The sequence below is a fragment of the Bacteroidota bacterium genome, assembly GCA_016718825.1.
Classification (GTDB): Bacteria; Bacteroidota; Bacteroidia; order J057; family JADKCL01; genus JADKCL01.
The window spans coordinates 57,672-173,014 of the sequence record JADKCL010000010.1 but is presented as its reverse complement, the minus strand read 5'-3'; the positions used below and the strand labels follow the sequence as shown (position 1 = coordinate 173,014).

Annotated in this window: 103 protein-coding genes, 9 tRNA genes and 1 pseudogene (1 of these 113 only partly in view); 54 read left to right on the top strand and 59 right to left on the bottom strand. The window is 49.6% G+C overall.

What is annotated here, in order from left to right:
* Positions 1-621: 621 nt before the first annotated feature.
* The 7 genes from IPN95_13795 to IPN95_13765 all read left to right on the top strand — a co-directional run bounded on the left by IPN95_13795 (position 622) and on the right by IPN95_13765 (position 2,213).
* Positions 622-712 (top strand) — tRNA-Ser (locus IPN95_13795).
* A gap of 108 nt (positions 713-820) precedes the next feature.
* Positions 821-907, top strand: a tRNA-Ser gene (locus IPN95_13790).
* A gap of 291 nt (positions 908-1,198) precedes the next feature.
* Positions 1,199-1,271, top strand: a tRNA-His gene (locus tag IPN95_13785).
* A gap of 121 nt (positions 1,272-1,392) precedes the next feature.
* Positions 1,393-1,465 (top strand) — tRNA-Cys (locus IPN95_13780).
* 296 nt (positions 1,466-1,761) lie between these two features.
* A tRNA-Tyr gene (locus IPN95_13775) sits at positions 1,762-1,833 on the top strand.
* 118 nt (positions 1,834-1,951) lie between these two features.
* Positions 1,952-2,025, top strand: a tRNA-His gene (locus tag IPN95_13770).
* A gap of 114 nt (positions 2,026-2,139) precedes the next feature.
* Positions 2,140-2,213 (top strand) — tRNA-His (locus tag IPN95_13765).
* 36 nt (positions 2,214-2,249) lie between these two features.
* Here IPN95_13765 and IPN95_13760 read toward each other — a convergent pair.
* The 6 genes from IPN95_13760 to IPN95_13735 form a co-directional block, all read right to left on the bottom strand.
* Positions 2,250-2,453, bottom strand: coding sequence for a hypothetical protein (locus IPN95_13760; protein ID MBK9450446.1), 204 nt, complete (start codon positions 2,451-2,453; stop codon positions 2,250-2,252).
* Positions 2,453-2,956: a hypothetical protein gene (locus tag IPN95_13755; GenBank protein MBK9450445.1), complete on the bottom strand. Its 504-nt coding sequence runs from the start codon at positions 2,954-2,956 to the stop codon at positions 2,453-2,455. Before IPN95_13755 ends, IPN95_13760 begins: the two co-directional genes overlap by 1 nt.
* Before the next feature lie 144 nt (positions 2,957-3,100).
* On the bottom strand, positions 3,101-3,604 hold the full coding sequence (locus IPN95_13750) for a hypothetical protein (GenBank protein MBK9450444.1): 504 nt from the start codon (positions 3,602-3,604) through the stop codon (positions 3,101-3,103).
* A gap of 167 nt (positions 3,605-3,771) precedes the next feature.
* Entirely contained in the window at positions 3,772-4,254 is a 483-nt protein-coding gene (locus IPN95_13745; GenBank protein MBK9450443.1) for a hypothetical protein, read from the bottom strand.
* Between the two features lie 35 nt (positions 4,255-4,289).
* Positions 4,290-5,684, bottom strand: coding sequence for a hypothetical protein (locus IPN95_13740; GenBank protein ID MBK9450442.1), 1,395 nt, complete (start codon positions 5,682-5,684; stop codon positions 4,290-4,292).
* Positions 5,685-5,748: 64 nt separating this feature from the next.
* Positions 5,749-6,660 (bottom strand): hypothetical protein, encoded by a 912-nt coding sequence (locus IPN95_13735; protein ID MBK9450441.1) that lies wholly within the window; start codon positions 6,658-6,660, stop codon positions 5,749-5,751.
* Between the two features lie 51 nt (positions 6,661-6,711).
* On the opposite strand from IPN95_13735, the gene IPN95_13730 reads away from it, so the two are divergent.
* Positions 6,712-6,939 (top strand): hypothetical protein, encoded by a 228-nt coding sequence (locus IPN95_13730; protein MBK9450440.1) that lies wholly within the window; start codon positions 6,712-6,714, stop codon positions 6,937-6,939.
* A 586-nt stretch (positions 6,940-7,525) separates the two neighbouring features.
* Here the strand turns inward: IPN95_13730 and IPN95_13725 are convergent.
* The 4 genes from IPN95_13725 to lpxD form a co-directional block, all read right to left on the bottom strand.
* Positions 7,526-8,128 (bottom strand): ABC transporter ATP-binding protein, encoded by a 603-nt coding sequence (locus tag IPN95_13725; protein MBK9450439.1) that lies wholly within the window; start codon positions 8,126-8,128, stop codon positions 7,526-7,528.
* Positions 8,115-8,912 (bottom strand): acyl-ACP--UDP-N-acetylglucosamine O-acyltransferase, encoded by a 798-nt coding sequence (gene lpxA, locus IPN95_13720; GenBank protein MBK9450438.1) that lies wholly within the window; start codon positions 8,910-8,912, stop codon positions 8,115-8,117. Before lpxA ends, IPN95_13725 begins: the two co-directional genes overlap by 14 nt.
* 114 nt (positions 8,913-9,026) lie before the next feature.
* A complete protein-coding gene (locus IPN95_13715) occupies positions 9,027-10,421 on the bottom strand; it encodes a bifunctional UDP-3-O-[3-hydroxymyristoyl] N-acetylglucosamine deacetylase/3-hydroxyacyl-ACP dehydratase (GenBank protein MBK9450437.1) in 1,395 nt (464 codons plus the stop codon).
* 3 nt (positions 10,422-10,424) lie between these two features.
* Positions 10,425-11,459 (bottom strand): UDP-3-O-(3-hydroxymyristoyl)glucosamine N-acyltransferase, encoded by a 1,035-nt coding sequence (gene lpxD, locus IPN95_13710; protein ID MBK9450436.1) that lies wholly within the window; start codon positions 11,457-11,459, stop codon positions 10,425-10,427.
* Positions 11,460-11,715: 256 nt separating this feature from the next.
* Between lpxD and IPN95_13705 the strand changes: the two genes are divergently transcribed.
* Positions 11,716-12,270 carry an NAD(P)H-dependent oxidoreductase subunit E gene (locus IPN95_13705; protein MBK9450435.1) on the top strand — a complete coding sequence of 185 codons (555 nt, stop codon included), beginning with the start codon at positions 11,716-11,718 and terminating at the stop codon, positions 12,268-12,270.
* Positions 12,271-12,280: 10 nt separating this feature from the next.
* Positions 12,281-13,381 (top strand): glutamine-hydrolyzing carbamoyl-phosphate synthase small subunit, encoded by a 1,101-nt coding sequence (gene carA / locus IPN95_13700; protein MBK9450434.1) that lies wholly within the window; start codon positions 12,281-12,283, stop codon positions 13,379-13,381.
* 176 nt (positions 13,382-13,557) lie between these two features.
* Here carA and IPN95_13695 read toward each other — a convergent pair whose 3' ends face one another.
* Positions 13,558-14,013, bottom strand: a complete 456-nt coding sequence (locus tag IPN95_13695; protein MBK9450433.1) for a GNAT family N-acetyltransferase — start codon at positions 14,011-14,013, stop codon at positions 13,558-13,560.
* Between the two features lie 130 nt (positions 14,014-14,143).
* Between IPN95_13695 and eno the strand changes: the two genes are divergently transcribed.
* From eno to IPN95_13675, 4 genes are all read left to right on the top strand, one after another.
* Positions 14,144-15,433: a phosphopyruvate hydratase gene (gene eno, locus IPN95_13690; protein MBK9450432.1), complete on the top strand. Its 1,290-nt coding sequence runs from the start codon at positions 14,144-14,146 to the stop codon at positions 15,431-15,433.
* A gap of 2 nt (positions 15,434-15,435) precedes the next feature.
* On the top strand, positions 15,436-15,732 hold the full coding sequence (locus IPN95_13685) for a septum formation initiator family protein (GenBank protein MBK9450431.1): 297 nt from the start codon (positions 15,436-15,438) through the stop codon (positions 15,730-15,732).
* Positions 15,733-15,918: 186 nt separating this feature from the next.
* On the top strand, positions 15,919-17,682 hold the full coding sequence (locus IPN95_13680; protein MBK9450430.1) for an LptF/LptG family permease: 1,764 nt from the start codon (positions 15,919-15,921) through the stop codon (positions 17,680-17,682).
* 3 nt (positions 17,683-17,685) lie between these two features.
* Positions 17,686-18,501 carry an amidohydrolase gene (locus IPN95_13675; GenBank protein MBK9450429.1) on the top strand — a complete coding sequence of 272 codons (816 nt, stop codon included), beginning with the start codon at positions 17,686-17,688 and terminating at the stop codon, positions 18,499-18,501.
* A gap of 20 nt (positions 18,502-18,521) precedes the next feature.
* Here IPN95_13675 and IPN95_13670 read toward each other — a convergent pair whose 3' ends face one another.
* Complete coding sequence (locus IPN95_13670) at positions 18,522-19,007, bottom strand: hypothetical protein (protein MBK9450428.1); 486 nt, start codon at positions 19,005-19,007, stop codon at positions 18,522-18,524.
* A 161-nt stretch (positions 19,008-19,168) separates the two neighbouring features.
* On the opposite strand from IPN95_13670, the gene IPN95_13665 reads away from it, so the two are divergent.
* The 6 genes from IPN95_13665 (at position 19,169) to bshB1 (ending at position 25,865) form a co-directional block, all read left to right on the top strand.
* Positions 19,169-20,764 (top strand): LptF/LptG family permease, encoded by a 1,596-nt coding sequence (locus IPN95_13665; protein ID MBK9450427.1) that lies wholly within the window; start codon positions 19,169-19,171, stop codon positions 20,762-20,764.
* Between the two features lie 86 nt (positions 20,765-20,850).
* Complete coding sequence (locus tag IPN95_13660; GenBank protein MBK9450426.1) at positions 20,851-21,507, top strand: hypothetical protein; 657 nt, start codon at positions 20,851-20,853, stop codon at positions 21,505-21,507.
* Positions 21,501-22,202 (top strand): hypothetical protein, encoded by a 702-nt coding sequence (locus tag IPN95_13655; protein MBK9450425.1) that lies wholly within the window; start codon positions 21,501-21,503, stop codon positions 22,200-22,202. Before IPN95_13660 ends, IPN95_13655 begins: the two co-directional genes overlap by 7 nt.
* A gap of 100 nt (positions 22,203-22,302) precedes the next feature.
* On the top strand, positions 22,303-23,139 hold the full coding sequence (locus IPN95_13650; GenBank protein MBK9450424.1) for a PASTA domain-containing protein: 837 nt from the start codon (positions 22,303-22,305) through the stop codon (positions 23,137-23,139).
* A gap of 87 nt (positions 23,140-23,226) precedes the next feature.
* On the top strand, positions 23,227-25,134 hold the full coding sequence (locus tag IPN95_13645) for a hypothetical protein (protein ID MBK9450423.1): 1,908 nt from the start codon (positions 23,227-23,229) through the stop codon (positions 25,132-25,134).
* A 2-nt stretch (positions 25,135-25,136) separates the two neighbouring features.
* A complete protein-coding gene (gene bshB1, locus IPN95_13640) occupies positions 25,137-25,865 on the top strand; it encodes a bacillithiol biosynthesis deacetylase BshB1 (GenBank protein ID MBK9450422.1) in 729 nt (242 codons plus the stop codon).
* Positions 25,866-25,907: 42 nt separating this feature from the next.
* On the opposite strand, the gene IPN95_13635 is transcribed toward bshB1, so the two are convergent.
* The 3 genes from IPN95_13635 to nth form a co-directional block, all read right to left on the bottom strand.
* Complete coding sequence (locus IPN95_13635) at positions 25,908-26,765, bottom strand: WG repeat-containing protein (protein MBK9450421.1); 858 nt, start codon at positions 26,763-26,765, stop codon at positions 25,908-25,910.
* 184 nt (positions 26,766-26,949) lie between these two features.
* Positions 26,950-27,987, bottom strand: coding sequence for a recombinase RecA (gene recA / locus IPN95_13630; protein MBK9450420.1), 1,038 nt, complete (start codon positions 27,985-27,987; stop codon positions 26,950-26,952).
* A gap of 353 nt (positions 27,988-28,340) precedes the next feature.
* On the bottom strand, positions 28,341-29,000 hold the full coding sequence (nth, locus tag IPN95_13625; protein MBK9450419.1) for an endonuclease III: 660 nt from the start codon (positions 28,998-29,000) through the stop codon (positions 28,341-28,343).
* Between the two features lie 72 nt (positions 29,001-29,072).
* Here nth and IPN95_13620 point away from each other — a divergent pair, with 72 nt between their 5' ends.
* The gene (locus IPN95_13620; GenBank protein MBK9450418.1) at positions 29,073-31,754 is read left to right on the top strand and encodes a heparinase II/III family protein; all 2,682 of its coding nucleotides are present in this window, start codon (positions 29,073-29,075) and stop codon (positions 31,752-31,754) included.
* A 7-nt stretch (positions 31,755-31,761) separates the two neighbouring features.
* Here the strand turns inward: IPN95_13620 and IPN95_13615 are convergent, their stop codons facing one another.
* The 4 genes from IPN95_13615 to IPN95_13600 form a co-directional block, all read right to left on the bottom strand.
* Positions 31,762-33,549 carry a tetratricopeptide repeat-containing sensor histidine kinase gene (locus IPN95_13615; GenBank protein MBK9450417.1) on the bottom strand — a complete coding sequence of 596 codons (1,788 nt, stop codon included), beginning with the start codon at positions 33,547-33,549 and terminating at the stop codon, positions 31,762-31,764.
* Positions 33,550-33,853: 304 nt separating this feature from the next.
* Entirely contained in the window at positions 33,854-34,525 is a 672-nt protein-coding gene (locus IPN95_13610; protein ID MBK9450416.1) for a hypothetical protein, read from the bottom strand.
* 11 nt (positions 34,526-34,536) lie between these two features.
* On the bottom strand, positions 34,537-35,115 hold the full coding sequence (locus IPN95_13605) for a hypothetical protein (protein MBK9450415.1): 579 nt from the start codon (positions 35,113-35,115) through the stop codon (positions 34,537-34,539).
* On the bottom strand, positions 35,096-35,707 hold the full coding sequence (locus IPN95_13600) for a sigma-70 family RNA polymerase sigma factor (GenBank protein MBK9450414.1): 612 nt from the start codon (positions 35,705-35,707) through the stop codon (positions 35,096-35,098). Before IPN95_13600 ends, IPN95_13605 begins: the two co-directional genes overlap by 20 nt.
* Positions 35,708-35,845: 138 nt before the next feature.
* Here IPN95_13600 and uvrA (IPN95_13595) point away from each other — a divergent pair, with 138 nt between their 5' ends.
* Positions 35,846-38,638 carry an excinuclease ABC subunit UvrA gene (gene uvrA / locus IPN95_13595; GenBank protein ID MBK9450413.1) on the top strand — a complete coding sequence of 931 codons (2,793 nt, stop codon included), beginning with the start codon at positions 35,846-35,848 and terminating at the stop codon, positions 38,636-38,638.
* A gap of 32 nt (positions 38,639-38,670) precedes the next feature.
* Here the strand turns inward: uvrA (IPN95_13595) and IPN95_13590 are convergent, their stop codons facing one another.
* Together IPN95_13590 and IPN95_13585 are read right to left on the bottom strand one after the other, a co-directional pair.
* Positions 38,671-38,883, bottom strand: a complete 213-nt coding sequence (locus tag IPN95_13590; GenBank protein MBK9450412.1) for a hypothetical protein — start codon at positions 38,881-38,883, stop codon at positions 38,671-38,673.
* Between the two features lie 132 nt (positions 38,884-39,015).
* Positions 39,016-40,536 carry a T9SS type A sorting domain-containing protein gene (locus IPN95_13585; protein ID MBK9450411.1) on the bottom strand — a complete coding sequence of 507 codons (1,521 nt, stop codon included), beginning with the start codon at positions 40,534-40,536 and terminating at the stop codon, positions 39,016-39,018.
* Between the two features lie 174 nt (positions 40,537-40,710).
* Here IPN95_13585 and IPN95_13580 point away from each other — a divergent pair, with 174 nt between their 5' ends.
* Complete coding sequence (locus tag IPN95_13580) at positions 40,711-41,022, top strand: HNH endonuclease (protein ID MBK9450410.1); 312 nt, start codon at positions 40,711-40,713, stop codon at positions 41,020-41,022.
* 16 nt (positions 41,023-41,038) lie between these two features.
* Here IPN95_13580 and IPN95_13575 read toward each other — a convergent pair whose 3' ends face one another.
* Both IPN95_13575 and IPN95_13570 read right to left on the bottom strand, forming a co-directional pair.
* Positions 41,039-42,799, bottom strand: coding sequence for a hypothetical protein (locus IPN95_13575; protein MBK9450409.1), 1,761 nt, complete (start codon positions 42,797-42,799; stop codon positions 41,039-41,041).
* Positions 42,705-43,550, bottom strand: coding sequence for an MBL fold metallo-hydrolase (locus tag IPN95_13570; protein ID MBK9450408.1), 846 nt, complete (start codon positions 43,548-43,550; stop codon positions 42,705-42,707). Before IPN95_13570 ends, IPN95_13575 begins: the two co-directional genes overlap by 95 nt.
* 101 nt (positions 43,551-43,651) lie before the next feature.
* Between IPN95_13570 and IPN95_13565 the strand changes: the two genes are divergently transcribed.
* The 4 genes from IPN95_13565 to IPN95_13550 all read left to right on the top strand — a co-directional run bounded on the left by IPN95_13565 (position 43,652) and on the right by IPN95_13550 (position 47,141).
* Complete coding sequence (locus IPN95_13565; protein MBK9450407.1) at positions 43,652-45,229, top strand: hypothetical protein; 1,578 nt, start codon at positions 43,652-43,654, stop codon at positions 45,227-45,229.
* An 80-nt stretch (positions 45,230-45,309) separates the two neighbouring features.
* Positions 45,310-46,671 (top strand): peptidoglycan synthetase, encoded by a 1,362-nt coding sequence (locus IPN95_13560; GenBank protein ID MBK9450406.1) that lies wholly within the window; start codon positions 45,310-45,312, stop codon positions 46,669-46,671.
* A gap of 110 nt (positions 46,672-46,781) precedes the next feature.
* A complete protein-coding gene (rpmG, locus tag IPN95_13555) occupies positions 46,782-46,970 on the top strand; it encodes a 50S ribosomal protein L33 (protein MBK9450405.1) in 189 nt (62 codons plus the stop codon).
* 9 nt (positions 46,971-46,979) lie between these two features.
* Positions 46,980-47,141, top strand: a complete 162-nt coding sequence (locus IPN95_13550) for a DUF4295 domain-containing protein (GenBank protein ID MBK9450404.1) — start codon at positions 46,980-46,982, stop codon at positions 47,139-47,141.
* A gap of 200 nt (positions 47,142-47,341) precedes the next feature.
* Here the strand turns inward: IPN95_13550 and IPN95_13545 are convergent, their stop codons facing one another.
* From IPN95_13545 to IPN95_13525, 5 genes are all read right to left on the bottom strand, one after another.
* Positions 47,342-48,055 (bottom strand): hypothetical protein, encoded by a 714-nt coding sequence (locus IPN95_13545; GenBank protein MBK9450403.1) that lies wholly within the window; start codon positions 48,053-48,055, stop codon positions 47,342-47,344.
* 77 nt (positions 48,056-48,132) lie between these two features.
* Positions 48,133-48,825 carry a DUF4412 domain-containing protein gene (locus IPN95_13540; protein MBK9450402.1) on the bottom strand — a complete coding sequence of 231 codons (693 nt, stop codon included), beginning with the start codon at positions 48,823-48,825 and terminating at the stop codon, positions 48,133-48,135.
* A gap of 70 nt (positions 48,826-48,895) precedes the next feature.
* Positions 48,896-49,792: a hypothetical protein gene (locus tag IPN95_13535; GenBank protein MBK9450401.1), complete on the bottom strand. Its 897-nt coding sequence runs from the start codon at positions 49,790-49,792 to the stop codon at positions 48,896-48,898.
* Between the two features lie 18 nt (positions 49,793-49,810).
* The gene (locus tag IPN95_13530; GenBank protein ID MBK9450400.1) at positions 49,811-51,544 is read right to left on the bottom strand and encodes a PHP domain-containing protein; all 1,734 of its coding nucleotides are present in this window, start codon (positions 51,542-51,544) and stop codon (positions 49,811-49,813) included.
* 496 nt (positions 51,545-52,040) lie between these two features.
* Positions 52,041-53,024 carry a M23 family metallopeptidase gene (locus IPN95_13525; protein ID MBK9450399.1) on the bottom strand — a complete coding sequence of 328 codons (984 nt, stop codon included), beginning with the start codon at positions 53,022-53,024 and terminating at the stop codon, positions 52,041-52,043.
* 268 nt (positions 53,025-53,292) lie between these two features.
* On the opposite strand from IPN95_13525, the gene folK reads away from it, so the two are divergent.
* Positions 53,293-53,820, top strand: a complete 528-nt coding sequence (gene folK, locus IPN95_13520; protein ID MBK9450398.1) for a 2-amino-4-hydroxy-6-hydroxymethyldihydropteridine diphosphokinase — start codon at positions 53,293-53,295, stop codon at positions 53,818-53,820.
* On the opposite strand, the gene IPN95_13515 is transcribed toward folK, so the two are convergent.
* Both IPN95_13515 and IPN95_13510 read right to left on the bottom strand, forming a co-directional pair.
* A complete protein-coding gene (locus IPN95_13515) occupies positions 53,821-54,297 on the bottom strand; it encodes a hypothetical protein (protein ID MBK9450397.1) in 477 nt (158 codons plus the stop codon).
* The gene (locus IPN95_13510) at positions 54,261-56,459 is read right to left on the bottom strand and encodes an LPS-assembly protein LptD (protein MBK9450396.1); all 2,199 of its coding nucleotides are present in this window, start codon (positions 56,457-56,459) and stop codon (positions 54,261-54,263) included. Before IPN95_13510 ends, IPN95_13515 begins: the two co-directional genes overlap by 37 nt.
* 112 nt (positions 56,460-56,571) lie before the next feature.
* On the opposite strand from IPN95_13510, the gene IPN95_13505 reads away from it, so the two are divergent.
* The 4 genes from IPN95_13505 to IPN95_13490 all read left to right on the top strand — a co-directional run bounded on the left by IPN95_13505 (position 56,572) and on the right by IPN95_13490 (position 61,288).
* On the top strand, positions 56,572-57,393 hold the full coding sequence (locus IPN95_13505) for an N-acetylmuramoyl-L-alanine amidase (protein ID MBK9450395.1): 822 nt from the start codon (positions 56,572-56,574) through the stop codon (positions 57,391-57,393).
* 201 nt (positions 57,394-57,594) lie between these two features.
* Positions 57,595-58,602 carry an MCE family protein gene (locus IPN95_13500; GenBank protein MBK9450394.1) on the top strand — a complete coding sequence of 336 codons (1,008 nt, stop codon included), beginning with the start codon at positions 57,595-57,597 and terminating at the stop codon, positions 58,600-58,602.
* Between the two features lie 104 nt (positions 58,603-58,706).
* A complete protein-coding gene (locus tag IPN95_13495; GenBank protein MBK9450393.1) occupies positions 58,707-59,957 on the top strand; it encodes an imidazolonepropionase in 1,251 nt (416 codons plus the stop codon).
* A gap of 149 nt (positions 59,958-60,106) precedes the next feature.
* Positions 60,107-61,288: an acyl-CoA dehydrogenase family protein gene (locus tag IPN95_13490; GenBank protein MBK9450392.1), complete on the top strand. Its 1,182-nt coding sequence runs from the start codon at positions 60,107-60,109 to the stop codon at positions 61,286-61,288.
* On the opposite strand, the gene IPN95_13485 is transcribed toward IPN95_13490, so the two are convergent.
* From IPN95_13485 to IPN95_13440, 10 genes are all read right to left on the bottom strand, one after another.
* Complete coding sequence (locus IPN95_13485; protein MBK9450391.1) at positions 61,285-62,427, bottom strand: hypothetical protein; 1,143 nt, start codon at positions 62,425-62,427, stop codon at positions 61,285-61,287. The two genes, IPN95_13490 and IPN95_13485, sit on opposite strands and share 4 nt — an antisense overlap.
* A 142-nt stretch (positions 62,428-62,569) precedes the next feature.
* Complete coding sequence (locus IPN95_13480; GenBank protein ID MBK9450390.1) at positions 62,570-63,181, bottom strand: hypothetical protein; 612 nt, start codon at positions 63,179-63,181, stop codon at positions 62,570-62,572.
* A gap of 2 nt (positions 63,182-63,183) precedes the next feature.
* Positions 63,184-64,500: an AAA family ATPase gene (locus tag IPN95_13475; protein ID MBK9450389.1), complete on the bottom strand. Its 1,317-nt coding sequence runs from the start codon at positions 64,498-64,500 to the stop codon at positions 63,184-63,186.
* A 178-nt stretch (positions 64,501-64,678) separates the two neighbouring features.
* A complete protein-coding gene (locus tag IPN95_13470) occupies positions 64,679-65,101 on the bottom strand; it encodes a hypothetical protein (protein MBK9450388.1) in 423 nt (140 codons plus the stop codon).
* Between the two features lie 186 nt (positions 65,102-65,287).
* Complete coding sequence (locus IPN95_13465) at positions 65,288-66,847, bottom strand: hypothetical protein (GenBank protein ID MBK9450387.1); 1,560 nt, start codon at positions 66,845-66,847, stop codon at positions 65,288-65,290.
* A gap of 177 nt (positions 66,848-67,024) precedes the next feature.
* Positions 67,025-67,864, bottom strand: a complete 840-nt coding sequence (locus IPN95_13460) for an alpha/beta hydrolase (GenBank protein ID MBK9450386.1) — start codon at positions 67,862-67,864, stop codon at positions 67,025-67,027.
* A gap of 38 nt (positions 67,865-67,902) precedes the next feature.
* Complete coding sequence (locus tag IPN95_13455; protein ID MBK9450385.1) at positions 67,903-68,526, bottom strand: hypothetical protein; 624 nt, start codon at positions 68,524-68,526, stop codon at positions 67,903-67,905.
* Between the two features lie 137 nt (positions 68,527-68,663).
* Positions 68,664-69,212, bottom strand: coding sequence for a hypothetical protein (locus IPN95_13450; protein ID MBK9450384.1), 549 nt, complete (start codon positions 69,210-69,212; stop codon positions 68,664-68,666).
* Positions 69,213-69,508: 296 nt separating this feature from the next.
* Positions 69,509-69,973, bottom strand: a complete 465-nt coding sequence (locus tag IPN95_13445) for a YbjN domain-containing protein (protein ID MBK9450383.1) — start codon at positions 69,971-69,973, stop codon at positions 69,509-69,511.
* 38 nt (positions 69,974-70,011) lie between these two features.
* The gene (locus IPN95_13440; GenBank protein MBK9450382.1) at positions 70,012-71,298 is read right to left on the bottom strand and encodes an outer membrane protein transport protein; all 1,287 of its coding nucleotides are present in this window, start codon (positions 71,296-71,298) and stop codon (positions 70,012-70,014) included.
* 113 nt (positions 71,299-71,411) lie between these two features.
* Here IPN95_13440 and IPN95_13435 point away from each other — a divergent pair, with 113 nt between their 5' ends.
* Positions 71,412-72,014 (top strand): DUF4291 family protein, encoded by a 603-nt coding sequence (locus tag IPN95_13435; GenBank protein ID MBK9450381.1) that lies wholly within the window; start codon positions 71,412-71,414, stop codon positions 72,012-72,014.
* A gap of 29 nt (positions 72,015-72,043) precedes the next feature.
* A complete protein-coding gene (locus IPN95_13430) occupies positions 72,044-74,074 on the top strand; it encodes a hypothetical protein (GenBank protein MBK9450380.1) in 2,031 nt (676 codons plus the stop codon).
* Between the two features lie 85 nt (positions 74,075-74,159).
* Here the strand turns inward: IPN95_13430 and IPN95_13425 are convergent.
* Positions 74,160-74,246 (bottom strand) — tRNA-Ser (locus IPN95_13425).
* 174 nt (positions 74,247-74,420) lie between these two features.
* Here IPN95_13425 and IPN95_13420 point away from each other — a divergent pair.
* Complete coding sequence (locus tag IPN95_13420; protein MBK9450379.1) at positions 74,421-75,305, top strand: tryptophan 2,3-dioxygenase; 885 nt, start codon at positions 74,421-74,423, stop codon at positions 75,303-75,305.
* A 75-nt stretch (positions 75,306-75,380) separates the two neighbouring features.
* Here IPN95_13420 and IPN95_13415 read toward each other — a convergent pair whose 3' ends face one another.
* A complete protein-coding gene (locus tag IPN95_13415) occupies positions 75,381-76,994 on the bottom strand; it encodes a M28 family peptidase (GenBank protein ID MBK9450378.1) in 1,614 nt (537 codons plus the stop codon).
* Between the two features lie 98 nt (positions 76,995-77,092).
* Between IPN95_13415 and IPN95_13410 the strand changes: the two genes are divergently transcribed.
* The 3 genes from IPN95_13410 (at position 77,093) to IPN95_13400 (ending at position 78,905) form a co-directional block, all read left to right on the top strand.
* Positions 77,093-77,177 (top strand) — tRNA-Ser (locus IPN95_13410).
* A 114-nt stretch (positions 77,178-77,291) separates the two neighbouring features.
* Positions 77,292-78,449 (top strand): DUF1016 family protein, encoded by a 1,158-nt coding sequence (locus IPN95_13405; protein MBK9450377.1) that lies wholly within the window; start codon positions 77,292-77,294, stop codon positions 78,447-78,449.
* A complete protein-coding gene (locus IPN95_13400; protein MBK9450376.1) occupies positions 78,450-78,905 on the top strand; it encodes a hypothetical protein in 456 nt (151 codons plus the stop codon).
* A 360-nt stretch (positions 78,906-79,265) separates the two neighbouring features.
* Here the strand turns inward: IPN95_13400 and IPN95_13395 are convergent, their stop codons facing one another.
* From IPN95_13395 to IPN95_13375, 5 genes are all read right to left on the bottom strand, one after another.
* The gene (locus IPN95_13395; protein MBK9450375.1) at positions 79,266-80,174 is read right to left on the bottom strand and encodes a YihY/virulence factor BrkB family protein; all 909 of its coding nucleotides are present in this window, start codon (positions 80,172-80,174) and stop codon (positions 79,266-79,268) included.
* 242 nt (positions 80,175-80,416) lie between these two features.
* A complete protein-coding gene (gene mltG / locus IPN95_13390) occupies positions 80,417-81,448 on the bottom strand; it encodes an endolytic transglycosylase MltG (GenBank protein MBK9450374.1) in 1,032 nt (343 codons plus the stop codon).
* 15 nt (positions 81,449-81,463) lie between these two features.
* Entirely contained in the window at positions 81,464-81,781 is a 318-nt protein-coding gene (locus IPN95_13385) for a rhodanese-like domain-containing protein (GenBank protein ID MBK9450373.1), read from the bottom strand.
* A 124-nt stretch (positions 81,782-81,905) separates the two neighbouring features.
* Positions 81,906-83,003 carry a redox-regulated ATPase YchF gene (ychF, locus tag IPN95_13380; GenBank protein MBK9450372.1) on the bottom strand — a complete coding sequence of 366 codons (1,098 nt, stop codon included), beginning with the start codon at positions 83,001-83,003 and terminating at the stop codon, positions 81,906-81,908.
* A 151-nt stretch (positions 83,004-83,154) separates the two neighbouring features.
* Positions 83,155-83,550 carry a DUF3276 family protein gene (locus tag IPN95_13375; GenBank protein MBK9450371.1) on the bottom strand — a complete coding sequence of 132 codons (396 nt, stop codon included), beginning with the start codon at positions 83,548-83,550 and terminating at the stop codon, positions 83,155-83,157.
* A gap of 219 nt (positions 83,551-83,769) precedes the next feature.
* Here IPN95_13375 and IPN95_13370 point away from each other — a divergent pair, with 219 nt between their 5' ends.
* Positions 83,770-84,315, top strand: a complete 546-nt coding sequence (locus IPN95_13370) for a NifU family protein (protein ID MBK9450370.1) — start codon at positions 83,770-83,772, stop codon at positions 84,313-84,315.
* A gap of 8 nt (positions 84,316-84,323) precedes the next feature.
* Here the strand turns inward: IPN95_13370 and IPN95_13365 are convergent, their stop codons facing one another.
* The 4 genes from IPN95_13365 to IPN95_13350 form a co-directional block, all read right to left on the bottom strand.
* Positions 84,324-85,766, bottom strand: a complete 1,443-nt coding sequence (locus IPN95_13365) for a TolC family protein (protein ID MBK9450369.1) — start codon at positions 85,764-85,766, stop codon at positions 84,324-84,326.
* 2 nt (positions 85,767-85,768) lie between these two features.
* Positions 85,769-87,130 (bottom strand): HlyD family efflux transporter periplasmic adaptor subunit, encoded by a 1,362-nt coding sequence (locus IPN95_13360; protein MBK9450368.1) that lies wholly within the window; start codon positions 87,128-87,130, stop codon positions 85,769-85,771.
* 5 nt (positions 87,131-87,135) lie between these two features.
* On the bottom strand, positions 87,136-88,830 hold the full coding sequence (locus IPN95_13355) for an ATP-binding cassette domain-containing protein (protein ID MBK9450367.1): 1,695 nt from the start codon (positions 88,828-88,830) through the stop codon (positions 87,136-87,138).
* A gap of 153 nt (positions 88,831-88,983) precedes the next feature.
* Positions 88,984-89,301: a hypothetical protein gene (locus tag IPN95_13350; GenBank protein MBK9450366.1), complete on the bottom strand. Its 318-nt coding sequence runs from the start codon at positions 89,299-89,301 to the stop codon at positions 88,984-88,986.
* 95 nt (positions 89,302-89,396) lie between these two features.
* On the opposite strand from IPN95_13350, the gene IPN95_13345 reads away from it, so the two are divergent.
* From IPN95_13345 to IPN95_13315, 7 genes are all read left to right on the top strand, one after another.
* Positions 89,397-89,945 carry an RNA polymerase sigma-70 factor gene (locus tag IPN95_13345; protein MBK9450365.1) on the top strand — a complete coding sequence of 183 codons (549 nt, stop codon included), beginning with the start codon at positions 89,397-89,399 and terminating at the stop codon, positions 89,943-89,945.
* Positions 89,946-90,001: 56 nt separating this feature from the next.
* Positions 90,002-91,033, top strand: coding sequence for a FecR domain-containing protein (locus IPN95_13340; GenBank protein MBK9450364.1), 1,032 nt, complete (start codon positions 90,002-90,004; stop codon positions 91,031-91,033).
* Positions 90,993-93,083: a hypothetical protein gene (locus IPN95_13335; protein MBK9450363.1), complete on the top strand. Its 2,091-nt coding sequence runs from the start codon at positions 90,993-90,995 to the stop codon at positions 93,081-93,083. The genes IPN95_13340 and IPN95_13335 overlap by 41 nt, the downstream gene beginning before the upstream one ends.
* 198 nt (positions 93,084-93,281) lie before the next feature.
* Complete coding sequence (locus IPN95_13330) at positions 93,282-94,067, top strand: DUF2807 domain-containing protein (GenBank protein MBK9450362.1); 786 nt, start codon at positions 93,282-93,284, stop codon at positions 94,065-94,067.
* Positions 94,068-94,870: 803 nt separating this feature from the next.
* The gene (locus IPN95_13325; GenBank protein ID MBK9450361.1) at positions 94,871-96,109 is read left to right on the top strand and encodes an NAD(P)/FAD-dependent oxidoreductase; all 1,239 of its coding nucleotides are present in this window, start codon (positions 94,871-94,873) and stop codon (positions 96,107-96,109) included.
* Positions 96,110-96,124: 15 nt separating this feature from the next.
* Positions 96,125-96,433: a TusE/DsrC/DsvC family sulfur relay protein gene (locus tag IPN95_13320; GenBank protein MBK9450360.1), complete on the top strand. Its 309-nt coding sequence runs from the start codon at positions 96,125-96,127 to the stop codon at positions 96,431-96,433.
* An 18-nt stretch (positions 96,434-96,451) separates the two neighbouring features.
* Positions 96,452-96,943, top strand: a complete 492-nt coding sequence (locus tag IPN95_13315) for a DsrE/DsrF/DrsH-like family protein (protein MBK9450359.1) — start codon at positions 96,452-96,454, stop codon at positions 96,941-96,943.
* A 155-nt stretch (positions 96,944-97,098) separates the two neighbouring features.
* On the opposite strand, the gene IPN95_13310 is transcribed toward IPN95_13315, so the two are convergent.
* Positions 97,099-98,748 carry a M1 family metallopeptidase gene (locus tag IPN95_13310; GenBank protein ID MBK9450358.1) on the bottom strand — a complete coding sequence of 550 codons (1,650 nt, stop codon included), beginning with the start codon at positions 98,746-98,748 and terminating at the stop codon, positions 97,099-97,101.
* A 112-nt stretch (positions 98,749-98,860) separates the two neighbouring features.
* Between IPN95_13310 and IPN95_13305 the strand changes: the two genes are divergently transcribed.
* The 3 genes from IPN95_13305 (at position 98,861) to IPN95_13295 (ending at position 102,640) form a co-directional block, all read left to right on the top strand.
* Entirely contained in the window at positions 98,861-100,198 is a 1,338-nt protein-coding gene (locus tag IPN95_13305; GenBank protein MBK9450357.1) for an MFS transporter, read from the top strand.
* Between the two features lie 199 nt (positions 100,199-100,397).
* Positions 100,398-101,819 carry a 23S rRNA (uracil(1939)-C(5))-methyltransferase RlmD gene (gene rlmD, locus IPN95_13300; protein ID MBK9450356.1) on the top strand — a complete coding sequence of 474 codons (1,422 nt, stop codon included), beginning with the start codon at positions 100,398-100,400 and terminating at the stop codon, positions 101,817-101,819.
* A 35-nt stretch (positions 101,820-101,854) separates the two neighbouring features.
* Positions 101,855-102,640 (top strand): glycerophosphodiester phosphodiesterase, encoded by a 786-nt coding sequence (locus IPN95_13295; protein ID MBK9450355.1) that lies wholly within the window; start codon positions 101,855-101,857, stop codon positions 102,638-102,640.
* A 92-nt stretch (positions 102,641-102,732) separates the two neighbouring features.
* On the opposite strand, the gene IPN95_13290 is transcribed toward IPN95_13295, so the two are convergent.
* Positions 102,733-103,239 (bottom strand): hypothetical protein, encoded by a 507-nt coding sequence (locus tag IPN95_13290; protein ID MBK9450354.1) that lies wholly within the window; start codon positions 103,237-103,239, stop codon positions 102,733-102,735.
* A gap of 331 nt (positions 103,240-103,570) precedes the next feature.
* Positions 103,571-104,023, bottom strand: coding sequence for a hypothetical protein (locus IPN95_13285; GenBank protein MBK9450353.1), 453 nt, complete (start codon positions 104,021-104,023; stop codon positions 103,571-103,573).
* 200 nt (positions 104,024-104,223) lie between these two features.
* Between IPN95_13285 and IPN95_13280 the strand changes: the two genes are divergently transcribed.
* Genes IPN95_13280 through uvrA (IPN95_13270) form a run of 3 tightly spaced genes read left to right on the top strand, consistent with a single transcriptional unit; the run spans position 104,224 to position 108,898 of the window.
* The gene (locus IPN95_13280) at positions 104,224-104,925 is read left to right on the top strand and encodes a TIGR00730 family Rossman fold protein (GenBank protein MBK9450352.1); all 702 of its coding nucleotides are present in this window, start codon (positions 104,224-104,226) and stop codon (positions 104,923-104,925) included.
* A 37-nt stretch (positions 104,926-104,962) separates the two neighbouring features.
* A complete protein-coding gene (locus IPN95_13275; GenBank protein MBK9450351.1) occupies positions 104,963-106,072 on the top strand; it encodes a lytic transglycosylase domain-containing protein in 1,110 nt (369 codons plus the stop codon).
* Between the two features lie 12 nt (positions 106,073-106,084).
* Positions 106,085-108,898 carry an excinuclease ABC subunit UvrA gene (uvrA, locus tag IPN95_13270; GenBank protein ID MBK9450350.1) on the top strand — a complete coding sequence of 938 codons (2,814 nt, stop codon included), beginning with the start codon at positions 106,085-106,087 and terminating at the stop codon, positions 108,896-108,898.
* 29 nt (positions 108,899-108,927) lie between these two features.
* Here uvrA (IPN95_13270) and IPN95_13265 read toward each other — a convergent pair whose 3' ends face one another.
* Complete coding sequence (locus IPN95_13265) at positions 108,928-109,560, bottom strand: outer membrane beta-barrel protein (protein MBK9450349.1); 633 nt, start codon at positions 109,558-109,560, stop codon at positions 108,928-108,930.
* Between the two features lie 151 nt (positions 109,561-109,711).
* Here IPN95_13265 and IPN95_13260 point away from each other — a divergent pair, with 151 nt between their 5' ends.
* A complete protein-coding gene (locus tag IPN95_13260; GenBank protein ID MBK9450348.1) occupies positions 109,712-110,038 on the top strand; it encodes a DUF3467 domain-containing protein in 327 nt (108 codons plus the stop codon).
* 96 nt (positions 110,039-110,134) lie between these two features.
* Here the strand turns inward: IPN95_13260 and IPN95_13255 are convergent, their stop codons facing one another.
* The 4 genes and pseudogenes from IPN95_13255 to rfbB all read right to left on the bottom strand — a co-directional run bounded on the left by IPN95_13255 (position 110,135) and on the right by rfbB (position 114,594).
* The gene (locus IPN95_13255) at positions 110,135-111,994 is read right to left on the bottom strand and encodes a T9SS type A sorting domain-containing protein (protein MBK9450347.1); all 1,860 of its coding nucleotides are present in this window, start codon (positions 111,992-111,994) and stop codon (positions 110,135-110,137) included.
* A complete protein-coding gene (locus tag IPN95_13250; protein ID MBK9450346.1) occupies positions 111,987-112,595 on the bottom strand; it encodes a YigZ family protein in 609 nt (202 codons plus the stop codon). The genes IPN95_13255 and IPN95_13250 overlap by 8 nt, the downstream gene beginning before the upstream one ends.
* 44 nt (positions 112,596-112,639) lie before the next feature.
* Positions 112,640-113,518, bottom strand: a complete 879-nt coding sequence (locus tag IPN95_13245) for a hypothetical protein (protein MBK9450345.1) — start codon at positions 113,516-113,518, stop codon at positions 112,640-112,642.
* A 3-nt stretch (positions 113,519-113,521) separates the two neighbouring features.
* Positions 113,522-114,594, bottom strand: a pseudogene (gene rfbB / locus IPN95_13240) (dTDP-glucose 4,6-dehydratase).
* Between the two features lie 105 nt (positions 114,595-114,699).
* On the opposite strand from rfbB, the gene IPN95_13235 reads away from it, so the two are divergent.
* Positions 114,700-115,343, top strand: the 5' portion of a protein-coding gene (locus IPN95_13235; GenBank protein ID MBK9450344.1) for a leucyl/phenylalanyl-tRNA--protein transferase. Its footprint extends 37 nt past the window's final position; only the first 644 of its 681 coding nucleotides appear in the window; its start codon is at positions 114,700-114,702; the stop codon falls past the right edge of the window.

Sequence of the window (115,343 nt, the reverse complement as noted above, 5' to 3'; positions counted from 1 at the left end):
TGAAAATGAATGATGCATATTATGATGGAAGTCTGAAATAACCGTTCAATCCACGAATCGAACAATTCAATCACTAAATTCGAAATATTTAAAAAATAATTGAATCAAATATGGAAATCGTTCGTATGTTTGCAAAGTGATTCCACAAACGGGATTCGCATTAAGAAAATGAATACGAAAAACAACATCGAAAATAACATGGTCCAAGCCACAGCGTTTGTATTGCATGCATGCTCATGTTCGTATTCCCATAGTTATTCCTATTCATCCGGGTGCGGGTATCGAGACTGAGAGTATTGATTTTCAGTAGTATATCCAGAAGCGCCCGGTCCAATTGATCGGGTTTTTTGTTGTCATTGCGTAATACCTTCTTCGAATTTTAGCGATTGATTTGGGCACAAATGCTGTGCCTTCTGGCAGCATATTGCGTTGATTTTTTCCTGGAATTCTTATTTGCACCGAGGCTTTCGGATCAGGATAATAATGTCTATGGAGCTCGTTATTTGAAATTGCGGAATTGAATGATTGAGTGAATTCTGAATAGAATTTCGAGGATGTTGTAGGAGTGGATTTTCCTTCTTATGCGAGGCGAAATTGATTGAAGAAAGAATTTTATTACAAGGAAGGTTGGCAGAGTGGTTATTGCGCCTGACTGCTAATCAGGTCGTCGGTGAAAGCCGGCGCGCGGGTTCGAAACCCGCACCTTCCTCCACGGCGCAGCCGTTTCTTCACTCTCACGCTCATTCTCACACTGAAATATACCATATATGGCTTCAGTGTGAGTGAGAGGGTGAGAAGAAGGGATTTGGCTGCGCCAAATAGCGGGCGTCCGGCTGGACGAGGGGCCTGTCTTGAAAACAGGTAGTTCCTGATGAGGGAATTGGGAGTTCGAGTCTCCCGCCCGCTGCTGCGCCGCGCAGCCACTCCAATCTCACACTCCAACTCACACTGAAACAACCACGGACAGTGTGAGTGGGAGAGTGAGTGAAGAGGGATTTTGCTTCGCAAAATGGGTTGGCCATAAGGTATGGCACCGGATTGTAACCCCGTAAAGAGCAGGTTCGATTCCTGCCCAACCCACAATTTTCCGGCATGACGGAAAATTGAGTTCGGAGATCGAGGAAACGGTTAGAGGGTTTTGGCATCGTGCCTGAATCATCTCGAACTGTGCTCTTGAACTCAAACTCAAACTCCAAATGGTGCTTGTGTTGCAAGGTCAGCATACCAGACTGTGATTCTGGAGATTCGGGTTCGATTCCCGGCTTGCACCCAAATTTTCCGCCATGGCGGAACATTGAGTTCGGAGTTTGTGGAATCGGTTCGAGGATATTGCGATGGGGGCTACCTACGTGACGCGAACTGTTTCCTATAACTCAAACTGAAACTCCAAAAGGGGATTTGGCTGATTGGCAAAGGCGCTTGTCTGCAAAACAAGATTGAGCAGGTTCGATTCCTGCATTCCCCTCAACGGCGCAGCCGTTTCTTCTGATCTCACGCTCTATCTCACACTTGAATAACATTGGTCAGTGTGAGATGGAGTGTGAGTAAGGAGAGATTTTGCTGCGCAAAATAGCGGGCGTCCGGCTGGACGAGGAATTTGCTTGGAAGGCAAATGTTCTACAACTGTGGAATTGGGAGTTCGAGTCTCCCGCCCGCTGCCGCAGGGGCAGCCACTCAAAACTCACACTCCAACTCACACTGAAACAACGATGGTTAGTGTGAGTGGGAGAGTGCGTGAAGAGGGATTTTGCTTCGCAAAATGGGTTGGAAGCCATAAGGTATGGCACCGGATTGTAACCCCGTAAAGAGCAGGTTCGATTCCTGCCCAACCCACAATTTTCCGCCTTGGCGGAAAATTGAGTTCGGAGTTCGAGGAAACGGTTAGAGGGTTTTGGCATCGTGCCTGAATCATCTCGAACTGTGCTCTTTAACTCGAACTCAAACTTCAAATGGTGCTTGTGTTGCAAAGGTCAGCATACCAGACTGTGATTCTGGAGATTCGGGTTCGATTCCCGGCTTGCACCCAAATGTTCCGCCATGGCAGAACATTGAGTTCGGAGTTCGAAGAAGCAGTTCAAGAGTTTGGGTTTGGAACTGAAGCCTTACCTCGAACTGTGCGCTTGAACTCAAACTTCAAATGGTGCTTGTGTTGCAAAGGTCAGCATACCAGACTGTGATTCTGGAGATTCGGGTTCGATTCCCGGCTTGCACCCAAATTTTCCGCCACGGCGGAAAATTGAGTTTGAAGTTCAAGGTCCAGTCGTTTCTTGCTCATCAGTGACAAGCTGTAAAATGCGCTGTCTCCACGCGCACTTTATTGATACTTGCAAGTCCTTGTAATACAGGTCGTTGAGCAATCTGCTCAATCCCGTATGGATAAAGTCCAACTGCTCAGGAAGAAAATCGAGCTGTACAATCGAGGACAAAGGTGGATAAAAGACTGTCGCTGCCATTATTTTCCTTTTTGAAATGGTTTCACAAATTCAATGGGAATGAGACGATATCCTCGGAAAATCCCTTCCTTCTCTCTCTCCGGGTGTTCTTCGCACCATGCTCCAAGCAGTGCTTCATCAACAAAGAAATCACCTTTCTTGAATTGCAGCATAGAGATTGCATAGCTTCGCGTATCGTAAGCAGGAAGATTTTTTGCGGTGATTGTCATGCGTTTGCATTTCATTTTAAATGTAATCACAATCTTGGAATTCGGTCTCATGCCTACAGCGAAGTAACCGTCTCTCTTTTCCAAAGGCTCCTTTAAATCGACTCGTCTATCATAAAGATTGACGACTTTATACGATGTCTTAAGAATAGGTTTGTCGTCCGATACGACCACTTGCTCGGCGGTGAAAAGACGGACTGCGAACGTTCCACAGCATACTTGGGCGTTCATTTTGGAACAGAGTCCTCCCATCAAGCCCAAGAGAAGTATCATCAATACTTTAGTCAGATCTTTCATTACATATCAGGGTTTAATTCCGTGCAAGATGATATCTGTCACACGCTCTATGAGGTGTTGGAGACCTTCCAAATCCCAACTGCTCAGGAAGAAAATCGAGCTGTACAATCGAGGACAATGGTGGATAAAAGACTGTCGCTGCCATTATTTTCCTTTTTGTATTGGTTTCACAAATTCTATAGGGATCAGGCGAAATCCCAGAAACATTCCTTCTTTTTCTATCTCTGGATGGTCATCGCACCATGCATCGAGCAATGCTTCATCAACAAAGTAGTCTCCCTTCTTGAATTGCAACGCTGCGATGGCATAGCTTCTCGAGTTGTAGCCTGGCAGATTTTTTGCGGTGATTGTCATGCGTTTGCATTTCATTTTAAATGTAATCAGAATCTTGGAATGCGGTCTCATACCTACAGCGAAGTAACCGTCTCTCTTTTCCAAAGGCTCCTTTAAATCGACTCGTCTATCATAAAGATTGACGACTTTATACGATGTCTTAAGAATAGGTTTGTCGTCCGATACGACCACTTGCTCGGCAGTGAAAAGACGGACTGCGAACGTGCCACAGCATACTTGGGCGTTCATTTTGGAACAGAGTCCTCCCATCAAGCCCAAGAGAAGTATCATCAATACTTTAGTCAGATCTTTCATTACATATCAGGGTTTAATTCCGTGCAAGATGATATCTGTCACACGCTCTATGAGGTGTTGGAGACTTTCCAAATCCCAACTGCTCAGGAAGAAAATCGAGCTGTACAATCGAGGACAATGGTGGATAAAAGACTGTAGCTGCCATTATTTTTCTTTTTGAAATGGTTTTAGAAATTGGATGGGGACGAGGTAATGTCCCTGAACATACCCTCTTTTTCAGCTTTGAGATTTTCTTGAAGCCAGACGGTATAAGCTTTCTCATCAATGGCAAAATTGCCTTTTTGGAATGTCAGCCCCAAGATCGCATAACTTTGAGAGGTATAAGCTGGAAGCTCTTTTACGCTAATTGTCATTTGTTTGCAATCTAATTTAATTTTAATCTTCAACTCTGACCACGGCCAGAATCCAGCCAAGTAGTAACCTTCCTCTCCCAGTTTCAATTTCTCTCCTTTAAATATTTTTCTTGAATAGGAAGCCATTATCTTACAAGATACCTTTGCAATTGATTTTTGTGTTTTTGAAGTTACTGCACTATCGGCTGCCAAAGTGAAGGCAAACGTCCCACAACACATTTGTGCGTTCATTTTGGAACAGAGCCCTCCCATTAAGCCCAAGAGAATTGTCATCAATATTTTAGTCAGGCCTTTCATTACATATCAGGGTTTATTTCCGTCCAAGATGATTTCTAATGGGATAGTTGAGTAAATAGGATTACCGAGGGAGCAACTTTCTGGATGCACTTTTCAGCACCCAGTTCTTCCAATAGCTGATTGATTCCAATGCGCGTCTTGCCGTCTGCGCGAAGAATCCATCGTTCTCCAACATCTCCTCGACTTCGGATTTCCAACCCATGCTTTTGAAGAAGGAGTTGGATCTCTGGCGCTTCAGTGTCTTTGCGAAACTCAACAAATAGATCCCCTGTGTACATTCCGGGATAATCATAATCTGTATTTCGGCAAAGCAAAGGTCCAGCCATCCGCACCAGGGGCGATGCCCTCAACTTTGCCAGCTCTTGGCAATCGCCGTTGCCAAATGAGCCTCCTTGGTCCCTTCCCAAGACAATGTACCGACGAAATGGAGATAGGGTAGACTGGGTATTTGGAGCTGTGTCCTTGACAAAAACAAATTCCTCTGTATAGTCTGACTTTCGCGCAACCCTGAGGTCATATTGATACACCACTACTAGGCCCAGCGATTTCAATAGCGGTGACAACAATTCCGCTACATCTTGAAAATAGACTTCTCCCATCACTGTATCCAACGATGGCACATTGGGTTCCAGCAGAAGGAAATTGTCGTTGTCCATGCAAGGAAATTTGAAGTTTTCGTCATAGCAATAAGGATCGTTGCTTTCCAACATATAAATCTGTTGAGGCACGCCATCCAACTGGTACATTCGCAACGTGTCAAATAAGGGATGCGTGATTACCAAGTCTATCTTCGTTTCCTCACTAAGGATTGCGACATAAGTCTTTGTCAAATCTGAATACGATGCATATTCCCCATTCACTTTTACTGTCGCATCTTTGACAACACCGTTCCTACTATCTAAGAGGTAGATGGGAACGATCGCGATTCCTGAGTTTTCTTTTTGCAATGGTTTAACAAATTCAATGGGGATCAAACGAAAACCCTTGAACATTCCTTCGTTCTCTAACTTATCATTCCACTTCAACCATGTTTTTAGCCTTGCTTCATCGACTTGGAAATCACCTTCCCGGAATTGTAAATCTTTTATTGCAAAGCTTCGAGTGTCGTATCCTGGAGGATTTCTTAGGCGCAACCTCATTTGCTTTTGATCGATTTCAATCGTTATTAGAATTTCCGCACTAGGCCACATACCAATTGCAAAATACCCGTCTCGGTATTCCATCGCTTGTGCTAGCATTGTTGCTCCTGAATGGATGCTTGTCATAGTACAAGTCGCATGGATCGAGTCACTATCCAGGAATATTGCGTCAGGAGATTTGATGACACTCACTGCAAAAGCTCCACAACACATTTGGGAGTACACTTTTACAAATAGTCCTCCAAAAATGATAAGTAAAATAATAGCCACTGATCTTCCTGTAGTTTTCATCAGCATCAGGGTTTAATGTGTTCCATCCTCAATGAAATATCTGAAGTTTTCCAAATCATGGAAATTAATACGTAAAACGATAATCCCAAAGGTGAATCTTGTATACACCACGAATATGAAGGAGACTGCGAATTTGCTGGTTATAGTCATCCAAGCTTCCTGAATGGATTTGTACTTCAAAATGATCTATATCCACATGGCTATTCGTTCTATAACGAAAAGCAAAACCTAAACCAGCCATTGCGCTTTCCACTTGTTGAAAACTTATGATCCATCCCCCAATCCTTCCAGCAACATAAACTTCCAACCAAGGCCTAAGTGAAAGTGCGTCCCCATTCTCCTGAAAGAGAATCACAGGTCCTGCAAAAGAAACAATTGGCTCCATTGCGAATCGCTCGATTTCTGTTGCGACGATTTTAGACAACGTATCTGCAGCTGGCTTGACCAAATAACAATTCTCTTTTGAGGGTCCAGGACAATCGAGATTATAGTGTTTTTGCTCACGAATAATTTCATAGCCATGGCTTGCAATCATTCGATGCATGGATTCTCGCACCACCTGACGATCCAAGCCATTACCCAAGCTATCACTTTCCTTCCCAACCACTAGAATTTGCCCGGGAGTGGGCAAACATGGACGCCAGCCATTCTCCATATATACAGAATCTTCCCCATCACGTAAGAGATAAGTTCCAATTTCCAAGTTAGGAAGGCCTTCATAATGCAATGTATGGTAGTCTTTATGCCTGATTTCTACATCGTATGGTGGTTTCACATCAGGACATCTGTATAAAACAGTCATTCCTAATTGCTTAGGAATGGCTTTCTTTCCATTGATTGTAACAATTGCATCGTTAATACTTTTTCCTTCACGATTGCGAACTCCTAGATACTGTTCGGGCGATTGACCTAGTCCGAGCAAAAATATGCTCTCAAATACAAGGAGAGTTAGCGAACGCATCCAAGTCATTTCCATACTCCTTTCTCCCCAATGGGCAGACAACCTCCAAGAGAAGCCAACTTCCCCATGCCCAAATCAGCCATTCCACAATTCTTCAACCTAACCATACCATCGATTTACATTGTCAACAAAAAGCGCTATCCACAACCCAAACCCCGTAGTACCAAAAAAGACATCAAATCCCATGCCTTCATCTCCACACGCGAAGGCCAAGCCACACTTCTCGATCCCACCACCTGCCCCTCCGCAACCTATCTATTGCCACTGCTCTGCTTCCCTGCAACCCTCTGCTAGCTATCTTTGGTCATTTTTTGCCCCATTTGAGCATTGACGCCTCCGTTCAATCCATCTACAATCTAAGCTACAAGGAAATTTGCAGGAATGATAGCTTTTGGTTTACTTTTTTGCTTCTACCTATTGCCAGCGTCAAAGGATACCTGAAAGCGACTCCAAAGGCAAATTACGGGCGAATCCGCTGCTTTTTAAAGCTACTCACATGCTTCAAGCATTGGTCATGATTGTGATCAGGCTCGGATTCCAAGTGTTTGCTGTGATATATCAAGAACGTTGCTTCAAAGCGTTAATGGTCCCTTTTTCTGATATGCTGAACCTCAAAACCAGAACCTGAAAAATCCAATAATTAGGGGGCAAAGACAAAATACCAAGCGTCCGGCTGGACGAGGAAATTGCTTGGAAGGCAATTGTTTCACAATCGTGGAATTGGGAGTTCGAGTCTCCCGCCTGCTGCCGAAAAGCGCCAATTACTACTCACTTACCGTCCTTCTCACTCGGAAATACCATCCGTCCGAAAAAACTCTCCAAGCTATTCCACATTCCATCTCGAACTGCTTCCTCCAATTTAAACTCAAACTATAACCGTTCACATCTCCACCCGCCGCTCAAACAGCGCAAATTCCTCCGGTTTGTTGCTGGCATAAATCAACATGCGACCATCCAGAAAGCGGTCCATCAGATCCACCACAAGCTGCGAATTTCCGGCATCCATGTTGGTGGTCGCTTCGTCGAGCAACAGTAACCTGGACTTGGTCAGGATCGCCAAGCCAACTTTCACACGGTGCAGCATGCCCGAACTGAAATGCTTCAGCAATTTGCCGGCATGGTCCTCCAACTGCAGCAGCTTCAAGACTTCCTTGGGCGCGGCCAACATCGGCCGAAAACTGGCATGCAAATCAATGGCTTCCTTGAGTGTTAGGTCTGTGTAAAGCTCCATATAGGGGCCACTCCAGGCAAGATGCTGATAATAAGATTCGGGGTCGATTTCCTTGCCATCGATGAACAATTGCAAGGTCCCTTCGGTGGGCGTCAATTGCCCGGAAAGGATGCGCATGAGGGTTGATTTGCCGCTGCCGTTGTCGCCGCAGAGCAGGACGCGTTCGCCTTCGTCAATCTTGAAGTCCAAATTCCGAAACACCCAATGCCGGAAAAATCGCTTGCCTAGGCCGGAGACCTCAAGCTTCGTCATCGCTTCCCGGCTTGTAGCCTTTCATGATGCCGCGGTTGGAACTCCGCACAAATTCCATGATTTCATCCCGAATCGGGGAGGGGGCAATTTCCTCTTCGATGGATTGCAAGGCCTGCGAGACGTTTTTACCCGATGCAAAGAGCAATCGGTAGATATCCTGAATCGCTGTAATCGTCTCAGAATCAAAATTTCGGCGACGCAAACCCAGTGCATTGACCCCCGAATAACGCAGCGGAAAGTGCGCACCTTTGCAAAAAGGAGGCACGTCCTTGCCCACCAATGAGCCACCTTGCAAAATAGAATGCTTCCCAAGTCGAACAAACTGATGAATCGCGCTCATGCCACCGACAATCGCAAAATCGTCGATGATCACGTGTCCAGCGAGATTCACTGCATTCGCAAGGATCACGTTGTTGCCGATGACGCAGTCATGCGCCACGTGGGCGTAGGCCATCACCAAAACATTGTTCCCAATCTTGGTGGTATTGCTTTCTTTCGTTCCCCTGTTAATCGTTGCAAATTCGCGGATCGTGCAATTTTCCCCGATTTCACAAGTCGTGACTTCGCCGGCAAACTTCAAATCCTGAGGGATGCTCGAAATGACCGCGCCTGGGAAAATGCGCGTATTCTTGCCGATTCGGGCGCCGTCGTGAATCACGACATTGCTACCCAGCCAACATCCCTCCTCAATTACGACATCCCCCTTGATCGTCACGAAAGGTTCTATCTGTACACCCTCTGCAATTTTGGCGTCGGGGTGGATATGTGTCATCGGATACTTCAACTTTTCAAACGAATTAAAAATGGAGAATGATGAATGGAGAATGGAGAATGATGAATGGAGAATGGAGAATGGAACCAAAATTTTCAATTCTCCATTCTCAATTCTCCATTCAAATCACATTTTGTCCTTGTCCACGACTGCGGCTACCAATTCGGCTTCACAGACGAGTTTGCCATCGACGTAGGCCTTGCCGTACATTTTACAGATGTTCCTTTTCAAGCTGTCCAACTGCAACTTGAAGGTGATGACATCGCCCGGGATCACCATTTTCTTGAAGCGCGCGTTGTTGATGGCCAAGAAATAGACCCAAACCTTTTCGGGATTCTCGACCTTGTTGAGCAAAAGGATTCCGCCGACTTGCGCCATGGCTTCCAATTGCAAAACACCCGGCATCACAGGATTTCCGGGGAAGTGGCCTTGGAAAAACGGCTCATTGACCGTTACATTTTTGACACCGGTGATTTCATTCTCTGAAAACTCGGTGATTTTGTCGACCAAAAGGAAGGGATAACGGTGTGGCAGGATCTTCTGAATCGCATTCACATCGAATATCACGCCGGTGGCTTCCTTTTGCTGGTATTTCTTCTGAATCTTCTTCTGCTTCAGGAGGCTCTTGATCTTCTTGGCCAATTCGACGTTGGCTTTGTGACCGGGGCGAGCTGCAAGAATCTGCCCTTTCAAAGGCGCACCGATCAGAGCAAGGTCACCGATCAAATCCAGCAATTTATGCCTTGCGGGCTCGTTGCGGTGGCGGAGATCGATGTTGTTCAGAATACCTTCGTCAGCGACTTCGATATTGGGCTTGTCAAACAAGACCGCCAAACGCTCGAGTTCCGAAGGTGTCACCTCGCGGTCCACGACCACGATGGCGTTGTTGATGTCACCACCTTTGATCAAGCCTGCATTGGCCAAGGCCTCCAATTCGTGCAAAAAGCAGAACGTACGGCTATCGGCAAATTCGGCGGCGAAGTTTTCAATGTTGAGCAACGTGGCATGTTGACTTCCCAAGACCGGGGAATTGTAGTCAATCATGACCGTGACGCGGAAATCATCCATCGGCAAGGCTGCCAAATCGACTTGCCGATCACTTTCGTAGTAGTGAATCGGCTGGTCGACGACAAAAAACTCGCGGTCAGCTTGCTGTTCGTGCAAACCTGCGCGCATAAGAGCCTCGATAAAGACCACACTCGAACCATCCATGATCGGCGGCTCTGGGCCATCCAAATCAATCAGGCAATTGTCGATCTGCAATCCGGCGAGGGCTGCGAGCGTATGCTCGACGGTATGTACCCGTGCACCATTGGCCTCGATGGTCGTGCCGCGTTGTGTATCCACGACATTGTCCACGTCTGCGGGCACAAGCGGCGTACCCGGCAAATCGGTACGGCGGAAAATATAGCCGTGATTTTCCGGTGCCGGATTGAAGGTCATCGTTGCGGACTCTCCCGTGTGGAGGCCGACGCCTGTCACGGAGACGGGCTGCTGAATCGTATGTTGCTTTTCGTACATAGCCTATTCTTGACGATTGGCGATTGCTTTTTCCAGTTGATGCAGGCGCTTGTCGATTGCATCCAAATTGCGAAACACAGCTTCGGAACGGAGCTGCAGCTTATAATCTTGCGCAGGACTGCCGCGCAGGGCTTTTCCTTTTTCTTCGACGGTTTTGGACACACCCGATTGTGCGCCGATTTTGGTCCCGTCTGCGAGTTTGATATGCCCGACGATGCCCACTTGGCCGCCGATCATACAGTTGTTGCCGATTTTGGTGCTTCCGGAAATGCCCGTTTGCGCAGCAATGACGGTGTTTTCGCCGATTTCGACGTTGTGAGCGACTTGGATCAGGTTGTCGAGCTTCGCGCCCTTGCGAATCACCGTTTCACCCAGGGTAGCCCGGTCAATGGTACATCCGGCCCCGATTTCCACGTTGTCTTCGAGCCGCACGATGCCTGTCTGCGGGATTTTCTGAAACTGCCCGTCCGGTTGTGGGGCAAATCCGAATCCATCGCTGCCAATCACCGCGCCGGAATGCACAATACAATGCTTGCCGATCTTGCAGCCGTAGTACAAACTCACATTGGCGTAGAGGGTGCTTCCTTCACCGACCGCAGCATAGTCGCCGACGTAGGTATGTGGATAAATCTTGGCTCCGTCCCCGATGATGGCACCATTCCCGATGTAGGCGAAGGCGCCGATATAGACATTTTTACCAATCTGAGCCGTTTCTGCAATGAAGGAGGGTTGCTCGATGCCGGATTTGTTCTGCACGAATTGCATGAATCGTTGCAGCAACTGCGCAAAGGCCATATAAGGATCCTTGGCTTTGAGCAATGTGGCTGATACAGGCTGTTTGGCTTGGAAGTCCGAGGAGACAATGACCGCCGTGGCTTGGGTCGTGTAAAGAAAGGATTCGTATTTAGGATTGGCCAGAAAAGTGAGGCTCCCGGGGTTGCCTTCCTCAATTTTGGCCAAACTGCTGATCCATTGCTCAGCGTCACCGACGACTTGAGCACCAATCATGGTTGCAATATCTCCTACCTTAAACTTCATTACTCCAAAAATCGAACCGCCAAAGCTAAACAAAAATTTTATACCTCCTGCCAACGTATCACAGCCCAAAACGCCAAGATTTCCACGTTTCTGCACTTGTTTTCAATATTTTTGTATTCGGATCCGTTGCTTAGTAGTGCTGTCCAAGACCAAGTTGCCGTCTTTGGAAAAGTTGCACGGCATTCGTTGACAAATATATTTTTCCATTTACAGCCCTTTCTTCTAATTTTGGGCAAATTCCCAAACGGAGGTCATTTTGGCAGAAAACGTTTTCGAAAACAAGGATTATCGGTTCACGGAAGAGGAACTGATCGAGATTCGCGGACATCAAGGCAAATACCCTTCGATGCGCTCGGCAGTGATGCCTGTGCTGTGGATGGCACAAAACAAGTACGGATGGCTTTCCAAAGAGGCCATTCAACTCGTTGCAGACACATTGCAGCTATCGTTTGCCCAAGTCTATGGTGTAGCTTCGTTCTACACGATGTACTTCAAGCAGGCGGTTCCCAAGCATGTTTTGGACGTTTGTACCTGTTTTGCCTGTGGCGAATTGGGTGGTGACGAGGTGCTGAAATTTGCAAAGGAATACACCGAATGCGATGCGAGCGGCTACAGCAAGGACGGAAATTTCTTTTTCCGTGCAGCGGAGTGCCTTGGCGCTTGTGACACCGGTCCGGTGGCACAGGTGACGAATCGGCATTACGTCCACAACCTGACGATCGACAGCATGCGTGAATTGATTGATGGAATGAGAAATGGCCGGCAGCCATCGTTTGTGAGCATCCCGCTCAAAGACCAATCGAAGATCTGAGTACCGGAAAATGAAATATAGCGATCGCAAAAAGGCCGTTCTGATGCTCTCGGACGGCTCTTTTTTTGAGGGTTACAGCATCGGAAAAGTCGGCACCACGACCGGCGAAATGTGTTTCAATACGGGCATGACCGGGTATCAGGAGATTTTTACCGACCCGAGTTATACGGGGCAGGTGATGATCACCACCCATACCCACATCGGCAACTACGGCGTGCATCCCGGCGAAGCCGAAAGCGCAGGCGTAAAAATCGCCGGCTTGGTGGTCAAGAGCTTCAGCCAAATCAGTTCGCGTACCGAAGCCATCGGCGATTTGCAGCATTATCTTGAGCAGCAAGGTATTGTCGGCATTTCGGATGTGGATACGCGGGCGCTTGTCAGGCACATCCGGAGCAAGGGCGCGATGAACGGCATTATTTCATCGGAAGTGTTTGATTCCAATGAATTGGCAGCGCGTTTGGCGGCCTGCCCCGACATGGAGGGGCTTGAATTGGCGAGTACCGTTTCGACGGAGGTCGCCTATTTTTATGGAGATCCCACGGCACCAGTCCGCATTTCCGCTTTGGACTACGGCATCAAGACGAATATCCTGCGCAGCTTGGCAGCACGCGGAGCGTATATAAAGGTGTTTCCTGCTAAGTCAAGCCTTGCCGACATCAGCGCATTTGAGCCCGACGGCTATTTCCTGTCCAATGGCCCCGGAGACCCTGCTTCCATGCCTTGGGCGGTAGAATTGGCGCAAAACATACTGGAAACCGGCAAGCCTTTATTTGGTATTTGCCTCGGCCATCAAATTTTGTGCAGGGCACTGGGCTTGAGCACATTCAAAATGCATCACGGGCACCGCGGCATCAACCATCCCGTCAAAAACCTCGTGAGCGGCAGGAGCGAAGTGACCTCCCAAAATCACGGCTTTGCCGTCAATTTGCAGGAAGCCTTGGCTTCTCCCCGTGTGGAAGTCACCCATGTCAATCTCAATGACGATACCTTGGAAGGCATTCAAGTCGTAGGCAAAAACGCATTCTCAGTTCAGTATCACCCTGAATCCTCGCCTGGTCCGCACGACAGCCGGTACTTGTTTGATCAGTTTTTCCGGAACATGGAAAAGTGAAAAGTGAAAAGTGAAAAGTGAAAAGTGAAAAGCTTTTTCTTGTTGGCTTTTTATTTAATGCATTGATTACTAGGGATTTGCTTTTTGCCATGGCACCGACGTCTAAGAGACACGAATTTTGATTCGATATTCTTCCAGCCCATCTTCGACCCTGTGGCCCTCCCCGAATTGTTTCCTCAAACGCCCACTTCCCACATGTCGTAGTGACTTTTGACCATTCCGAGGGCGGCGTAGACTTTTTGTGCAACGACATTGTCATGCTCCACATACAGCCGGAGTTCCTTGATGCCGTTTTCCTTGGCGAGGTCCATCACATGTTGATAAAGCGCCTTGAAAATCCCTTTTCCACGGTGCTCGGGATGTACGAAAACCGATTGGAACCACCACATGTCGCCGTTGCGCCAATCACTCCATTCCTTGGTGATCATCAGATTGCCTACGACCTGTCCGTTTTCCTCCGCCACGATGTAAAAGCCCTTGTTGGGGTCGTCGAGCAGGTTTTGCACACCCCCACTCAGGATTTGATTGTCCAACTGCCGGTTTTCGGTTTCCATCGCCATGGCTTGGTTGTTGGCGACAAGCACGGCAAAATCGGCTTTTGTTGCCGGACGAATTGTAATTTGACTTTTCATAACAGCCGTGAAGTTAGGCATCTCTGCCCAAATTTGCTGCCCTTCGACAGGTTCGCTGTGCATAACTGACTTTCAGAGAAAGTTCAATTTCCTTAATATTGGGCCGAATCAAAGAAATTAAGAATATCCAATGAGTTCGATTATTCATATCACAAGTCGGGAAATTCTGGATTCCCGTGGAAATCCTACTGTAGAGGTGGAAGTGATGACCGAAGAAGGAGCCGTCGGCCGTGCCGCTGTACCTTCCGGCGCATCGACAGGCGCCTACGAGGCGATCGAAATGCGCGATGAAGACCGCAACCGCTACATGGGCAAAGGGGTTCTGCGCGCCATTGAGAATGTCAATGAACTGATTGCACCCGAAGTTGTCGGCTGCGAAGTCGAAGATCAAGCGATGATCGATCGCATCATGCTGGACCTGGATGGCACCGAAAACAAGGGCCGCTTGGGCGCAAACGCCATTTTGGGCGTTTCGTTGGCGGCTGCACGCGCGGCGGCAATGGAGCAAGGCCTGCCCTTGTACCGCTACCTCGGTGGCGTCAATGCACGTACGCTTCCAGTTCCAATGATGAACATCCTCAACGGAGGCGCCCACGCCGACAACAGTGTGGATATCCAGGAATTCATGGTCATGCCACTCGGGGCAGAAACCTTCGCCGAAGCCCTGCGAATGGGTGCAGAAGTTTTTCATACGCTCCGCAAGGTGTTGAAAGACAAAGGCATGAGCACCAACGTAGGGGATGAGGGCGGATTTGCTCCCAACCTTGCAAGCAATGAAATCGCCATTCAAACCGTGGTCGAAGCCATCGAAAAGGCAGGCTATCGCCCAGGTGAAGACATGTTCATCGCTTTGGATGCTGCCGCCACCGAATTTTACGACGTCGCAACAGGCAAATATGTCTTCAAGAAATCGACCAAGGAAAGCCGCACAAGCTCGGAAATGGTCAGTTTCTGGAAGGAATGGGTTGCAAAATATCCGATTGTGAGCATTGAGGATGGCCTTTCCGAGGATGATTGGTCCGGCTGGAAGGAACTCACGAATGCCATCGGTGACAAGGTTCAAATCGTTGGCGACGACTTGTTTGTGACCAACGTTCAGCGCCTGAGCAAGGGCATTCGGGAAGGAATCGCCAATTCGATCCTGGTCAAGGTCAATCAGATTGGCAGCTTGACGGAAACGATTGACGCGGTGCAAATGGCGACGCGCAATGCATTTTCCAATATCATCAGCCACCGCAGCGGCGAGACCGAGGATACTTTCATCGCAGACTTGGCCGTCGGTCTCAACAGTGGTCAGATCAAAACAGGTTCAGCTTCGCGGAGTGACCGGATTGCCAAATACAACCAATTGCTTCGCATCGAGGAGCATTTGGGCGAGGCGGCCGTTTTTGGCGCTTCGATGTTCAAATACAAGCGTTAAGCATGAAGAAATTCGCAAAAATCCTGCCGTATGTTCGCAACTTTTACGTTGTGTTTGGTGGCATCGCGTTGATTTGGGTCTTGTTTTTTGACCGCTACAACTTCTTGGATCGCCTTCAAACGCAGCTTCGGATCAAGGAACTGCGTTCAGATTTGGCCTTTTTCAAGGAGGAACGCGACAATATCGAGGAGACGCGTAACATGCTCGAGAGCGACATGGTGGAAATCGAACGGTTTGCCCGTGAGCGTTACATGATGAAACGTGCGAATGAGGATCTTTTTCTCATTTCCAATCAATAGGTTCTTGCGAACCATTTACCTTAAGACAGCCCCTTTGCCAGCAAAGCGGGCTGTTTATTTTCCTGCGACCCCATAAAAGGTGCTTTTCTGCTGCTTTATGGTACAGAAATTGCACACTCGCCGAATTGGGATTTGGCCGTGGGAGCGTTAGTTTTGTCCCCGGATCGTTTTTGCTATTGACCACACTTGAAAATCGCAGGGTTCAAACTGGATCTTTCTCCTTACTTGGCACCGTTTGCCGCGGTGGTTTTGGTTGCGATGCTGGTGTTGTTGGTCGGTTTTCCAGCGTATTGTGAGGCGAGCATCGGGATACACAAGGATGCCATTCTGATGGCCATTGTTTTTGACGTTGCTTGTTTGAGCTTGTTTGCAAACCGCCTTCAGATCCACAAACTCATTCTGAAATCATTTGTTGGACCGTTTTTGATTGCCTTTTCCGTCATCCTCTTCATTTTGGTCTTGCAGTTCATGGCCAAATACCAGGAGGACATCGTTGGCAAAGGCTTGGAATCCTCGGTTTTGGCAAAGGTTTTTGGATTGGCGTGCCTCACCTTGGTGACGATGGCTTTGCCGCTCGGCGTGTTGTTGTCTTCGCTGCTCACGCTCGGCAACATGGGCGAACGCTATGAGCTCGCAGCATTAAAATCCGGGGGTGTAGGTTTGTTCAAGGCCATTCGACCCTTGATCCATGCCACCTTGGTGGTGATGATTGGCAGCATGTTTTTTTCATTTTTCATTGCTCCCATGTCCAATCTCAAGCTCTATACCTTGTTGTATGACTTGAGCAAGGTCAAGCCCACATTCGCCCTCAAGCCCAATCACTTTTACAATGGTCTCGATGGAATGGTGGTTCATGTGGGCGAAATCAACCGTGAAACGGACATTTTGTCGCGCGTTAAAATTTTTGATCACCGCGATCAGGTCGGCAATAACCGGATTACGATGGCCGCCCGTGGAAAGATGGTCCCGAGCGAATCCACCGGCTACCTCGACATGACCCTTTTCAATGGCGAAATGTTTGAGCGCCAACCCAATGAAGGTGGAGGTCCGAAAAGTGACAAGACCCAGATCTTTAGCTTTGATACCTTGATGTACAAGGTTCCCTTGCAGGGGTTTAACCTTGAGCAGAGCGATGAAGAGACCTTCAGCAATCACCATTTCATGCTCAATATCATTGAGTTAGGAGTTGCTGTTGACAGCATGGCCGCAAAGGGAAGGGGGTATTTGGACGATTATGCAGATTTCAACCGAAAGCATGTGCATCTCGATACCACGCTCAACAACGGGATGCGCGAAATGATGGCCAAGGATTCAGTGGTCTATGGTCCGAATGGAGTCATTGCCGCCGACGTCAATCAGCCGGTTTCCAGGTGGTTTCCAGAAATGCAACCCAAAGACCTGCTTACCAAAACATTGAATCAGGTGCAGGCAATGGAAAACTATAGCCGCTTGACGATCGACCGTTCGCAGCGAGAGGAAGAAAAGCTACGGAAGTTTGTCATTGAGCAGCACTACCGATGGATGTTGCCGGTCAGTTGCATCGTTTTTTTGTTTCTCGGAGCAAGCCTTGGGGCGATCATCCGCAAGGGCGGAATAGGCGTGCCGGTCATTTTCTCGATCGTTTTTTTTATCCTGTTTTACATTCTGATGATTCAGGGTAAAAAATTTGCCAGGGATGAGATTCTCCCACTTTGGGTCGGGGTATGGTTGCCTGTGTTGGTCATGCTACCCATGGCGATCTTTTTCACATGGCAAAGTGCCACGGAATCGACCTTGCTGTACGGCGTAAGCTGGTACAAGATCGTGCGGAAGTTGTTTGGTTGGCTACCGATTTGGAAGAAAAAGGGCGTTCAGCGGCATACGATGTCGGTCGAAGAACTCATTGCTTTGCGCGAAAAATCAAAAACGGATGCTCGGCGTGCCATCGAGGAACATGAATCAAAAAAATAGGATATGGAAATAGAAGCTACCCCTTCAGCCCTCCGCATTTGCCTGGTGCAAATGGATTTGGCTTGGGAAAATCCGCAACTGAACTGGAGCAAGGCCAGTAATTTGCTTCGTGACGAAGTCGGGAAACACGATTTGATCATTTTGCCGGAGATGTTCACCACCGGTTTTTCCATGAAGCCTGCTCCATTGGCGGAATCGGCAGAGGACGGGGATACATTGGCATGGATGCAATTTCACGCTGCAAAACTCGGTGCCATTGTCGTCGGAAGCCTGATCGTGGAGGAAGATGGTAAATATTACAATCGCTTGATGGTGGTCGGGCAAGAAGGATTGGTGTTGAAATATGACAAGCGCCATCTCTTCCGCATGTCGGGTGAAAATGAGGTGTATGCAGCAGGGGATGAGCTCCCGGTTTTTTCCCTCAATGGCTGGCGGATTTGCCCGATGATCTGCTATGACCTGCGTTTTCCGGTTTGGAGCCGCAACGGCATGAATCCGGAAGGGCGGATGTGGTATGATTTGTTGCTGTACGTTGCCAATTGGCCAGAAAGGCGCGTGGCCCACTGGAAAGCGCTGTTACAAGCGCGTGCCATTGAAAACCAAGTCTGGGTTGCAGGCGTGAACCGGGTAGGAACCGATGGCAACGACATCGTGTACAGTGGGGACAGCATGATCGTGGATGCCTTGGGAACGATTGCAGCGCATGAGGTTGGCAAGGAGGTTTTGCTCACTGCTACGCTCGATTGGAACGCCCTGGCGGAATACCGCGAGAAGTTTCCCGCATGGGCAGATGCCGATCGATTCGAATTGTTTGCCTGAGCCTTGCAAGTTGCTTCAGTTCATTGAAAGGCCGCCGCAAGGTGCTTCCAAAGTGCAGCACCCAAATCAGGGATCTCACTAAACTGATCAAGTGAATGTGATTTGCTGATTTTCAGCCATTCATGGCTGTCAATCCATTGATCCCATTCGCCATCGGTAAATTGGGAAACGGGTTGGTGACTTGTTGAATCCAACGTCCAATCCCATGGACTGTCTTGCACACTGAGCATCCATCCGTCTTGGGCAAGTGATTTGGGTCGCAGTAAAAAACCATGGGACTTCAGCCATTTACCCGAAAGAATAAGGTGAAAGCTGAACGCATTTCCCCAGACCAGCAATGTGCGAAATACGAAGATATCTGTCCCTGCATAACATCTGGGACTATCGAGCGCACGCCAAGGAAATGCTCCCAGGTGCTCCCCGCGATGGATGCGGCCGGGCGTGGACCAGATTTCAGCGGGAAGTTTGCTGTTGGCAGGCTGGCATGCCTCGATTTTGTTTTTCAATTCGGCGAAAAGAGTGTTAATTTTTGCGTCAATCGCAGCCTTTGTTGTGAAAAATTGAGCGTCTTGCAGCACATTTGATTCGGAGAGCGAGAGACGGGGAGAATGCATTCGAATATTGTTGAGATCCACTGGGGGTGAATTTACTGAATAGGTTCATACTGATGTCATACGCGAGGCCTCTCTTGAGGAGTTTTGCAGTATGCCTCGTGATCCTTGTTTTACAATTCTTGTCGAGATACAAAGGAGACCTCTTCGGAAAGGGACTGGAAGCCTTTACCATCTTCAAAATTTTTGCATTTGCCTCGATTTCGTTGGTCGTTTTGGCATTGCCGGTCGCCGTGCTGCTATCTTCCTTGTTCACCATGGGCAATTTTGGCGAAAACTACGAACTCGCGGCAATGCGTTCGGCAGGAATGTCTTTGCCACGCATTCTCAGACCGATGTTTTTTGTGACATTGCTGGTTTCCTTGATGTCTTTTGGGCTTTCATCGTACATCGTGCCATGGGCAAACCTGAAATTGTATGCGATTCTCTACGATGTGCAACAATTGAAGCCGGTTTTTAGATTGGAACCTGGTCACTTTAACTCGGGAATTGACGATTATGTGATTCGAATCACCGACAAAGATGTTTCAAAGGACCTTTTACACGGCATTTCGATTTATGACCATACTTTTTTCCCCGGAGAGGATACCATGCCTGTCATCTTCTACAACCGTGGAACACCGATGGAAATCGCACAAATCATGGATTCGTCGGGAAGGAACAACCGCTTTGTGATGGCCGATTCGGGAACGATGCGTTTGGATCCCTATGGAAAGTACATGAACATGATGCTGTACCATGGTGCCACGTACGAAGCCAAGGTGGAGATCAACCGAAGGGGCAGAAGGGAAGAGCAGTTTGTGAGGGTGTTTTTCGATTCACTCTTCTACAGTTTTGACATGAAAGGGTTTGACCTTGAACGCACGGAAGAAAAGGAATTCAGCAGCCACCAATATATGCTGAACCTCACTGACCTTGGCACGGCCATGGACAGTATTCGTGCGGTGAAGGCCGAATTTTCGAAGCAGTATGAAGCGGCGATGGCAGAGAACATCATGCTGGATTCGAGCTTTATCCGCGTCGATACGTTGACATACGCCATTCCTCCAGAGGATATTTTGCGGTATTTTCCCAAAAACAAACGTGCAGCGATTCTCAACGACGCAATGACCAACGTTCAAGGAGCGATTTCCGTCATCCGGGCTGGAATCGATGTTTTTGGCAAAGAGGACAAGAAAATTCGGGAACGCGGCATCGAATTCCATTTCAAGTTTTCGTTGCCGTTGGCATGTTTGATCTTCCTTTTTATCGGGGCGCCATTGGGCGCGATCATCCGAAAAGGTGGTGCGGGCGTGCCGATCGTGGTGTCGGTGGTGCTGTACCTGTCTTTTTATGTATTGATGATTCAAGGCAAGAAAATGGCTACGGAAGGCGTTCTTTCGCCATTTTTTGGAGCATGGTTGCCAGTGTTGGTCATGTTGCCACTGGCAATTTTACTGAGTCTGGAATCCGCTGCGGCGGTCCCGATTTTTACGGGGGACAATTTCTGGAAATTCAGCCGCGCATTTGTACGTATTTTGATCATTACCAATCCATTGTATTGGCTGTATCAGATTCCGCCGGTTGGCCGCGCGATGGATGCCATCGGCAGACCCATTGCAAAATTGTTCCGGCGCAAGGAGGAAAAACGAACTTTTCGGGTGCGGCGATGATCGGGAGGCAGGTGGAAACGGCCTGGGAGGGCATTGGAATTGTTGGACTACGCTGTGCATCCAAGGGAAATCCGTAATTTAGAGGGATGAAAAAGTGGATTTTGCTTTTGTTTTGCCTCGTTATGGGGATACAAATGCAGGCGCAGTTGCGCAAGCAACGGCTATTCAAGGTCGATCCACTTTCTTTTGTATTCAAGGAATTTCGTGTGGCCATCGAGCACAGGATGTTTCAAGACAAGGAATTTTTCTGGTATGTAGCGCCTTATGGCTACCATCAATTCTGGAAAAGTCGAGCCGATGAACCATTCGGCAGGCCTGATCACCCACAGAAATACTACGGCGTCGGTTTGCGCGGAGGTGCACGCAAATACTTCATTCCGGAAAATTCCGGTCCCCATGGTTTTTTTGCCCAAGCCCACGTCGGATTCAAACAAATCTGGCTCCATAATTACAACGATGACCTCCAAATCACCGACAAGACGCGATTTCTGCAGTTGGGATTTGGCGCCAATGTCGGCTATCAATGGATTTCGGGACCTCGCAAGGACTTTGCCTACGGATTCATCGGCGGCATCGAGTATTTTGCTCCGCCGATTTTCCCCTCCAACTCTGGTTATGAAACCCGGGACATCACGAGCAATTGGTACGAATTCCCGTTTTTGGCAAAGGGGCATTCAGGCCTGAGACTTTATCTCGGCATCGAATTGGGATTTGCCTTCCTTCAAAAGCATTTGCATTGGTAACCGCGAGCGCGATCCAAACAGCCGTCGAAGCCCATTTGGCAGTCCTAAAGCAGGCCAAGCCGATGTGGAGGTGGTATCCCGAACGGGAAAATCTCGATTTTGCGGCATCCATGCATGCCTTCGGACTTTCTGATTCCGCTGCTGAAGATCTCCTGCACATCCTCAAAAAGGAGTTTCCAGTAGATGTCACCTTTGCGTGGCAGGCTGGATTTCTGAATGTGCGTTTGGCGCCAAACACTTTCGCTGCAATGGTAGGCGATTGGTCGGCAGAACCGCAGCAGCTGCTCGCGTTCCTGCAAGTTCCGCTTGATTTGAATGCCGAAATTCGCTTGTGGCCCTACCGTTGGTTGGTAATTCTGCATGAGGCCGCTGTATTGGCACATCTTCCCGGTTGGAACGATGCAAAATCCGACTCCTATGTTCCGGAACCGGAAGAGATCAAACTGGTAAAGCAATTGTTGGCTTTGCCAAGCTTGCTGCAACAAAAAGGGGAGCTTCGCCGTAAGCGCACAGACATCATGCAAGGCTTGACCGTGATCATTCAGCAGCTTTGGAAGTACCCGATTCTCACTCCAGCAAATCCTTCTGCTTCTTCATTCCGGCAGGCATTGTTGAAATTGGTTTTGGCAATGGCAACGGCGGTGGGAGATCCTCTGCTCCAAGCGCCAAAAGATGCGATCGGTATTTTGGATTGATGGACGAAGGCGCCATTGTGGAATACCTTGTGGAATACTCAAACTGACTCTCGGCCTTCAATCGATACGAATCCCTCAATTTTCACTACTTTTACCCCGTATGCTCAAATACTTCAAATCCAGGGAGTTTTTTATCACGCTTGCAGCGGTCATCGGCTTTTCGGTGTTGGTGTATGTCGTGTTTTTCTTCGTCTTTTTGCCCTATTACACCAATCATGGTGAGGAAGCAGCTGTTCCCGATGTGAGCAAGCTCCAATTGGACGAGGCGATTGTCAAACTAGAAGAAGCAGGACTTCGGTACGAAATTGCGGATTCCCTGTTCCTCAGCACTTTACCTTCCTTGTCGATCATCTCCCAAGATCCCATCGGAGGAAGCAAGGTGAAGCCGGGACGTCGTGTTTACTTGACTGTGAACAAGGTCGTCGCGCCGGTGGTGAAGTTTCCCGACATCAACGGTGTCTCCCAATACCAAGCGAAACTGCGGCTCGAGGGTTCAGGATTGGTTCTGGGCGAAATCAAGTTCATCGCGCATGAGTTTGCCGATTTGGTCTTGAGTGCATCATTCAAAAGCAAAAACATCAAGGAAGGCGAGGAAATCAGAAAAGGCTCCAAAATCGATCTTGTGGTTGGCAAGGGTAGGGGTGATCAAAAGGTGGAAATTCCGGATTTGGTTGGCAATTCCTACGAATCGGCCAATGCAACGCTGCTTCGTCTTGGCCTGAGTCTGGGCAATCTGACCTACGATCCTTCCTCCGAAAAGACGCTTTACACGATTCTGCGCCAACATCCCGATTATGCAGAAGGAGATTCGATCCACGTCGGTCAAGAGATGGATCTGTGGATTGCGGGTCCTGAGCCGGGGGACGTCATCGAAGGGGGCGACGGTAGTATCTCAGGAGGAAAGTCAGGCGACGAAGGACCGGATGGTGGCGAATAATCCGTCGCTTTTAGGTCCGTTTTTTGGGATTTTCTCCTTCGCACAATTCACGTAATTTTAGGTTTTTAGAATTCAACCCGTCTGCTGATGCATTTGCAACTGAGAAGATTCTGTTTATTGCTGTTGCCTGTCGTTGCTGGTTTTACCTTTGCTTCTGCGCAAGAAGTCCTGCAATCCGATTTTGGTCTTCCTCAAAAGACGATTTCTACCTCGGAAAGGCTATCCTTTCCAGCATCAGGAAGCAAGACTTCAACGCTCAGCCTCCCGTTTTTTGATGATTTTTCCAGTGATGCAGCGACGCCCGATACGTCACTTTGGTTTTTTCACCCCAACGATACGAAACGGCCGACGTTGAGCAACCAAAAGGGACACAATCCTCCTTCCAAGGGTGTTGCGACATTTGACGGAATCAATAAAAACGGGCTGAAGTATCAAGTGGATCTTTCCACGGGATCTGCAGATTCACTCACTTCGCAGCCGATTGACCTGAGCGGTCTGAGTGTCGGCGACAGTGTCTACCTCAGTTTTTTCATTGAAAGGGGAGGGACCGGCGAGTTTCCGGAGAACTCCGACTCCATCGTCGTCTATTTTGACAGCACCGGCGACTTTGAATATGTTCAGGCGTGGGGCTTGAAAGGCTTGGGCTCCTCCGAAAGCAATTTCCAGCTTTACCATGTGCTGTTGGATTCGAATGTCTTCTTTCACAATGCCTTCCGATTCAAATTCGTAAATTTTGGATCGTTGAATGGCGAATTGGATCAGTTCCATTTGGACTACGTGTATCTTAATTCAGGACGCACCAACACCGATGCAGATTTTGTCGATGTTTCCGTCGCGCGCATGCTGAAGTCTCCGATGTATCCCTACACAGCGATGCCGCGGAAATTATATCCGAATGCGAACCTCATGACAGCAACCGAGGTTCTCGTCAGCAATGCAGGTGATCCTGCAGGCGCAGGAAATTTGACGATCAGCATTGCCGATCCTACAGGAAACAATGTTTTCAACGGAACGATTTCCGCGTCAACTGCTGCCAACTTGGCCCCATTTGAATCCGATACGGCATCGGTTGCGGCCTTTTCTGACCAATCGTCCAATATCGTGGGCTATGGTGCCATGCAATTGACCGCCATCAAAAATTCGCCCAACGATCCCCACAAACAAAACGACACCCTGCAGTTTACCTGCCCGATGGACTCTATTTTGGCGATGGACGACGGCGTCGCCGACTTCGGATATGGCCTGACCAATGCGCGTGCCTTTTGCCAGGAATTCCATATTCCAAGGCCCGACACGCTCGTGGCGGTTTGGATGCGGTTTGCACCCAGCATTTATTACAATACCCAAACCAATCAAAGCTTCGATTTGGATGGCAAAGGCTTCCGTTTGGTGGTTTGGGATTCCCTCTCGGTCGATTCCTCCCTTGTTGAGACGAGTGGCGGAATGAATGTCAATTACGGTGCGAGCATGAACGAATTTGTTCGATATCAATTGATTACGGAAGCCGTTGTGCCGACAACCTTTTGGGTTGGCATGCGTCAGGTCGATGGACAGCCAATTGGATTGGGTTTTGACCGCAATTCCCCGGATGGGATCATCTACTATGAAACCGCGACCGCTGAATTTCAGCGCTCCACCAATGTCGGCACCCTCATGATCCGTCCCGAGTTTCGTACGCCGGCTTTGCCAGTCGGTGTTCCGACAATGAGCTCAAATTCGCTGATCTCGTTTGAAGTTGCACCACATCCGATTGCTTCCAATGAAATTCGGCTCGTATTTCCTGAGGCGAAGGGTTTCAAGGATCTTCGATTTACCTTGGTGGATCTCCAAGGGCGAGTATTGGAAACTTGGGAAAACATTGCTCCCAGCCGCGAGGTTATACTTCCCATGACCAACGATCAAAGCGAAGGACTCTATTTGCTTCAGGCAACGGGGCGAAACGGGAGTGGAGAAACGCTCCATGGTTGGAAAAAACTATTGATTAGAAGCAACTGAGGATGAATTCAGATCCCAAAATTGATGTATTGGCATTTGCTGCTCATCCCGACGATGCCGAGTTGGCTTGTAGTGGGACTTTGCTCAAGCTTGTGGCCCAAGGACGTAAGGTTGGCATTGTGGACCTCACACGAGGGGAGCTTGGAACGCGCGGTAGCGCTGAGATTCGCGATCAGGAGGCCGCTGCCTCTGCCAAGATTCTCGGATTGACGGTGCGTCACAACCTGGGCTTTCGGGACGGATTTTTCCGTGAGGACGAGGAACATCAATTGGCGATCATCGAGGTCGTGCGTCGGTTTCGTCCAGATATCGTGCTGATCAATGCGCCTTATGACCGCCATCCCGACCACGGCCGTGGCTCCGAATTGGTGCGGAATGCCGTGTTTTTTTCAGGCCTTCGCCGCATCGAGACAAGCTACAACGGTGTTGCCCAAGTTGAATGGCGGCCCGCAAAAGTCTGGAAATACATTCAGGATCAATTGATCATGCCCGATTTTGTCGTCGACATTTCGGACTTCATGGATACCAAGATGGAGGCTGTCAAGGCCTTCTCCTCACAGTTTTACAATCCGGAAAGCGATGAGCCCGAGACCTATATCTCTTCCAAGGGCTTCATGGAGCAGTTGCGCGCCCGAGCCAAGGAAATGGGCCATTTGATCGGCGTACAGTATGGTGAAGGCTTCGTGTCTGAGAAACCCTTGCGCGTCGAGGACATGATGGCGCATTTGTAGCACCATTCTTCTGAATCTTCTTTTCAGCGAATTGCCTTTAACTCAATGGTCATGGCCTTCATGGTCCCCATGGTCGTGACCATCGCCTTCGGAATGTTGCCCTGGCTTTTCCGGTTCACAATTCATGACGCATTTGCCCTTTTTGTCGATCCGCATCCATTGGGCATCGGTTTGGACAGGCGCTGAACCTTCTTCGAATTGTCCGGCATTCAGGTATTGAAAAGGAACAACCACCTTTCCCTTTTTGTCAAAGTAACCCCAATGGTTTTCTTTCATGCCATGTGCGAGTCCTTCAGCAAATGGCCAGGCAGCTTCGAGTTTGAAGGCATCGGAGATCACGACCTTTCCCTTCATGTCCACATAGCTCCAATACTTCGCACCGTCAAGTAATACCGGCGCAAGCCCCTCTCCGAATGGTTGCGTGCTGTCAAGCGTGGCAGGAATGATCATTTTGTTGCTCATGTCGATGAATCCCCATTTACCATCGACTTCCACGGCAGCCTTGCCTTCCGCGACATTGGCAATTTTTTCGTAGCTCGGGGGCACCACTTCTTCACCTTTGAGATTGACGAAACCAAACTTCCCATCCCGCTTCACCTTGGCCGTGCCATCTTTGAAGTCAAATGCCATGTCGTATTTGGCTGTTACGGCCGTGTCGCCTTTGCCTCCATAAAAGCCATACTTGTTTCCCGCTGTTTTGAACCGCACCATTCCTTCCACTTCGGCGGCTTTGAATATCACCGAATCAGGGTTGAGGATGGTAGTTTCCACGATCGGCTCCACGGTTGTGGAATCAGTGGACGCGCCTTCGGATGGTTTTGCTTTTTCAGAACATGCCGAAAAGAACACCATTCCTAGAACCAAAACAGGAAAAGCAATACGAACGAATGAATTTGACATTTGGATATGAAGATTGATACCGACAAAAATAACAACCTTTGGGGAATTGCCATCGTCTGCTACGGCCTCGTGTATTTTTGGCAAAAAAAATCCGGGGTCAAATGGACCCCGGATAAAATGGCTGTTACACCAACAATTTCAGGATGGCATCTGAATACACCGGGGTGTCTTCAGAACGGGCTGCTCAACTTGGCAATGTGGATTTGATGCCCATCTTCTCGAGAATTTTCTTCTCGATGTTTTCCATCAGTTCAGGGTTGTCCTGAAGCAATGCTTTGACAGCATCGCGGCCTTGGCCGAGTTTGTCGCCTTCATAGCTGAACCAAGAGCCCGATTTCTGCACGATGCCCAATTCGGAGCCGAGGTCCAGAATTTCACCTGCCTTTGAAATGCCTTCACCGTAGGTGATGTCAAATTCGGCGACTTTAAAAGGTGGCGCGACTTTGTTCTTGGCGATTTTGACTTTGACGCGGTTACCGGTGATGTCATTGCCGTCTTTGAGCTGCCCGATACGGCGGATGTCGATACGAATCGAAGCATAGAACTTCAATGCATTTCCACCGGTGGTTGTTTCGGGGTTGCCAAACATGACCCCGATTTTTTCACGGAGCTGGTTGATGAAAATACAGACACAATGCGTTTTGGAGATTGCTGCTGTGAGCTTACGCATGGCTTGGGACATCAAACGTGCCTGAAGGCCCATTTTGGAGTCGCCCATTTCGCCTTCGATTTCGGCGCGAGGCACCAAGGCTGCGACGGAGTCGATCACGATGACGTCGATCGCACCGGAACGAATCAGGTTTTCAGCAATTTCGAGGGCTTGCTCACCGTTGTCAGGCTGGGAAACGAGCAAGTTTTCGGTGTCGCAACCCAGCTTTTCAGCATAGAAGCGGTCAAATGCATGTTCAGCATCCACAAATGCGGCAAGTCCGCCACGCTTTTGGGCCTCTGCAATGACGTGCAAGGCCAAAGTGGTTTTACCGGACGATTCCGGACCATAGATTTCGATGATACGGCCTTTGGGCAAGCCACCGACGCCGAGCGCGATGTCCAAGCCGAGTGAGCCGGTCGGGATCACCGGGATGTCCACGATCGCTTGATCGCTCAGTTTCATCACAATGCCCTTGCCAAAGCTTTTCTCCAGTTTATCCATTGTGGCCTGGAGTGCCTTCATTTTTTCGAGTTTTTCTGACTTATCAGATTTTTCGTCTTTAACTGCCATCGGGGTTCCGTTTACTGTTTTCATAGCAAAACTATTTTTTGGGTTTCTATTACAAGTGAAAAGTTGTACACAAGATCGGGACACCATGCCACCGACCGTCTGAGACGCCCTCCGCATCTCGACACAATCTTCCACTACGTTTTTGACATCTCGTGTCAATTTCCAGCAACAATCTTTGCATTCTAAGAAACGATGCAATTTGTACCCAAATGTAGGCTAATATTTTGAACCATGCTAATTTTGAATGCAAATAATTTCCACATTCGATAGTAAAATGTTTGAAATGTATGTTTTTGCCACAAAGAGCGGCTTTTTCCCGTTTGCAGACCGATAATTTTTTTGGTGAATAAGATTCAGCTACCCTTTGCAGCCTTGGCTTTTGCCTGCCGCGCAAAGTGTTTGCAGATATCGGTGAGCACACATTGGGTACACAGCGGCTTGCGCGCCACGCAGGTGTAGCGCCCGTGCAGGATCAAAAAATGATGCGCATCCGGGATTTGTTCGTCAGAAAACAGCTCCGTCAATTGCTTTTCGGATTGCAAAGGTGTCTTGGCCGTAGTGAGTCCGACGCGATTGCCCACGCGGAAGACATGCGTATCCACGGCAAGCCGCGGCGCCTTCCACAAGATGGACGTGATGACATTCGCAGTTTTCCGTCCAACGCCGGGCAATTTCAACAAAGCTTCAAAGTCATTCGGGACCTCGCCGTTGTGCTCCTGAACAAGGATTTCGGCAGTTCTGATCAGGTGGCGCGTTTTGTTGGCAGGGTAGGAGATACCTTTTATATAATGGAAGACCTCGTCAAATTCGGCGCCGACCAAGGACGCGGGATCAGGAAAACGTTCAAACAGCGCCGGAGTGGTCTGATTCACCCGCTTGTCCGTACATTGTGCGGAGAGCATGACAGCCACGAGCAATTGAAACGGCGTGTGGTAGTCGAGCTCTGTCACCGGCGTAGGGATTACCCTTGCCAATCGTTCCAACATCAGTCTTGCCTTCTCTTTCCGTCTCATGGATTGGATTTGGAGGTCGAATTAGGTAATTTTTGCCGAAATTCTTTGGAAAATACCATTTTGCGTTACCACATGAGAGATTTTTGCCGCCTTTCGTTTTTGCGCCTGCTTTTAGGACCGTTGTTCATGCTGGTTTTGGCATCTCCTGCGGGGGCTTTCGCGCAGGGGGCTTGGACACCTGCCGGGGCTGACCTTTCCTATCCGCGTACATTGCTTAAATCCAGTGAAATCCCTGCGGCAAGGAATTGGATTTTGAACAATCCCGACATGTTTTCCTTCTACGCCGGGCTTTATTCCGACGCTTTCGGTCAAAATCTGCCACCCGTCCTGTCGAGCAATCAAGACCGTCGCGTTGCGGCACATACGGCCAAAAATTGCGCTTATGTCCTTTTGTTGGACCGCAAACCGGTGCAACCCTCGTCCCTGGATACCTTGAGCAACACGGATGCAACCAATTTGCAAAACAAGGCGATCTCGCTGCTCGAGCGCATCAATACCAATGTGGAAACCTATCCCGACTTTGGCAATTATCTCTGGCGAGCGAATGAGTTGATTGATAACCTCATCGCTTACGATCTGCTCAAAGGTGCTGGAGTTCCCGATTCGCTGTTGACCATCTCACGCGCCAAACTGCATGAATATTCCACCAATTTCCATACGCAGGTGGCATTCAACACCTTCGGACTGGGGCTCACGAGTTTGCATGTCGACAACCATACCTTGCGCGCTTGCGGAGCTTTGGGGATGAGCGCGGTCGTGTTGAACGATGCTACTTCGAGCAGCGTGGATGGCCAACCCCAAAAGTGGATTCAGACTGCACTTTGGAACATCGACAACGTACTCTGGCGAAGCAATGTGCGGCAGTCTGATCCGGGCGTGATTGCTGGGTATTCGGAAGGACCCCATTATTTGCGATTTGGAATGCGCCATTGCCTTCAATTTTTCCATGCCATGGGCAATTTCGTACCGGACAATACCTTCGCGGTGACCTTTGATGGCCGGAATGCCAACGTCAGACATCCTTTTCATGACCCGAATTTTGACCTGCTTTGGGAATGGGTGATGCGCATACGGATGCCCGATGGGCGCGATCCGCAAATTGAGGACTGTTTTGCGCAGACCTTTAATGCAGATATGGTACTCACCGAAGATCCACGTTTTCGCCCAACTTACCACGGTACGCGGTTCAATCCAACGGCGCCGACCACGCTTTGGGACCAACTCCACCATAGCTCCGACGATATCGCAGCCGATTTTATTTCAGCGATGTTGCCGCCGACCACGGATACTTTTTCCTTGTTGCAAGTGCTTCCGCAAAGCGGTGACGTCGTCATGCGATCCGGTTGGGACACCACTTCGACCTATTTGCATATTGCCGCCAAAAATGGCCGCACGCGTTCGAGCGCCAACGGGCACAACCACGTGGATGTGACAGGATTCATCCTGCATGCGCGCGGACAGGAATTGGCGGTGGATCCCGGCTACTTGAAGTGGGACCGTCGTGACGAAATCGATGGTCCGGCCCATCACAACATGGTCCTGGTCAACGGTCTGGGCCCCACGGAAGCAACAACGGGCGTGGCGGGCGATGCCGATGGGTTTGCTGCCGGCGAATTCGATTTTCAGCACATGGACTATGCCGAGGTGACAACCGCTTACCAAGGTGCTACGATCGTGCGCAAGCCCTTGTTTGTCAGGGGAGACTATTTTCTGATTGCCGATGAAATTACTACGGGCGCGTCCAACAATTATCAGTGGCAGCTGCATGCCTTGGGATTGGAAGGCGGGGACTCCACACACGGGAGTTTCGCAATTGATTCGGCAGGAAGCAGCGCCACTTGGACCAAAAACGGCGTCAACCTCAAGGCCGTCATCACGTCAAATGAAGGATTGACAAGCATTGCCCGCACGACCGACATCCACGAATTGCGTTATGATTCGATGGAAACGCATACCACCCTGCGTGCCAACAAGAATGGTGTTTCGAATGCCAATTTCCTTGCCGCATTGATTCCTTTTGAAACCGATACACCGGATGTTTCACTTCTATGCGGTTTGGGCTGTGATGCCATTCGTGTGAATCGGGGAGGATTTGTAGATGTCGCGTTCCTTCGGACATCCGTTCCCGCGAGCGAAACAGGTTTGGCGCAGGATCTTCATGGAAACGGCAAAATGACCTTTTATTCGGAGACCTCAGCCGGACAATTTTCGCAGTTTTTGATTGAGAATGGTTCTCTGCTGCGTTTTGGTGCCGATACCTTGGCCTATGCGACCGTGAATGCGAACTATGCATTGGGCAGGATGGATGCTACCAACCACGAAGCCTATGCCAGTGCTTCGGGGACCTATTATATCTATCATCTGGGTTATGTACCGGGTTCTGTGCTCGGCTTTGGAACCGTGCAAAGCTGGCAATATGACGCCGGGCTTGACCGGTTGATGGTCGTCATTGGCGATCCGGGCCGTTTTACGATTCATGAGGGCGTGATCATCGGAAGTAATCCAGCGCAGGCAGACAGGAATCTTTTCGTTTGGCCAAACCCATCCGCAGGCAACCTTCATGTGGAAACGGTACTTGAGCAGGGACAATTTGAATTACTGGGAATGGATGGCCGCTTGTTGATGAGCCGTCGATTCAACGGTTACAGCTTTCTGCTGGAAGTGGAAAACCTCCCGGCAGGCGTTTACCTCGCACGCGTATGCGACGAGTCAGGCAAGGTGAAGGGCATGCAAAAGGTGGTTTTGGAGGATTGACGCTGCTTCAGGCGGCTGGCAAGGAGAAGTAGAATGTACTTCCCTTATCTGTGTTGGGTTCGAGCCAAAGTTGGCCGTTGTTTTTTGCGAGGAATTCTTTGCAGAGGCGTAATCCGAGGCCGGAGCCTTTTTCATTGGCGGTGCCAAGTGTGAAATAATAGTCCTCACCCATCACCTTGTCGATGTCTTGGCTTGCAATTCCTTTGCCGTCGTCTTTGACCGCAACGTGAATACCCTTTCCGTTGGCACTTGCTTCAAGTTGGATGCTGCCACCGTTTTCTGTGAATTTAATCGCATTGGAAACCAAGTTGCGGATCACGAGGCCGATCATATGTCGGTCCCCCGTGACGCGCGTTCCTTCGGTAATCGCGTTGTGAATGCGAATGTCTTTGAGACGGGCACTATGCTCCAACATATTGCAGACATTGGTTGCAATCTCGGCGAGATCCACGGTTTCTATTTCCGCATTGAAGCCTTCCATTTGGCTGCGTGACCAATTGAGCAGGTTATCGAGCAGCATCGTTGTATTTTCGACGCGGTCGATCAGGGTGTCGAGCATGTATTCGAATTCGGAGCCGGTGAGCCGGCCTTCCTTCAAGAGGCTCATCAATCCTTGAATGCTGTTGAGGGGTGAACGCAGGTCGTGGGAAATGATCGAAAAAAGTTTGTCTTTGACCTTGTTGATTTCTTCGAGCCGCTTTTGTTGCCGCATCTGTTCCTGTCCTGCATTTTCCAGATGCTGGTTAATGGATGAGATTTCAAACGATTGCTGGGCAATTTGTTTGTTTTTCTCTTGAAGGACATTGTTGGCACGCTTCTGCCTGCGCCAAGTCACATAAAAAACAACGGTCATGGCAAGCACCATCACCCCAACAGATGCCATCGCGATCGTCTGCGCATTTTTGCTGGCGATGGTTTGGTCCTTGAGTGCGCTTTCATTTCGAAGGAGTTCAAGGTCCTTTTCTTTCTGTGCCAAGTCCATTTCCGCGCGCAGCTTGGAGATTTCATTGGTTTTCGTTTCGTCAAAAATCCGTTGATCGATTTCACTCACCTTGTCTTTCCAGAAAAGTGCTGCTTCAAAGTCCTTGTCACGGCGATGGGCTTCGGTCAAAACAAAGGCCGCATATCGGGAATAGATGGGAATGTCTGTTCTGATCGACATCTCATAACTTTCCTCGGCGACTTCAACGGCTTCAGGATACTGCTCCATGGCGAGGAGGGTATTGGCAATGTTGTTTAATGCATTGGGAATGTCAAGTGTGTCACCAATCGCTTTTTGGATCTCGACGGATTTGCGAAGCGCGTCGAGTGCCTGTGGATATTGGCCCTTGGACCGATAAACGGCCCCCAAAATATTCAACGAATTGGATACATTTCCCTGATCTCCCTTTGCTTGTGATATCGAAATAGCTTTTTGGGCATACCGTTCACTCAGGGAATTTTCACCGATTTCAAAATAGACAGCAGATAGCCGGTTGTAAACACGTCCGATAAGGGCACTATCCAAAGCCTCAGTGGCAGCTTGAAGGGAAAGGTTGAGTTGCTTGACAGCCTGATCAGGTTCGTTGGATGCCCTAAATGCATCTCCAATTAACCGCAACGCATCTGCTTCGGCCGATTTATCTCCAACTTTAGCCGCCCAAAGTTGGTATTCGCGGTAAAAAAGGATGGCATTGGCATAGTTGCCGTCCTGATAGGCAGCCTTTCCTTTTTCAAGCAACGTGTCTGGACGCGCTTGTGCCTGCAAAATGCATGCTGCAATTACAATCAAGACAGGATACCAGAACTTTTTCATTCACCCAAACGATCTCAAGGCCCGATAGCCGCGGGAAGCTTCCACATTACAAGCGGATCAGACTATCCAATAGCCCAACGCCATACATCGAATTCGAAAATCCAATCACACAGAACAATCCAATGATCTCCTCCTCGAAAAGCGGCCTTCTTTCTCCCACCCGGCCTTCAAAGTAAATGTATCAATTCAATGGCAAACTGCAAATACAAAATTTGACCAATCCTCCCATTTTGGAGATGGATCGACTGATTTGGGGGCTTTGAGGCTCTATTTTGAAGGAGAAACGCTTAGGATTTGAAGTAACCTACTCTTTGAGCAAGTTGTTCAAGCTGTTGTCGATGATATCAGATTTATGTGCTTTGCGGTATTGCACCTCGGCTTTTGCGGCTTGAATCATGTCCTCCAACTCCTCGATTTCCATTTCCTTGTTACGCTCATTGATGTCATACAATTGCCCAAGCACCAATCGGATTTCCTCTTTGATTTTTTCACGCTGTTTTCCCTGCGCGACCGAATAGTCGATCAGCAAGGTGCGGATTTCCTCTAAAAGTGCACCTTCGCGGCTCAACCCGTAGAAAAGGTTGGGAGATTCGCGTTTGAGTTGGGAATAATAGGCTTCAGTGGCGGATTTGCTGTTGTAACCTGGGTCATTTCCTTGGGCCTCGGTCGCGACCTCTGTCAATTTGCCATTCTGTACCAAAAAATACCTGTTTCCGAGGTTGAATGTGAATTCGGATACGCCGGCAACATTGGTTTCGTAGTAAATTTCTGGACTGATGTTTTGGAGGCTCGTCGGCAATTCTGTAACGGGAATGCTTCGGTCATTGAGAAAGACTTTGCCTTGGTCGATACGAAGGCGAATCACCTTGTTGGAGGCTGAGTTTTCTTTCTTGTACGAAGCCCGATCATAGTTGGTCTGCGACCAAAGCAAAGTGCCGGCCGTCAAGAGCAGCAAGGTGAAAAAAAGCCTTATCATCCTCCAAATGCTTATTTGACGTGCAAAAATACCACATTTTCGTCTTGCGGCGCAAACAAATCAGAGGTTACGACACGGTAGGTATCATGGTGCACAGGCACCAAGGTCTCACGTTTTGAATCCAAGATATTGTTGAGCCGTTCACGGGCGAGGTCAAGTCGGTCATCAAGCTCGTGGTCGAGCAATTCCTCGTGCGTCGGCGTCATCGTCCAGCTATTTTCAGGCTTGGAAGCCCTGGAATACACAAAGGTCGCGATGCCCACGGTCACGCAGGTAAAGACAATCATGACGATCGTGACGATCTGATTGAAGGCAAACATGCTGCCGCTGCCGTTGTAGGCGAGTTTTGTGCGCTTTGGACGGGGATTGCGCACCGCGCGTTTGGCGTAAGACATCACCCGCGAGACAGAAGCCTCCGAGGGCGTCAATTCGACCGGCTGCAAGCCAGCCTGCGCAGCCTTGAGCTCTTCGAATTTCTCGAACAACTCCTCGTCCTCGTACATGGCATCGAGGAAGGCATCGTGCTCTGATGGCGACATCTCGCCATACAGGAAGCGCAAGACATCGTTATCAGTAAATTTCTTCTTCATTGCGAATATCCATTTTGCTTTCCAACCCGACAAACTTCCTCAAATGAATCAGCGCATACCGCATTCTGCCCAGGGCCGTGTTGATATTCACCCCTTGGACGTCGGCAATCTCCTTGAAACTCATATTGGCATAGTGCCGCATAATCAAAACTTCCCGTTGCTTTTCAGGGATCTGTTGGATCAAATCCTGAACGTATTGGGCATTTTCTTCGTGAATGATCTTTTCTTCGATGCTCTCTTCCGTACCGCCAACGGTGTTGAAAATGTCATATTCCTCATTTTCACGCAGCATCTTCGGGCCGCGACGGTCTTTGCGGTACTCGTCAATGGCCAAATTCCGGGCGATGCGCACCGCCCAGGAAATGAATTTCCCCTTTTCGTCGTATTTGTCGGCTTGCACGAGGCGAATGATCTTGATCATCGTCTCCTGAAAAATGTCTTCTGCCAGTTCGCGGTCCTTCACAATGAAGTAGATCGTGGTAAAGATCCTGTTCTTGTGCCGGTCCATCAACTGACCGAAGGCATCCTCGTTGCCTCCCATGAACTCCATCACGAGTTCGTGGTCTTCTTTTGGTATCAAGGGCTTGCGCATGAGCCGATTTTCTTTTTTGAGGATTCTAAAAAACCACCTAACATTCGAGGTGAAATGCGGTTAAACAAGGGAAAAACGTAACTTGCGTCGTGATTCAATGATCGTTTTACGCAGGCATTTGGTAGTAGTTACGAATAAATCGTTAGAATATTGTCTGGTATCAAAAACATTTTAATCAAAGGTGCTCGGGTCAACAACCTGAAGAATATCACCGTTGAGATTCCGCGGAAGCAACTCGTTGTGATCACGGGGGTCAGCGGTTCCGGAAAGTCGTCTTTGGCATTCGATACGCTCTATGCGGAGGGGCAACGACGCTACGTCGAAAGCCTCAGTTCCTACGCGCGGCAGTTCCTGGACCGCATGGAAAAGCCCGATGTCGATTACATTCAGGGCATTTCTCCCGCATTGGCGATCGAGCAGCGCAAAGCCTCGGGCAATCCCAGGTCCACAGTCGGTACATTGACTGAAATCTACGACTTTCTGAAGCTGCTGTTTGCACGTGCCGGAAAGACCTATTCGCCGATTTCAGGGGATTTGGTCACCCGCGATCAGGTTTCTGATGTCGTCAACTACATCCTCAAGCAAGAAGAGGGTACCAAGGTTTATCTTGCTTCGAAGGTCAAAATCCGTTCGCAGGGCTACAAAAAGGAACTCGAGGTCACCCTGCAAAAGGGATTTTCCCGCATGTGGGTCGATGGCCGTGTAGAAGATATCGAGGGCATGCTCGAAGGAAAGCTTCCGAAAAAAGCGGAGGATTTCCTGTTGCTGATCGACCGGCTTGCGATGACGCACGACGATGATGAAGCTCTGGCATTCAGGCTCTCGGATTCAGTACAAACCGCCTATCAAGAGGGCTTTGGAAGCTGCCTTGTCAAGGTCGATGACGGCGAATGGAAGGAGTTCTCAGAAAAATTCGAGCGGGACGGCATCGCCTTTGAAGCGCCTTCGGTCGATTTGTTCAGCTTCAACAATCCCTACGGCGCCTGCAAAGCCTGCGAAGGTTTCGGACGCATCCTCGGCATCGACGAGGACTTGGTGATCCCGAACCGCACGCTCTCGCTGTTTGAAAGTGCCGTCGCGCCATGGCGCGGCGAACACATGCAGGAATATCTGCAGGAATTCCTCAAGGAAGCCGCCAAACACGATTTCCCGATTCACCGGCCATGGCATGCCCTGACCGAAGAACAAAAAGACAAAGTCCGCGACGGCCTTGGCAAGGCTTGGGGCTACAATCAGTTTTTTACCTTCCTCGGAAGTCAACTGCACAAGATCCAAAACCGCGTCATGCTTTCCCGCTACCGCGGCTACACCCGCTGCCCCGAATGCAAAGGTAGCCGCATTCGCAAGGATGCAAGTTATGTGAAGGTTGGCGGCCAAAACATCGGCGCCTTGTTGGGAATGGAAATCACAGACTTGCAGGTCGTGATTGAAAATTTGCAGTTGGATGAGCGCGAACGCCATATCGCTGCCCGCATCCTCAACGAAATCAAAAATCGCCTCGAATTCCTCGTGCGCGTGGGCGTCGGCTACTTGACGCTCAACCGGCAGATTCACAGCCTCTCCGGCGGCGAAATGCAGCGCATCAAGCTGTCCACCTCGCTGGGAAGTGGCCTTGTCGGGGCGATGTACATCTTGGACGAGCCGAGCATCGGCCTGCATCCGCGTGATACGGAGCGGCTCATTTCCGTGGTGGAGCGGCTGCGCGACAAAGGCAATACGGTCATTGTTGTCGAGCACGACGAGGCGATGATTCGCCGGGCAGACTACTTGATCGACATGGGCCCTGGCGCTGGCGAATTGGGTGGCGAGGTGGTTTTTGCTGGGACAAGCGATGAATTGTTGAAATCCGATTCGCTTACATCACGCTACCTTACCGGCAGGGAAGAAATTCCGCTTCCGAAGGTCAGGCGCAAGAAAATCAACAGCATCCGCCTGCTAGGGGCGATGGAAAACAACCTCAAGAATGTGAGCATTGAGGTGCCCTTGCAAGCGATGACCGTCGTGACGGGCGTCAGCGGTTCGGGTAAAAGTACCCTGATTACCAAGATCTTGTACCCTGCGGTCAAGCGCCAAATCGACGCTTATGGCGAGAAGCCAGGCCATTTTGATAAATTGGAAGGGGACTTGGACCAAATCGGCAACGTCGAAATGGTCGACCAAAGTCCGATTGGCAGAAGTGCGCGGAGCAATCCGGTCACATATATAAAGGCGTATGATGCCATCCGCGATTTGTATGCCGATCAGCCTGCTGCCAAGGTAGCAGACATGAAGGCGGGCCATTTTTCCTTCAACGTCGAAGGTGGTCGCTGCGAAACTTGCAAAGGCGAGGGTTTTGTCACGATTGAAATGCAATTCCTGCCTGACATTACCTTGAAATGCGAGGAATGCCATGGCCGTCGGTTCCGCAAACCCGTTTTGCAGGTCAAGTACAAAGGCAAAAACATCGACGATGTCCTCAACATGACCATTAACGAGGCTTCCGAATTTTTTGTCGATGAGCCGAAAATTGTGAGCAAGCTTTCAATTCTCAACCGGGTAGGCTTGGGTTACCTGCGAATGGGACAAAGTTCGAGCACGCTTTCAGGCGGCGAGGCGCAACGTGTGAAGCTGGCATTTTTCCTGAGTCAAGGAAAGGACAAAAAGGGCACGATGTACATTTTTGACGAACCGACCACGGGTCTGCACTTCGAAGACATCAAGAAATTGTTGTATGCGATGAATGAGCTTGTAGAACGGGGAAACACGGTTTTGGTCGTGGAGCACAACCTTGAAATGATCAAATGCGCGGATTGGCTGATTGATTTGGGGCCCGAAGGTGGCGACAAAGGTGGTCAACTCGTCTATCAAGGGCCGCCCTTGGGGATCTTGGATTGCGCAGAAAGCAAGACCGGACCGTTTTTGCGTGATAAGCTGATTCCGGTCAAAGCCTGACGGATGCCTTGATGGCCAAGGAAAGTCGAAAATCAGGGCAATAGCAACAGCAATGCAATGAAAAGCAACACGCCTGCACCGATATAGAGGTAGAGGCTCAACCACTTCGTTCCTGTACTTTTGACACGTTCCTTGCCAAAGATGAGTTTGAGGACAAAGCCATACTTGGTATAGCCAGCCAAAAAGGCTGCCACACCAACGATGGCAAGCACAAGGCCCATGAACATTTTAATGGTGGTGATCATAACGGGTACCTAAAAGATATGGGCGAAGTTACTGAAGTTGCAGTGTATTGAGAAGAATGCCCGATGTTTCATACGTGGGCATGGTCGTTCGGTTTCGATTTTTACAGCGTGAATGCCATTCCAATGATGAGATCAGCGGGAGACAACCACGCGGCGGGACATCACTCCATTTTCTCCCGTCAATTTCACAAAGTACAGGCCTGCCGCCACAGGTTGGCCATTTTGACCGTCCAAGGACCAGTTCCAATGATGGATTCCCGCTTCCAAGATGCCATCATGCAGCAAGGCTACCCTTTTTCCCAAAAGGTTGTAGACCTCCACCGAAATTTGCATCGGTATGCCTGTGCTGACGTCAATGGTTGTTTTGGCATTCGCTGGATTGGGTGAACAGGTGAATTCGGAAATTGCAAGATCGCCTTGTCCCGGATCGATTCCCACCAAAGGGATCACCACCACCTGCCCGTAGGCGGTGTCTGTGCAGGGTCCACTGCCGACAATTTGCATCACAGAGTATGTGCCAACCGTGGTATAGGCATGGCTTGGATTGCTCAAATTGCTCGAATTCCCGTCCCCGAAGGTCCAGGTATAGGCTGTTCCGCCGCCGCTGAGGTCTTGAAAGTTGACGGCAACGCCGACTTGTACGGTGTCAACACTTTGGGCAAATCCGGCAATGGGCGTGGTTCCGGCCACAACTTCCACTTCTTCTGACCACATGTCGTAGCCATTGTCGCTGTGGATCAAAAGTCGGTAGGTGCCGGCAGTTGCGACGTTGATGCTTGAAGTTGTCAGGCCCAAGGGTGCTCCATTTAAATACCAAGCATAGGAATCAGGCGCAAAACGGGAAATCAATGTGGCGGAGTCTCCGCTGCATATTCCGATGGTGTCGCTTCCCTTGATCAAATCCAGCATTTCCAGGTCGGTCAAATAATCAGGGACAGCAAAGGTCGAGGACTTGATTGAGTCCGCGGTGAGGGCATCAAAGGTGTAAGCCAAGTCTGATGCCAACCAGAAGGTATTGCCCTCCAAATAGGTTGCTTTCAAGGCCGCATCGGCATTCAGGAATGCCGCGACCCTCGTTTCTGCCAATGTTGTGACATTGATCTTGATGAGTGAATCTGCACTGCCACCGAATAGCCACAATTCATTGGTCGGTGGGTAGTAGGTGATGTTGGCGCCAACCTGAAAGTTCCCGCCGAAGGTCATGTCGGTGGTGGTAAAGAGGCTTTCGGTTCCGTTGAACATGTCAATGGCATAGATTTGGCCGGGTCCGCCACCACCGTTTCCGGAAATGGCATAAACCATTCCGTTGGGTCCGACACAGGCAGCAGCAAGAAAGGTGCGGGTAGGCGAATAAACGAAGGTCATTGCCCCGGAAAAGGGATCGATTTTGTAGAAATCCCTGCGGCCTGTCGTCGCTACGGTATCATGGAGGCAATAAAGGTCTCCCGTGGCCGGATGGTGGAAGATGGCATTGAAACTCGCATTCGTATTGAACCCGGAATAGTACATCGTGCTTGTGTCGGAATTGAACAGGACCAATTCGCCACCGTCAGAAAACGAAATCATCCGAAGGTTAGTCGTGTCTTGCGCCCAAAGAGGAGCATTGACAAGGTTGGCAGCGGCAAAAGCAAAAAGTAGAAGCAGACGTTTCATCTTCCGGTAAAATTTTGATTCGAATGCAAAGTTAATGGCTTTCCGAATCGATTCTGAGGGCATCGAAGTGAATTTTATCAAGCAAGCGGTTCGAAAGGATGCTGAAATTCGCCTCCTGTGGCTGCAATCTTTGTTGATCGCCTTATTTTTGCACGTTCAATGTTTTAAGCTGACATGTCAACATCCAAAATCATCGGCACTTGCGGCATTTGTGGACGCGATCTCATCGAAGGCCGTTCCATCAACGAGCATCACCTCAAACCCAAAACCTACAAGGGCACGGAAACCGTGACGCTCCATGTCGTTTGTCATACCAAAATCCACTCCATTTTCACCGAACGTGAACTGCTGGATTTTTACCACACCCTCGAGCGCTTGCGGGACCATCCCGAAATGGAAAAATTCATCAAATGGGTCAGCAAAAAGGAACCTGATTTCAGGGACAGGAACCACCTGACCAATGCCCGGCGAAGCCGGAGACATTGATTGCAAATCGTTGCGCTTAGGGATCGAGTTTGACCACAAGAAATCCCCCGACCGTCAATCCGCCAAATTCCCGTTCATGCAAGTATGCACTTGTTTGCGGAAAATCTTCGAATTTGGAATGCATCCATGTTTCGCGGCTCTCTTGCTCAAACACGAGATACTTGAGACGGTAGGACTTGCATGCCGCAAGCAGCTTGGCATCAAATTCCGCAAAACCTTCCGTCCCTTGGGCTGGAAACGTCAATCCTTCATGAAACCAAAGTGCAGGTGAAACCGAAGGCCTGCCTGTCAAGCCATAAACGATGCTCAAGTCCCCAAAAAGCAGGAAATTCCCTTCCCGCGCATTCATCCATTCGACAAATTCCCAAGGTTTCAAGTCCCCCCATACGTAGGGCGCTTGGTAGTTGAGGAATCCCCATTGCCGATCAACGGGTAATTCGGAATTGAATGGGAATTGGTCGGTAAAGTCCAAGGCGAAGCGTGGTTCATTCGTTTGCTTGTGGAATTGCCATGTGCTCCACATGCCGCTGACAAAAAGCAGAATCGACAACCCATTGAGCAACGGCGGCAGCCAAACCGGCCGGAAGCGCACGTCGCCTGCGAATCCGCGCAGCCATTCCCGCCAGAAAATATGTCCCAAGCCGATCGCGACAAAAACCAAAGGCAAGCCGTTTTGCGGCTGATTCAAGGTGAAATGCATGAAAAAGCTGCACGTCACTGTCAAGCCAATGCCCAAAATCAACAAACGAATCGGCGGCCAATCATTTCTCAGGCGTTGTTGTATGAAGCGAATCAAAACTTCGACAGCCAAAAGCAAAAACGGAACATACAACAAGTAGCGATGGATGAAATCAAAGCCCCCAAGTACCTGAAAAGGATACCACGCGATGGTCCGGATCGTCTTGAAGGGCCCGTAGGTCCATTCTTCAAGTCTTTGATCTGCAATTGTTTGTGGGAGTGTCCAGAATCCTTGCCAAAATCCAGGGCTGCCAAGTCCCGCGTCTCCAACCATCAAGATGAGAAGGATAAAAGCCGGCATCAGCCCGCCAAGCAATGGCAAAATCAGATTTTTCCATTCCCGAATCGGAAACCAGCAGATCAAAACGATCAAAATCAGCGGAAAAACGAAAAATCCGGGACTTTGCTTGCTCAGAATTGCGAATAACGCGATCGTGGGCAGCGTGGATAAAAGTCCAAATCGCCATCCTCCGTTCATTTTCGCAGCCAATGTAGCCACGTAAACGGCCAAGAGAATGAAAAAGAAGGCATGCTGTTCCAAGTAGGGCACACCCATCGGCGGATAAAACACGACAGCGCTGAGTGCTGCATAACCTCCTGATAGCCAGCGCGGCCCTTTTGCCAGCAACAACACGCCATAGACCAGCAGCGCAAAAAGACCATTGAAAACCGCCGCGTGCAAGCAATAGGCGAACCAATTCACCCCGAAAATCTGAAAAAATATGGCTTGGATAAATGAAGGAGCGAAGCCGCTAGGGGAGGAGAAGTCCACAAAAAATCGTTGTCCCTGCAGCAACCGCCATCCGCCATCAAAAACGATGGAGCTGTCGAGCGGGTTCATGCCCTGCCTGCCGTACCACAAGGAAATGGCGAAGCCAAACAAAAACAGCCCCGCTGCAAGCAAAATGTGCCCAATTCGCCGAATATTGAGGGGCTCTGCCAAATCAGAGGTCGGCCAATTGGAAGGTGTCTCCGCTTTGGAATCCGCCTTTTTCTGTGCGCTTGACCGTGCCGCATTCGTGGTAGGGGTCGTGCTCATAAAAAAGTACGATGCCTTCGTCGACGAGCCAAGGCAGGAATTCCTCACGCTCCGCCAAGGTCAGCAAAGGCCTTGTATCATAGCCCATTACATAAGGTAGCGGCAGGTGTCCGAAGGTCGGAAAAAGGTCGGCAGCGTAGAGAATCTTGCGGCCTTTGTAGTTGATCAATGGCAATTGCATCCCGTCGGTATGGCCGTTGACAATCTTGAGCGAAATGTCAGGGAACAATTCCGATTCGCCATCGAGGAGCCGCAGTTGCCCGCTTTGCACGATGGGTTGGATGTTTTCGTCGTAGAAACTTGCTTTTTCACGGGGATTGGGCGCCAAGGCCCAAGCGAGGTGGGATTTTTGCAGCCAAAAATGGGCATTGTCAAACACCGTTTCGTAGCGCTCCTTACCCGGATGCCATTCGGTCGAGCCGCCGCAATGGTCAAAATGAAGGTGGGTGAGAATCACGTCCGTGATGTCTTCCTTGCCAAATCCCAGCGCTTCGAGACTGCGGTCAAGGGTGCTATGACCATGATCGACGCCGTAAAGTCCGGAGAATTTTTCATCGTATTTATGCCCCAAACCGTTGTCTACCAAGATCAACCGGTTGGCATCCTCGATGAGCAGGCAACGCATGGCCATGTCGATGCGGTTGCGGTCATCTGCCGGATTTGTCTTTTGCCAGATCGGCTTGGGTACGACCCCAAACATCGCCCCACCGTCCAATCGGAAGCGGCCCGTCTCAATCGCGTAAAGTTTCATGAAGCTAATTTAGCTGTTTTGACGGTTTGATCAGTCTTCATTCTCCAAAGAAGGCTATTCGGCAACCTAGATTTTCTCTAAATTGCCCGCCGATGTCCCGAATGGTTTCCCGTTTTTACCTTGTTCCATTGTTGTTGCTGCTGGCAATCTGGTCGGGTCATTTTATCCAACAAGGCTCCTTTGACATCGACGGCGAACGGTACTACAGTTTGTTTGACGATGGGATGATCAGCATGACTTACGCCAAGAACTTGACACAGGGCCATGGACTGAATTGGGCCAAATTCGGGGATCCAGTCGAAGGGTTTTCCAGTCCATTATGGACATTTTTGATGGTTCCGTTCCAACTTTTGCCCATCGCCTGGAGCAAGGTCAGCTTGGTTTTTGCCATCTTCTGCGCCGGAATTCTCGGGTTGAATATCGTGGTGCTGAATCGCATTTTGCACCTCCGTTTAGGAATCGAATCCGTTTTGCCGCGCATTGCAGCTACTTTTTCCCTCGCCTTTCTTTATCCGCTGAATTTCTGGTCGCTTGTCGGCATGGAATGCGGCCCGCAGGTCCTGCTTTTTTTGTTGGGAATCGATCAATTCCTGGCATTCGAAGCGCAGCACCAAACAAAACACCTGCATCGATTGGGACTCGTGCTCGCGGCTGCGCTGTTGCTGCGCATGGACATGGTGTTTTTTGTCGGACTCACCATTTTGTTTTTGGCACCCTGGCTGATCCGGCATCGGAAAGAAGCGCTGAAATTCCTGTTGATCGCAGGCGGCCCGATGGCCATATATCTGGTATTCAGGCTGGTCTATTTCCACGACTTTTTTCCGAATACCTATTATCTTAAGCTGTACAAAATTCCGCTGGACATTCGGATCGATCGGGCATGGTTTCATTTTAAAGTTTGGGCCGAGCCACTTTGGCTGGTTTGGGTATTGCTGCCCTTGATGATGATTCCCTTGCGAAAGAACAAAGCGATGTGGCTTTCCCTGGCGCTGATAGTCACCTACTTGGCCTACAACCTATATGCTGGCGGGGACGCTTGGGAGGAGTCTGGGGTCGGGGCGAATCGGTTCACTATCATCACTTTGCCTTGGGTTTTGCTGATTTTGACCGCTGGCGGATACGAATGGGCCAAGCGTTTGAAGGGAGCGACTGGAATGGTTTTGAAGAATGCGTTGCCCACGTTGGCATCGCTGCTTGTTTTTGTGCTCATCAACGGATTGATGTTTGTGGGGAAATTTGACGCGCATTGGCAACGATTTTGGGTCAAGGAACCGCCCTACAATACCCAATACCAGATGTGGAATGTGATGAAGGCTTTGGAGGTAAATCGCAGTTTTGGAACGGCAAACCGCGTCGCGGTCGTACAGGCGGGTGATCTTGGCTATTTTTCCAACTGCGAATTGGTCGATGTTTTGGGCTACAACAACCGTGAGATTGCAAGATTGGCACCCTATTGGGACCTCCGGTCCACCCCGGCCGATTTTTATATTCCCGGTCATACAAAGGTGGATTATCGACATGTGATTGCGGATTTGCAGCCGGATTGCCTCCTAGATCGATGGCTAAGGCATTCTCCTTCAATTGCGTATGAATGCGATAGCCTGTTACTTGCCCACGACTACGCACCGCGCCCACAAGGCGGATGGCTCAAAAAGGACTTTGTAAGAAGAGACAAATAGCTTGATTTCCAGTGGCTTTGAACTCCGATTTTCATTCGACCAAAAAGCCACTATTTTTGCACTCATATTCCAATGCCCTGATGAAGGTACATTTCATAGCGATCGGAGGCAGTGTGATGCACAATCTTGCCATCGCACTGCACAATCTTGGCCATGTCGTGAGCGGCTCCGACGATGAAATCTATGAGCCTGCAAGCGGTCGTTTGGCCGCAGTTGGTCTGCTCCCTGCTACATTTGGCTGGGATGCCACGCGTATCCATGAAGGTTTGGATGCCGTCATCGTCGGCATGCACGCCAAAGATGGCAACCCCGAATTGGACCGCGCACGTGCCTTGGGCATCAAAATCTGGTCCTTCCCCGAATTCTTGTATCAGCATAGTCGCAACAAGCAGCGTGTCGTCATCTGCGGCAGCCATGGCAAAACCACGATCACCTCGATGGTGATGCATGTTTTGAAGGGCATGGGACGCAAATTTGACTACATGGCCGGTGGCCAAGTCGAAGGATTTGACACCATGGTCGGTCTCAGTGACGATGCGCCGATCATCATCCTGGAAGGCGACGAATACTTGGCAAGTCCCTTGGACAGGCGTCCCAAGTTTCGCGTCTATCAGCCGCATATCGCCTTGATTTCGGGCATTGCATGGGACCATATTAATGTGTTCCCGACTGAAGCCGAATATATCGGGCAATTTGAACAACTCGTTGCGCAGATGCCCAAGGCGGGCGCACTCGTGTACAATGACGACGATAAGGAAGTACGCCGCATCATCAAACGCTTTTCCAAGCCCGATGAGCACTACCTCCATCCCTATACCACTCCGGATTTTCGCATCAAGGACCATGCATTTGAGCTTCGGATGCTGGGTTCGGCGACGCCGTTGCAGGTGATCGGTCGCCACAACATCAGCAATATCTCCGGTGCTTGGGAAGTCTGCAAGCTGCTCGCTGTGCAACCTGCAGAGTTTTTGAAGCATATTTCGACGTTCAAAGGCGCCGCAAAGCGCTTGGAAAAGATCCACGACGATGGCAAAAATGTCATCTACAAGGATTTTGCCCATTCCCCAAGCAAGGTAAAGGCCACGGTCGAGGCCGTCATCGAATTGTATGGCAGGAACCTATTGGTTGCTTGTTTGGAGTTGCACACGTTCAGCAGCTTGAACAAAGCCTTTTTGAGCCAATACAAGAAGACGCTCAAGGGCCTGAAGCACAAGATTGTATTCATCGATGCCCATACGCTGCAGATGAAGAACTATCCGGCAATCTCCAAAGCAGAGCTTGTTGAGGCTTTTGCAGACGACGAGATTCAGTATGCAACCAATGTCGAAGAGCTGAAGCGCCTGGTTGCTGCCCAACGGACAGCATCGGGGAACGTGTTTTTGATGATGTCGAGCGGCAATTTTGCCGGTCAAGACCTCAAAACCCTCTGTTTGGGTGAATGAGGATAACTTTTTGGAGTTTTTTTCGACCCATTTCGAGGAAAGTAGGCAATGGGTTGGAATTAAGAAATAATGCTTGTACATTTGCAGTCCCTTAAACGTATTGATGAGGCATGGCTAAGAAAAGTAAAGACAATAGAATTCAGGTGATTTTGGAATGCACCGAGCACAAGACATCTGGGTTGTCTGGCACGTCACGTTACGTGACCATGAAAAACCGGAAAAATACGCCCGGTCGTATGGAGTTGAAGAAATTCAACCCCATTATGAAAAAGTACACAGTCCACAAAGAGATCAAATAAGAAAACGTCATGGCAAAGAAGGTCGTTGCAACACTGAAAGATAAGACCCGTGTCAACTTGACAAAGGTCATTTACCCGATTCGCAATGAGAAGACGGGCGCTTACATGTTCAAAGAAGAAATGATTCCTCAGGATCAGGTCAAGGATTTCTTGACCAAAAACAAGCTCTAAGCTTCGTTAAATCCTTGTGGATGCAGAAATATAGAAAGCGGGCCTTGGCCCGCTTTTCCTGTTATATCACATTCCGACAGGTATCTTTTGCCCTCCCATCCGGGAAAGACGCTGATTGCTTATGACTTGCACCAAAAATTTGCATGCCAATCCAAGCCCCGCGCATCAGTTTAGGGAACCATAAAGCTCAAAATTTCGCCTTATTTTTCAGCAGGCTTCAAAATAGGGTGGATCAACCTCGAGGGATCAAATTCGCCCATGATATAGCCTTCGGGAACTTTGAACAGCCATTTGTCTTGTGCGCCAGGCGTGATGGTCATGGCTTGTTGAATCGTCACGACGTCACCCGCATGCGTACGGCGGGTTTGTAAAGGAATCTTTCTGATGCCGGCGGCGAGAAAGGCAGGCTGCTGCAGTTTCAAGCTATCGATCAATTGCCCACCAAAGTAGATGGAGTCGTTTACCCAGATTTTCTCGACTCGTTTGTCCAGTGTCAAGCTCCACGCAACACAGGGATGAGCCGCAACCGTTAGCTTTTCAGTCAGCACTTTGGGTTTGGCAACATAGCCGGTCCAAAAAATATCGGAGATCATGTCAGCTGTTTTGCGCCCTTCGTCGAGTAGCCAAAAGGTCTGCGTCTCACCATCCCAAAGGACCTGCGACTGCAATTCCCCGCTTTTGCCGCCGTGGTACCGATAGAGGAGGCCATTTTGCCCCACAAACATGGTCATGGAATCGGCGAGATAGGGTTTTGTCGCCGGATTCAGTTTTCCCTCGTAGCGGATCCTGAATCCGATCACCCCTTCAAACGGGGGAATGGTGGCTGAGTCATTCAGAAGTACCTCCTGCGCGTGTGCACTCAACGTGCTCAGGAGAAATGCCACAGCAAAAATAGCCTTGATATGTCGTTGCATTCTTCTTGGATATGCCAAAGGCGGGAAATCCCGCCTTTGGTTGATGATTTTTTCAAATGGAAGCAAAAAGCCTGCCATTACATGCCCATTCCCATTTTGGACATGTCAAAGTCTTCTTTGGCATAACCCTTTGGGAATTTGAACATGGACTTACTTGGAGCTTTTGTGCTGACTTCGTTGGCGGTGATCGTCACGGTCATTCCCATTTGCGAAGTCATGATTTTCAATGGCGTTCCCGGTACACCCTTGGCATCCAGCATGCCTGACATTCCGCCGCCAGCGCTTTTTTCCGATTTCGGAATTGCGAATTTGTCGGTCGTCCACAAGTAGGATGTGTTTTCGCCTTGCGGTGTTTGGCTCACGACGGTGTACTTCTGGCATTCGTAGCCCGCGATGGTCAACACTTCGTCTTCCTTGGTCACGGTCGGGTCAGCGGCAGCCGCATCGTCGTCACCTTCTTTTTTCATTTTGGCAGGATCCATCACGTAGATGGTTTCTTCGCTGTCCTTGATCATGTAGCTGATGCCGGTTTTGGTTTTTGTGATGGTGCGACCCATCGCCATCGCTGCCATGCCACCTTTGATTTCGGTGATAACATCGGTTTTGAGCACCGTGATTTCCATGCCGGTCGGCAACATCGCTTTGTAAGCTTCGATGCCTTCTCCATCCATGTTGAAGTCATATTTGATGGTACCTTGGAATGGCGACTGGGCAAATGCAGTGCTTGCAATCACCAACAAGGCCCAAAAAATGGAATTGATTTTTTTCATTTCGGATTTAGAATAATTGAACTGCAAATTTAAGGAGAATATTCTTTTTCGACTACTGCCTTTGACGATTTCAGAGGGGTAGACGTTGTTTGTACATACGAATGAAATCTGACACTGCCGGATCATCTGCCATACCGTAGTAAGTTGTCGCATCCCTCGGAGGAATCTTGGCATACAAGGTATTGAGGCAAATGCCGTTGATTTCAACCTCAGGTTGCCAGAATCGCAGTCGATTCTGGATTTGTAATGCCGGATTTTCCCCGATGACATTCGCCCGGAATATAAAAATCGGCTTGCCAGACTGCTTTGCGAGTGCGGTGATGCGGAGGTTTTCTGTTCTGCACGGACTTTTGAGTTCCTCGCCGGCAATCGGCGCGTAGTCAATGGCAATCTCATCTGACAGGACGGATAGGCTTTTGGAATGTAGTGCCTCGTGGCGCGCACCAAATGAAATCAAGGCATCGGGCATTTTTGTGCGGATGTGATCCAGGATTTGCCTCCATTCGTTTTCATCGGTCATGAGCCCCCAATCCGCTGCAAGGATCACCCGGCTGACTTTGCAGCCTATGAAGGGCGCCAATGCAGAATCCAATGCAGCATTCAAGTAGCGAAACCAAATTTGCGGAGCCGGAAAATCCTCCGTTGGAAAAAGCTCCTTATAATTGGTCGTGGCAAATACCAGGCTTAATGTGCGTTTTGAATCTTTGAGCAATCGCATGGATTCTTTGGACGGAATGTGGCCAACCACAGGAAGGCCAAAGCTGTCCGCACGCAAAGGCAACTCCAGCAAAATTTCATTCGCATCGGATTCAGCGACGTAGGCCAGATTTTCGGAAAACTCAAATTCGTCTGCTGTTTCATCCATGCGCATCCCCCAAATCAGCGGAATTCCGGACCGTTCCAGGTATTTGGGGCCGCAGCCTGACACTGCGAACGCCAGTAAAATGATCCATGAATATTTGCGCATCGCGGCAAATTTAGGAATTCATCCGCAGTGCTTTCCACGGCGTTGTGCCAGCCAAGCGGCGACTTCGTCCAAATTTTGGGCGTTCACCGCTAAGTCTTTGCTCAGCATCCCTTTGCGTGCCACGATCACGCCTGTTTCATAGTCAGCCAATGCCAGCGCAGAATGCGCATTGGGGTTGATCGCAATCTGAACTCCTTGCGCCACGGCTTTGCGAATGATTTGCCAATCAATGTCCATCCGGCTTGGATGGCAATTCAGCTCCAATGCCACTTGATATTCAGCGCAAGCATCGATGATGGCCTCTACATCAACGGGTTGCCCATCGTGGGCGAGCAGCATGCGTCCCGTCAAATGTCCAATCATGGTCGTGTAGGGATTCTGAATTGCCCTGACCAAGCGGATGGTTGCATCGGATTTGGAGAGTATTTCCTTGGGGTGCATGGAAGCGATGACAAAATCAAAGGTGGCCAGCAACTGATCGGGCATCCCCAAGCTTCCGTCTGCCTGAATTTCCGCTTCAATTCCCTTGAAAATGCGGAATGGAGCCATTTTTTGATTCAGACGGTCGATTTCACGGTGCTGCGCCGAGATGGATTCCGGCGTCAGGCACTTTCCATGATGAAGCGGGCCGTGATCGCTGATTCCGAGATACGCCATTCCCATTTCACGGCAACGCAAAGCCATCGTCTCAATGCTGTCGCTTCCGTCGCTGTATGTGCTGTGGGCATGGAAAAGGCCTTTGATGTCTTGCTGTTGAATGAGTTGGGGTAACCTGCGGCTGAGCGTCAGTTTTACCTCCTCCTTGCCCTCGCGCAATGCCGCAGGCATCAAGGGTAGCCCGGCATCTTCATAGATTTCGGCCTCCGAACGGTAAATCTTGTTTTGGTCGATCGGGATCAATGTTACATGTTCCTCACTTCCAGACCTGCGAAAGCATTCCAAATGATAGTCTGCCCCCCGAAATATGAAATTGAAATGGATCTCTGTATCCCGAACTTTTGCCAATACACGGTCAGTCCCTGCGGTCAAAATTTCATAATCGGGAGTCTTGATCATGTGCAGGATGATCTCGCGGTAAAAATCGGGATCAACAAGAATCTCCAAGCCATTGCAGACGGTGAGGCCGCGCCTGAATTCCCCTACAAAGGTAAATTTGGCATTTGGCCCCAGCAGGTTTTTCAATTCGACTTCGAGGCGTTGGGCAATTGGGCGCAAATCCTGAATGGGGAAATGCTTTGCATTGGCACGGGCTTGAGACAGGCTTTGAAGTACCCGGCTTTGTGTTTTGGGACCGAATCCCTTTTGGTGGACCAGGCGATTTTCCGTGGCAGCATGTTGCAAAGTTGTGGCATCACAAATCCCCATTTCCTTCCAAACCGTGCGAAGTCGTTTAGGACCGAGTCCCGGTAACGGCAACATTGCAAGCACGGGTTTGGGGGTGATTTGCAGCAAGTCCAGCAATGCGGCGGCATCTCCGGTAACCATGATTTCCGAGGCAAGCACCCGCATTTCCGGATTCAAATCCACCAAGGAGTCCAAGTCTGTCGTCAGAAATTCCTTGTTATACTGCTCCTGCGTTCCACGAATGGACGCCGCCGCTGCTCGGATCGTATTCGCTTGAATTTCCTCTCCCGAATGCAATTCGGTCAAATCAGCGAGCAATTCAAGCCGATCCGAAATCGTTTTCCGGTCAAGGAGATGCTGAGATACTTGCAACCGCGGCATTTTGGCGCTGTAATCGAGTGTATGCATAAAAGAGGAAACCAAGGATTTAGAGCAAATCTCAAGCCGACAAAGCATGGTACCCGATTTTGACACGGTCTGCTCAACCAACTGATAACCCCTAGATGAGATTCGGAGGGAAAAGGTTGCATGGGAATGGAGAATTGAAAATGGAAAATGGAGAATGGAAAACGGCGCAGCCAATTGCGCAGCAACAGCGTAGACACATGAAAATGACGGTATTGATTCGCTCAATCAAGGCCTTTGGAAAAAGGACACCACAAGTTACATCACCAAAGCCTTGGGAGACGCACAACCTGTTTACATCGAGGCGAATCGACATCAGGGAAGCCAATCAAAATAGGGGAGGGAGATCTTCGGGGGTGAGGCTCGATTATGGGCAGTGATGCCTTGATGATCAAAACCGTAGTTAACGCCGGCTATCCGGCACAAATTCGAATAGCAAAAATGGATTTTGCATCCGATTCAGCCTCTGGGTAATGAATTTTGTGTCGGGATTGGAACTTCAGTCCATCGAAGGAGCGACGAGTTTCTCCTTGACAGCCTCCTTGGTCACGGAAGCTTTGTCCAGCTTCAATCGAATGTACTCCGTAGGAGGGAGGTCCATGTAAATGAAGTCAATCGGATCTGTTTTGACCTCTTCATAGCTGACTTCGTAGTGCAGGTGTGGGCCTGTGCTCAAGCCTGTGTTTCCACTCAATGCAATCAATTGTCCGCGTTTGACCTCTTGTCCGTTGCGAACGGAGATTTTGGAAAGGTGCGCGTATTTGGACTTGTATCCGTTTTTGTGGTTGAGGTTGAGGCAAATACCGTAACCACTTTCCCCGGTTTCAGCAATTTCAACGACGCCATTGCCACTTGCATAAATCGGCGTTCCGACGGGGCAGGCAAAGTCAAGTCCCTCATGGAACTTGGAAGCACCCGAAACCGGATGATTCCTGTAACCAAATCCACTGATCAACGAACCCATCACCGGCAAAATGGAAGGCATATTTCCGAGCTCGGAGTCCAATTTATCTGCCCGAGAATGCACTTTGTCCAAGCTCAGATTGAGCATCGACAAGTGGGCACGAAGGTTGTTGATGCGCAAATTCGTCTTGTAGGCTGCATTGTTGATGGATTTGTCAAAAATCGCCTCGCCACCCGTTCCTGATTTCCAACGGCTTTGTGGAATCACATGTTCCCCAACAATCGGAAGGTAAAGGGCATTGTCCTTTTCGTAAATCTCGCTGAGGTTGTTTTCAAACCGGTCAATCTTTCCGTTGATGTCATTCAATCGGCCCAACAGCAACTCGTTATCATTGCGCAGATCGGATGACTTCCACTGCACCATGTAGAGGTCGAAGTAGACCTTGCTGCCGATTGCAGCTACAAGTGCAAAAAGAAAATAGAAAGTCGATTTTTTCAGGAAAAAACCCAAAGAAAACTTCTGCGGCTGATACGTGCACGTCTCAGTATCGTAGTAGTAAATCTGTTTTCTCCTGAGCATGAATTGATTTAGAGAATAGACCTCACCTTGAGGGGAACGCAAGTTGCCGATTCTAAGGCAATTAAGCTTGTCTGACTTTTCAACAAATGATCCACAAAAGTGGGTGTCCAATCACTATCCTGATGTGGAGAGTATCTGTTAAGTTGCTGATTGTGAGTATTCAATCAATTTTTGGCTCGGGGAAATTGTGGATAACTGTCGATGTTTCCTGCGCGCTGCTTTGAAGGGCTCCAATCATCAAGGCCATCGAATCTGCTAGTTTTGTGCCGTGGAAAATGGAATTTTTCTTGGATTGGGCTCCAATTTGGGGGATCGGAGGGCTGCCTTGGCAACGGCAATTGAACGTTTGTCAAGCGAAGGAGCCAAGGTCGTACAATCTTCGAAGGTGTATGAAACTCCTCCATGGGGAAACCTTGATCAGCCCGCCTTTCTCAATACCGTGGTAGAAGTCACCTTCAACGGGGAGCCCGAAGAATTGCTTTTTATCATCTTGAAGGTTGAAAACCAATTGGGTAGGGTTCGGTCGGTGCATTGGGGCCCACGGGTCATTGACATCGACCTTTTGGCATTTGGATCCGAAATCATCGTCGGCCAACGACTCTCCGTTCCGCATCCATTGTTGGCGCAACGCGCCTTTGTCCTTGTCCCTTGGGCTGAAATCGCCCCGAATTTCCTTGTCGCTGGGATCGGAAAGACGGTCGCCGAATTGATGGAGGAGCTTCCGATTCAGGACCGACAAGCGATTCGACCATTTCAACCGGATTCGGAAGACATCACCCAAAACGGCAATTCCTAATCAGAACCGATCCTGCCAATCCCTGCGTTTGGTCAATTTCAGATCCTTGAGCGTGGCACTTTTTACGTTGATGGAGAAGTTATAGCTCTTCCGGTCTCCAAATGGAATCCACGTCAGCGACATCTCCCAGCAATGTAGATCACGGTAGAGACTCAAGGACGTGTAGGAAAAGTCCATCTGCTTGAAGTCATAGCCCGTTGTGTAGCCGACTTTCCATTTAGGTGTGAGGTTCACATCACCCGACATGTTGATCGTAAAGGTGGTATCCTTCCTGATTCCAGTGTTGCTGTACAGGAAGTTGGCTGAGAGATTGAGGCGCCACGGAATATTGAAATCAACGTACAAGTCCCGGTAGAGCTTGAGGTCGCTGAGTTCCTCGGGGGTTGCATCGGCTGCCTTGGCTACCTTGCTCTTTTTTGCGGCGAGGGTCGTTCCAAAAGTTACATTGAGATTACTGATTTCGGCCGATACTTCCATCTTGTTCCAGGCAGAAAAGTATTGATTCGCTGTCCTTCATCATTGACAGCGTAGGGATCCAAATTTCCGCTTAATTGGAAATTGAATTTGTTGTTGAAGAAGTTCGTGCGCGCAACAAACGAAAATGGATCCAGGTTAAATTTCTCGGCAGCGAAATTGTATCGCCCATTGAAGCTCAACGCATCCAGCAGGGTTAGTCGTGTATAAGGGTCTTTCTTTTCGGTGGTATCTGCCGGATCCACTTTTGTTCTGTATTTCAGCTCAAGGACGTTGTTAAATCCAAAATTGACCACTTGTTGCTCTCCTGCACCTGGAGAACCTTGGATTCCGCCGGCAAAACGGTTGAAGCGATCTGTTTTGCCCGTTGAATCAATTTGAACCTCTTGGTAAAATCCCCAACGGGCATCGGAAAAGTCTGGCCTGAAGGTATAGCCCACGTTGGGCTGTACCGTGTGGCGCACGGTTGTTTTACGCTTGCCGCCACCACCAAAAAGGCCATAAATCCGGGTGGAGGTGCTTACGGAGAAGTTAAAATCGCGTGCGGCGGCAAAACCGTAGCGATCTGTATAGCCAACCTTGCGGCTGTCAGGGTGGTAATGGTAGTCCCGCGTGCGGAAATACCAGTACTCCTTGTAATTGAAGCTAGGTTGGATGTTGATGTACTTGGCGACATTCAACTGTGTGGAGATGGGGATCGATTGCCCGATGCCATTGTTGAAAAAGCTGAGCGAAGGTTTGGAAACCAGGGAAGTATCCCCATTGCTGATCTCCTGATACGTCACACTCCCCGTCGGATTCCCGAAAATGTCTGCAAGCAATGAATCCGGTACGGAAATCTGGTTTTTCACACTCATCGTGTAGTTCAGGCCGATGTTGTGGTACCAAGGACTTCCAGTTGCATTTTTGCCCTTGAATGGGAAAAAACGTGTACGGTTGAGTGTAAGGCTCGGGAGGTCAAGGCTTACCTGTTTCGTATTCGTGTTTTGGGTATGGTCCAGGTTGAGGTTCAGTCTCCAAGGTGAATTGGCGAAGCTTTGCGTGAAGTTGATGGTTGATTTCAACGTATTCGTCAGGTAATCCTGCTCATTGTAGGAGTTCTGATTGAGAAATCCGGAGGAACCTGCGTTCACATTGGCGGTCAATTTTGCCTGCGGATTGATGGTTTGATTGTGATTCCATTTGAGCCAGAAGTTGGACTGCACGCTCCGGAATTCTTCAGGGTCGTCTTTCTCGCCAAATTTCTGCACCCCATATTCTACCTGGAAATTTCCTTCGTAGCGGTATCGTTTGTTGTAGGCCGAGCCAACTTCCAGGCGATAGCCACCTTTGGAGAAGATATCACCCCGCAGCAACAAGTCCACATGATCGCTGATTGCCAGATAATAACCCCCATTTCGGAGGAAGAAACCGCGGTCGGCACTTTCTCCATAGGTTGGCATCACGATCCCCGACCGGTGCCCGGTTTGGTTGGGAAAAAATCCGAAAGGCACCACGAGCGGCAACGGAAAGTCCTCGATCACAAGCATGAGAGGTCCTGTGATGATTTTGCTGCGTGGAATGACCTTTAACCTGCTCGACTTGATGTAGTAGTGTGGATGTTCCAATTCGCAGGAGGTGAATTGCCCGTTCTTGATGTAGTAGGTCGAATCGTCCTCCTTCTTGACAAATTGCCCGATGATATAGTTTTCGTCTTGTTTGGTGCGTGCCATGGTGACAAGACCGCGCTTGGTCTTGAAATTATAGGCAATTCGATTTGCACTATACTTTTGGTCATTCTCCGCAAAGGCTGGCCGACCATTTTTCTGTCCCATGCTGTCCACTAATCCATCCGCATACATCTGATTCAGTTCCCAATTGACAGCAACAGAGTCGGCGTCGAGGGTCATTTCATCGTACTTCAATGCCCCGTTTTTATGGAGATACAGCGTTTTTGTCTCCATATCGAGGACCATGTAGTCGTCTGCGCTGTACGTAATCGACTTTTTGAGGTCACTCTTCTTCTCCAAATCGGCCAATTTCAGCGATTGGAGGGAGTCGGACTTGGGATCGGTGTTTTTGGCAACCTTTTTGATTGTATCCCCGGGAGCGACAATGCTGTCCGTGGGAACCGTTTGCTGCGCGTTTGCGTATGATCCGACGGTCAACAAAGACAGCAGGAGCATAAAATGTATGAAAAAAAGTACAAAAACGCGGTGCATTCTGGAATCAATAGATTGAAAAGCTCTCTCTTTATCGCGAATTTTGTGCCAAATTAACGGTTCGCTCGTTATTTATATGAAAAAACTCAAGCTGTATCATTGGTTGCTTCTCCTGATGGCAGGCTTCGTGGTAAGTTCGTTCCACACGCCGACCAAACCTGCCAACGACGGTAAGATCAGGACAATCGTGATCGATGCGGGGCATGGTGGCAAGGATCCGGGTGCATTGGGTTCGGTTGCAAAAGAAAAGGACATCACATTGGCCATTGCAACTGACCTCAAAAAGACGCTCAATGAAAAGTTGCCGGAGATCAAAGTCGTCATGACACGCGACGATGATACCTTCATCGAGCTTTCCAACCGTGCCGGCGAAGTCGCGAAAAACGAAGCCGACTTCTTCATTTCCATCCATTGCAATAGCAACAAAAACAAGGAAGCTTTTGGTTCTGAGACCTATGTACTCGGAAATCACAAGGCTGAAGCTAACATGGACGTGGTGATGCGGGAAAACGCGGTGATCATGTTGGAAGATGACTATGAGGAAGTTTACGAGGGATTCGATCCCAACTCGGTTCCTGCCTACATCTTCTTTCAATACGTGACCAATGTTCACCTTGAAATGAGCAACAAGATGGCCCTCAAGGTGCAAGATCAATTCGCCAACCGCGTCGGGCGCCGCGACCGTGGGGTCAAACAGGCCGGTTATCTCGTGTTGTGGCGCGCGAGCAAGCCCGCGATCCTCATCGAAACCGGATTCATTTCCAACAAAGACGAGGAGACCTTTCTCAATTCGGAGAATGGCAAAAGCTTCATGGCAAGTGCCATTTACCGCGCCGTGAGGGATTACAACGCCGAAATAACGGGCATCAAAGGCGAAGCTTCAGGCGGAGACAAATAGACCGCAAGGCGCTTGGAGCGGTCGTTTGGGACTGATTGGAGGAGATCTTTCAATTTTTTTCTTCCATCCGAAAAAACGAATTCCGCTGTAAAGCAACCATTTAGCATTTGAGGGTATCTAGCCTTTTGTGTGGGACATTCTTTCCACATCGGTTTTTTCGTTAGCTTTAACGACGGAATTAATGTTTTAACCTCTGCTATTTTGAAGCTGAACAACGAGACCAAGGTCGGGATTTTGGCGGCGGTGGCTGTCACGCTGCTCATCCTCGGATTTAATCTACTCAAAGGAGAAAAAATCTTTGTGAGCGGATTCGAATTGAAATCCTACTACGACAACATCGCCGGACTGGGAACGGGCAACCCGGTGCTTTACAACGGTTTCCGCGTTGGTCAGGTCAAGAACATCGACATCAACAAAAGCACGGGCAAGATCGAAGTCCGGTTTTCGCTCGACAAAGGCCTTGAAATTCCTTACGATTCAAAGGCGATCATTGCGAATGCAGACTTGTTGGGATCCAAAGCTATCCGGATCGAGCGTGGCACCAAACCCCAAATCGTTGAAAATGGCGGAACTTTGGTCGGTGAAGTCGAGCAATCTTTGGAGGAGCGAATCGAAGACGAAATTCTGCCGATCAAGGACGATGTCGCAGGTCTGATCAAGAACTTGGAGCAATTCGTCGGATGGCTCAACAATACCATGGACGAAAGTGCCGGCAACAAAGTCGACAAAATCCTGGACGATTTCGTGAGCACGAGCCGCAACTTTTCACGCGCAAGCTACCGCGTCGACACGCTGATGGGTACCTTTCAGGCCGTGGCCGGCAACGCCAACAAGATCGTCAAGAACATTAAAAATCAGAATGAGACCATCACCCGCGTGATGGAAAATACGGCCAAATTCACCGATTCCTTGGCCTCCGCTGCCGGATCGGTCAAAATGATCGCCGAGCAAAGCTCCTCCATGATCCAAAACATCAACGGTCTTATGACCGATGTTGAAAGCGGCAAAGGCACCTTGGGCATGCTGCTCAAAGACGACAAGCTCTACAACAACCTGAATAGCAATTCGGCACGATTGGACTCGCTGTTAGAGCATTTCCAAGGCGAACCCCGCATTCCCGTGAACCTGCGCGTGAGCCTCGGCGACCCCGAAGGCAAGGAGCGTGCACGCCTCATGAAGGAAAGCCGCAAAGCACAAAAAGGCAAATAATTTCTAATGTAGAATGGAGAATGCAGAATGGAGAATGACGCCATTCTGCATTTTACATTTTCAATTTTCCATTCTCAATTCGCCATTCTGCTTAGTTTTGAGGCATGACATTACTTCTATTAAATATCCATCAGCTGCATTGTGTCGCCAATCGCGGCGAATTGAAGAAATCCGGTTTCGAAATGGCTGACTCGAGCATGATCGAAAATGCCTATGTCTACGTCGAGAATGGTTTGATTCGATCTGTCGGGCGAATGGATCATATCACAAGTACTTTCCAGGAGGCCGACGAAATCATTGACTGTGAGGATCGATTGGTCCTTCCTGGATTTGTCGACAGCCATACGCATCTTGTCTTTGCCAAGGGTCGGGAAACGGAATATGTCGACCGCATCAAAGGCTTGAGCTACGAAGACATTGCCGCCCGCGGCGGTGGCATCCTCAACAGCGCCAAGCGCCTCCGCGAAATGTCGGAGGAGCAATTGCTGGAATCTGCGGTGGCACGTGCCTGGGAAATCCTGTCTTGGGGCACGACGACGGTCGAGATCAAAAGCGGCTACGGCTTGACAATCGAAGACGAATTGAAGATGCTGCGTGTTGCCAAACGCATTTCGCAGTGGTGTCCGATTCGCATTCGCACCACTTTTCTCGGCGCGCATGCAGTCCCCGCCGAATTCAAAGGTAACCAAACCGGCTACGTCGATTTGGTGGTCAATGAAATGCTGCCGCGCGTCGCGGAAGAAAAATTGGCCGATTTCATTGATGTATTCTGCGACAAAGGCTATTTCACAGTTGAAGAAACGGCCCGCATCATTCAAGCCGGCGCCAAATACGGCCTCCGCGCCAAAATCCACGCCAACGAACTCGCCAATTCGGGTGGGGTGCAGGTCGGTGTCGCCAACAATGCCTTGAGTGTCGACCACCTTGAATGCATCGGCGCAGACGAAATCAAGGCACTTCTGCGCTGCCAAACGATTCCGACGGTTCTGCCTGGTTGTTCATTTTTCTTGGGAATCCCCTTTGCGCCGGCACGTCAAATGATCGACGAAGGCCTTCCGGTCTGCATTGCCAGCGATTTCAATCCCGGCAGCAGCCCGGGTGGAAACATGCAGTTCATGATGAGCCTTGCCTGCACCAAAATGCGGTTGTTGCCCGAAGAAGCGTTGGCAGCCATCACATTAAATGGTGCCGCAGCCCTCGGCATGAGCCACGAAATCGGCAGCATTGAACCCGGAAAGCGCGCCGACTTCGTCATTACGGCCCCGATGGAAAGCCTTGCTGCGCTACCTTATTACTATTGCCGCGATCAGGTTGAAACTGTGATCATCAATGGGAAGGAAGTGGGGGAGGAGTGAGAAGTGAAAAGTGATTAGTGAAAAGTGAACAGTAAGAAGTCTAGATTGAAATTTCAATGAAGGAGAAGTACATTGAACAAATCATTCTCAATTTTCCATTTTCCATTCTCAATTCCCGATTAACTTTGCCGCTCAAATAAGAAAATGCAATGGCAGCAGTAACTCCTTATACAGCCCCTGATTATTATCTCCTCGACGACCTTTTCAGCGAAGAACTGAAAATGATCCGTGGTGCGGTGCGCGATTTTATCGACGCCAAAGTTATGCCCGACATTGAAGAATGGGCGCAGAATTGCAAATGTCCGACCCATTTGATTCCCGAAATCGGAGCCTTGGGCATCTTTGGGCCCTCATTGCCAAAGGAATACGGCTGCGCCGGATTGGATGAAATCGCCTACGGCGTGATCATGCAGGAAGTCGAGCGCGCGGACTCCGGACTTCGGTCGATGGTTTCAGTCCAAGGATCGTTGGTGATGTACCCGATTTACCGCTACGGAACCGAGGAACATCGCCGCAAATACCTTCCAAAGCTGGCTTCTGGCGAAATGATGGGCTGTTTCGGCTTGACCGAACCCGATCACGGGAGCAACCCCGGCGGCATGACGACCCACTTCAAGGAAGATGGCGACTTCGTGATCTTGAACGGTGCCAAAACCTGGATCAGCAATTCGCCATTTGCCGACATTGCGGTGGTCTGGGCCAAGGACGAGCAGGGCAAAATCCGCGGATTGATCGTGGAGCGCGGCATGGAAGGCTTCAGCACCCCTGAAATCCACAACAAGTGGTCGCTCCGCGCATCGACGACCGGCGAATTGGTATTCGACAATGTCCGTGTGCCCAAGGCGAATCTTTTCCCCGACGTACGCGGCCTAAAAGGACCGATGAGCTGTCTGGACAGCGCCCGTTACGGGATTGCTTGGGGCGCGATTGGCGCGGCCATGGCCTGCTACGACAGCGCATTGAAGTATTCCAAGGAACGCATTCAATTTGACAAGCCGATCGCGAGCTTCCAATTGCAGCAAAAGAAACTCGCCGAAATGATCACCGAGATCACCAAGGCACAGCTCCTCACATACCGCCTCGGCCAACTCAAAAATGAGCACAAGGCGACAAGTGCGATGATTTCGATGGCCAAGCGCAACAACGTGATGATGGCCTTGACCGTCGCCCGCGAAGCTCGTCAAATGTTTGGCGGCATGGGCATCACCGGCGAATACCCGATCATGCGCCACATGATGAACCTCGAAACGGTCATCACCTACGAAGGCACCCACGACATCCACTTGCTCATCACGGGCATGGACATCACTGGAATCTCGGCGTTTCGCTAGTCTTGATAAAATTCAATAAAACGCATTAAATCAGGCTCTTGAGGCAAAAACTCTGTTCGAATATCTACAAGAACAGTTCGAAGTCGATGTCCGTTCCATTTGCCGTATGTAGTAGTTGTCTGGCTTTTCCAGAGCCACATTCCTGACGGGTTTGTGAATGGTAAGTTTTCACTGCTGTCAAGCAGCAAGGTGTCGCGCACCTCTTCGAAGGCTAGAATATGATTCTTTGTACGCCTCAGTGAATTGGGGATGGCAATTTTTTCCGTATCAAAATAGAGGGAAGGGCAGGATGACAGTGAATCTGAGTTTGCTTGGTGCAGAGCTGGAAGATGCCAATTTGAAAATGAACGCGGTAAAAACCCCTCCCCGTCATAGCCCCCGTATTGTAATGGGTACGGCTTGGAGCCAAGGTCAAGGACGATGATTTCTGTTCCTCCGCCACCACACTGTCTCGAATAATAGTGGATTGAAACGATATTTTCCACATTTCTCAATCCATATGCAGGCAAAATTTCAATGTCGTATCCGACCCTAGGGAGAGAAAACTCCCATAATTTTGATTGCGATGGAAGGTCATATTTTTCCAATCGCCAGTTTGTACTACGGTTAAATTTCCGACCTGAAATTTCTGGTACTAGAAAAAAACGAGAACTGTCTGCTTCCAGAGTTTGCACTGCGATGTCCATTTCCCTGACCCAGAGGTTTCTATCTGAGTGCGCAATTCGAAGCCAATTGATGTACTTCCCGGTAGGGTAGGTGTAGGTTGTGCTGTCTGAACGCACCACTTCGAAGATTTGTTCGGTATAATCTACTGCCCGTCCGATCACGTTGACTGGTTCGCCGTTGGAGAGTTTTTGAGGCAAGAGGCTGTCCATGGAAGGCCATGAAAAGAGTGATGTCGCTGGTAGATAGGTTTTGGGGTCCTTCAAATAGAGTGAACTCAGGTTTCGAATTGTATCAATACGAAGTGGTAGTTGCTTTTCGGAAATCAGCTTCCACCTGATCCCTTGGGGCGGAGCATCCTCAGTTTGGGCGAAGGAGAGGTTTGTATGCACTACCAAGAAAAATGAGTAACCAAGTAGAAGCTTGAGCCAATTGCCCAAAGAAAGTCGATTTTTTTGAAAACGGGGCTTCTGCATGGCTGAATATACGAAAGTACATCCGAGTAAATTGAAAATTTATCGAGACTAAACGGCTGGGTCCTTGCTCGGGTTGCGAAGCTGCGGTGATGTTGATCATCATGGATCTCTGATCAACTTCGAATTTCACGAATCGCTTGGGTCATGCGAGCATGTAGCGATAGGCGAAGTCGTCAATCACGTACGGTTCGCCTACTCTCGATTTCAAGTCGTACAATTCCCAATTGCTCTTCCTTCCCTTGACATGTTTGCTATCACGCAGTCCAAGGGTCGTGATCGTATAGGTGGCGCGCTGTTGGTCAAATTCGGATGCCTTTGGGTTTGGTTCGATCTGCCAAGTACTGAAATCGATGATGAAAAATCGTTCGAAGGAATAGCCCTCCTCGTCTGGGGCGATCAATCTAGGGGCATCACTCCATTTTTCCTTTTTGAATCCTTGGCAATTGGGACATGAGAAATAGAGGTTTTCCCATTTGCACACCAGAAGGTAGAATTCAGGAATCGATTTTGGACGGAAATGGTCGATCGAATTCTCCCACTTTCCAAGGGGATGAGAGTCGCAATAGGCGCAATGTTCCTGAGAGGCAGAACTTAATAGTTCACTCAATGGCTTATTGATTTTTTCGTGGTCGAGTTGGGGCCACTGAAAACGAGCACCGGCATCGATTGTACGGCGCGTAGCATAGGCATCTCCCCACTTTTGCCAGTTCTCTTTGAGATAAGTTGGTTCGTCAGGACGTTTGAAGGGAAGCATTCCTAGTGAATAAGTTGTCGATTAAGGATTCGCGCAGCTTGTCTTAGTTCGAGACTCACATAGCTGTGCATTTCTGGACTCTGGCTCGCTAGTTTCATTCCCAATTTGTTGAAGGTTAGCCAAGTAGAGTCAGTAGAGCCCTTGAGTACCTCTTGGCGAAGTTGATAGAATTCATCAAGCTGTGTCTGGGCCTCGATGCCAAACTCCTCTTTAATATCAAACACCTCCTCCAAAATGGTGCGGTAACTTTGGGCATCTTCAGAACGTCTAGGCTCGCCATCGAAAACGGAATGGCCGTTTTCATCCAATTTGAACTTGTATACCCAAGCATCATCGACAGAACCGATCACAAATGGTGAATGCGTCGTGATAAAGATCTGCGCCTTTGGGAAGAGCTGTTGAATGACCGGCAGAATGCGGCGTTGTGCTTTGGGGTGCAGGTGGATGTCTATTTCGTCCAGAAAGAGGGTGAACCGTGAGTTCAACGAATCGGGAAATTGGCTTAGGCGATAAATTAGGTCTGCCAGCCATCCGATCAGCGATTGATAGCCCAGCGCTAAACCTTCTGCATCGGTCATTTCGTCTTGAACTTTGATTCGTACGCCAAGGTTTTTTTCATCAATCGCAAATCCAACCGATCTTCCAAGAATCCTTGAGATCGTCTCGTTGACTTTTTTCAATTCGGCCTCATACTTCAGAGCTTCTTCCTTTGCATTGCGACGAATGGCAAATGCTGCCTTGGTATCGCAATCCATAACCCATTGGAAAAGCGCCTCGTTAACCGATTCTTTGTCCCAAGAAATGCCCTCGGCCAGAAGCCGCTGATCGTAAAAGTCGCGGCCAGGTTTCGCAAATGCAGTTTTCAGAAATCGGGAAGCATTGTAGGCAAAAAAAAGATATGAGCCATTCTCCGCTTTTGTCAAGGAACCAGAAAAGTATTTCGAGAAAAAATCATCAAGTGGATTTAAGAATGAAGTTTCACCTTTTTGATCATTGGTTTTGCCGACGGTGTGGCCTCCAAAATCAATCGAGAAGCAAGAATTCGATTTTGCCATCTTTTGCTCAATACGCCAGTTAGATTGACGATTATACAAGATGTTTCCGTCCTTGTCCGTAGTTCGCCCATACCATCCCTCAAAACACGTCATAGCCTCCAACAGCGTCGTCTTACCGGTCCCATTCTCCCCGACGAAAATATGAATCTCAGCTTTGTCCTTAGCAGGGCTTTCCTTGAACTCCAAATCTAGATGCTCAAAAACCCCGACTTTGTCCAAAACCAGCCTTCTGATTCTCAAATCTTCCATTTCTGTACTTTTCACTGTGAACAAAGATAGCATTATTGATCGAAATCAATCAGACGCCAACTAAACTAACGTTTGTAGCTCGTTATATGCAAACCATTGATCGTCAATGTAATTCCTCGATTCGCATACAAGCACTGCTTTCATCTTTGTTGCACCTCGATGATCCCGGTCAGAATGCCAGATCACCCCTCCTTCAATTTCTTGAAGCGGTTCGTTTCCAATTTCTTCTGAGCAAAATCCAACCAATCGCCATCAATACGAGCCCAATACTTCCAAAAACCAAATGGTACCAATTGAACAGCTGCAAAAAGGCCACTTGAAAGCTGATCCAACCAAAAAGGATGCTGCCTTGGGCGAAAATCAAGTAGGGATAGTGTTTCACCTTTCCAATCGAAAGCCCCGCGGCGAGGAGGTTCAATATGCCGTTGCAAACAAACAGAGTGATACCCGGAATCAGGAAGTCTGAGAAGGGCGAATGCTGCAAAACGGCAACGGTGGCACCCATTCCGGCACCGGAAGGGTCGGCGATGAAACTGTATCCGGCGGGCAAGGCCCCGATTGCAGTCAAGATCATGAGCACAATGGCCAGAATTCGAAGGGATTTTTCTGATTTCATTGGTGAATTCGAACCTTGATTTGAAGATCAAAGCGATCCTTCAAAATTGTCAAGGCGCTGGTTTTGAGGAAATGACGTACCTCAGGCCACGTGCTGACAAACCTCAAATGCACCCCAAAAAAAGCAACCCAAGAAAAGGCCGTGTAGAAGCCGCTTTCTTGGGTTGTGCCTTCGTTTTTGGCTGTGTTAACTGCTCGTGCGCAGACCCGCAGGGGCCAACACCACCGTTGCATACACGCCCGCATACGCACGTCCATCGCGTTTCACAGGCTTGCAAGCAAGCCCAAACCCGCATTGCCGAATGCGTTTGTACTTGAGCGCAAAGGCTTTCAGCTCAGGATTGGCCGCAAATTTCTTGGCAAATTCGGCAGTGATTTCCTCAAAGGTCTCTGCGCCGTTGAGCGGAACAAGTTTGGTGATTTCCAACAGCATGAACTTCGGCGCGGCTGCTGAGAGTGCTTGCGCTTCATCCAATCCGGCTTTTCCAGCGAGATAGGCCTTGATTTTTCCGGTTGCCCATTCATTCACTTTGATCGGATCGGGGTTCTTTTCCTTGCGCAGCGCTGAAACCTTTGCCGCGAATTTGCAGAAGGCAGGGTCCATCACGATGTCCCGGGCAATCAGGCTTTGCAATTTGGCAACCGTCAATTCGGCCAATTCCCGCGAATTGCTCAATTCATCGATGGTACCTAGGCGCATTTCTGCGAATGGTTTTTCAACCTCGGTTTCTTCTGCATCAGCCTCATTTTTTGATTCTCCATCGTTTTCATCACTGTAGGCTTCCACACGAAGGCCCTCCACATCGTTGTCGTAAGTGACATAGGTTGGCTCGGTATCTGCTTCAAAGGGTGCAACCTCATAAGTGTAAGAGCGCATTTCTGCGCCGACTTTCACGCCTTTGATTTGCACTTTCACCTTCTGATTCAGCATTTCCTTTTCCATTTCGTACCAATTGGCGATTTCGAAGGACATGCCGCCATCGCCGTAGCCCGTTGATTGCGTGAAGTTGAGCGCAACGGGTTTTCCATTGAGCGTAAGGGTCGCGGTTGCCTTGGAATAGTCAGCGGACTCGCTTGGCAGCGAAAAAGTCCAACGGTCGCTCAGGATTTCGGAGGGAATGAATCCTGCAGGCGGCCAAGCGACGTATTGAGGCAGCGAATCGTAATCTTCCGTATCTCCAAAGACATAAATCGCGTCAGTGGCTTCAGTACCGCCATATCCGAAGGTTTTTGCCCTTCCTCTCAGGATCCACATGCGGTGGCCGCAACTTTGGTTGCTGCTGCCTTGGTCATATATATAGGAGTCGAGTCCGCCGCCGAAACCCAAGTTGGAGGAGCCGGCACCCGCAGCAGCATCTTTCGTATAGCACTTCCATGAAGTCGGCGGATTGTGGCTCAGTGACCCGTTTTTGAACATCAAATAAGCTGCGGCCTGGGCTTTTTGGTTGTAGTCCGGATCAAGGGAAACAGGCTTCAAACCCGCCATTTTTCGGAAATAGTTGATTTCGGTGAGGCGCGCCTTCAAAGTGGCAGCGCTCAGTTTGCCCGGTTGGCAATTCCCCGGTTCGGTCCATCCCTGAGGATGTTGGCTTGCCGGAAGGAACATCTCCCGGTACAGTTTCCCCATTGCATCCCTGTCGCGGTTCACATGACTGAAACGGATCGGAGTATCAATGGTGGTTTGGCCCGAAACAGGCGCAAAAACACTCAAAACGAACAGGCAAAGGAAAAACATTCCAGTTTTCATGATTCCAGCGGTTGAAGGTGGACTACCCTCTCATTACGTGGAAACCTTGTTTGGTTACAGGTGGATTGTGAAATTTGTTATAAATGGACGTAACAAGTAGCGAATCCTAGTTCATTCGGTGCTTTTGTTGATAATTAGTGAATAAATCGGAGCCTATGGTCAAAATTGGCAGTGGACCTATTTGGTCGAATGCAACAATTCAAGTCCTCGGTAGGCTGCGCGGTGTAAAATGGTTGCGTGGGTTTCTTTTGGAAGCGAAACAAATTTCACTTGGCCCTTCGAATAGCCTTCTTTTTGCAGAACGTTTGTTAGGTCGGCCGCATCCCTCTCCATGATTTTGCCTTCATTGCCAACGCAAACGATCACTTGAGCAGGCTTGTCAACCTGTTTTGAAAGTAAATCTGCCGCAGAATTCAGCAAGGATTGACCATCCCACCATAAACTCGGGCTTACAATGAGATAGTTGTCAAAAAGTAGCGGTTGCTTCAATAGAATTTCTGTGGCCAAGAGCCCGCCAAGTGATTGACCGATAATGGTTTTTGTGCCATTTGTCCGGAATCGCGCTTTGATGTAGGGCTGCAATTCAGTTGCAATGAACTGGATGAACTGAGCAGAACCACCGGTGGTCGGAAAGTCCTTTTTGTCTTGTGCGATCGTTGTCGGGAAGGTGAAATCCCTTTTCCGGTCGACGTTGGCAATGCCTACAACGATGGTTTTGGGCATGACTTCGATCATCGTCAAAAACTGCACGAGTCCGCAGATATGAAGGAAGTCTTCGTTGTAAGATCCGTCAAGCAAGTAAATCACCGGATAGCGCGTGGTATCTTCTCCATAACCTTCGGGAAGGTAAATGTTCAAGATCCGGTCTTCTTCCAGTGCAGTCGATGGAATCTGCTCTACGATGCCGATCGTGAACGGTGTTGGTGCGACTGAGGATTGGCCAACGATGCTATTGAAAGTAAGCAAATTGATCACGACCGAACAGAGGAAAATTGCAGCGCAGCAACGAAGTTTCATCCCGCAATTTAGGCTTAAATGCATCTTTAGCATGGTACTTAATCCGAATTCGAGCACAAGGATTCCTTCTTTGTTCCTTCTGAATCCTGAATTTCCGCCTCAATTTCCCTTAGAAGCGACAGTAACACGTTTCGATAAGGGGCCTTTTCAAAGGCAAATTCGTCAACGGGTTCCTCGGTGCCAAAATACCAGATGAAATGTTCTTCTGTTTCGCGAATTCTACCTGCCATGCCGCCACAAAGCGGATCTCCGCAGATTGGGCAACAATAAAACATGATCCATTCGTCTTGAAAATGCTTTAGCAACGAGGAAATGCCAATGGCTCGCTCCTCGGGGCTTCTTTCTTTGCCAACCATTCGCTCCACATCCTGTTGCGCAACGGGGAGGTTCAAGAGCCGTTTTAAGGTCACGACATCCGAAGGCAAATGTCCAAACCAACCGATGGGACACTTGTTCTCGATTTCTATGAAGTTCGTTTCCCACCCGTACTTGATTGCAAAATGCGTTGAAAGCGGAACGTCATCGATGAGATATTCGATGTAGTCCTTTCCCTTCTCCATCTCCTTGAGGGTTTTGAGATTCACGGGGCGATGGAGGTGAATGATCGGCGGATGACCTTCTTTTTCGTTGCGGGAGCGATGTTGGAGTTGAAGCCAATGCATTTCCAAAGATCAGAGATTCGTCGGTGAAATGTTGCTTGGGTGGTGCTTGATTTTGAGTCGAAAGCGCGGCAAGGCAATTCAGAAAATGTAATGCGCATTACTTTCCCTGAATTGCCCAGCCACGTCGCAGTTGAAAATCAGCGGCTTTCCTCGAGATACGCCTTGATCAGGCTCGCATGGGACAAGGGTTTGCGCGGATCCATCACATCGCCATTGGTTTCATAATCCAGCAGCACGATGTCCTGCTTTTCGAGGATCGTGCGCAGTTTCCGCAACTCGGGTTGAAGCCGGTTTTCCAGCACCCACCGGTAGGAGGGAAGGTAGATTTGGAGCCGGGCTTCGATATAGCCCAGCAGTTCCTTGCCATCGATGCCCTTGCGGTGGCCTTTGGGTGCGCCATACTTTCGTACGGTGCGCTTGAGGTCCTTCATCGTGTCGTTGGCGAAGCAACCGGTAGAAATGTCGGCATTTTCAAACACCTTCAGCCCCTGCCAGATACCCTCGACACATTTTGCCGTGCGCGGCTCCGAAAACGGGATTGGAATGCCTTTCAGTGGAAAAAACGGACTGAATCGCACAAAATCGTCGGTCGCCTTTGAGGTGACATCAATGATGCGTGCGCCGGGATACAGTTTGGACAAAGTCGCCTCGGACTTCTTTTTGCTGTCCACAAAAATTGCCTTCATAAAATGCTTTTTAGGATACAATCGTTGAAAACCATCAATTGATCCCTCCTGATTCCAGCCTATAGCCGAGAACAGAATTTCGCGTGTAGCGAAGAGGTTTGAGGGGCGACGCGGTGGTGCAGCTGCGCAACTGTTTTCCAACCCTGTTTATCGTCGCCCGACGCGGGGTGCAAAGATATTTTTTCGTTTGAGAATGGAAGCGTAATGTGGATAATTTATAGTCGATTGTAAATCAGGCTGAAATAGAAAAGCGATCCGAGGAATAGCTCCGCGGATCGCTTTTCGTCATTTGTAAATCAGAGCGCCTGACCCGGCGCACCCGGTGCAGCACTTCCGATGATCGGCGCCTCACCGTATTTGCCTTTGAGGTAATCATCATACTGATCGGCATAGACGCCGATGCGGTGAATCATGGCTTCAGCTTCCGATTTGTCAAGCCCGTCGGTCTCGCGAATGTGCTTCAACCATGCCCAACCGTTGTAAACCGTGAAGGCCACGCCATACAGTTTGTCGTTGATTTCCAGCAGCTCTTGGAAAAATGCATGCTGGCTTTGGAGAATCGGAAGGCGCATCACCGGAGACATCGCCTGGAAATAGGAGCGGCTTTGGCTTTCGATGTACCAAACGTCAATCCAAACGCGGGCACTTCCGAGCATCAGACTGTACTGTCCGGGATTTTGACCGCGACAGAGGGATGGGTCAACGCCGAGGCTCTGAATGATTTCCTCGACCATTGTAAAATACTTGCTGAGATCTTGCATAATGTTTTGAGTGATTATCTTATTGAGGATGAACGAATTTACAAAGGAGTTGCCTCAGGCATGCGGTTGTCGCCACGCTTTTCAAAGGTATAGGTGATTCCCAAACCCGGGATAAAGGCTCTGCCTTTAAACGTGCCGCCAAAATTCGTTTCCAAATTGATGTCCGTCCGCGATTGACCTTCGACCCAAAGAAAACTTGCATCAACTTGCAAACCTTTCCAACGATAGCCCAAGCCCGCAGAAACGGCGATTTTGTCGGCGTCGGGAGTTTCGGGCGTCAAATATCCATCCGGAACAGGTGTCAAATCCACCGTCAGTCCACCCCGCACAAACAGGTTGCGCATCAATTCGCCTTGATAGCCGGCACGGAAAATCATGCTGTTTTTATAGTTTTTTGCAGACTTCAAGTCATCGAGCTTGTCGGTATTGTCCTTGAAGTCAAAATTGAGGCTGTCATACACGTTCCAGAAAACATAGTTGGCATCCAAGGCAAAGGTATGCTTGTCGTGGAGGACGTAGGCGCCACCCAAGGTTCCCATTGCCGGCAATGCGATCGCGCCAGAAAATGCAGTGCTAGGGAAATATTCTGCCAAGGCAGTCGGAACATCAAAATTGGCTTGACCATCTTCCGCCTTGAACGAAATGCCTGAACGGTAACTCAATCCGAGGGTAAGTGCCGGAATTGGCCGAAACATGGTCCCGACATTGAAGCCCATTCCTTTGCCGCTAGCGCTCAATCTTGCCTCGCCATAACTTCCGTCCATGAATTGTACCGGCATTCCCCGGCGCAAAAGCACATTTCCCGTTGCGAAAATAGGGCCGCCCCCAATCCCGAACTTGTCACTGAACTTGTACCCGATTGTGGGTTGAATGAAAATCGTTTTGAGCGAGATTTCGCGGAGTGCAAATTGGCCTTTCCAATCGTCGGCATACCGCACACGGCTTCCGAATGGCGTGTAAACGGCTGCGCCGATGGCAATCGAATGCTTGTCATTCAGCCTCAGCCGGTAACTGCCGTAGGCATTAAACGGGGGCGAAATCGTTTTTTCGTTGGTCGTCGTGTAGTTGTCCGGGCTTGGGGCGAGGTAGCTGATCCGCGCGAAAATCGGCGTAATGCCCACCGTGGCACTGGATGGCGCAAATGCCAATCCGCCGGGATTAAAGCATTGCACGGATGCATCAAAAGCCAAGCCTGCGCCGCAATGGCCCATACCCGTCTGGGCAACACCTTGAAGGTTGACTTGAAAGCCGCCGCCAAACAGCGAATTTCCCTTCAGAAACAGCATCATGGCTGTAAAAACAGCTATTTTGATCGTATTCTTCATTCGGGATTGAATGTAAGCAAAACCTACAAGATTGCAAATCCGAACGGCGAAAATCAGGGATTCAAGGTCAATTGCACGATTGCCTATGAATTTCTTGCCTAAATTGGTGAACTATGGCTGGCGATCATCCGAATCAGAAAATCTACTGCGCCTATGACGAAGAGGGCGTCTTTGTATATCAGGCATTTACACCCAAAATTGTCGAATTCGCAGTGAAGGAAGGGACCTTTGGAAAAGGATTCGGATTGGACCGCACAAGTTGGATCAAACCCTCCTTTGCCTGGACCTTACACCGCTCTGAATACGCCACCAAACACCGTATGGAGGCGATTGCCAAGATCAAAATTCACCATTGGGCCTGGCTGGAAATTTTGGAAAACAGTGTGCAGTCCCATTTCGACCCGCGCGTTTATTCCACGGAATTTGAATGGCAAGCTGCCTTGAAAAAAGCCAAGGTGGTTTGTCAATGGGATCCCGAACGCGGTCTGGACGGAAAGCCATTGAATAGGCGGGCGATTCAGCTTGGCCTGAGGGATTCCATTTTGCCGGACTACGTTGAAAAATATATCATTCGCGTCGAGGATGTTACGCCGCTTGCACGATTGATTGCCCCGATTGCCAAAGCAAGGAGAACTGACTTTCCCGAGGTTCCACTGGAGCGAGAATACCTCGTTGAGGAAGCAATAGCGAAACGACTTGGCATAAAAGTCATTTGAGGAACTGCATTCGTGCCTAAGTCATTCTGGTGAAAAGGGAACCGCATTGTTTTTACAACGTGGCTGGTTTGCCGTCAACGCAAAATGCCGATATTGACCACTTGAAGCAACAACGCGATAATTGGCCGTATTCAATAACGCAGACTGCTCCCCGGATTTGGATCTGGGCGGCCTCCTTGTCGCTTTTGTTCGTTGTCCTACTCAATGCCTGGGTTTGTGACGATGCCTACATCACCTTTCGCACTTGCTTCCATCTTACGCAGGGCCATGGTCCCGTCTACAACCTTTCGGAACGTGTCCAAACCTATACCAATCCGCTGTGGATGCTGTTGTTTTCCGGCATCTACTTCTTCACTGGCGAGGCCTATTTCACCGCCATCGGAATGTCGCTTTTTATCCTTCTGGGTACACTTTTGCTGCTGCACCGCCGCATATTCAACGGAAGCTGGGCCGGAGTGATGGTTGTTTTCCTTTTGGGATGGTCGGTCAGTTTTGTAGAATTTTCGACCTCAGGATTGGAAAATGCCTTGAATGGGTTTTTGCTCACGCTGTTTTATGCGGTGTTTTGGAATGTCGAGGCAGGACGGCGGAAGGTCTTGCTGCTCAGCCTGATTGCTGCGTTTGGCATGGTCAGTCGAATGGATACCGCCCTGCTTTACCTGCCGGCATTGGTGTCTTTGGCTTGGCAAATGCGGTCGAGGTCAGTTGTGGGGCTGCTATTGCTTGGCTTTTTGCCTTTTTTCCTCTGGGAGGCCTTTGCGATTGCCTACTATGGTTTTCCTTTTCCAAATACCGCGTATGCCAAGCTCAATTCGGGGATTTCCCAATCCGAATATTGGCAGCATGGGTATTGGTATTTCCTCAATTGTTGGCAAAACGATCCGCTTACACTGTTGACGATCGTTGTGGGGTTGGCGTTGAGCTTGTTTCCGTTTTTTCGAAGAGAACGCCGGCTGGCCTTGGGGATCTTTTTGTATGCGATCTATATCGCCCGCATCGGCGGCGACTTCATGGCTGGGCGCTTTTTCTTCCTTCCTTTTCTGGGATCTGCAATCTTGTTGGGTCGCGCACTCGAGGCGCGCTGGTTTGCACGCTGGATTTGGCTGGGACTCCTTCTGACAGGAATGGCCAACCTGCTCAATCCATGGTACAATGGTTGGCGCCCTCAACAACCGCCTCGCTCCATGGTCGATTCCCACGGAATTGCAAGTGAGCGCGGATGGTACCATGATGCAGCCGCATTGACGGCATTGGACGATACGATGTGGGTGCTCGCGAATGAGCGAAGACTCGATGAGAATTCTCAAACCATGGACGCTCGCCGGGTACTCTTTTGGGACTTTTTAGGTTATCAAGGTTACGGCGAAGGTCCTTCCGTGCACGTGGTGGACCGTTACGCCCTCGCGGATCCCTTACTTGCGCGCCTGCCGATGAGTGATCTTCCCGACTGGCGAATCGGGCATTTTGAAAGGGTATTCCCGCGTGGGTATCGCAAGACCTTGCGCACAGGGGAAAACCATTTGGATGATGGCCAACTGCGTGAGTATTACAACCGTTTGTGTACCGTCACAAAAGGCCCATTGTGGACTGCAAAACGATGGAGTGAAATTTACCACTTCAATTTGGGAAAGTATGACCGGTTGATCAACAAGGCCTTTTACCGCCATCCAAGTCGGCTCGATATTGGACTCGACGAACTCAGCATGCGACACCCCGCAGGGGAGCCTTACGGAAGCAATGGACAAGTCGAAATCTACAATCATCGACCGCTGACGGTGCATTTGGGTGATCACAAGCCGTTCAGGTTTTTTGAAATCAGCCTTTTCCCGCAAGCCGAATACATCGTTCAGTTTCTTCGAAACGATGTCGCAATTGGCGAAGTACGCATTCCGGGGAATTGGTCGCAATCAGGAATGATCGTGGATACGCTGACCGTGCCCGAACCTCCGGCATCCAATGGTTTTGATGCCATTCGCATCGATGGGATTGGAGGAGATGAGTATTATTCTATCGGGCATTTGGTGCCGATGAAGGGATTGGAATCGACAGGGGATTTGTAAAAAAACAAAGGACAAGCTTTAGAAAATGAAACGAACATCGTTCGTCCCCGTCCCAAAAACTCGTCCTTCGCATCGCTTCGCGGTGCGGAGATGAAGGGATTCGAACCCCTGGTACAGTTGCCCATACTTCGCATTTCGAGTGCGACCCATTCGACCACTCTGGCACATCTCCGCTGCAAAGATAGGAAAGATCGGTTCGGATGAAAATTTTCTTTCGAGGGAAGTTATTTCATCCAAATACGGTGAATTCAATCGAAATGCGACAAATCCCGATTTGAGGTGGCCTGATATTCGTCATATTATCAAAGCCAATCACAACCGAACTTGCCTTTCCAAAATTGCAAAAATGGAAAATTTCAAAGCCCGCGAACTTCAACCCTCCGACCTCGTCCCCGTCAATTACTGGGACTATGTGGGGGTTGATATTCTCCTAAGCCTACAAAAGCCGCGAACCAACTTCCCTGACGAGAAAATCTTCATTGGGTATCACCAAGTGACGGAGCTGCTGCTGATGTTGGCATTGCATGAGATGGATCAGTTAACGGCAGACGAAACCCATCCGCCAAGCCCTGAAACGTTTGTCAACAAGCTCGGGCGCATCCATCGTTACCTTCTTATGTGCGCCCAAAGTTTTGATGTGATGAGCGAGGGCATGGATCCCGGGCAATACAATACTTTCCGGCATGCCTTGGCTCCCGCAAGCGGTTTTCAGAGCTTTCAATTTCGCAAATTCGAATTTTTGGCCACTGATTTGATCCATTTGGTGCGAAAAGAGAAGCGTGCCTCGATGTCGGTTGCTGACTCCATTGAAGTGCTGATTCCCGAACTGTATTGGCGTGCTGCCGGATTGAATCGGGAAACGGGCGACCGTACGCCAACCCTGATCCAATACGAAGACAAATACGGGAAGGAATTCCTTTCACTTGGGCACATTTACCGGCAACGCAACCTTTGGCAGCAATTTCAGCGCCTGCAAAAGGCTGGAGTGACGACCGCGCAATTGGCTGAAGTCACCGCCGAAATGCGCAAATTGGATTGGATTTTTAACCAAGAATGGCCACTCGTGCATTACAATGCGGCATGCCGTTATCTGGACGGTGCAGATGCAGAAGGCACAGGCGGCAGCAAATGGAAGGAATATCTTCATCCCCGCCACCAACGACGCATTTTCTTTCCCGAACTCTGGTCTGAAGCAGAAATTGCCGCTTGGGGTGATTTGAAACTGGATTGACCGAGCCTTTTCAAGAGGATCAAAAAAATGCAATCCCAAGCAGGATTGCATTTTTTTTGACCTTGTAGGTCGATTTCAGCGCTGGATGACCAAAGGATGATAGGCACTTCCCGCGTCCGTTGTGAGAAAAACGGCGTAGTAACCCTGAGAAAGCTGTTGATCATAGCGCAGGCGATGCGCGCCCGCCTCGCGCCAACCGTTTTCGACGACCTGCACAAGTTGACCATGGTGGTTGCGCAATTCTAGCCGCACATTGCCAGCAACGGGCAGGTCCATCCTGAATTCGAGGCGTCCGTCGCTCGGATTTGGAACGACTTGAAGTTTTGGGCTCAGCGAATATTGAAGGCCATCCGTCATCCCAACGGGGACATTGATGTCAAAATAGCCGCTTTCTTCGACATCGCTGTGCTCCAATTGTGCAAGTCTTGCGAGTGTCGTCACGATGGCTCGGACATTTTTGACATAAAAATCCATGTTGATCGCACCAACGGTATCTTGGGGTGTATGGTAATTGGGATTGCGGAAGTTAGCCCCATCGGTGAAAAAGATGGCAGGATAGCCTGCATCCCAAAAGGGAGCATGGTCACTGCGGCGCAAGTCAACTGTGAGAAGCCCTGTCCCTGTGACTTCCAGCTTAATTGCCTTTAGACCAGGAACGTGCGCTGCGGCAGTGGATTGGAACGTTGTGTCGAGCCAGCTGGAATTGGTATTGACAACACTGGTCAGAAAATTGCCGCGAAAGGAATCAGCCGCTACTTCGTTGTAGGCGGCTGGAAAGAGGATGTTGAAGCCGGTTGGCATGACTTGGGAATTGGGGGCCTCACTGTAGTAGCCGACGCAGTCCATATTGAGCAAGCCTTTGGGTTCTTCCCATTCAGGAACGGCAGATGTGATGTATTGATAGCTGCCGATCAAGCCGGCTTCCTCCAAGTCAAAATAGAAAAATTTAAGGGATTCCTTGGTCTGAAACTGCGAAAGCACGCGCACAGCCTCGCTCACACAAGCGACCGCGGTCGCATTGTCATCACCTCCCGGCGCATTGCTCACGGTATCATAGTGCCCTGAAATTTGCCAACAAGCACTGTCTCGGCGGGTGCCTGAACGACGCCCGATCACATTTTGGCAAACATAGTTTCCAAAGGAAGATCCTTGCTGATAGGGGTGGAGGTTATGCGTTTGCAGCAGCGCCTTCAAGGAATCTTTGGTATCGTTGAGGTGTTGGACACCATAAGTACGGTGTTTGATACCTTCAAGCGCAAGCAGTTCATTGTGCAACCGCGTGCTGTCTACAAGGTCGGCAATGGTTTGAAGATCGATCGTTTGGCGGTCATCGGCCACCACACGCAATCGGTAGGCCAACAAACCGGAGCCGTAAGCCGACAAAGTTGATGGCTGATAATGCCAGGAAATGGATTTCCCGGTTCCAGCGTTGATCGGGAAACCATGATCTCCAGAAAGGGAATCAATGGCGACGCGCCAAGTGCGTCCCGAGTCGGCTGAAACTTGGATCCAAACCTCCATCGGGTCACCATCGAGGTCGTCCAAGTCAAAATCTGCGGTGACAACATGATTGGATGTGTCGGCCGAGATAACAAGGTTGCTAATTTGCGGGATTTGGTTTTGGCCATTCAATCCGCTGAAAATGAAGACCAAGAGAGCCGTACTAAATAGAATGCCGATTCTTTTCATGCTTCAATTTAGAAATAAAACCGATTTTCAGGCAACTTTCGAACGATGAAAGGCAAAAAATCCCTTTGGCAATTCTTAAATCTTCGTAGTTTCGCACCGGAAGTGTGGCAGAGCGGTCGAATGCGGCGGTCTTGAAAACCGTTGTGGGGCAACTCACCGGGGGTTCGAATCCCTCCGCTTCCGCTGAAACGGCGATTTTATCGAAAGATGAGATCGCCGTTTTGTGTTCTATTTTTGTCTATTTTGGGGTGGCCATTTAAGATTGAAACAGTTACGAAACCCAAATCTAGATTTACAATGTATTTTGACCAACTTCAACTCATCCTGCATGAAGCCGACCAAGTGCTGCGAAACAATGCCCTTCGGGCTGTAAATGCCTCATTGACAGCCCGAAACTGGATCATGGGTTGCTACATTGTCGAATTTGAACTTCGAGGGGAAGATCGTGGGAAGTACGGTGAAGCCCTTCTTGAAAAGCTTGCGCAACGTCTCAGTCTCGACGGTTTATCTGCAAGAAGCCTTTATCTGTTCCGGCGATTTTTCTTGTCTTACCCAACCTTTGGAGAAGCCTTGGTGGGCTACTTCGAGTTGCTGCATGCACCCCTTCCAAAGATTTTGCAGACGGTGTCTGCGAAATTTCTAAGTACTGACAATGAGGATGAAGCAATTTTGCAGACAGTGTCTGCAAAATTCAAAAGCACCGAGGTAATGGTGCCCGCCAAAACAATTTTGATGCGACTATCTTTCTCTCATTTGGTCGAGCTTTTTGATGTGGACAACCCATTGGCACGAACTTTTTACGAGGCCGAATGTATTCGTGGCGGATGGAGCGTGCGGGAATTGCGGCGACAAGTTGGGAGCCTTCTTTTTGAACGGACCGGATTAAGCGTCGACAAAGTGAAGCTACTCCTTACGGCGCAAAATGGGTTAGAACAAATGGGGCCGCAAGACGTCATTCGAGACACCTACGTGTTTGAATTCTTGGGACTTAAATCCAAGGAGCTTTATACGGAGAAGGAGTTTGAGGCTGCTTTGATGGACAATTTGGAGGAATTCTTGTTGGAACTTGGAAAAGGTTTCTGCTTCGAGGCAAGGCAAAAACGAATTGTGGTCGACAATCAACAATACTTCATTGATCTGGTTTTTTACCACCGGATTTTGCGCTGCAATGTGCTCATTGAGCTCAAAAGTGAGAAATTTGACCATACCCAAGTGGGACAACTGAACTTCTATCTTGGGTATTACAGAAAATATGAAATGCTGGAAGGTGACAATCCGCCGATTGGTATTTTGATGTGTACTGCCAAGGATGCTGAGCACGTAGAGTTTGCTACTGCTGGCTTGGACAGCAGCATTTTCGTTAGCAGGTACCGTGTTGCCCTTCCAAGCGAAAGCGAACTCAAGGATTTCCTCCGAAAGGAAATGGAGGAGCTTGTCAACCCAAAGCGAAGCTAAATGAAAAACGATGAATGGGCGGAGAGCGAAAGCAATCCTACTGAACGGAATCAGGAATTTGCAAATCCCATCAGCAGCCGTTGGATGCTAGGCAAGGTCATTGTCGTTGTTTCCGGTTTACTTACCCTCCTGCAAATTGTTTTGTTCTTCGTAAGTCGCTGGACGCGAATGGAGTCCGAGAATTTGATGGGGGATACTGTGGTGAGGATCACCCTCAATCCTTTGCTGATTTGGTTGCCGGTTTGGAATGGAATCATTGCTGGAATTTGGTGGTGGAATTGTCGCAAGGGTGCTGCAAAAAAGGAATTCATCGCATTGGTGACCTGCCTAATGATCGCCTTGGCCCTTGTCATTGTCTCGATTTCCATGCATGTGCCATCTTCTTACACGATTCAACGGCCCGGCGAAAGAAATTTGTACAATCAATTTCCTCGTTTGGATCTTCAATCATACTAATTGCTGTTTCGTCGGCATCATCTGCTCGCTGATGGGTTGTCATTGTCAGCATCCTTCTTCCATGAATGGTTGATTCGCAAAAATAAGTGAATTCTTACAAGTACTTTTGAGCGCTAAAATTCCCATTAATTTCCGAATCGGTCAAAAGGCAAAAGTCCTCAATTGGGTGAAAGTTCATAGAGATTCTTGGTCTCTTGATTGCGATTGTGTAGAATTGGGGATGCTTTTTCTGATAGAACGAAAGTAGGGCGAGGTGGGTTTGCTTGCTTTGTTCCGAATAATTGTTCCTTTTTGTTTTGGAACATTCGGTTACGAATGCAAAATTTCTTACATCAACAGTGAAAGGTTATCAATCAACAGTTAGAGGTCGCCCGGGTGAGAACTCGGGCGATGTTTTTTGGGCCTTGAGCGTTTTTCGTCTGCAGTCTCGCCTTCACGCCGCCTTTCAATGACGCCATCATTGGCATCGGGGCCGCCAACCATCCTGCTGCTTGCTGCCAAAATGGCTGCATTCAGCTCAAATCCGATCAGCAAGACGATCGAAATCCAATAAAACCAAACCATCAGCACCATGATGGCGCTGAGACTACCATAGACTTTGTTGTAGTTGGCAAACTGCGCAAAAAAGAGCCTGAAGGCCGTCACCGCCAACAAAATCAATACACTGCCGGCGATGGAACCCGGGGAAAAGAAACGGCCACGCTTGTGCGTGTCAGGTCCGAGATAATACAGCAAGGAAACCGCAAAAAGCAATCCGGCATACATCAGTATCCAGAAAATCGTTCCTATCAATATGTGTTCCCAGCCGCCGGAAACGAGTTCGCCGCTTCGTTTCAAGCTGTTTACCATTACCTCCTCGCCGACAAGCAAGCCGATCGTCCCCAGAAAGATCACCAGCAACCCCAATAGCAGAATAAAAGCTACAAAGTTGAAGTGCAAAACGTTGCGCTGCCGGAAATGATGACTGTCCTTGCTGAAGGCACTCATCATCACTTTGATTCCGCTCATTGTACTGAAGAAAAGCAGGATGACGTTGACGTAGACCAAACCTGCGGATGGCTTTGAGAAAAATTCATTGACGACGCGATCCATGAATCCCATGCTGTCGCTTGGGACCACAGCGGAAATCATTCCTGTCACTTGGCCGCGCAACTCCGGAATCGGAATGATCGGTACCAGCGTGAAAATCAGGATCAAGGCTGGAAAAATCGCGAAGAAAAACCGGTAGGCCATGGCCATGGCATTCAGCGTAAAACGCCGATGTCCCATTCCTTGGAAAAAGAAGACCAAAACATCCGCAAGACCCGCTCCGCCAAGAAAACGGGGCCGAATTTTGTTCAAACGATCACGCCACACCTCCCAGTGTGCCAGTACGAATTCTTTAATATTTTGAATCCATTTTCTCATCCGCCGGGATTTTCACTCGTCCGAGCATGGTCGCCTGGATTTTTGCTTTTGACAAAGTTAATGGTTCGTAAATCAAATCATTACCTATCCAGCGATGATATTTGTTAGCGATAAACCTTCTTTTTGTTCATCGCAGCCTGGTATTCACGCGCATATTGGTTGTGCTGCGCAAGCGTGCGGGAGAAGTTGTGGAAGCCAGAAAAGTCAGCCTTGGCACACATAAATATATAGTCATGCTTCTCAGGGTTCAAAACCGCCTCGATCGCGCTCAGTTCGGGATTGTTGATCGGTCCAGGTGGCAATCCGGCATACATATAGGTGTTATAGGGACTGTCGATGAGTTTGTGCTCGTTCAAAACGCGTTTGATGGTGAAATCACCTGCTGCGTAGATCAAGGTGGGATCGGCTTGTAAGGGAATGTTGTTGTGAAGCCGATTCAAATAAAGTCCTGCGACCGTGGGGCGCTCCTGCGTCATATAGGTCTCCGACTGCACAATCGATGCAAGCGTCATCACCTCGTGGATGCTGAGTTCCTGCGTGGCTGCCTTGGCTTTGCGGTCTGCAGTCCAGAATAGGTCGAAATTGTTTTTCAGCTTCCTGAACAAATCATCCTCGGAAAGTGTCCAATAAACGAAGTAGGTATTGGGAATCAGAATGTTGCGAATCGTCTTCGGATCTACACCGTATTCCTCCAAATAGGCTTTGTCGCGCATTTTCCCGAGCAAGCTTGCCGTATCAAGATCAACCTGCTGCGCGATTTCGCCGGCGACTTCCATGATCGTGCGATGCGAACCAATCCGCAATTTCATCTGATCTTGGGCACCTGCACGCAGTTTCTCGACAAGTTTCCAGTTGTTCAAACCGCGTTTGATCTCATATCGGCCGGGCTTCACCAAACGATCGTATTTCCGAATGCCGGCAATCAGTTTGAAACTCGAGACACTTTGAAGCACTTGCTGCTCCTCGAGGCTGCGAATGACATCCTCATAGGTACTACCTTTTGGAATGTACAATGCAAATCCTTCCTTCAGTTTGGGGTTTACATTGTCTTTCCAAGCCTGCCAATACGCAAATCCGCCAGCAGCCACAGCCAGCAACAACAGCACCAATGCCGTGATTTTGAGGAATTTCCGCATTCGAATGAACTGCGGTTAAATCTTGAAGGTCGGATCAATCTGTGCCTGCCAAGCCAACATGCCGCCCGTCAGGTTGCGCGCACAGTTAAAACCTTGCGAACGCAGGTAGTTGGTAATGTTCCCGCTGCGGCCACCGCTGCGGCAGCAAAGGATCAAATCCTTGTTTTTGTATTGCTCCAATTCGGCAAGGCGACCTGGAATTTCACCCATGGGAATGTTTTCGGCATCAATGTGATCCGTTTCAAATTCATGGATTTCGCGCACGTCGATGATCTTGGGGGCAGTGCCCGCATCCATCAGTTCCTTCAATTCTTTGACTGAAATATCGCTCATGACTTTCTCGCTATTTGATTAACCAATCTACGTATTTTCCAAAATCCGGGCTTTTGAAAATAGCCTTCACCCGGTTTGAAAACGAAGGTAGTCCAACTGCTACCTGCTAACTTCTAATTGCTCACTACACGTTGAACCTGAAATGCATGATATCGCCGTCCTGTACCACGTATTCCTTGCCTTCGACCGACATTTTGCCTGCTTCCTTCACAGCTGCCTCCGAACGGTAATGTACGAAGTCCGCATATTTGATGACCTCGGCGCGGATGAATCCCTTTTCGAAGTCGGTATGGATCACGCCTGCGGCTTGTGGCGCTTTGAATCCTTTGTGGATCGTCCAAGCACGTACTTCCTTGACACCTGCAGTGAAGTACGTTTGGAGTTCGAGCATGTGATAAGCCTTGCGGATGAGCACATTCAGGCTTGGTTCGGTCAATCCCGCGTCTTCGAGGAAGAGCTTGCGTTCTTCCAAATCCTCGAGTTGTGTCAGTTCCTCTTCAAATGCAGCACAGATCGTCATGACCTCCGCGCCTTCTTTTGCGGCGACTGTACGGACGGATTCGACGAATGCATTGCCATTGACCATGTCGGCTTCATTCACGTTGCAGCAATAGAGGACAGGCTTTCTCGTGATGAGCCCGATGTCGTCCACGACTTCCCATTCCTCGGGCGTCAAATCGAGGGTGCGGGCGTTCAGGCCTTGCTGGATGTGCGCGATGATCGATTTCACGACCTCGACTTGCTTCAGCGCGTCCTTGTTGCCACCCTTGGTCAATTTTTGCACCCTTTCGAGCCGCTTTTCGAGCAGGTCCAGGTCCTTGAATTGCAGTTCCAAGTCGATGATTTCCTTGTCGCGGATCGGATTGACGCTGCCTTCGACGTGGATGATGTTTTCATTTTCAAAGCAGCGCAGCACATGGATGATGGCCTGACACTCGAGAATGTTGCCAAGGAATTGGTTGCCGAGTCCTTCACCGCGACTTGCGCCTTTCACGAGTCCGGCGATGTCGACGATTTTCACAACAGCCGGCTGAACTGCCTTGGGCTGAACGATTTCCGTGAGCTTGTCCAAGCGCGGATCTGGCACCATGACCATGCCGATGTTGGGCTCGATGGTGCAGAACGGGAAATTGGCTGCCTCAGCTTTTGCAGAGGAAAGTGAATTGAAAAGGGTCGATTTGCCCACGTTGGGTAGGCCGACAATACCGCATTTGAAGCCCATAAAGGAGTTTTCTTCGTTTAAAGCTAAACTTTCAAAGGTGGGGAATCACACCAGAAATCGAGGATGACCGCCCAAAAAACAAGGTGCAAAAATACAAAAAATGTGCTGGCTTTTCAGGGCGCAGCACATTTCATTTCTTATTTGCAATCAATCAGTCCCAGCGGGTCGTTGATTGCTCATTCGAGCGGCCATCGTTGTGACCGTAAGGCGGACGTGACTCTGCAGCGATACGCGGCACGTCCTCTTCCTCCTCGTCGTCATAGTAAGGCTCCCGATCAAACTCATCGTAGTTGTAGTCAGGCATCAAGTTGAGCTTGACATGGTCAATCGTGTCGTTCAGGCAGGACATGAACTTGTTGAAATCCTCCTTGTACAGGAAAATTTTGTGTTTGTCATAGCCTTCGCCCGAGAATCGACGCTTGCTCTCGGTGATCGTGATATAGTAATCATTCGACCGTGTTTCCTTTACATCAAAAAAATAGGTGCGCTTTCCAGCACGAATCTTCGTTGAGTAAACCTCCGCCCTGTTGTTGTTAGAATTATCCACTACTCTGCCTACGTTTTTATAGTAACTCCAAACAAATATATCATTTCTATTTCGTAACACAACAAGAAAACCAACCGCCCTGAAAAAAATCTAAAACCTTTTAGGTGGTTGATCGGTTGCGTGCTTACCCTTGCTTATCGCCGATATAAGCGATAAGTCCATGTTAGATTTGCCCAATTGGTTGTATTTTTGGGCCACTTGACAAAAAGTATGAATGCGATGATATACACGGAGATTACCCCAAACCCTGCCACGCTCAAGTTTGTGACGCAGAAGATTTTGTTGCGCCAAGGCAGTGCCGACTTTGAAGATCCAACAGCCGCCGGTCAATCCCCGCTTGCCAAGCAGGTGTTTGAGCTTGCCTTCGTGAAGGCCGTTTTTATCAGCGGCAATTTTGTTTCCGTCACCAAAGCGTCAGATACGACTTGGGAAACTGCGATTCCTCCCATCAAAAAGGCCATTGCAGCATTTTTAGAAACCGGCAAACCTGCCATTGAAGGTCTGGAAGATGGCGACGAAAACGAAGTTCTCGAGGAGGACGAGACCGTGATGCGCATCAAGCAGCTCCTCAACGACAACATCAGGCCTGCGGTGGCAATGGATGGCGGTGATGTGATCTTCGAAAGTTTCGTTGATGGCGTCGTCAAACTCAAGATGCAAGGCGCATGTTCAGGTTGTCCAAGCTCGACAATGACCCTCAAAATGGGAATCGAAGGTTTGCTCACGCGCATGGTTCCGGGCGTGAAAGAGGTTGTTTCGGTGTAAGCTATCGCTTAGTCGCCGATGAGATAGCCTCCTGTTGCCCTGTTTGCGTCGCCCAGTAATTTCGGAACTTTTGCCTTGAGCTCATTGAGCTTCAATTCGGCCTCGATCAACTTTTGCTCCCGGCTGTTGATCAAAAAGATTGAGCTTTCGCCCAGCTGAAAGCGTTCCATCTCAGCGTCAACGAGCCGCCGATAGTTGGTCACCATTTCATCGTAAAGTCCAACCTGCCTTGCCGTGGCATCCAATTGCTGCGCAATGGCGGCATTCTTGTTCTTGATTTCCACTTCCTTTTGTTCTTGTTTCAGCGATACTTGCTGCAACTCGATTCTTGTCAGTTCCAAATAACTGCGCTGCTTTCGCAAGAATAGGGGGAAACTGAACTTTACGCCCCACTTCAAGTTGGATGCGGGTGCCAAGGCTCCTAAAATTTCACTTCCTGCCGGGGCGGCCGTCAATGCCTGGTACTTGATGGCCATTTCAGGTTTCAGTTGCTCCTTGCGCCAGCGCTCCTCGATCTTCAATTGGTCTACCTGATAGCCGTAGTAAAGCAAATCAGGATGCGCTTGGATAAGACTGTCCAAAACGACATCGGGAATGGTGGGCAAGCTGGATGCTGTTGCATCCATGCCACCTTGAGGCTTCAATTCAATCTGGAATTCCACAGGTTCACCATTTGGATTCCAGAGATAATTGTTGAGCAACCTGCTGGTTTTGACCAGGTCCACCTCCGCCTCATTGAGATTGAGTTGGCGGTTTTGTACCTGCAAATACGCTTCCAAAGTGTCGATCGCCGGATTTTCGCCGCGTTCGAAGCTGGACCTTACAGCTTCAAACCTCACAGACGCAAGGTCAAGTGCCTCCAGATAAGTGGCTTTGTTTGCGTAGGCCAACCACCAATTCCAATAAACATAAGTTGCCTCTTGAATGAGATCCAGCAGGATCAACCTTTGCTCCACGACCGTGGCTTTCGCATAGATGGCCGCCTTCTTCAGGTCGGCACGCCGTTGATCGATGAGCAAGCCGCGACCAAGGTTCACTTGCAGCCCAATCGCTGCCTGCCCGTTTTTGGGGAGGTATTGGCTTTGATCCAAGTAATCACCGGTTGCCGAATTGAAACCTGCATAAAGCTCCGTTCCCCACCATGTCGGTACACGCAAACTGCTTTCGAGCACTTGCCAATAGTTCTTGCCAGAGAACTGCTTCGCATCCCACGAGGCTGCGAGGTAAGGGTCAAAGGCGCCGCGTGCGGCACGCAAGTATTGGGCGCCGGTTTGTCCTTGAAGGGCAGCCTGCTGTGCCACGGGATGGTTTTCCAGCACCAATCCCAGAAATTGTGTGTATGTCAGTTGCAGGGTTGACGCAGGCAAGGTAGCAGATGAAACACTATCCGGTTGCGCAGACGTCCAAAGGCAGGCCATTGTGAGGATCAGTGCCCCGAATAATTTTCGCATGATCATTTTTCTTTGCTAGATTTTTCGGTGCCTTCGGCCGTGAGACCTTTGTAAAAAGTTGGCGGAAAGCCATTGATCCTTCGCCAGAGTTCATACCAAATGGGGACATCGTGCAACATCACCATGCCTTTGGCACCGGATCCAAATTGCAGGGCAGTCGGCCATGGAATTTCACCCGGGATTTGCGAAATAAGAACCCGGTATTTGCCATTTGGGCTGATGAATTTGTCGATGGCGAGGACTTCTCCTGCAAATGTACCGGTCGATGCGCCGGGCCAACCCGAAAACACCAATGCTGGCCAACCGTCAAAAATCAGTCGTACTTGATCCTTTTTGTGCACCAAGGGAAGGTCCCGGGGAAGTACATACAATTCGACTGCGAAGTCAGACTCTGCGGGCATGATGCTGACAAGTTCTTCGCCTTCTTTAATGGTCTCGCCCAATCCCGGCACGAGCACACGGGCAATGTACCCCGTTTGGGGGGCGGTGACAAAATACAGGTCGCGCCTTCTTTCGTAATTGCTATATTGGTTCTCAAGCTTCATTACATTGGCTTCAGCTTCAAATTGTCCCGAATTGGCTTCAAATCGGTCACTTTGCGCCTTGGCAATTTTGTCTGCGTACTCATTTTCAATGCCACGCAGATCAGCAATCGCATTGAGCAATTCATTGCGACTCGTAAGCAATTTGTTTTCATCGGCAATCGCCTTGGCCTGGGTTTCCTGTAATTTCAACTGCCTGGATTCCAGATCCGTGAGCGATTTGAGGCCTGCTTTGTAAAGTTGCGTCATACGCTCATATTGCTTTTCCGCGATGTCAAGATTCGTTTTCGCGGCCTGCCAGCTGATGGAATCGCTCGCGATTTTCAGATTTGATTGCCGGATCTTGTTGTTGGCCTGCTGCAGTTTGATGGTTCTACTTTCAACCAAGGCAGCCACTTGACGATCGAGTGCGCCCGCCTTGCCTTGATAACTGCTCACAGACGAGCTTTTTGCCTGAATCTGCGCCTGCGTACGACCGAGCAACTGCGGATCAAAATAGTCGTCTTTGATCTCCGAGAGGTGCAGGATGGTGTCTCCCTTTTTGACAAACCCACCCTCCTGCACATACCAGCGCTCGATGCGACCGGCAATCGTGCTATGGATGGTTTGTGGGCGATGTTCAGGCTTCAGCGTGGTGATGGCGCCTTGGCTGTCAATTGTTTGTGTCCATGGCACAAACATCAGACAGACGGCAACGCCGACAAAAATCAGGCCCACCATTGCGATTTGCCTTGTGCGTCGCTCGGGCGAAACACGTGCGATCGACTTCAAGTTTTCGGTCGCAACCCGATGTGCAATTCTTTCAGTTGAAATGTTGAGCATGACTGTCAGATGTTGGAGCTGTGAAGGGAATGTTGATGAACAATGTAAGTCTCCTGCCCAAATTGGCAATCTTCAGGTCTGAAAGTGGCCAAAATTACCGTACTTCCTTTCAGATGTTTGTCCAAATAGGCGATGAACGATTGTCTTTCGGCGAAGTTCAATCCCTCAAAAGGTTGATTGAGCAGCAGGAGTGAGGGGTGGGTTGCAAGCGTTCTTGCTAAAATGATCTTCCGCCTTACGATTTCAGGCAAACCGTTGACCCCGGATTGCAAGGGGCTATCCAAGCCAAGGCGTTCTTCTCCGATAAATTCCTCCAAGCCCACCGCTTGCAGCAATCCGATCACCCGCTCCACGGTCACTCCCTTGATTCCAAGTGTGATATTTTCAAGCAGGCTTCCCTCAAATATTTCTTGAAGTGTCGAATAGCCTGCAATGTGGTGCCGCAGATCCTCGAGGTTGATGTTTTGCAAGGGCAACCCATTAAAGGTGATGGTGCCCTGATAACCGTTGTAAAATCCTGTGAGCAGCCTGAAAAAGTGGGCCACAAAGCTGTCGTCCGTCGTGACGATGTTGGTGCGACTGCCTGCAGCAACCTTCAAATTGATTTTGTCCAGCACCGCATAGCGTTGGTCGGGAAATTGAAGGCTAACGCCCTCCAAACTCAACGACAAGCCTTGTGGGCCCTCCGCAAACGGTACCAATTCACCTTTTTCCGATTCAAGGGGAAGGTCGGTGACACTCCCGATCTTCTCCAAGGCCGTTAAGACATCATAGATGTTCTCCACACTTAAAATGAGCTTCTCCACGGCATTCAAGAGCAGAATCACCACGATCTCCATGGCTACAAACTGCCCGACATTGAGGGCATTTGAGAAAACCAGCAAGCTGCCGATGATCAGCATCGCAGCAATGATCAACACTTTGAAAGCCAGGATAACGCCATATTCTACGACCAAGACTTTAAAGTGCTTGTTGCGTGCATCGAGATAATTCCCAACCATCTTGTCGGTCTTTTCCAATGGAAGTCGCGTAGCTCCTGCAAGTTTGAAGGACTCCATTGCCCGCGCCATTTCCTCAAGCCAAAACACCACTTTGTATTTGTACTTGGATTCTTCCAGGCTCGTCCGAAGTCCGTAAGGTCCTGCAACACGCATCACGAGCACAAGCAAGCCGAGCAAGGTCAGACTGAACAAAATGAAGAAGGGATGGTAGAAGGAGAGCAAAATCAGGCCGAAGACGATCTGCAGAGACGAGGTGCTGAAGTCAAGCAAGATTTTGCTGAATCCCTTTTGAATCGTCAACGTGTCAAAAAATCGGTTCACAAGCTCCGGTGCATATTGACCGCGCAGGGACTCCACCCGCATCCTTGGCAACCGGTACGCAAATTCGAATGCACTATGGGTGAAAATTCGCTGTTGAATGCGCTCCGTGATGAAAATTTGCACAATCTGAAGCAAACCGTTACCGAGTACTCCGATGATCACGACTGCAACCAGCACTACCCATGAGGTGGTGATTGCACCTCCGCTCACGAAATTGAAAATTGCCTGAATTCCCAAGGGAAGCGACAGGCTGATCAATCCCGCAAAGATTGCAAAAATGTAAATGTTGATGATGTCTCTACGTTCGGTGGAGACAAGCCGCCCAAACCGCCGCAGTGGACTCATGCCTCCGTTTGAACTCGAGCTGTATTCAGCCATAAAGTATCCTTTAGTTTTGTGTTGATAGTAAAGCTATCTTTTTTGGATGTAAACTTTCAAACATGAATAGTGTTTAAACAATTCTTCAAAATTTTGAAAATTGAATCTGATCAGCTCACAGATCTTGGTGCAAAAATACAGCAAGGCCCCCTTTCAACAAAGGCTAGCACCTGCATCCGACATCCGCTTCTCAAAATTGTAAACGTCGAGCAAAAAGTCAACGATCATTTCGGGCGCATTGTCCTTGATCGGCGTGTATTGAAACCTGTGAACTTCGCCCGTCTCCAATTGATAGGCAATGCGACCCGCAGCTTCTTGACCATCACGACGGAAAATATTCAACTCGATCAAGGTTTTTCCCATCCCGTCACTGAAGGCACATAACGAATCCCACCGATAGCCGGGAAGATCCGTGACCAATTTGTCCAGTAACTCCTTTACAGCCTTGTTGATCGCGTTCACTTCCATCATTTCAATTGCGATATACGCGAATTTCTGGGAATTGCGTAGGTTTGCCGCATGATCACCCCGATTTGACTGCCGACGAAAAAGATAAGTTTTCGCTGATAAAGGCTGGAGATGAAAGTGCCTTCGAAGGTCTTTTCAGGGAGCATTATGGCATCCTCTGCGGTTTTGCGCGCAAATTTGTGAAGGATGCCGTCGTTGCCGAAGAGCTTGTGCAAGAGCTGTTTACGCAATTGTGGGACAAGCGGGAAAGTCTGAATCCTGAAAATTCCATTCGCAGCTATCTCTTCACGGCCATTCGCAACAGCTGTCTCAACCACCTGAAGCACCAAAACGTCCGGGATCGGCATTCTGACTACGCGCGCAACCTTCCCGTGCAGATGGCGCCCGAGCCGTCGGAGGAGTTGGAGGCCGCTGAGTTGCAAGCGCGAATTCAATTGGCAATCAATGAATTGCCCGATCGATGCGGGGAGATTTTCAAGATGAGCAGATTCGAAGGATTGAAATACGATGAAATTGCCGCCAAACTTCAGCTTTCGCCCCGAACGGTCGAGGTACAGATTGGGAAGGCATTAAAAATCTTGCGGCAAATTCTGGCTGAATGGCTTCCCGTGATGGTCGCTTGGCTGGGAATTGAATTTTTTCATTAAAAAGAATAAAACGGATACGGGTATCGGAACGCAACGTTGTCTATAAGGTGAAAACAATGGAAGGCTTGAACGAAGGTGGCGTCAACTATGAACTGCTCGGCAGGTACCTCGGGGGCGAATGCTCAACGGAGGAAATCGGCTTGGTGGAGCAATGGTTGGCAGTTTCGCCTGAAAATGAGCGGATTCTGGAGGCCTTGCAGGAAATTTGGTTGCAGTCCATGGATGCCGGGGAGCCGATGCCCGTCGATGTTGAGGCCGCTTGGGAGCGTGTAAAAATGCATATCGAGGATGTCAAGTCGGCCGAGATTCGCAAAATGGTGCGCCGTTCGCCGACGATGTGGTTCATCCGGATTGCTGCTGCCGTGGCTTTTGTCGTGAGCATCGGCTTGGTGCTCGTGCTCAACCATTACTCCAAGTTACCCGAGACGCAACTCGCCACGCTGGATTCCGGGGACTATTTGCTCACGGATACGCTGCCCGACGGTACGATGGTGACCCTCAATGCACACAGCCGATTGACCTACCCGCTGAAATTTGCCGGCAAGGAAAGACAGGTGCAGCTCGAAGGCGAAGCCTTTTTTGAAGTTGCGCATGATCCTCAACATCCGTTTCGCATCCATGCCGGCGCGGCGGATGTGCGGGTGCTCGGGACTTCGTTCAATTTGAGCGCACGCGGCGACAACGTCAAAGTCGACGTTCAAACCGGTACGGTCGAATTGAGTGAAGCCGACAGTTTGGAGGGAAAGCCACGGCAAAAGCTGCTGTTGCAGGCCGGCAAAGCAGGAAGCTACGACGGCAAGGCCAAGCGCATCCGGCAGGAGCAGGGCGAGGTGGAAAACGCCTTGTTTTGGAAGACCAAAAAGCTAGTCTTCCGCGATCAGCCATTGACGCAAGTCGTTGCAAAGTTGAATGCGGTTCTCGGCGACAGTATCGTACTCGGCAATGATGCCGTCGGACGCTGCGCCCTCACCACCACGTTTGAAAAGCCTTCCATTGCCGCTGCACTCGAGGTGATTGCAGCCACGTTTAATCTTGAGATCATCCGCGATGAGAAGCACTACCAACTTCAAGGAGCAGGCTGCAATTGATTTGAATTCGGATTTCTTCCATGGGATTCTGCTGCCGGCCAAACAATCCTTCAATGGGTTGGCTAGAATACCATTTCGCCTTTGCTTGGGGTTCATTCTCCTCTTTTTCTGCGCTTCGAATGTCCTTTTGGCGCAGCAAAATCCGTTGAACCGCCGCATCAGCCTGGACCTTGAGAATAGCAGGTTGGACGACGCCTTGGCCCAAGTCGAGCAGCAAGGGCGGTTCAGCTACTCCTATAATCCTAAAATTCTGCCGTTGGACAGCGTGCTGAGCCTGCATGTGCGCAATCAGCATGTGCGTGTGGTCAATGAAATGCTTCTGGGGCCGCGCTTCGAATCGCAATCGGTCGGAAACCACATCGTGATTCGCGCGACGAAGCCATTGTCCAAAATCGAGGAAATGCCCAAAAACCGCGACATCAGCGGCTATTTGATCGATGCTGTTTCCGGCGAAAAAGTGCGGTTTGCCACCGTTTTTGAAACCGCCAAACGCACTTCCGTCCTCACCGATCCGCAAGGGCACTATGCCATCACTGTTCCCGGCAACTTGCATCAGGTCGAATTGTCCTTCAGCAAAAGAGGCTACCGCGACACGGTATTGGTCGTGAATCCGATCCGGATGGGTAGCTTGACCGTTGGTTTGCAGCCGATTCCCGGTTTTGCGAACCCTTTGGCATCGCGCCCGGTCACAAGCGTCGGCCTCAAGGCGCAGGAATCCTTGCCTTTGGTCGAATTGTTCGTCCCCGAAAAGCAGCGATTCCTTGCCGAAAACATCGCCCAAAGGCTCGAGAGTTTTCCCTTTCAGATTTCGCTTGTGCCGGCGATCGGGACCAACAAGCTGCTCAGCGGCGGCATGGACAACAACATCTCCATCAATATCCTTGCAGGCTACGCCAACGGCGTCAATGGCTTGGAAGTCGGCGGCTTGGCCAATATCGACCGCGCCAATGTCAAAGGCGTGCAAGTCGGCGGCTTGGTCAACATTGTCGGGGGGAATGTGAAAGGGATGCAGGTCGGCGGCATTCTCAACTACGTCAAGGGCGAAGTGAATGGACTGCAGGTTGCAGGGATCATGAACTACGTGCCCAATCCCGTCCGCGGAATTCAAGCTGCAGGGATGGTCAACTACGTGCCGGCAGACGTGAACAAGATTCAAATCGGCGGGATTTACAATTTCGGTCACAACATCGGCGGCTTCCAAATCGGCGGAATTTTCAACCAAGCCAAGGGTAAAGTCGGCGGATTTCAAATCGGCGGAATTTCCAACTATGCTGCCGGAGATGTCGCAGGCTTTCAATTGGGCGGAATCAATAATATTTCGCGCGGCAATGTCGGCGGATTCCAAATCGGCGGCATCACCAACCACGCGAACGGTGACGTCGGCGGATTTCAGATTGCAGGCATCGCCAATATCGCCAAAGGCAACGTTGCAAAATCCCAAATCGCCGGCATTGTCAACAAAGCCAAAATCGTCAACGGTTGCCAAATTGGCTTGGTCAACATCGCAGATTCGGTCGGCGGCGCCTTGATCGGCTTGGTCAATCTCGTCAAAAAGGGTTACCGCATTGTTGAGATTTCTTCGAATGACGTGGCCCAAGCAGCCATTAGCTACAAAACGGGCCGTAGCCAATTTTACAATATTCTCACGGCAGGCTACCGCTTTGGCCCCGGGCATTTTGCCTTGACCTACGGCGCAGGTTTGGGTACCTCGGTGCAATTGGGACCGCTGAATATCGGCTTGGAAGCGACCTGCAACGACGTGATTGAAGAGGCCCTTGGGCCGGGAAGGTTAAATCTGTGGATTCCGACCCGCCTCAGCCTTGGAATTCCGCTCGGCGATCACATTGAATTGTTTGGCGGCGCCGCACTGAACCTCCAAATTACCAATCCACAAAACGGCCTCGGCGAATTCAAATCCGATTTGGGTGCAAATCCGATTTGGCGCAACGATGGCGCACGTACACGCACCCAAATGTGGCTAGGCTACCAAGCTGGATTGCGTATATTGTTGTATAAAAAGCCATCCGAAGACAACGCAGAGAAGGGTTGATCTTCAGGATATTGCTTTGATATTTCATGACTAAAATCAGGTTTTTGGATGATTCGGATGATTCATGATTGTGTGCTTTTATTCGAATTTTCCCAAGGCTTAAAAATTTTAAAAAATAATTGAAACATGAATACGGGTATCCAGCATTTCAATTGTCTTAAGAGCAAAACCCAGTATTTCATTTATCAGATTAATAAGATGAAAAATTTGAAAATTAGTTCCCTTTCCATGCTTGTGGTCATCTTGGCCTTGGCAATTGCAGGTTGCAACGGCGGTCCGTTTTGTATGGCCCCAAAAGGAGACAATGTTACCGTCACCATTCCAGTTCCCGAATTTCAAGGAGTGCGGCTTGATATTGCGAGCGATGTGGTCATCCACAAAGGCGACGTGCAAGAGGTGAAAATCACCGGAGCGCAAAACATCATTGACAACATCGAGCGCAACGTAGTAGATGGCGTATGGCGAATCAAATTCGACGATTGTGTACGCAAAGAAGGGGATTTGAGCATCGAGATTACAATTCCAGAACTCAAAGAAGCCACGATTGCCGGCAGCGGGAGCATCACCGGAACCGACACCTTTGTAGGCCTAGAAAACCTGAAGGTTTCCATTGCGGGTTCCGGCAGCATTTCACTGCTTGCAAATGCCACGCATGTCGAGACGAGCATTGCGGGTTCAGGAGACATTAGCTTGTATACACAAGCGCAGGACGTGCATACGAGTATCACCGGCAGTGGTGATACGCGTTTGCGGGGATTGGCCGGATCGTTGGATGCTGAAATTACTGGCTCAGGAAGCATCTTCGCCTTTGATTTGTTTGCACAAACAGGAAGTATCACGATCTCAGGATCAGGTAACTGCGAAATCAATGCAGCACAAAGTCTGACGGTGAATATTTCAGGTTCGGGCAATGTCCGTTACAAAGGTACCCCAACCGTCAACGTGACAACCACCGGCTCCGGAACTGTTCAGCACGTCGATTGATTCGTCGCAAGACCCAAATGAAAAAGGCATCCGTAATCACGCGGATGCCTTTTTTATTTTGAACGAATCTATTCTAAAGCTACGCAGTCAAATCAATGACTGTATTCAATTATGTTCGGACTTTGAAGCTGAGGTCGCCGCCATTTTCGCGGACACCCATGATTTCAAAATCGCGTTCTGCCAGCAAAACCAACAGACCGCTGGACGTAATAAGCAAGTTGGACAAATCTTGTGGCGTTTTCATACCTCTGTTTACGCAATGCCAGATTGCAGGTTGGGCCTCGTTTGCTTCTATTCCAAGCGGATTCTTACGGGAAAATTATCCTCGAATCCTGTTGGATGCGCAGGTAGCTTCTCATGGCTGAATCCTTCCCGGCCTGTTCACTAAATCGATAATTATTCCTCAAATCAAGCCTATAGTGATGACGCTTTCCAGTGCCGAAAAGGTTGCAATTGCCGCAGAATCTTTCAGACGCGGAAGAATCGACGAAAATGAAATCGTGCAACGCTCCCGGTATTAGCCCATTTCTGTCGTTGTCAAATCTTGTCGTCGTGAACCAAGGGCCAGCCAATCCCTCGTTGATTCTATCCAAAAGTTCACCTTTATGTAACCATAGTTACAGAATCAAACTGTCAAAGGGGCACTTCGCAATTGCCTGTGGATTAGGATGTTGCAAGAATAACCTCGTACGCCCGTGCCGAAGTTGATGCAATTCCTGATGATAGTCATTCAAAAACCTGTCACGGGTCAAATTTGGGGCATTCCTCGGCCGATAGATTTGGTCATCGAAATCAAAAATTGTATGAAAGGTCGCATATTGATATTGGGAGCTGGAACGGGAGGCACGATGATGGCCAACCATCTTCGGCAGCGTTTGCCACGTTACGATTGGGAAATCGACATCGTCGACGAACGGGAGGGACACTATTATCAGCCCGGATATTTGTTTTTACCGTTTGGGATCTATGGTCCTGAAGATATCATCAAACCCATTGCCGACTTCATTCCGGAGGGTGTGAACCTGATCAAAGATCGGATTGACCGGATTGTCGCAGCTGAAAACCACGTCTTGATGACCAATGGCGATCGCTTGCATTTCGATATCTTGATTATTGCCACGGGTTGCAAAATCGCTCCGGAAGAAACCGAGGGAATGAAAGGAAAGGAATGGCAGAAATCCGTTTTTGACTTTTATACCTTCGAAGGTGCGCTTGCCCTCAGAGACAAACTCAAAAATTGGGAAGGCGGCAAATTGCTCGTCCATGTGACTGAAATGCCCATCAAATGTCCCGTGGCTCCATTGGAATTTTCTTTCCTTTCAGATAGCTTCTTCAAGAACAAGCACATGCGTGACAAGGTCGAAATCACCTATGTCACCCCCTTGAGCGGCGCATTCACAAAACCCAAAGCCACCGAGGCCTTGACGCACCTGCTCACCGACAAAAACATTCACATCGAGTCCGATTTTGCAATCGAGCATGTCGACAATGACGCAAAGAAGATCGTGGACTATGGCGGACGGGAATTGGAGTTTGACTTGCTCGTAACGGTCCCGACCAACAAAGGGGATGAGATGATCGCAAGGTCTGGAATGGGAGATGAATTGAATTTCATCCCTACGAATAAAGGTACCTTGCAATCCAAGGCTTTCGCCAACGTTTTTGTATTGGGCGATGCCACCGACATTCCGGCTTCAAAAGCAGGTTCGGTAACCCACTTTGAAGCAGAAATTTTGACGGAGAATATCATTCGATATACCAAAGGAGAGCCTTTGAAGGAAGATTTTGACGGGCACGCCAACTGTTTTGTCGAAACAGGAAACGGCAAAGCCTTGCTGATCGACTTCAATTACACCCACGAGCCGGTGGAAGGTACATTTCCCTTTCCGGGAGTCGGTCCATTGCGGTTGCTCAAGGAGAGCCGGATGAACCATATGGGCAAGATGGCATTCAGGTGGATTTATTGGAATATGTTGCTCAAAGGCACCCACATTCCATTCGTGTCCACCACCATGCAGGAATCAGGAAAACATTTCGATTAAGTGCAAAATATCATTATGGAAAAGACAATCGCAGGAAAAGTAATCAGTGTAAATCAGGAAGGATACCTGACCAACTTTGCGCAATGGACCCCGGAAGTCAGTGAGGCATTGGCAGCAGAGTCCAATATTGCGCTGACGCCAAGGCATTGGGAAGTTTTGAAGTGGCTTCAGAGGGAACACCAAAACAACGTTGCACTCAGCATCCGGAAGGTGGGAGGCAGTGGCGTAGTCGACATCAAAGAGTTTTACGCCCTTTTTCCCCAAGGCCCACTGAAAACGGCATCCAAAATTGCCGGAATTCCAAAGCCCGCAAGCTGTATTTAATTTTCAAATTCCAATAGTATGAACGAGAACAACGGCAACGAAGGTGGATTGAAACGGATGCTCATCATCCTTTCCAAAGCCACACTTGACAACGTATATGCTGCTTTCATCCTCGCCAATGGCGCCCGGTCTGAAGGCATTGAAGCGGAGATGTTTTTTACTTTCTTCGGTTTGGAGGCGATTCAAAGAAGCAAGCTTGAGCATTTGCATGTAGCTACGGTCGGAAATCCAGCCATGCACATACCAACATTGCTCGGTGGGCTCCCCGGCATGGAGGCTTTGGCGACAACCATGCTCAAAAAAGAGATGGACAAATTAGACATGCCCGGCGTGGGTGAATTCCTGGAAATTTTGAGTGCCTCCGGCGTAAAGCTTTGGGCATGCAAGCTTGCGATGGAAATGTTTCACCTCAAAGAGTCTGACCTCATCGACAATCTTGATGGCGTGCTTACGGTCGGAGATTTCTACAATCGTGGACGGGATGCAGGTTGTCAAATACTCTTTGTCTGACAATCGTACCCTGCCTAAAACTATTCGTAGATGCAGAATTGCATTGCGAAGTCAACGGTGTTACAATCCCAATTCATTGCAGTCCGAGTGAACGATGTTTGCTCGGACTGTACTTTTGAACAGAATCTAGTGTCAAATTCGTTCGGGGCGGGAGACTATTTTTTCAGATTCCGCATTTTCCCATACCAAGTAGTGCCATCAATTTTGAAATCAGCAAAGGCCACAGGCACGGTGATTTTTTGATTTTTGGTCGTAGGGCTGATCCACTGCAAATCCCCATTCGCCAAAACGACCGGAACCTGCAATCTGAAATCGGGTTCGCTCGCCTCCCAACGGACTTTCAGTTGGGTATTTTTGCCTTTTGCCTTGGCTTCGTAAACCAAAACGGGCGCCTTGGCATGGTAAAGGTATTCGCGGAAAAGCCAGGTATAATCCTTGCCCAGTTTGTTGTTCCACCAAGCGATCACCTCTTGCGTATCCGTGTTTTTGATTTTGAATGCCACGGCAAAATCGTGGAGCGCTTCCCACCAAAGTTTGTCGTCATTCACCTGATTGCGAAGCGTATGTAACATCCAAGCGCCCTTGTAATACATGTCTGAGCCCGCCCAATCCTGGAAATTAACTCCCAAAGGACCCACAATCGGACTCATGTTGGTGATATTTGGGCGTTGATTGAGCAAATACCGGATCGCTGTGGCTTTGTCCCACAGGGCCTCGACATAAACAGCTTCCCCATAGGTACAGAAGCCTTCGTGAATCCACAGTTCGGCGTGGTCCTTGCAACTGACGCTGTTTCCCCACCATTCGTGGCCGGTTTCGTGGATGATGATGTAGTCGAATTTCAGGTTCAGGGGGTCGTAGCCGTCGTAACCGGGACGGTAATGATTCCCGTAGGCGACCGCACCTTGGTGCTCCATGCCCAAATAATGCGTTTCGACCAAGGCGTAGCCGTCTTTCCAGAAGGGATATTCGCCAAAGCGGCGTTCGTAAACGCGCATCATGGGCTTGACCTGCGCAAACTGTTTGATGGCTTTGGCCTCATTTTCGCGCAATACATAGTAGTCGAGATCATGCGTGCCGGACGCATTTTGGAATGTATCGTGAATTTGAATGTAGTCGGCGATGTTGACCGTGACGTTGTAATTGTTGATGGGGTAGGAGACAAACCATTCGGTTTCGGTCCAATTGGCGTCGATGTCCTTGATGCTGCGCTGATTGCCATTGGCGACTGCTTTCAGGTCTTTGGGCGCGGTGATGGTGATCCGCATCGAATCCGGTTCGTCCCCCAGATAATCCTTGTTCGGCCACCAAAGGCTTGCACCCGTACCTTCGCAGGCGACACCGACCCAATGTTTGCCGTTGCTGTCCTTTTCCCAGACAAACCCGCCATCCCAAGGCGCATGCGCGGCTGCAGTCGGCGTCCCGGAATACCGTACCATCATTTTTCCCGATTGTCCCGCTTTCACCGGATTTGGAAAATCAATGAAAACAGCATTCGCATCCCGTCGGGTTTTGAGCGTGTTCCCTTCGAATGTCACCTCGTCAAGCCCCATGTTCTCAAACAGGTCAACCTGCAAGCTGCTGAAGTCCGCGATTGCTTTGAAATGGATCTCATTGCTGCCCGAAATGGCCTTCGTCGTGGGATCAACCTTGACTTTGAGGTCGTAAAACGTCACGTCATAGCAGGTGCGTTCCGGCCGCAGACTCCCGCGAAGGCTATCTGCACGCGAGAAATTTGCGGATTGGCTCCAAGCTGTCCCGACGGTCAGCAACGCGAGGAAAAGGACAAACAACTGCTTTTGCATTGTATCGAAGTTTCTGCGAAAATAATCCAATTTCGGCCAAGCAACGAAAATCTCAACGCTGACAAGGGGTTTTTCTTGCTTTTTGCTCAGGTTTTTGCATTTTTCGACAACTATGGAAGATCTAGGAAAAGACAGGGCTTGGTTTTCGCAGCGGCAACAATGGATGCTCATCATCGTGGCTTCGCTCGGCTACTTCGTCGACATCTATGACCTCGTACTCTTCAACGTCGTCAAAAAGGAGAGCCTCGAATACATCAATGCCGTCAAAAACATGGGTTGGACGCCCGATCAACTCAAGGAAACCGGCATCTACCTTTTTAATATGCAAATGACCGGCATGCTCCTCGGGGGCCTGCTTTGGGGAATATGGGGCGACAAACAAGGCCGGAAATCCGTGCTGTTCGGCTCCATTCTGCTTTATTCCCTGGCGAATGTCGTGAATGCCTTCACCTTGGACATCAATGTCTATGCGGCTGTTCGCGTCATCGCAGGTATCGGTCTCGCTGGCGAATTGGGCGCAGGCATCACGCTCGTTTCGGAGACGATGTCCAAGGAAAAACGCGGCTACGGTACCATGATTATTGTGACATTCGGGGCAATGGGAGCTGTTTTTGCCGCCTTGGTCGGCAGCAATGGACAAGCCATGGCGCGCGGCCTCACCGAATTGACCGGCTACGCTTTCCAAAACTGGCAGGTGGTGTACATCGTGGGCGGTTTGCTGGGACTCGGCTTGCTGTTTTTGCGTGCGGGAACCCTCGAATCGGGCATGTTCAAGGACATGAAAAGCTCCAATAAGGTGAAGAAAGGCGATTTCCTGATGCTGTTTCGGAGTCGTGCCAACCTGCTGAAATACTTGTATTGCATTATGATCGGCTTGCCGATTTGGTTTATCATCGGGGTGCTCGTGTCGCTCTCGCAAGACACATTTGCCCCCGCCTTGGGCTTGGTCGATGCGGCCGGAAAAGCGACGATTACCAACGGCTCGGCCGTGATGTTTTCCTATCTCGGGCTCAGTTTCGGCGACCTGATGAGTGGCTTGCTGAGCCAATTCATGCGTAGCCGCCGAAAAGTGGTCATGATTTTCATAGGCATGAGTACCTTGTTGATGGTGCTGTTCCTCTTCTTTTCGAATGGCATCAGTCCCAACATGTATTATTTTATGTGTTTCCTCCTCGGCACGGCAACCGGCTACTGGGCCATTTTTGTCACGATTGCCAGCGAACAATTCGGCACCAACATTCGCAGCACAGTGACGACGACGGTCCCGAACTTCGTTCGTGGTGCGGTCGTCCCGATCACGCTGAGCTTCGCCGCCCTCGCCAAATGGCTGGACAGCAGCATCTGGAGCGCGCTGATCGTCGGCGGCGTCTGCATGGGCCTCGCCCTCTTCGCGATTTTGATGGTCAAGGAAACCTTTTCCAAGGACTTGAACTACTTTGAGGTGGATTGAGGCGGTGGCGATATTGAAGAGGCGGTGGCGAGATAGAAGAGGCGGTGGCGTCCCGCCACAACGCCGATGCTGCATTCAGCCTCCGGCTGACTAAAAGCAAGGGGCGTTTTGGGTTGATCTGAATTCTTCAACCGCAGACCGTATTTCGCCCAATCCGACCAATTTCTTCGTACTTTTGCCCCCCAAAATCGTTCGGAAAATGTCCAGAAAACCCCAAAAGAAACACTACATCGTCGAAGCCGTTCCCATCGTCGACTGCACCCACGAAGGCAAAGGCGTTGGACGCAAGGACGAATTTGTCGTTTTTGTGGAGAAAACGGTGCCGGGGGACTTGGTGGACGTGCGTGTGACGGGCAAGGAAAAAAAGGTTCCCGTTGGCGTCGTCGAGCGGATGATCAAACCTTCCGAAGACCGTGTGGCGGCGACCTGTCAGCATTTTGGGGATTGCGGCGGCTGCAAATGGCAAAATTTGAGCTACGAAAAGCAGCTGTTTTACAAGGAGCGGCAAGTCACCGAGGCCTTGCGCCGCATCGGGCATCTGCAGGTAGGGGAGGCGCGGCCGATTTTGGGTTGCCTTTCGCCCTTTAATTACCGCAACAAAGTCGAATTCACCTTCAGCAACAAACAATGGGTCCCGGCCGAGCAAATGCAAAAGGGTGAACCGATCGAATGGAATGGCGCTCTCGGCTACCATGTTGCAAGGTTTTTTGACAAGATTATACCGATTGAAACCTGCCATTTGCACCTGCCTGCGATCGACGCCATCCGCAATGAAATCCGTGATTTTACACGTGCACGCAAGGATACATGGTACGACATCAAGGCGCATACCGGCTATTACCGCAATGTTTTGTTTCGCACAAGTGAAGGAACGGGCGAATTGATGGTCCTGGTTTTGGTCGCAGAGGATGATATCGAACCGGTCAATGCCCTTTTTGAACATCTTTCGGCCAAATTTCCGGAGATTACGTCCTTGCTCTGGATCTTCAATCCCAAAATGAACGACTCCTTTTCGGATTTGGAGCCACGTATTTGGAAGGGAAATGCGTCAATTATTGAGCATTTGGGCCCTTGGAAATACCGCATCAGCCCGACAAGTTTTTTTCAAACCAATACTACACAAGCCAAGCGCCTGTACGATGTCGTACGGGACTTCGTCGGCGAAAAAACAGGGATTATTTACGACTTGTATTGTGGTGCAGGCAGCATTGGGATCTATATCAATGACTTGGCAGACAAGGTGGTAGGGGTGGAATATGTCGATTCCGCCGTCAAGGATGCCTACGAAAACTGCAAGTTGAACGGATTGAATCATTTGAGCTTCTATTCCGGCAATTTGAAAGACATTTTGAAGCCCGAATTTGTGGCTCGCGAAGGCCGTCCCGACGTCATCGTCACCGATCCGCCGCGCGCGGGCATGGACGAACCTGTGGTGCAACAATTGTTGGAAATCGCGGCGCCGCGCATTGTGTACGTGAGCTGTAATCCGGCGACGCAAGCGCGCGACTTGCAATTGCTCAGCGCGAAATACGACGTTTTGATTTCGCAGCCGGTAGACATGTTCCCGCAGACGAGCCACGTGGAAAATGTTGTTTTGCTGGAATTGCGTTCGGAGAATTGAGCATGAAGGCGGCTGGAAAAGAACTTGTAGCCACAATGGCTTTCATCGTTTGCTTGTCTGTCGCTGGCTTTGCGCAGACGCAGGTCGCTTGTATTGCGCACCGGGGCGGGCGTGGGCTCGCACCTGAAAATACGCTTGCAGCCGTCCGCGCGGGAATGAAATTCAATGTCGAATATTTGGAAATCGACGTACATCAAACAGCTGATTCTGTTGTGGTTGTGAGCCATGACGAGACCTTGGACCGCTGTACCGATGGCCATGGCCGCATCGATCAAACTACATTCGCAGAGATCAGGAAATTGGATGCGGGAGCTTGGTTTGGGCCCGAATTTCAAGGTGAAAAGATCCCGACCCTTGCAGAGGTTCTGGATTTGGTAGACGGCAAACACAAACTTTGGATCGAACTCAAAGCAGGTGGCGATTATCCAGGAATTGAGCGGCGAATTGTCGATTTGATTCACGCAAAACATGCCGAAGAATGGGCGCAGGTCATCAGTTTTGACACCGAGGCCTTGCGCAATATTCATCATTTGGATTCAGAGATTGTGGTCCATCAATTGCTGGTTTCGAATCTCACATTGTTGCCTTGGTACTTGGGAACAAAATTGTATTGGGGAAATCCGAAGAAAATAGACTTCGTGGATGGATTGATTTACCATCACCGGTTCGTCCGCAAGTCCATGATCAAACGTTTCCACGCGCGGGGCAAATCCTTGATGGTTTGGACTGTCAACAGTCCCAAGCGCATGGAAAAGCTGACCCGCAAAGGTGTGGACGGGATTGAAACGGATTACCCAGCGTTGATGCGCAATCAGAAGTAATCCAATTCCGAATTTTATCCATTTTTTCGGCACGAAAAAAAGCAGGATCTCCCAATTCGGGAATCCTGCTTGGAATGGAAATGCAATAAGCCTTACAGGGCGATTGCAAATGCTTGACCATCAGCGTGTGTGCCGCCAATGATGTAGGTCTCGTTGGACTTGTTGAAGGTTTCGAAAATCGGCAGCTTTTTGGCTGGAACTTTTTTCGTTCCCGCAATTGGTGCAAAGATATCCATCGCATAATAGCGCAGATTTTGCACGAATTCGCCATTTTCGTCCACAAGAACTGCCTGTTGGACAATCTGTTGCATATTATCGACAGCGATTTGCAGACGATAAAATCCGGCGACGAAATTGGATTGTGGCAAATCCAAATAGAGCAAAGCAAAATCCGTCAATTGTCCAGGAATCGGACGGATTTGTGGCAAAATGTTGGAGATTGCGACTTTTTCGTTTTCGCGAATAACGACCATCATGTCGATTGTGAGCAAGGAAAGCCGCAATTCGTCAGCTTTTTTGATCATCGACTTTTGGATTTTGCGTTGGGCACGGGCAATACGGTTCCACAAACGCTGAGCGATCGCATTTTGAGTAAACATAATATTTTGATTCTTAAATTTCCTAAGGTTGGAGTCGCATCCGACGTGGCTGTTTCCCCTTCCTTTTCTTATACTAATTTACGTAGGCCCTTTGACATCTCGTGTCAAAGAATCGAGGGAAAGTTGGAGATGAAAGATGTTTTTAAAATACTGTATATCAGTCAATTATGACTGTGGTTTCGTGTGCGAATTTGCGCCATCTGAGCCATGCATAATCAATTGAAATGCAGGCAAATAGAAATCGATTTTGGAATGCACGAACCGCGCTTCGACGCTTGTATATTGACAGCCCGTTGCGTGGAACCAGATTTGAAATGCCTGCGGAAATGCACTAAAGTTTGGCCTTCGTCTCGCCATTCAACAGCCACCATCGGCCTTGCCTTTTGATCAGGTTTCCCACCTCCTCAAAGTCCTCCGAAATCGTATCGCCATCTACAGTCGCGGTCCAGGAATGCAGCTTGCCTTCGTAATGCGCGGAATCATTGGCCGTGGCAGTGACCGTTAGTTCCGTCCATGTCGGACACGTTGAATCGATCGCCTGCATGTTGCGACGCACCATCGCAGAAATCGTGTCGTACGTCAGTACCTTTTCCGTGCCCAAAGGCTTCCAATGGAAATCAGAAGTGCTGTCCAGAAACTCAAATTCCCGTTGCAGCCCATCTTCGCAGACTGCAGCATAGTAATCCTGCAAAAATGCTGTCGCTTCGGCTACAACTTTGTTCTTGGCGTCTTCATCAAATACAGGTGATTTTGATGAATTGCAGGCCTGAATTGATGATACCATTAAAGATAGCGCGGTCCAACCGAACGCAGTGTATCTTTTGAACAGGAGTCTTCGGGCAGAATTCTTCATCTTCCTCCACTTTTGGCAACCTTACAAATCATTTTTGCTATTTCCAACTGAATATTCCTAGATTTACCCCCCGCTTTCGGGAGGAATGGCATTCCATTCACCTGTTTATTCCCCGATTGCGCCAAAGTTGTATGCAGATGAAGCAGAATTTCTCGAAAAGAACCCGCGATTGGACCGACAAACGCGGCAAAGATACATGGACGATCTTCCGTATCATGGCGGAGTTTGTCGAAGGTTTTGAGACCCTCAGTGAAATCGGCCCTTGCGTGTCTGTGTTTGGTTCTGCAAGGACGCAGCCTGATCACAAATACTATAAACTAGGTGTCGAGGTAGCCCACAAACTCACCGACGCAGGCTTCGGTGTGATCACCGGAGGTGGTCCGGGTATCATGGAAGCTGCCAACAAAGGTGCTCAAGAAGGCGGTGGTTCATCTGTCGGCCTCAACATCGAGTTGCCTTTCGAGCAAGGTAGCAATCCTTTTGTGGACCGTGACAAGATCATCGACTTCAACTACTTCTTTGTGCGCAAGGTCATGTTTGTCAAGTACGCGCAAGGATTTGTGGTGCTGCCCGGTGGATTCGGGACGATGGATGAGTTGTTTGAGGCACTCACACTGATTCAAACACGAAAAATCACCCGCTTCCCGGTCGTTTTGGTAGGCACCGATTTCTGGGGTGGCCTGGTCGAATGGTTGAAAACGGTGGTTTTGGAGCAGGTGGGAAACATCAGCCCACAAGACATGTTCCTGTTTCACGTGGTGGATACTGCAGAGGACGCTGTTGCCTACATCACTGAATTTTACAAACAGCACCTTTTGCGACCCAACTTCTGAGCGTATCTTTGCAGGAAATCGAATTTCCCGCAGTACGATGAAGACGTTACGCTCCAAGATTTTATATTTTCTCTTTCCGTTCCTCCTCTTGGGTGGCAGCATCGTACTGATCGGTTCGGTGCAAAGTGGTGGCAACAACAGCCTGAAAAGTTTGGGTTCCCATGCCACGATGCTTTCTTTGGATCCACCCAGCAATCTGAATTTTGCTGGAGAAATGGTTCCCCTTCGCGATTTTGAGGTGAAGGAGCGCTTTGATCAGGAAATGGTGAAGTACAGTTTCCTGCACAGTGCGACAATCATGAACATTCGTCGCGCCGCGCGCTGGAGACCAGAAATTTCTGCCATTCTTCGGAAGCAGGGCATCCCCGAAGACTTTTTCTACCTCTGCATCGCTGAAAGCCACCTGACCAATGCCAGTTCGCCGGCAGGTGCCAAAGGCTTCTGGCAATTTTTGGAAGGCACGGCAAAGGTGTATGGATTGGAAGTTTCCGAGCAAGTCGATGAGCGTTTTGACCCCATCAAAAGCACGGAAGCGGCCTGCCAATACCTGAAAGATGCCCACAAAATTTTCCACAATTGGACCTTGGTTGCGGCGAGCTACAACATGGGCATGGGCGGATTGCGCAAGCAAATGGACCGTCAGCGTGTGAACAGTTACTATGACTTGTACCTTAACCGTGAGACATCGTCCTACGTTTTTGCCATATTGGCGATCAAAACCATTCTGGAAGAGCCTGTCGTCCACGGGTTTGAAATTGCCAAGCATCAACTTTACGCACCTTTGCAGTACAATTTGATGACCGTCGACACGACGATTCCCGACCTGATTGATTGGTCACTGACCCAAGGTACTACCTACAAATCTGTGCGGGTCTTGAATCCTTGGATTTTAGGAGACAAGCTTATCATTCCAAAGGCAAAGGAAGGAGAACCGCAGAAATCCTACCGTATCAAGGTTCCGAAGCCGGGCAGTGCCGAAGATCAGGGCCAAGAATTGATCCCACGAATTTTATCTGACAGCATTACTTTGGACAGTTTGCCACCTTCTCCCCACGGTGGCAGTGGTTTAGATGCTGACCCAACTGAGAAAGCACCCGCAAAAACGTCAACTCCCACGAAGAAGAAAAAGCAAAAAGGGGGAAAATAGGTTTAAGAATTCATGGCAGAGGACTTTATTGAAATATGGGGTGCCCGCGAGCACAATCTCAAAAACATCGACCTTCAAATTCCACGCGACCAACTCGTGGTGATTACAGGTGTCAGCGGTTCTGGAAAGAGCTCCATTGCCTTTGATACGATCCATGCGGAAGGGCAGCGCCGATATCTCGAGAGCTTCTCTGCGTACGCACGGCAGTTCATCGGCAATCTCCGCGCACCGGATGTCGATAAAATCGACGGACTCAGTCCTGTGATCGCCATCGAACAAAAAACTACGAGCCGGAATCCGCGTTCAACGGTGGGGACGGTGACCGAAGTCTATGACCTCTTTCGTTTGTTTTTTGCTAGGACCGCCGATGCCTACAGCCACGTGTCCGGCAAACGGATGGTAAAGATGACCGATCAGGAGATCATCAAAACCATTGAAAAAAGCTTCCTCGGCAAGAAAATCATCATCCTCGCCCCACTCGTGAAAGGCAGGAAAGGCCACTACCGTGAATTGTTTGAAACCCTTTCCAAACAGGGATTCACCAAGGTGCGCATCGACGGCGAAATTCAGGACATCAAAAAGGGCATGAAGTTGGATCGCTATGTGATCCACGACATCGAATTAGTGATCGACCGCGTGCTTGCGGGAAGCGACCCCAAGCGCTTGGAAGACAGCATCCACCTCGCCATGACGACCGGCGAAGGTTCCATGCTCATTCAGGACCACGAAACCGGTACCATCGCTTGGTTCAGTCGCAACCTGATGGACCCCGACAGTGGACTCAGTTACGACGAACCTTCACCGAATACGTTTTCGTTCAATTCGCCGTATGGTGCTTGCCCGACTTGCTCAGGTTTGGCCGTTGTCAATGAGGTCGATGTCGAATCGCTCGTGCCGGATGAAAGTCTGAGCATCAACCGTGGCGCCATCGGGCCTTTGGGCGAATTTCGCGATATATGGATGTTTCAGCAGCTTCGGAAGATTGCCAAGCACTTCGATTTTTCCTTGGCAACGCCTTGGAAAGACTTGCCGCAAATCGCCAAGGATTACATTCTCCGTGGTCCGGATGCCCTTCCTGAAGACAAATCCATCACCAAGGGCGGCTTCAAATACGATGGGATCGTTGCCTTTATCGAAGAATCCTACAACAATTCGCAGTCGGAGAAGATCAAGACTTGGGCAGAAGAGTTCATGCGGATCGCAACCTGCCCCACATGCGAAGGCAAACGCCTGAAACAGGAAAGCCTGTATTACCGGCTCGATGAAAAAAACATCATGGAAGTCGCAAGGATGGACATCAACACCCTGCGACAGTGGATGGAAACCTTGCCCGAGCGCCTGAGCGACCGGCAAGCGACCATCGGCACGGAAGTGATGAAGGAAATCAACAAGCGCCTCGACTTTCTATTGGAAGTCGGACTCGGTTACCTCGACCTTGACCGTTCGGCAAGGACGTTGAGTGGGGGAGAGGCGCAGCGCATCCGCTTGGCGACACAGATTGGTTCCCAATTGGTGGGCGTACTGTACATTTTGGATGAGCCGAGCATTGGCCTGCATCAGCGTGACAATGAGCGCTTGATCAAATCCTTGCTGCGCCTGCGCGACCTCGGGAATTCCGTGTTGGTCGTCGAGCACGACAAAGACATGATGCTTGCAAGTGACTATGTCATCGACTTGGGACCGGGTGCGGGCATCCACGGCGGAGAAATTGTCGCCCAAGGCACTCCAAAGGAGATTCTGAACCACCCGAATTCGGCAACGGCCGAATATTTAGGTGGAAAACGCCAAATCGCCATTCCCAAAAAGCGCAGAGAACCCATTCAGGAAAACATGCTGATCGTGCATGGCGCGACCGGCAACAACCTGAAGAATGTCGACCTTTGGTTGCCGCTCGGGCTATTTGTCTGCATTTCAGGGGTTTCTGGATCGGGAAAATCTACGTTGATCAACGAAACGCTGTATCCGATATTGAACCAGCATTTCTTCAATTCCCGGAAAAAGCCGATGCCTTACCGCGACATCGAAGGGCTGGAATTGGTTACCAAGGTCATTGAAATCGATCAATCGCCGATCGGGCGCACACCGCGGAGCAATCCTGCGACCTATACAGGAGTGTTCACCTTCATCCGAGACTTTTTTACGCAGCTTCCCGAGGCAAAAATCCGCGGCTACCAAAGCGGCCGATTCAGCTTCAACGTCAAGGGTGGCCGCTGCGAGGAATGCGAAGGCGCCGGCATGCAGACGATCGAAATGAACTTCCTGCCAGATGTTTACGTGCTCTGCGAATCCTGCCATGGTCGGCGTTACAACCGTGAAACCTTGGAAGTCAGGTACAAAGGAAAAAGCATCAGCGATGTCCTCAACATGACGATATCCGCGGCCGTGGAATTTTTTGAGGCCCATCCGCGCATCAAGCGCAAACTTGTCACGCTCGAAGAAGTCGGCTTGGGCTATCTTACTTTGGGGCAGCAAGCCACGACGCTTTCGGGCGGCGAAGCGCAGCGCGTCAAAATTGCCACCGAACTCAGCAAACGCGATACAGGCAGCACGATTTACATTTTGGATGAGCCCACGACGGGCTTGCACTTTCAAGACATTGATGTATTGCTCAAGGTTTTACAGCGTTTGGTCGATCGCGGAAATACGATCGTCGTGATCGAACACAACCTCGACGTTGTCAAAGTTGCCGATTGGGTCATCGACTTGGGTCCGGAAGGCGGTGCAGGCGGCGGAAGAATCCTGGTACAAGGGACTCCTGAAAAGGTTGCGGCATTTGAGGGATCCTTCACCGGCAAATTCCTGAAGGCAGAATTGGGGATGTCCTAAGTTGCCGGCATCCCATTCAGGAAATGGAATTAGAATTTTCCGCTTAACCCCACCGTCAGCAATGGGCCGCCAAGTCCGATTTCTGCTGTGACACCAAAATATTGGACAAAGTAAATTTTGGTCCCGAATGCCAAGCGGTAAGCAATCGGGCTGCGTATTCCTCTGAGGGCATAGTTGGACAAGTCAAAAATCGGATCATCCGTGACAAGCTTGTATTTCGCACCGCTGTAACCCAATCCCGCAGAGCCATAGAGATCCACGATTTCGGAGTTTCCGAAATGGTAATCAAACCTTGCCAAAAAACGGGGACGCGGATTTTTGAGGCTATAATGATAGCTGAATGCTGCGCCTGTCGAATCAATTCCCGAGTTGGTGTACTCAAATCCGGAGCTCGCGTAGTAAAAATCCAAGCCTAGCCCGATGTTATCGGTAATCATGTAGGAGGCCTTCGCACCAAATGGCCCCATCCCGGTAACCTTCAAATCGGGATCATTGGTCACATTTTTCGCGACTGCGCGCAAGACACCCGTAGTAAGATTTGGGAATCCATAGTACACATCGAGCATCACGTTGCCTTTTTGGACGGCCTGCGCTTGAAGACTTCCGCCCGTCAAAGCGACGGCACTGAAAAATAGAATGGAAAACAGGATACGCATTTTCATAAGGGTGAAATCTTTGTTGAATCTACACGCAAATCTGCATTTTACTGAACCGGCGAATACTGTTTTGCATCAGCAAGCACCATGCCAAGCCTGACAAATCCTTTCCTTTCGGCCAAGATTCCTTAGATTTGCATCAAATACAGCTTCTGATATGGACGACAAAAATAAGAATCAAAATCAGCTCAACATTGAGATTCCAGCCGAAATGGCCGGTGGCGTTTACAGCAATTTCACCATTGTGGGCCATACGCCTTCGGAATTTCTGATTGACTTCGTGCAGATCATTCCGGGAATGGCCCAAGGAAAGCTCCGTTCGCGGGTGATCATGACGCCGCAACATGCCAAGCGCCTGCTCCAAACCTTGGAAGAAAACATCGGTCGCTACGAAAGTGCATTTGGCAAGATTCCCAACATGGATGGCCCACAAGGCCCTTCCTTCCCGCCCGGTTTCCCCGGAGGTCCTGCCGGATTCGCCTGAGATTTGCGGCAGTCACACAACTATATAAAGGAAGCGATCCGAATTTCATCAACTGAAATTCGGATCGCTTTTATATTTCCCAGTACGAAGAATTGCCTATTCCACGCGCAAGCGCTTGGTTTGCATCCATCCGCCTTTGCTGCGCAATTGCAGGAAATAGACGCCGGATGGCAATTGCCCGACCTCCAACTTCGTCTGCATTCCTTCGACCATTCCCGTGACCAATTCCCGGCCCAATACATCCGTCAACGAATAGGTGAATTCCGATTTGGAACGGAATCCGTTGAGCATCAGTGTCGCGGTTTGTGACGCTGGATTCGGGAATACTGCCCATTCGAAGCCCAAAGGCATTTCTTCGTCACGGCTCACATAGCAACCTTGTCCTTGCATCGTGCCACTAAGGATTCCCCGCTGACAGAATGCATTTTGAAACTGATCGTGGTGAAGTCCGCCAAAAAGCGTGCTGTCAGCGTCGATGTGGATCAGGGCTGCATCGGTCAGGGTGGTATTCGGAGCATGACCATACAGACTCTCAAAAAAGACCTTGTCGCTCGCTTCTTTGCCGATTTCGACCCAAACCTCCATCAGCGTCGAATTCCAGATCGCACCAATCAAGTAGATGTCATTGGCGTTGGAGGGCGGATAAAGCGTATTGTTGGAAGCACTTCGTCCCGTCCAAAATTCGTTGTGGCCGTCCCAAGTGAATACGTTTTTCCAGAACGTATAGCTGATGCCCCGCGAATAGGTCGTCGCAACATAATCGCCAATGCCTTCGTCCAAACCTTGACGCTCCAAGCCGGAATTGCTGAAGGGCGAACCCGCATTGGAGAGCGCATGGCCGTATTCGTGGATGACTACGTCGGCATCCTCGGCATCGTCCACGCCGCCTTCACCAAAGGCTACGCGATTGTCCGTCGAAATGTAATGCGAATTGTCCTGCCCATTGAGTCCATGCGGATCGGCCTTCACCTGCCCGTTGAGGAGCGTCGTGAATCCCAGCGATTGCACATAACGCTGAAAGGTGTCGATATGGTAATAGACCATCGCATCCTCAAATCCAGCTTGTGAACGGGTGAAATTGAAGTTGCCATCCACGCTCGTCGTCATTGGGATCAAGGGTGCTTCACGGTCTTCCAGCATCACATAAGGGCCGATCAGCTCAAATTGGCTGCCATTCCAGTTGATGTTTTTCAAGGTCACCGCGACCCTTTGGTTGTTCAATTCGGGGCTGTCGGCGTCGTTGTTGTCGGAATAGGGTGCGCCGTAGGTGTTTCCCGAACTCGTGAGCGGATCGGGCATGAAGACCATGGCATTGCCGGTTGTGTCCGTGGTCGTTCCGAGCGGCTTGCGGTAAGCAGCCACGTCGCGGCGCAAAACTTCGCGCAGGTCATCGTCGGCAAGCAGCACCTCCCAAGTTTGGGTATTGCTGGTATAGGAAACTCTGTGAACAGGCACCAAGGTGCCTTCGGTCAGAAAATAATGCTTCGAATTCGGGAAGAGCTCGAAATCGGCATCGCCTTGATCCAACAAGGCGGGCAACAACGCAGTCACTTGGGCGTCCGTGCGTGTGAAGGACGCGGGCGTACCCGTGAAAGCGCGCAGGTTGTCAAGCAAGTTCATGAACCGCATTTGACGGTTGAGATTGGCTTTGATTTCGCCCAAATAGATCGGAATGCCGTTCCAGGTTTGGTCAAATGTGTAGTGAAAGCCGCCCGGACTTGCATTTTGATGGCGCAGGCGCAGGTCGCAGCCCAACATCTGCACCATCGGCTTTTGCGCCAAAATCGCTGCACGCACGGTTTCTGCGTTGGCATTCGAAGGCAATTGCTGGCAGAATTTTTGGTAAATCCCGGTGCTGGGTTGCGTGTTTTTTGCGGCAGGAGGGACCCCCGTTTTCTGCGCTTGAATCCCTGCGAATGGCAAAAGCAATGCGATGAGTGTAAAAATCTTATTCATTGTTGGATGATGATTCGGTCAAGATACCCATTTCCCTGAAAATTTCCATAACCGCCGCGTGGTCACGCAGCCGAACCTCAAAACTTTGCCGGCAATCTGCTCCGTATTCGGAATGGCTGGGTTTGAGGTTGTATTTTTGGATCACACGTCCCACTTCCGAGGTTTGCCCATAGGCAAAAATGATGTGGATGGGCTCGGTGAGCGTCCGCTCGAGTTTGGTGGCCGCATCCAAGGCTTCTGCGGCAGAAACCCCGTAGGCCTCAATCAGGCCCGGAATTCCCAATTTGGTTCCCCCAAAATACCGCACGACAACCACGAGTACGTCAAAGAGTTCGCGGCTTTTGATCTCATTGAGGATCGGATCTCCGGCACTGTGATTGGGTTCGCCGGCATCGTTGGCGCGGTAGCGTTTCCCCTCCGGCCCGAGGCGCCAAGCATAACAATGGTGGCGGGCATCGTAGTATTTGGTCGCCAAGGCTTCCAAATGCGTCGCCACGTCTGCCTCATTCCGCACGGGAAAGGCAAATCCAAGGAACTTGGATCCCTTTTCCTTGTAGCCGCCTTCCGCAGGGGCTGCGATCGTGACGTAGGTGTCTTTCATTTTGCCTTGCCCAAATTTCGGAAAGTTTGAGGCTTGAGCCAAATTCAGGCCAACAAGACCACCGCGCCCGTCGCAAGCAACAGGCCCGCAGCCTTCCAGGCATTCAGTTTTTCGCGGTAAAACACGATGCCGATCAAGGCCATCACCAGCAAAATCGCCGTATTGTTGATCGGATAAAACACGGTTCCGTCGAAGAAACGCAGCGATCCTGCCAGAAAAACGATCGAAAAGTAGTTGGGAATCCCCATGATCAGGCCACTGATCACCGTGGCCTTGCTGAGAACAAGCGTTCCTTTCACCAAGCGTTGCGCAAATACCGGAATGCTCGCAACGGCCGCCATGGCAAACAACACGATGATGTATTCGCCGTTGCTTGCAAGCCCGCTGTATTCCTGTTTCAGAATCTTGAAGAGGGCATCGCTCGCGCCGCTTCCCAGAAACAGCACAGCCGACAAGGCGGCGACCATCCATCCTTTGGTAAATGTATCGGAAGGTTTGTCCTTGGCCTTTTCGCCGAAATTCACCAAAAAGATCGCTGCCAAAGCCAATCCGACCCCGAGGAAATGCAGCCAAGTCATTTCGTCGCCGTAGTACATCCACGAAAACAAGACCGGAATTGCCAAGGACATCTTGGCGACGATCGTCATGTAGCCGAGTCCGACCTTATGGGTCATCCACCCCATGATGTTGAAGAGGATGAAAAAGGAAAATCCTTGAATAGCGGCTAATAAAACAAGGATCGGATGCGCAAACACATGACTGATCGCCTGCGGGAAATGAAACAGACCCACCAAGGCGGCGCTCAGGTAATTGATGCCGACCATGATCGGCAAATCAATCGTATAGCGTTGAATTTGGCGCAGGCCAGTCAATAAAATGCAGGTCGATGCGATGCAAAGACCAAGATTCAAATAGCCTTCCATGGATCAAGCCTTCAGGCGGTCCCCGTACATTTGGGTGTAATACTCCTGGTAGGCGCCGCTGCGCACATGGTCGATCCAGGCTTCATTTTGCAAGTACCAGTCGATCGTCAAGCTCAGTCCTTCCTCGAATGTCACCGACGGGGTCCAACCCAATTCGGTTTCCAGCTTGGTCGGATCGATCGCGTAGCGGGCGTCGTGGCCCGGGCGGTCGGTGACGTAGGTGATGAGTCCGGCACTCGTACCGGCGGGGCGGCCCAGTTTCTCATCCATTTGCTTGCAGAGCACATGGATCAGCTCGATGTTCTGCCATTCGTTTTTGCCACCTATATTATATGTGTCGCCGTTTTTGCCGTTGTGATAAATCACATCGATTGCCCGGCAATGATCGACGACCCAGAGCCAGTCACGCACGTTGTCGCCTTTGCCGTAGACTGGCAGTTGTTTGTTGTGCAGGATATTGCTGATAAACAGCGGAATAAGCTTTTCCGGAAATTGGTGGCTGCCGTAGTTGTTGCTGCAATTGCTCAGCACAAAAGGCAATTTGTAGGTGTTGCCGTAGGCCCGCACAAAGTGGTCGCTGCTCGCCTTGCTTGCCGAATAGGGGCTTTGGGGATCGTAGGCCGTGATTCGAGGAAATAACCGCCATCGTGCAGCGAACCAAAAACCTCGTCGGTCGATACATGGTAAAAGCGAACATCCTGACGCATTTTTCCATCTTTCATCCAGACAGCTTTGGCGGCGTTGAGCAAGTTGACCGTCCCGATCACGTTGGTATAGACAAAATCCATCGGCGAGTCGATGCTGCGGTCCACATGGCTTTCGGCAGCGAGATGGATGATGCCATCGGGCAATTCGGATTGAAAAAGGGCCATCATGGCCGCTCCGTCGGTAATGTCTCCTTTGATGAAACGGTAATTGGGGGCATTTTCGACATCGCGAAGGTTTTCCAGATTGCCGGCGTAGGTGAGTTTGTCGAGGTTGATGATCTCGTAGTCGGGGTATTTGCTGACGAACAGCCTGACGAGGTGGGAGCCGATGAAGCCCGCGCCACCTGTGATCATAATCTTGCGTTTCATTGGCTGCGAAGTTAAGCAAAACGGATCGAATTGGAAGGAATCGAGCCTGGACAAGGCGCGGAAAAGGGGCGGGGCATTCGCAGAAATCAATAACTTTGGCTTCGAATGCCAGTTTATTCCCTCCCGCAGCAACATGTTTTTCCGCCGGTTTCCCATGCGGAGGAAGATGGATTGTTGGCAGTAGGAGGGGACCTCGATCCGCATCGCCTGCTTTTGGCCTATGCCCAGGGCATTTTTCCATGGTTTTCAAAGGGTGATCCGATCCTTTGGTGGTCGCCTGATCCGCGGATGGTGCTGTTTCCTGCCGAATTGAAAGTCTCCAAAAGCATGAAGCAGGTGCTGAAAAACAAGACGTTTGAGGTTACATTCGACAAGGATTTTAAATCGGTGATCCAAGCATGTGGCAAAATTGACCGCCCGGGCCAAGACGGCACTTGGTTGAGCAAGGACATGCGCATCGCCTACACGAAGCTTCACGAGATGGCGGTTGCGCATTCGGTGGAGGTATGGCAGGACGGCAAACTCGTCGGCGGCCTTTATGGATTGGCCTTGGGAGCCATTTTTTGTGGCGAAAGTATGTTTTCCGAGGTCAGCAATGCCTCCAAAGCCGGATTCATCACACTTGTCCAGGCGTTGCGGGAAAAAGGCTTTGAGCTGATTGATTGTCAGGTATATACGGCACATCTGGAAAGCCTCGGCGCCAAGGAAATCCCGCGCACGGAATTTATCCGAATTCTGGAGCAGGGGAT

Coding starts and splice junctions, on each gene's coding strand:
- IPN95_13760 (MBK9450446.1), bottom strand. CDS start 2,453: ATGGCAGCGACAGTCTTTTATCCACCTTTGTCCTCGATTGTACAGCTC.
- IPN95_13755 (MBK9450445.1), bottom strand. CDS start 2,956: ATGAAAGATCTGACTAAAGTATTGATGATACTTCTCTTGGGCTTGATG.
- IPN95_13750 (MBK9450444.1), bottom strand. CDS start 3,604: ATGAAAGATCTGACTAAAGTATTGATGATACTTCTCTTGGGCTTGATG.
- IPN95_13745 (MBK9450443.1), bottom strand. CDS start 4,254: ATGAAAGGCCTGACTAAAATATTGATGACAATTCTCTTGGGCTTAATG.
- IPN95_13740 (MBK9450442.1), bottom strand. CDS start 5,684: ATGAAAACTACAGGAAGATCAGTGGCTATTATTTTACTTATCATTTTT.
- IPN95_13735 (MBK9450441.1), bottom strand. CDS start 6,660: ATGGAAATGACTTGGATGCGTTCGCTAACTCTCCTTGTATTTGAGAGC.
- IPN95_13730 (MBK9450440.1), top strand. CDS start 6,712: ATGCCCAAATCAGCCATTCCACAATTCTTCAACCTAACCATACCATCG.
- IPN95_13725 (MBK9450439.1), bottom strand. CDS start 8,128: ATGACGAAGCTTGAGGTCTCCGGCCTAGGCAAGCGATTTTTCCGGCAT.
- IPN95_13715 (MBK9450437.1), bottom strand. CDS start 10,421: ATGTACGAAAAGCAACATACGATTCAGCAGCCCGTCTCCGTGACAGGC.
- lpxD (MBK9450436.1), bottom strand. CDS start 11,459: ATGAAGTTTAAGGTAGGAGATATTGCAACCATGATTGGTGCTCAAGTC.
- carA (MBK9450434.1), top strand. CDS start 12,281: ATGAAATATAGCGATCGCAAAAAGGCCGTTCTGATGCTCTCGGACGGC.
- IPN95_13695 (MBK9450433.1), bottom strand. CDS start 14,013: ATGAAAAGTCAAATTACAATTCGTCCGGCAACAAAAGCCGATTTTGCC.
- eno (MBK9450432.1), top strand. CDS start 14,144: ATGAGTTCGATTATTCATATCACAAGTCGGGAAATTCTGGATTCCCGT.
- IPN95_13685 (MBK9450431.1), top strand. CDS start 15,436: ATGAAGAAATTCGCAAAAATCCTGCCGTATGTTCGCAACTTTTACGTT.
- IPN95_13675 (MBK9450429.1), top strand. CDS start 17,686: ATGGAAATAGAAGCTACCCCTTCAGCCCTCCGCATTTGCCTGGTGCAA.
- IPN95_13665 (MBK9450427.1), top strand. CDS start 19,169: ATGTCATACGCGAGGCCTCTCTTGAGGAGTTTTGCAGTATGCCTCGTG.
- IPN95_13660 (MBK9450426.1), top strand. CDS start 20,851: ATGAAAAAGTGGATTTTGCTTTTGTTTTGCCTCGTTATGGGGATACAA.
- IPN95_13650 (MBK9450424.1), top strand. CDS start 22,303: ATGCTCAAATACTTCAAATCCAGGGAGTTTTTTATCACGCTTGCAGCG.
- IPN95_13645 (MBK9450423.1), top strand. CDS start 23,227: ATGCATTTGCAACTGAGAAGATTCTGTTTATTGCTGTTGCCTGTCGTT.
- bshB1 (MBK9450422.1), top strand. CDS start 25,137: ATGAATTCAGATCCCAAAATTGATGTATTGGCATTTGCTGCTCATCCC.
- IPN95_13635 (MBK9450421.1), bottom strand. CDS start 26,765: ATGTCAAATTCATTCGTTCGTATTGCTTTTCCTGTTTTGGTTCTAGGA.
- recA (MBK9450420.1), bottom strand. CDS start 27,987: ATGGCAGTTAAAGACGAAAAATCTGATAAGTCAGAAAAACTCGAAAAA.
- nth (MBK9450419.1), bottom strand. CDS start 29,000: ATGAGACGGAAAGAGAAGGCAAGACTGATGTTGGAACGATTGGCAAGG.
- IPN95_13620 (MBK9450418.1), top strand. CDS start 29,073: ATGAGAGATTTTTGCCGCCTTTCGTTTTTGCGCCTGCTTTTAGGACCG.
- IPN95_13615 (MBK9450417.1), bottom strand. CDS start 33,549: ATGAAAAAGTTCTGGTATCCTGTCTTGATTGTAATTGCAGCATGCATT.
- IPN95_13610 (MBK9450416.1), bottom strand. CDS start 34,525: ATGATAAGGCTTTTTTTCACCTTGCTGCTCTTGACGGCCGGCACTTTG.
- IPN95_13605 (MBK9450415.1), bottom strand. CDS start 35,115: ATGAAGAAGAAATTTACTGATAACGATGTCTTGCGCTTCCTGTATGGC.
- IPN95_13600 (MBK9450414.1), bottom strand. CDS start 35,707: ATGCGCAAGCCCTTGATACCAAAAGAAGACCACGAACTCGTGATGGAG.
- IPN95_13590 (MBK9450412.1), bottom strand. CDS start 38,883: ATGATCACCACCATTAAAATGTTCATGGGCCTTGTGCTTGCCATCGTT.
- IPN95_13585 (MBK9450411.1), bottom strand. CDS start 40,536: ATGAAACGTCTGCTTCTACTTTTTGCTTTTGCCGCTGCCAACCTTGTC.
- IPN95_13580 (MBK9450410.1), top strand. CDS start 40,711: ATGTCAACATCCAAAATCATCGGCACTTGCGGCATTTGTGGACGCGAT.
- IPN95_13575 (MBK9450409.1), bottom strand. CDS start 42,799: ATGAGCACGACCCCTACCACGAATGCGGCACGGTCAAGCGCACAGAAA.
- IPN95_13570 (MBK9450408.1), bottom strand. CDS start 43,550: ATGAAACTTTACGCGATTGAGACGGGCCGCTTCCGATTGGACGGTGGG.
- IPN95_13565 (MBK9450407.1), top strand. CDS start 43,652: ATGGTTTCCCGTTTTTACCTTGTTCCATTGTTGTTGCTGCTGGCAATC.
- IPN95_13560 (MBK9450406.1), top strand. CDS start 45,310: ATGAAGGTACATTTCATAGCGATCGGAGGCAGTGTGATGCACAATCTT.
- rpmG (MBK9450405.1), top strand. CDS start 46,782: ATGGCTAAGAAAAGTAAAGACAATAGAATTCAGGTGATTTTGGAATGC.
- IPN95_13550 (MBK9450404.1), top strand. CDS start 46,980: ATGGCAAAGAAGGTCGTTGCAACACTGAAAGATAAGACCCGTGTCAAC.
- IPN95_13545 (MBK9450403.1), bottom strand. CDS start 48,055: ATGCAACGACATATCAAGGCTATTTTTGCTGTGGCATTTCTCCTGAGC.
- IPN95_13540 (MBK9450402.1), bottom strand. CDS start 48,825: ATGAAAAAAATCAATTCCATTTTTTGGGCCTTGTTGGTGATTGCAAGC.
- IPN95_13535 (MBK9450401.1), bottom strand. CDS start 49,792: ATGCGCAAATATTCATGGATCATTTTACTGGCGTTCGCAGTGTCAGGC.
- IPN95_13530 (MBK9450400.1), bottom strand. CDS start 51,544: ATGCATACACTCGATTACAGCGCCAAAATGCCGCGGTTGCAAGTATCT.
- IPN95_13525 (MBK9450399.1), bottom strand. CDS start 53,024: ATGCTCAGGAGAAAACAGATTTACTACTACGATACTGAGACGTGCACG.
- IPN95_13515 (MBK9450397.1), bottom strand. CDS start 54,297: ATGGAAGTATCGGCCGAAATCAGTAATCTCAATGTAACTTTTGGAACG.
- IPN95_13510 (MBK9450396.1), bottom strand. CDS start 56,459: ATGCTCCTGCTGTCTTTGTTGACCGTCGGATCATACGCAAACGCGCAG.
- IPN95_13505 (MBK9450395.1), top strand. CDS start 56,572: ATGAAAAAACTCAAGCTGTATCATTGGTTGCTTCTCCTGATGGCAGGC.
- IPN95_13495 (MBK9450393.1), top strand. CDS start 58,707: ATGACATTACTTCTATTAAATATCCATCAGCTGCATTGTGTCGCCAAT.
- IPN95_13490 (MBK9450392.1), top strand. CDS start 60,107: ATGGCAGCAGTAACTCCTTATACAGCCCCTGATTATTATCTCCTCGAC.
- IPN95_13485 (MBK9450391.1), bottom strand. CDS start 62,427: ATGCAGAAGCCCCGTTTTCAAAAAAATCGACTTTCTTTGGGCAATTGG.
- IPN95_13480 (MBK9450390.1), bottom strand. CDS start 63,181: ATGCTTCCCTTCAAACGTCCTGACGAACCAACTTATCTCAAAGAGAAC.
- IPN95_13470 (MBK9450388.1), bottom strand. CDS start 65,101: ATGAAATCAGAAAAATCCCTTCGAATTCTGGCCATTGTGCTCATGATC.
- IPN95_13465 (MBK9450387.1), bottom strand. CDS start 66,847: ATGAAAACTGGAATGTTTTTCCTTTGCCTGTTCGTTTTGAGTGTTTTT.
- IPN95_13460 (MBK9450386.1), bottom strand. CDS start 67,864: ATGAAACTTCGTTGCTGCGCTGCAATTTTCCTCTGTTCGGTCGTGATC.
- IPN95_13455 (MBK9450385.1), bottom strand. CDS start 68,526: ATGCATTGGCTTCAACTCCAACATCGCTCCCGCAACGAAAAAGAAGGT.
- IPN95_13450 (MBK9450384.1), bottom strand. CDS start 69,212: ATGAAGGCAATTTTTGTGGACAGCAAAAAGAAGTCCGAGGCGACTTTG.
- IPN95_13445 (MBK9450383.1), bottom strand. CDS start 69,973: ATGCAAGATCTCAGCAAGTATTTTACAATGGTCGAGGAAATCATTCAG.
- IPN95_13440 (MBK9450382.1), bottom strand. CDS start 71,298: ATGAAGAATACGATCAAAATAGCTGTTTTTACAGCCATGATGCTGTTT.
- IPN95_13435 (MBK9450381.1), top strand. CDS start 71,412: ATGGCTGGCGATCATCCGAATCAGAAAATCTACTGCGCCTATGACGAA.
- IPN95_13420 (MBK9450379.1), top strand. CDS start 74,421: ATGGAAAATTTCAAAGCCCGCGAACTTCAACCCTCCGACCTCGTCCCC.
- IPN95_13415 (MBK9450378.1), bottom strand. CDS start 76,994: ATGAAAAGAATCGGCATTCTATTTAGTACGGCTCTCTTGGTCTTCATT.
- IPN95_13405 (MBK9450377.1), top strand. CDS start 77,292: ATGTATTTTGACCAACTTCAACTCATCCTGCATGAAGCCGACCAAGTG.
- IPN95_13400 (MBK9450376.1), top strand. CDS start 78,450: ATGAAAAACGATGAATGGGCGGAGAGCGAAAGCAATCCTACTGAACGG.
- IPN95_13395 (MBK9450375.1), bottom strand. CDS start 80,174: ATGGGACATCGGCGTTTTACGCTGAATGCCATGGCCATGGCCTACCGG.
- mltG (MBK9450374.1), bottom strand. CDS start 81,448: ATGCGGAAATTCCTCAAAATCACGGCATTGGTGCTGTTGTTGCTGGCT.
- IPN95_13385 (MBK9450373.1), bottom strand. CDS start 81,781: ATGAGCGATATTTCAGTCAAAGAATTGAAGGAACTGATGGATGCGGGC.
- ychF (MBK9450372.1), bottom strand. CDS start 83,003: ATGGGCTTCAAATGCGGTATTGTCGGCCTACCCAACGTGGGCAAATCG.
- IPN95_13370 (MBK9450370.1), top strand. CDS start 83,770: ATGATATACACGGAGATTACCCCAAACCCTGCCACGCTCAAGTTTGTG.
- IPN95_13365 (MBK9450369.1), bottom strand. CDS start 85,766: ATGCGAAAATTATTCGGGGCACTGATCCTCACAATGGCCTGCCTTTGG.
- IPN95_13360 (MBK9450368.1), bottom strand. CDS start 87,130: ATGCTCAACATTTCAACTGAAAGAATTGCACATCGGGTTGCGACCGAA.
- IPN95_13355 (MBK9450367.1), bottom strand. CDS start 88,830: ATGGCTGAATACAGCTCGAGTTCAAACGGAGGCATGAGTCCACTGCGG.
- IPN95_13350 (MBK9450366.1), bottom strand. CDS start 89,301: ATGATGGAAGTGAACGCGATCAACAAGGCTGTAAAGGAGTTACTGGAC.
- IPN95_13340 (MBK9450364.1), top strand. CDS start 90,002: ATGGAAGGCTTGAACGAAGGTGGCGTCAACTATGAACTGCTCGGCAGG.
- IPN95_13335 (MBK9450363.1), top strand. CDS start 90,993: ATGAGAAGCACTACCAACTTCAAGGAGCAGGCTGCAATTGATTTGAAT.
- IPN95_13330 (MBK9450362.1), top strand. CDS start 93,282: ATGAAAAATTTGAAAATTAGTTCCCTTTCCATGCTTGTGGTCATCTTG.
- IPN95_13325 (MBK9450361.1), top strand. CDS start 94,871: ATGAAAGGTCGCATATTGATATTGGGAGCTGGAACGGGAGGCACGATG.
- IPN95_13320 (MBK9450360.1), top strand. CDS start 96,125: ATGGAAAAGACAATCGCAGGAAAAGTAATCAGTGTAAATCAGGAAGGA.
- IPN95_13315 (MBK9450359.1), top strand. CDS start 96,452: ATGAACGAGAACAACGGCAACGAAGGTGGATTGAAACGGATGCTCATC.
- IPN95_13310 (MBK9450358.1), bottom strand. CDS start 98,748: ATGCAAAAGCAGTTGTTTGTCCTTTTCCTCGCGTTGCTGACCGTCGGG.
- IPN95_13305 (MBK9450357.1), top strand. CDS start 98,861: ATGGAAGATCTAGGAAAAGACAGGGCTTGGTTTTCGCAGCGGCAACAA.
- rlmD (MBK9450356.1), top strand. CDS start 100,398: ATGTCCAGAAAACCCCAAAAGAAACACTACATCGTCGAAGCCGTTCCC.
- IPN95_13295 (MBK9450355.1), top strand. CDS start 101,855: ATGGCTTTCATCGTTTGCTTGTCTGTCGCTGGCTTTGCGCAGACGCAG.
- IPN95_13290 (MBK9450354.1), bottom strand. CDS start 103,239: ATGTTTACTCAAAATGCGATCGCTCAGCGTTTGTGGAACCGTATTGCC.
- IPN95_13285 (MBK9450353.1), bottom strand. CDS start 104,023: ATGGTATCATCAATTCAGGCCTGCAATTCATCAAAATCACCTGTATTT.
- IPN95_13280 (MBK9450352.1), top strand. CDS start 104,224: ATGCAGATGAAGCAGAATTTCTCGAAAAGAACCCGCGATTGGACCGAC.
- IPN95_13275 (MBK9450351.1), top strand. CDS start 104,963: ATGAAGACGTTACGCTCCAAGATTTTATATTTTCTCTTTCCGTTCCTC.
- uvrA (MBK9450350.1), top strand. CDS start 106,085: ATGGCAGAGGACTTTATTGAAATATGGGGTGCCCGCGAGCACAATCTC.
- IPN95_13265 (MBK9450349.1), bottom strand. CDS start 109,560: ATGAAAATGCGTATCCTGTTTTCCATTCTATTTTTCAGTGCCGTCGCT.
- IPN95_13260 (MBK9450348.1), top strand. CDS start 109,712: ATGGACGACAAAAATAAGAATCAAAATCAGCTCAACATTGAGATTCCA.
- IPN95_13255 (MBK9450347.1), bottom strand. CDS start 111,994: ATGAATAAGATTTTTACACTCATCGCATTGCTTTTGCCATTCGCAGGG.
- IPN95_13250 (MBK9450346.1), bottom strand. CDS start 112,595: ATGAAAGACACCTACGTCACGATCGCAGCCCCTGCGGAAGGCGGCTAC.
- IPN95_13245 (MBK9450345.1), bottom strand. CDS start 113,518: ATGGAAGGCTATTTGAATCTTGGTCTTTGCATCGCATCGACCTGCATT.